The 115,343-nt window shown below is 59.9% G+C and carries 107 protein-coding genes, 1 tRNA gene and 2 pseudogenes (1 of these 110 running past the window's edge); 30 read left to right on the forward strand and 80 right to left on the reverse strand.

All coding sequences use genetic code 11. The features are described 5' to 3' along the window. The 3 genes from ACTV8E_RS17590 to ACTV8E_RS17600 form a co-directional block, all read right to left on the reverse strand. Positions 1-428, reverse strand: a 428-nt coding sequence (locus ACTV8E_RS17590) for a thiolase family protein (RefSeq protein WP_443200337.1), incomplete at its 3' end; no start/stop codon positions are given. Positions 429-442: 14 nt separating this feature from the next. Next, positions 443-1,102: a CoA transferase subunit B gene (locus ACTV8E_RS17595; RefSeq protein WP_251837081.1), complete on the reverse strand. Its 660-nt coding sequence runs from the start codon at positions 1,100-1,102 to the stop codon at positions 443-445. 50 nt (positions 1,103-1,152) lie between these two features. Beyond that, positions 1,153-1,851 carry a CoA transferase subunit A gene (locus ACTV8E_RS17600; protein ID WP_273537743.1) on the reverse strand — a complete coding sequence of 233 codons (699 nt, stop codon included), beginning with the start codon at positions 1,849-1,851 and terminating at the stop codon, positions 1,153-1,155. Between ACTV8E_RS17600 and ACTV8E_RS17605 the strand changes: the two genes are divergently transcribed. Next, positions 1,850-1,984, forward strand: a complete 135-nt coding sequence (locus tag ACTV8E_RS17605; protein ID WP_443200338.1) for a hypothetical protein — start codon at positions 1,850-1,852, stop codon at positions 1,982-1,984. The two genes, ACTV8E_RS17600 and ACTV8E_RS17605, sit on opposite strands and share 2 nt — an antisense overlap. Before the next feature lie 16 nt (positions 1,985-2,000). After that, entirely contained in the window at positions 2,001-2,909 is a 909-nt protein-coding gene (locus ACTV8E_RS17610) for a LysR family transcriptional regulator (protein ID WP_443200339.1), read from the forward strand. A 265-nt stretch (positions 2,910-3,174) separates the two neighbouring features. On the opposite strand, the gene ACTV8E_RS17615 is transcribed toward ACTV8E_RS17610, so the two are convergent. Then, entirely contained in the window at positions 3,175-4,428 is a 1,254-nt protein-coding gene (locus ACTV8E_RS17615; RefSeq protein ID WP_273537739.1) for an MFS transporter, read from the reverse strand. 171 nt (positions 4,429-4,599) lie between these two features. Then, complete coding sequence (locus ACTV8E_RS17620; RefSeq protein ID WP_251837085.1) at positions 4,600-5,343, reverse strand: class I SAM-dependent DNA methyltransferase; 744 nt, start codon at positions 5,341-5,343, stop codon at positions 4,600-4,602. 371 nt (positions 5,344-5,714) lie between these two features. Between ACTV8E_RS17620 and ACTV8E_RS17625 the strand changes: the two genes are divergently transcribed. Continuing rightward, positions 5,715-7,040 carry an amidohydrolase gene (locus ACTV8E_RS17625; RefSeq protein ID WP_251837086.1) on the forward strand — a complete coding sequence of 442 codons (1,326 nt, stop codon included), beginning with the start codon at positions 5,715-5,717 and terminating at the stop codon, positions 7,038-7,040. 161 nt (positions 7,041-7,201) lie between these two features. On the opposite strand, the gene ycaC is transcribed toward ACTV8E_RS17625, so the two are convergent. The 4 genes and pseudogenes from ycaC to ACTV8E_RS17645 all read right to left on the reverse strand — a co-directional run bounded on the left by ycaC (position 7,202) and on the right by ACTV8E_RS17645 (position 11,992). Further along, positions 7,202-7,834, reverse strand: a complete 633-nt coding sequence (gene ycaC / locus ACTV8E_RS17630) for an isochorismate family cysteine hydrolase YcaC (protein WP_443200340.1) — start codon at positions 7,832-7,834, stop codon at positions 7,202-7,204. A gap of 200 nt (positions 7,835-8,034) precedes the next feature. Then, positions 8,035-8,205, reverse strand: a pseudogene (locus ACTV8E_RS17635) (ankyrin repeat domain-containing protein); the annotation flags it as partial. 123 nt (positions 8,206-8,328) lie between these two features. Then, entirely contained in the window at positions 8,329-10,620 is a 2,292-nt protein-coding gene (gene betT / locus ACTV8E_RS17640) for a choline BCCT transporter BetT (protein WP_443200341.1), read from the reverse strand. 376 nt (positions 10,621-10,996) lie between these two features. Continuing rightward, positions 10,997-11,992, reverse strand: coding sequence for an AraC family transcriptional regulator (locus tag ACTV8E_RS17645; protein ID WP_443200342.1), 996 nt, complete (start codon positions 11,990-11,992; stop codon positions 10,997-10,999). Between the two features lie 100 nt (positions 11,993-12,092). Between ACTV8E_RS17645 and ACTV8E_RS17650 the strand changes: the two genes are divergently transcribed. From ACTV8E_RS17650 to ACTV8E_RS17665, 4 genes are read left to right on the forward strand one after another with little or no spacing between them, the layout of a single operon-like run. Beyond that, positions 12,093-13,424, forward strand: coding sequence for a flavin-containing monooxygenase (locus ACTV8E_RS17650; RefSeq protein ID WP_443200343.1), 1,332 nt, complete (start codon positions 12,093-12,095; stop codon positions 13,422-13,424). Then, positions 13,421-14,362, forward strand: a complete 942-nt coding sequence (locus ACTV8E_RS17655) for a bile acid:sodium symporter family protein (protein ID WP_443200344.1) — start codon at positions 13,421-13,423, stop codon at positions 14,360-14,362. The genes ACTV8E_RS17650 and ACTV8E_RS17655 overlap by 4 nt, the downstream gene beginning before the upstream one ends. Then, positions 14,359-15,291: an SDR family oxidoreductase gene (locus ACTV8E_RS17660; protein ID WP_443200345.1), complete on the forward strand. Its 933-nt coding sequence runs from the start codon at positions 14,359-14,361 to the stop codon at positions 15,289-15,291. Before ACTV8E_RS17655 ends, ACTV8E_RS17660 begins: the two co-directional genes overlap by 4 nt. Beyond that, positions 15,288-16,022: a TSUP family transporter gene (locus ACTV8E_RS17665; protein WP_443200346.1), complete on the forward strand. Its 735-nt coding sequence runs from the start codon at positions 15,288-15,290 to the stop codon at positions 16,020-16,022. Before ACTV8E_RS17660 ends, ACTV8E_RS17665 begins: the two co-directional genes overlap by 4 nt. Before the next feature lie 208 nt (positions 16,023-16,230). Here the strand turns inward: ACTV8E_RS17665 and ACTV8E_RS17670 are convergent. Further along, positions 16,231-16,305 (reverse strand) — tRNA-Arg (locus tag ACTV8E_RS17670). Between the two features lie 202 nt (positions 16,306-16,507). Between ACTV8E_RS17670 and ACTV8E_RS17675 the strand changes: the two genes are divergently transcribed. The 14 genes from ACTV8E_RS17675 to ACTV8E_RS17740 all read left to right on the forward strand — a co-directional run bounded on the left by ACTV8E_RS17675 (position 16,508) and on the right by ACTV8E_RS17740 (position 28,078). Further along, entirely contained in the window at positions 16,508-17,770 is a 1,263-nt protein-coding gene (locus tag ACTV8E_RS17675) for a flagellar hook-length control protein FliK (protein ID WP_443200347.1), read from the forward strand. A gap of 290 nt (positions 17,771-18,060) precedes the next feature. Beyond that, complete coding sequence (locus ACTV8E_RS17680; protein ID WP_443200348.1) at positions 18,061-18,549, forward strand: flagellar basal body-associated FliL family protein; 489 nt, start codon at positions 18,061-18,063, stop codon at positions 18,547-18,549. 9 nt (positions 18,550-18,558) lie between these two features. Beyond that, positions 18,559-19,527, forward strand: coding sequence for a flagellar motor switch protein FliM (fliM, locus tag ACTV8E_RS17685; protein ID WP_443200349.1), 969 nt, complete (start codon positions 18,559-18,561; stop codon positions 19,525-19,527). 103 nt (positions 19,528-19,630) lie between these two features. Beyond that, entirely contained in the window at positions 19,631-20,083 is a 453-nt protein-coding gene (gene fliN, locus ACTV8E_RS17690; protein ID WP_443200350.1) for a flagellar motor switch protein FliN, read from the forward strand. A gap of 1 nt (position 20,084) precedes the next feature. Continuing rightward, a complete protein-coding gene (gene fliO / locus ACTV8E_RS17695) occupies positions 20,085-20,534 on the forward strand; it encodes a flagellar biosynthetic protein FliO (RefSeq protein ID WP_443200351.1) in 450 nt (149 codons plus the stop codon). Between the two features lie 92 nt (positions 20,535-20,626). Further along, positions 20,627-21,424, forward strand: coding sequence for a flagellar type III secretion system pore protein FliP (fliP, locus tag ACTV8E_RS17700; protein ID WP_443200352.1), 798 nt, complete (start codon positions 20,627-20,629; stop codon positions 21,422-21,424). Between the two features lie 10 nt (positions 21,425-21,434). Next, a complete protein-coding gene (gene fliQ, locus ACTV8E_RS17705; protein ID WP_251837100.1) occupies positions 21,435-21,704 on the forward strand; it encodes a flagellar biosynthesis protein FliQ in 270 nt (89 codons plus the stop codon). Positions 21,705-21,710: 6 nt separating this feature from the next. Next, entirely contained in the window at positions 21,711-22,487 is a 777-nt protein-coding gene (fliR, locus tag ACTV8E_RS17710) for a flagellar biosynthetic protein FliR (RefSeq protein WP_443200353.1), read from the forward strand. 3 nt (positions 22,488-22,490) lie between these two features. Beyond that, positions 22,491-23,627, forward strand: coding sequence for a flagellar biosynthesis protein FlhB (gene flhB / locus ACTV8E_RS17715; protein WP_443200354.1), 1,137 nt, complete (start codon positions 22,491-22,493; stop codon positions 23,625-23,627). A 111-nt stretch (positions 23,628-23,738) separates the two neighbouring features. Further along, positions 23,739-24,098, forward strand: a complete 360-nt coding sequence (locus tag ACTV8E_RS17720) for an ArsC family reductase (protein WP_443200355.1) — start codon at positions 23,739-23,741, stop codon at positions 24,096-24,098. A gap of 32 nt (positions 24,099-24,130) precedes the next feature. Beyond that, complete coding sequence (gene dapD / locus ACTV8E_RS17725) at positions 24,131-25,165, forward strand: 2,3,4,5-tetrahydropyridine-2,6-dicarboxylate N-succinyltransferase (RefSeq protein ID WP_273537713.1); 1,035 nt, start codon at positions 24,131-24,133, stop codon at positions 25,163-25,165. A 59-nt stretch (positions 25,166-25,224) separates the two neighbouring features. Continuing rightward, positions 25,225-26,466, forward strand: a complete 1,242-nt coding sequence (gltS, locus tag ACTV8E_RS17730; protein WP_273537711.1) for a sodium/glutamate symporter — start codon at positions 25,225-25,227, stop codon at positions 26,464-26,466. Beyond that, the gene (locus ACTV8E_RS17735) at positions 26,466-27,671 is read left to right on the forward strand and encodes an aminotransferase class V-fold PLP-dependent enzyme (protein ID WP_443200398.1); all 1,206 of its coding nucleotides are present in this window, start codon (positions 26,466-26,468) and stop codon (positions 27,669-27,671) included. The genes gltS and ACTV8E_RS17735 overlap by 1 nt, the downstream gene beginning before the upstream one ends. Next, entirely contained in the window at positions 27,668-28,078 is a 411-nt protein-coding gene (locus ACTV8E_RS17740) for a SufE family protein (RefSeq protein WP_443200356.1), read from the forward strand. Before ACTV8E_RS17735 ends, ACTV8E_RS17740 begins: the two co-directional genes overlap by 4 nt. 120 nt (positions 28,079-28,198) lie before the next feature. Here the strand turns inward: ACTV8E_RS17740 and tcdA are convergent, their stop codons facing one another. Then, on the reverse strand, positions 28,199-29,026 hold the full coding sequence (gene tcdA, locus ACTV8E_RS17745; RefSeq protein ID WP_443200357.1) for a tRNA cyclic N6-threonylcarbamoyladenosine(37) synthase TcdA: 828 nt from the start codon (positions 29,024-29,026) through the stop codon (positions 28,199-28,201). A 343-nt stretch (positions 29,027-29,369) separates the two neighbouring features. On the opposite strand from tcdA, the gene ACTV8E_RS17750 reads away from it, so the two are divergent. The 6 genes from ACTV8E_RS17750 to ACTV8E_RS17775 all read left to right on the forward strand — a co-directional run bounded on the left by ACTV8E_RS17750 (position 29,370) and on the right by ACTV8E_RS17775 (position 35,409). Beyond that, positions 29,370-31,961: a glycosyltransferase gene (locus ACTV8E_RS17750; RefSeq protein ID WP_443200358.1), complete on the forward strand. Its 2,592-nt coding sequence runs from the start codon at positions 29,370-29,372 to the stop codon at positions 31,959-31,961. A gap of 245 nt (positions 31,962-32,206) precedes the next feature. Beyond that, complete coding sequence (dapE, locus tag ACTV8E_RS17755; protein ID WP_443200359.1) at positions 32,207-33,361, forward strand: succinyl-diaminopimelate desuccinylase; 1,155 nt, start codon at positions 32,207-32,209, stop codon at positions 33,359-33,361. A gap of 2 nt (positions 33,362-33,363) precedes the next feature. Beyond that, on the forward strand, positions 33,364-34,167 hold the full coding sequence (locus ACTV8E_RS17760; RefSeq protein WP_443200360.1) for a putative RNA methyltransferase: 804 nt from the start codon (positions 33,364-33,366) through the stop codon (positions 34,165-34,167). Between the two features lie 20 nt (positions 34,168-34,187). After that, positions 34,188-34,559: a hypothetical protein gene (locus tag ACTV8E_RS17765; RefSeq protein ID WP_273537698.1), complete on the forward strand. Its 372-nt coding sequence runs from the start codon at positions 34,188-34,190 to the stop codon at positions 34,557-34,559. Positions 34,560-34,570: 11 nt separating this feature from the next. Then, a complete protein-coding gene (locus tag ACTV8E_RS17770; RefSeq protein WP_251837112.1) occupies positions 34,571-34,978 on the forward strand; it encodes a ribonuclease domain-containing protein in 408 nt (135 codons plus the stop codon). Continuing rightward, entirely contained in the window at positions 34,978-35,409 is a 432-nt protein-coding gene (locus ACTV8E_RS17775; protein WP_443200361.1) for a barstar family protein, read from the forward strand. Before ACTV8E_RS17770 ends, ACTV8E_RS17775 begins: the two co-directional genes overlap by 1 nt. Before the next feature lie 134 nt (positions 35,410-35,543). Here the strand turns inward: ACTV8E_RS17775 and ACTV8E_RS17780 are convergent, their stop codons facing one another. The 40 genes and pseudogenes from ACTV8E_RS17780 to ACTV8E_RS17975 form a co-directional block, all read right to left on the reverse strand. Next, entirely contained in the window at positions 35,544-37,454 is a 1,911-nt protein-coding gene (locus tag ACTV8E_RS17780; RefSeq protein ID WP_443200362.1) for an acyltransferase family protein, read from the reverse strand. 73 nt (positions 37,455-37,527) lie between these two features. Further along, on the reverse strand, positions 37,528-38,382 hold the full coding sequence (locus ACTV8E_RS17785) for a sialate O-acetylesterase (RefSeq protein ID WP_251837115.1): 855 nt from the start codon (positions 38,380-38,382) through the stop codon (positions 37,528-37,530). Between the two features lie 265 nt (positions 38,383-38,647). Further along, positions 38,648-38,998 carry an Hpt domain-containing protein gene (locus ACTV8E_RS17790; RefSeq protein WP_251837116.1) on the reverse strand — a complete coding sequence of 117 codons (351 nt, stop codon included), beginning with the start codon at positions 38,996-38,998 and terminating at the stop codon, positions 38,648-38,650. A 65-nt stretch (positions 38,999-39,063) separates the two neighbouring features. After that, the gene (fliJ, locus tag ACTV8E_RS17795; protein WP_251837117.1) at positions 39,064-39,510 is read right to left on the reverse strand and encodes a flagellar export protein FliJ; all 447 of its coding nucleotides are present in this window, start codon (positions 39,508-39,510) and stop codon (positions 39,064-39,066) included. 66 nt (positions 39,511-39,576) lie between these two features. Then, positions 39,577-40,923: a flagellar protein export ATPase FliI gene (gene fliI, locus ACTV8E_RS17800; RefSeq protein WP_273537686.1), complete on the reverse strand. Its 1,347-nt coding sequence runs from the start codon at positions 40,921-40,923 to the stop codon at positions 39,577-39,579. Beyond that, positions 40,913-41,713: a flagellar assembly protein FliH gene (gene fliH, locus ACTV8E_RS17805; RefSeq protein WP_443200363.1), complete on the reverse strand. Its 801-nt coding sequence runs from the start codon at positions 41,711-41,713 to the stop codon at positions 40,913-40,915. The genes fliI and fliH overlap by 11 nt, the downstream gene beginning before the upstream one ends. Before the next feature lie 169 nt (positions 41,714-41,882). Further along, positions 41,883-42,881 (reverse strand): flagellar motor switch protein FliG, encoded by a 999-nt coding sequence (fliG, locus tag ACTV8E_RS17810; protein ID WP_251837120.1) that lies wholly within the window; start codon positions 42,879-42,881, stop codon positions 41,883-41,885. 3 nt (positions 42,882-42,884) lie between these two features. Further along, entirely contained in the window at positions 42,885-44,654 is a 1,770-nt protein-coding gene (fliF, locus tag ACTV8E_RS17815; RefSeq protein WP_251837121.1) for a flagellar basal-body MS-ring/collar protein FliF, read from the reverse strand. A 14-nt stretch (positions 44,655-44,668) separates the two neighbouring features. Beyond that, positions 44,669-45,001: a flagellar hook-basal body complex protein FliE gene (fliE, locus tag ACTV8E_RS17820; protein WP_251837122.1), complete on the reverse strand. Its 333-nt coding sequence runs from the start codon at positions 44,999-45,001 to the stop codon at positions 44,669-44,671. A 284-nt stretch (positions 45,002-45,285) separates the two neighbouring features. Beyond that, complete coding sequence (fleR, locus tag ACTV8E_RS17825) at positions 45,286-46,680, reverse strand: sigma-54-dependent response regulator transcription factor FleR (RefSeq protein WP_251837123.1); 1,395 nt, start codon at positions 46,678-46,680, stop codon at positions 45,286-45,288. A 4-nt stretch (positions 46,681-46,684) separates the two neighbouring features. Beyond that, a pseudogene (locus tag ACTV8E_RS17830) lies at positions 46,685-47,758 on the reverse strand (sensor histidine kinase); the annotation flags it as partial. 366 nt (positions 47,759-48,124) lie between these two features. Further along, positions 48,125-49,597, reverse strand: coding sequence for a sigma-54 dependent transcriptional regulator (locus ACTV8E_RS17835; RefSeq protein ID WP_443200364.1), 1,473 nt, complete (start codon positions 49,595-49,597; stop codon positions 48,125-48,127). A 310-nt stretch (positions 49,598-49,907) separates the two neighbouring features. Next, complete coding sequence (gene fliS, locus ACTV8E_RS17840; protein WP_443200365.1) at positions 49,908-50,285, reverse strand: flagellar export chaperone FliS; 378 nt, start codon at positions 50,283-50,285, stop codon at positions 49,908-49,910. A gap of 248 nt (positions 50,286-50,533) precedes the next feature. Next, the gene (gene fliT, locus ACTV8E_RS17845) at positions 50,534-50,830 is read right to left on the reverse strand and encodes a flagellar protein FliT (protein ID WP_443200366.1); all 297 of its coding nucleotides are present in this window, start codon (positions 50,828-50,830) and stop codon (positions 50,534-50,536) included. 179 nt (positions 50,831-51,009) lie between these two features. Next, positions 51,010-52,410 (reverse strand): flagellar filament capping protein FliD, encoded by a 1,401-nt coding sequence (gene fliD / locus ACTV8E_RS17850; protein WP_443200367.1) that lies wholly within the window; start codon positions 52,408-52,410, stop codon positions 51,010-51,012. A gap of 113 nt (positions 52,411-52,523) precedes the next feature. Beyond that, on the reverse strand, positions 52,524-52,868 hold the full coding sequence (locus tag ACTV8E_RS17855; protein ID WP_443200368.1) for a flagellar protein FlaG: 345 nt from the start codon (positions 52,866-52,868) through the stop codon (positions 52,524-52,526). Positions 52,869-52,932: 64 nt separating this feature from the next. Beyond that, the gene (locus ACTV8E_RS17860) at positions 52,933-54,360 is read right to left on the reverse strand and encodes a flagellin (protein ID WP_443200369.1); all 1,428 of its coding nucleotides are present in this window, start codon (positions 54,358-54,360) and stop codon (positions 52,933-52,935) included. 377 nt (positions 54,361-54,737) lie between these two features. Beyond that, positions 54,738-58,601 carry a glycosyltransferase gene (locus ACTV8E_RS17865; protein ID WP_443200370.1) on the reverse strand — a complete coding sequence of 1,288 codons (3,864 nt, stop codon included), beginning with the start codon at positions 58,599-58,601 and terminating at the stop codon, positions 54,738-54,740. Positions 58,602-58,618: 17 nt separating this feature from the next. After that, positions 58,619-59,602: a pseudaminic acid synthase gene (pseI, locus tag ACTV8E_RS17870; RefSeq protein WP_443200399.1), complete on the reverse strand. Its 984-nt coding sequence runs from the start codon at positions 59,600-59,602 to the stop codon at positions 58,619-58,621. 61 nt (positions 59,603-59,663) lie between these two features. Continuing rightward, positions 59,664-60,269, reverse strand: a complete 606-nt coding sequence (locus tag ACTV8E_RS17875) for a formyltransferase family protein (RefSeq protein WP_443200371.1) — start codon at positions 60,267-60,269, stop codon at positions 59,664-59,666. A gap of 41 nt (positions 60,270-60,310) precedes the next feature. After that, positions 60,311-61,408, reverse strand: a complete 1,098-nt coding sequence (gene pseG / locus ACTV8E_RS17880) for a UDP-2,4-diacetamido-2,4,6-trideoxy-beta-L-altropyranose hydrolase (protein WP_443200372.1) — start codon at positions 61,406-61,408, stop codon at positions 60,311-60,313. Positions 61,409-61,419: 11 nt separating this feature from the next. Further along, positions 61,420-62,064 (reverse strand): pseudaminic acid biosynthesis-associated methylase, encoded by a 645-nt coding sequence (locus tag ACTV8E_RS17885; protein WP_443200373.1) that lies wholly within the window; start codon positions 62,062-62,064, stop codon positions 61,420-61,422. Continuing rightward, entirely contained in the window at positions 62,036-62,752 is a 717-nt protein-coding gene (pseF, locus tag ACTV8E_RS17890; protein ID WP_443200374.1) for a pseudaminic acid cytidylyltransferase, read from the reverse strand. Before pseF ends, ACTV8E_RS17885 begins: the two co-directional genes overlap by 29 nt. Continuing rightward, complete coding sequence (pseC, locus tag ACTV8E_RS17895; protein ID WP_443200400.1) at positions 62,749-63,909, reverse strand: UDP-4-amino-4,6-dideoxy-N-acetyl-beta-L-altrosamine transaminase; 1,161 nt, start codon at positions 63,907-63,909, stop codon at positions 62,749-62,751. Before pseC ends, pseF begins: the two co-directional genes overlap by 4 nt. Positions 63,910-63,914: 5 nt before the next feature. Next, positions 63,915-64,817: a class I SAM-dependent methyltransferase gene (locus ACTV8E_RS17900; protein ID WP_443200375.1), complete on the reverse strand. Its 903-nt coding sequence runs from the start codon at positions 64,815-64,817 to the stop codon at positions 63,915-63,917. A gap of 56 nt (positions 64,818-64,873) precedes the next feature. Further along, positions 64,874-65,872: a UDP-N-acetylglucosamine 4,6-dehydratase (inverting) gene (gene pseB / locus ACTV8E_RS17905; RefSeq protein ID WP_443200376.1), complete on the reverse strand. Its 999-nt coding sequence runs from the start codon at positions 65,870-65,872 to the stop codon at positions 64,874-64,876. A gap of 248 nt (positions 65,873-66,120) precedes the next feature. After that, a complete protein-coding gene (locus ACTV8E_RS17910) occupies positions 66,121-67,659 on the reverse strand; it encodes a flagellar hook-associated protein 3 (RefSeq protein WP_443200377.1) in 1,539 nt (512 codons plus the stop codon). A gap of 17 nt (positions 67,660-67,676) precedes the next feature. Further along, positions 67,677-69,704: a flagellar hook-associated protein FlgK gene (flgK, locus tag ACTV8E_RS17915; RefSeq protein WP_443200378.1), complete on the reverse strand. Its 2,028-nt coding sequence runs from the start codon at positions 69,702-69,704 to the stop codon at positions 67,677-67,679. Positions 69,705-69,715: 11 nt separating this feature from the next. Beyond that, positions 69,716-70,864: a flagellar assembly peptidoglycan hydrolase FlgJ gene (gene flgJ, locus ACTV8E_RS17920; protein ID WP_443200379.1), complete on the reverse strand. Its 1,149-nt coding sequence runs from the start codon at positions 70,862-70,864 to the stop codon at positions 69,716-69,718. Positions 70,865-70,867: 3 nt separating this feature from the next. Beyond that, positions 70,868-71,968: a flagellar basal body P-ring protein FlgI gene (locus ACTV8E_RS17925; RefSeq protein WP_251837140.1), complete on the reverse strand. Its 1,101-nt coding sequence runs from the start codon at positions 71,966-71,968 to the stop codon at positions 70,868-70,870. 271 nt (positions 71,969-72,239) lie between these two features. Continuing rightward, positions 72,240-72,929, reverse strand: coding sequence for a flagellar basal body L-ring protein FlgH (flgH, locus tag ACTV8E_RS17930; RefSeq protein ID WP_251837141.1), 690 nt, complete (start codon positions 72,927-72,929; stop codon positions 72,240-72,242). A 61-nt stretch (positions 72,930-72,990) separates the two neighbouring features. Further along, the gene (gene flgG / locus ACTV8E_RS17935; RefSeq protein ID WP_251837142.1) at positions 72,991-73,776 is read right to left on the reverse strand and encodes a flagellar basal-body rod protein FlgG; all 786 of its coding nucleotides are present in this window, start codon (positions 73,774-73,776) and stop codon (positions 72,991-72,993) included. 42 nt (positions 73,777-73,818) lie between these two features. Continuing rightward, entirely contained in the window at positions 73,819-74,559 is a 741-nt protein-coding gene (locus ACTV8E_RS17940; protein ID WP_443200380.1) for a flagellar basal body rod protein FlgF, read from the reverse strand. 283 nt (positions 74,560-74,842) lie between these two features. Further along, positions 74,843-76,144: a flagellar hook protein FlgE gene (flgE, locus tag ACTV8E_RS17945; RefSeq protein WP_273537655.1), complete on the reverse strand. Its 1,302-nt coding sequence runs from the start codon at positions 76,142-76,144 to the stop codon at positions 74,843-74,845. Positions 76,145-76,168: 24 nt separating this feature from the next. Continuing rightward, positions 76,169-76,846 carry a flagellar hook assembly protein FlgD gene (locus ACTV8E_RS17950; RefSeq protein ID WP_273537652.1) on the reverse strand — a complete coding sequence of 226 codons (678 nt, stop codon included), beginning with the start codon at positions 76,844-76,846 and terminating at the stop codon, positions 76,169-76,171. A gap of 14 nt (positions 76,847-76,860) precedes the next feature. Then, the gene (gene flgC, locus ACTV8E_RS17955) at positions 76,861-77,307 is read right to left on the reverse strand and encodes a flagellar basal body rod protein FlgC (protein ID WP_251837146.1); all 447 of its coding nucleotides are present in this window, start codon (positions 77,305-77,307) and stop codon (positions 76,861-76,863) included. A gap of 3 nt (positions 77,308-77,310) precedes the next feature. Continuing rightward, on the reverse strand, positions 77,311-77,718 hold the full coding sequence (flgB, locus tag ACTV8E_RS17960; protein WP_251837147.1) for a flagellar basal body rod protein FlgB: 408 nt from the start codon (positions 77,716-77,718) through the stop codon (positions 77,311-77,313). A gap of 396 nt (positions 77,719-78,114) precedes the next feature. Continuing rightward, positions 78,115-78,579 (reverse strand): recombination regulator RecX, encoded by a 465-nt coding sequence (gene recX, locus ACTV8E_RS17965; protein WP_443200381.1) that lies wholly within the window; start codon positions 78,577-78,579, stop codon positions 78,115-78,117. Positions 78,580-78,590: 11 nt separating this feature from the next. Next, the gene (recA, locus tag ACTV8E_RS17970) at positions 78,591-79,664 is read right to left on the reverse strand and encodes a recombinase RecA (RefSeq protein ID WP_251837149.1); all 1,074 of its coding nucleotides are present in this window, start codon (positions 79,662-79,664) and stop codon (positions 78,591-78,593) included. Between the two features lie 85 nt (positions 79,665-79,749). After that, on the reverse strand, positions 79,750-80,250 hold the full coding sequence (locus ACTV8E_RS17975; RefSeq protein ID WP_273535404.1) for a CinA family protein: 501 nt from the start codon (positions 80,248-80,250) through the stop codon (positions 79,750-79,752). A gap of 129 nt (positions 80,251-80,379) precedes the next feature. On the opposite strand from ACTV8E_RS17975, the gene mutS reads away from it, so the two are divergent. Beyond that, a complete protein-coding gene (mutS, locus tag ACTV8E_RS17980) occupies positions 80,380-82,953 on the forward strand; it encodes a DNA mismatch repair protein MutS (RefSeq protein WP_251837151.1) in 2,574 nt (857 codons plus the stop codon). Positions 82,954-83,090: 137 nt separating this feature from the next. Then, positions 83,091-83,414 (forward strand): ferredoxin FdxA, encoded by a 324-nt coding sequence (gene fdxA, locus ACTV8E_RS17985; protein ID WP_251837152.1) that lies wholly within the window; start codon positions 83,091-83,093, stop codon positions 83,412-83,414. Between the two features lie 179 nt (positions 83,415-83,593). On the opposite strand, the gene rpoS is transcribed toward fdxA, so the two are convergent. The 9 genes from rpoS to ACTV8E_RS18030 form a co-directional block, all read right to left on the reverse strand. Then, complete coding sequence (gene rpoS / locus ACTV8E_RS17990; RefSeq protein ID WP_251837153.1) at positions 83,594-84,595, reverse strand: RNA polymerase sigma factor RpoS; 1,002 nt, start codon at positions 84,593-84,595, stop codon at positions 83,594-83,596. A 93-nt stretch (positions 84,596-84,688) separates the two neighbouring features. Next, positions 84,689-85,504: a peptidoglycan DD-metalloendopeptidase family protein gene (locus ACTV8E_RS17995; RefSeq protein WP_443200382.1), complete on the reverse strand. Its 816-nt coding sequence runs from the start codon at positions 85,502-85,504 to the stop codon at positions 84,689-84,691. A gap of 90 nt (positions 85,505-85,594) precedes the next feature. Continuing rightward, on the reverse strand, positions 85,595-86,530 hold the full coding sequence (locus ACTV8E_RS18000) for a DUF368 domain-containing protein (protein WP_251837154.1): 936 nt from the start codon (positions 86,528-86,530) through the stop codon (positions 85,595-85,597). Between the two features lie 18 nt (positions 86,531-86,548). Then, entirely contained in the window at positions 86,549-87,184 is a 636-nt protein-coding gene (locus tag ACTV8E_RS18005; RefSeq protein WP_251837189.1) for a protein-L-isoaspartate(D-aspartate) O-methyltransferase, read from the reverse strand. Positions 87,185-87,225: 41 nt separating this feature from the next. Next, the gene (surE, locus tag ACTV8E_RS18010) at positions 87,226-87,975 is read right to left on the reverse strand and encodes a 5'/3'-nucleotidase SurE (protein WP_251837155.1); all 750 of its coding nucleotides are present in this window, start codon (positions 87,973-87,975) and stop codon (positions 87,226-87,228) included. Next, the gene (truD, locus tag ACTV8E_RS18015; RefSeq protein ID WP_443200383.1) at positions 87,963-89,021 is read right to left on the reverse strand and encodes a tRNA pseudouridine(13) synthase TruD; all 1,059 of its coding nucleotides are present in this window, start codon (positions 89,019-89,021) and stop codon (positions 87,963-87,965) included. The genes surE and truD overlap by 13 nt, the downstream gene beginning before the upstream one ends. Beyond that, positions 89,018-89,491 (reverse strand): 2-C-methyl-D-erythritol 2,4-cyclodiphosphate synthase, encoded by a 474-nt coding sequence (ispF, locus tag ACTV8E_RS18020; RefSeq protein WP_443200384.1) that lies wholly within the window; start codon positions 89,489-89,491, stop codon positions 89,018-89,020. Before ispF ends, truD begins: the two co-directional genes overlap by 4 nt. A 196-nt stretch (positions 89,492-89,687) precedes the next feature. Beyond that, the gene (gene fghA, locus ACTV8E_RS18025; RefSeq protein WP_443200385.1) at positions 89,688-90,530 is read right to left on the reverse strand and encodes an S-formylglutathione hydrolase; all 843 of its coding nucleotides are present in this window, start codon (positions 90,528-90,530) and stop codon (positions 89,688-89,690) included. Between the two features lie 94 nt (positions 90,531-90,624). Beyond that, positions 90,625-91,740: an S-(hydroxymethyl)glutathione dehydrogenase/class III alcohol dehydrogenase gene (locus ACTV8E_RS18030; protein WP_443200386.1), complete on the reverse strand. Its 1,116-nt coding sequence runs from the start codon at positions 91,738-91,740 to the stop codon at positions 90,625-90,627. Positions 91,741-91,862: 122 nt separating this feature from the next. On the opposite strand from ACTV8E_RS18030, the gene ACTV8E_RS18035 reads away from it, so the two are divergent. Continuing rightward, positions 91,863-92,810, forward strand: a complete 948-nt coding sequence (locus tag ACTV8E_RS18035) for a LysR substrate-binding domain-containing protein (protein WP_443200387.1) — start codon at positions 91,863-91,865, stop codon at positions 92,808-92,810. Here ACTV8E_RS18035 and ispD read toward each other — a convergent pair. From ispD to frr, 20 genes are all read right to left on the reverse strand, one after another. Then, positions 92,761-93,465: a 2-C-methyl-D-erythritol 4-phosphate cytidylyltransferase gene (gene ispD / locus ACTV8E_RS18040; RefSeq protein ID WP_273535394.1), complete on the reverse strand. Its 705-nt coding sequence runs from the start codon at positions 93,463-93,465 to the stop codon at positions 92,761-92,763. The two genes, ACTV8E_RS18035 and ispD, sit on opposite strands and share 50 nt — an antisense overlap. Beyond that, positions 93,462-93,743: a cell division protein FtsB gene (gene ftsB, locus ACTV8E_RS18045; protein WP_251837161.1), complete on the reverse strand. Its 282-nt coding sequence runs from the start codon at positions 93,741-93,743 to the stop codon at positions 93,462-93,464. The genes ispD and ftsB overlap by 4 nt, the downstream gene beginning before the upstream one ends. A 159-nt stretch (positions 93,744-93,902) precedes the next feature. Then, entirely contained in the window at positions 93,903-95,192 is a 1,290-nt protein-coding gene (eno, locus tag ACTV8E_RS18050; RefSeq protein ID WP_443200388.1) for a phosphopyruvate hydratase, read from the reverse strand. 44 nt (positions 95,193-95,236) lie between these two features. Further along, positions 95,237-96,082, reverse strand: coding sequence for a 3-deoxy-8-phosphooctulonate synthase (gene kdsA, locus ACTV8E_RS18055; RefSeq protein WP_443200389.1), 846 nt, complete (start codon positions 96,080-96,082; stop codon positions 95,237-95,239). Then, complete coding sequence (locus ACTV8E_RS18060; RefSeq protein ID WP_443200390.1) at positions 96,079-97,710, reverse strand: CTP synthase; 1,632 nt, start codon at positions 97,708-97,710, stop codon at positions 96,079-96,081. The genes kdsA and ACTV8E_RS18060 overlap by 4 nt, the downstream gene beginning before the upstream one ends. 176 nt (positions 97,711-97,886) lie before the next feature. Beyond that, positions 97,887-99,185 carry a tRNA lysidine(34) synthetase TilS gene (tilS, locus tag ACTV8E_RS18065; RefSeq protein WP_251837165.1) on the reverse strand — a complete coding sequence of 433 codons (1,299 nt, stop codon included), beginning with the start codon at positions 99,183-99,185 and terminating at the stop codon, positions 97,887-97,889. A 107-nt stretch (positions 99,186-99,292) separates the two neighbouring features. After that, positions 99,293-100,243: an acetyl-CoA carboxylase carboxyltransferase subunit alpha gene (locus ACTV8E_RS18070; RefSeq protein ID WP_251837166.1), complete on the reverse strand. Its 951-nt coding sequence runs from the start codon at positions 100,241-100,243 to the stop codon at positions 99,293-99,295. Positions 100,244-100,365: 122 nt separating this feature from the next. Continuing rightward, positions 100,366-103,887: a DNA polymerase III subunit alpha gene (gene dnaE / locus ACTV8E_RS18075; protein ID WP_443200391.1), complete on the reverse strand. Its 3,522-nt coding sequence runs from the start codon at positions 103,885-103,887 to the stop codon at positions 100,366-100,368. Between the two features lie 146 nt (positions 103,888-104,033). Beyond that, positions 104,034-104,678, reverse strand: coding sequence for a ribonuclease HII (gene rnhB / locus ACTV8E_RS18080; RefSeq protein ID WP_443200392.1), 645 nt, complete (start codon positions 104,676-104,678; stop codon positions 104,034-104,036). After that, positions 104,678-105,817: a lipid-A-disaccharide synthase gene (gene lpxB / locus ACTV8E_RS18085; protein ID WP_251837169.1), complete on the reverse strand. Its 1,140-nt coding sequence runs from the start codon at positions 105,815-105,817 to the stop codon at positions 104,678-104,680. Before lpxB ends, rnhB begins: the two co-directional genes overlap by 1 nt. Positions 105,818-105,821: 4 nt before the next feature. Then, on the reverse strand, positions 105,822-106,598 hold the full coding sequence (gene lpxA, locus ACTV8E_RS18090) for an acyl-ACP--UDP-N-acetylglucosamine O-acyltransferase (protein ID WP_443200393.1): 777 nt from the start codon (positions 106,596-106,598) through the stop codon (positions 105,822-105,824). Beyond that, entirely contained in the window at positions 106,595-107,035 is a 441-nt protein-coding gene (gene fabZ, locus ACTV8E_RS18095; protein WP_251837171.1) for a 3-hydroxyacyl-ACP dehydratase FabZ, read from the reverse strand. Before fabZ ends, lpxA begins: the two co-directional genes overlap by 4 nt. 44 nt (positions 107,036-107,079) lie before the next feature. Next, on the reverse strand, positions 107,080-108,138 hold the full coding sequence (lpxD, locus tag ACTV8E_RS18100) for a UDP-3-O-(3-hydroxymyristoyl)glucosamine N-acyltransferase (RefSeq protein ID WP_251837172.1): 1,059 nt from the start codon (positions 108,136-108,138) through the stop codon (positions 107,080-107,082). 2 nt (positions 108,139-108,140) lie between these two features. Further along, positions 108,141-108,644, reverse strand: a complete 504-nt coding sequence (locus ACTV8E_RS18105; RefSeq protein ID WP_251837173.1) for an OmpH family outer membrane protein — start codon at positions 108,642-108,644, stop codon at positions 108,141-108,143. A 38-nt stretch (positions 108,645-108,682) separates the two neighbouring features. After that, positions 108,683-111,088: an outer membrane protein assembly factor BamA gene (gene bamA / locus ACTV8E_RS18110; protein WP_251837174.1), complete on the reverse strand. Its 2,406-nt coding sequence runs from the start codon at positions 111,086-111,088 to the stop codon at positions 108,683-108,685. A 64-nt stretch (positions 111,089-111,152) separates the two neighbouring features. Further along, complete coding sequence (gene rseP, locus ACTV8E_RS18115; RefSeq protein WP_443200394.1) at positions 111,153-112,505, reverse strand: sigma E protease regulator RseP; 1,353 nt, start codon at positions 112,503-112,505, stop codon at positions 111,153-111,155. 53 nt (positions 112,506-112,558) lie between these two features. Continuing rightward, the gene (ispC, locus tag ACTV8E_RS18120; protein ID WP_443200395.1) at positions 112,559-113,746 is read right to left on the reverse strand and encodes a 1-deoxy-D-xylulose-5-phosphate reductoisomerase; all 1,188 of its coding nucleotides are present in this window, start codon (positions 113,744-113,746) and stop codon (positions 112,559-112,561) included. After that, on the reverse strand, positions 113,743-114,558 hold the full coding sequence (locus tag ACTV8E_RS18125) for a phosphatidate cytidylyltransferase (protein WP_443200396.1): 816 nt from the start codon (positions 114,556-114,558) through the stop codon (positions 113,743-113,745). Before ACTV8E_RS18125 ends, ispC begins: the two co-directional genes overlap by 4 nt. Further along, complete coding sequence (uppS, locus tag ACTV8E_RS18130) at positions 114,558-115,316, reverse strand: polyprenyl diphosphate synthase (RefSeq protein ID WP_443200397.1); 759 nt, start codon at positions 115,314-115,316, stop codon at positions 114,558-114,560. Before uppS ends, ACTV8E_RS18125 begins: the two co-directional genes overlap by 1 nt. A 17-nt stretch (positions 115,317-115,333) precedes the next feature. Next, a protein-coding gene (frr, locus tag ACTV8E_RS18135) for a ribosome recycling factor (protein ID WP_251837178.1) crosses the window boundary here: on the reverse strand, positions 115,334-115,343 show its final stretch. The gene runs 548 nt beyond the window's last position; only the last 10 of its 558 coding nucleotides appear in the window; the start codon falls outside the window, past its right edge; its stop codon occupies positions 115,334-115,336.

The following is a 115,343-nucleotide window of genomic DNA, read 5'->3' on the forward strand; positions in this document are numbered from 1 at the left end:
ATGGTGTCGATAACCTTGCCATGTCCCATGCGCAGGCCGGTGCGCGCACCGGGCATGACATAGGCCGCCTGGCTCATGTTCTCCATGCCGCCGGCGATCACCACCTCGGCATCGCCGCAGCGAATGGCCTGGGCGGCCAGTTGCACGGCTTTCAAACCCGAGCCGCAGACCTTGTTGAGGGTCAGCGCCGGCACGCTGTGGGGCAGGCCAGCCTTGATGGCCGCCTGGCGGGCGGTATTCTGCCCGGCGCCGGCGGTGAGTACGTGGCCGAGGATCACCTCGTTGACCTGCGCGCCTTGCACGCCGGTCTGCTCCAGCAGGCGCTGGATCACGGCGGCGCCGAGGTCAACGGCCGGCACGCTGGACAGCGCGCCCTGAAAACTGCCAATCGCGGTGCGCGTGGCGGCAACGATAACGACGTCTTGCATGCTGATTACTCCGCTCAGTCGAAGGTCATTTCCGGAACAAACTCTGGCACGATCAAACGCCCGGCGGTTTTCTCGGCAATCTCCGCGACGCTGACGCCCGGTGCCCGCTCGCGCAGGATGAAGGTACCGTTTTCGATTTCCAGATACGCCAGATCGGTGAGCACCTTTCGGATGCAGCCGGCGCCGGTCAGCGGCAACGAGCAGCGCTGCAGCAACTTGGATTCGCCGTTCTTGGAGGCGTGGGTCATGGTGACGATGATGTTGTCGGCGCCGGCCACCAGGTCCATCGCGCCGCCCATGCCCTTGACCAGCTTGCCGGGGATCATCCAGGAGGCGATGTTGCCCTCCACGTCCACTTCGAAGGCGCCCAGCACAGTCAGGTCGACGTGGCCGCCGCGGATCATCGCGAAGGATTCGGCCGAGTTGAAAATGGCGGCGCCGGGCAGCGCCGTGACGGTCTGCTTGCCAGCGTTGATCATGTCGGCGTCCAGTTCGGCTTCTGTCGGAAAAGCGCCCATGCCCAGCAGGCCGTTTTCAGACTGCAGCATCACCTCGATGCCGGCCGGCACATAGTTGGCCACCAGGGTGGGAATACCGATGCCGAGGTTCACGTAGTAACCGTCTTTCAATTCGCGCGCCACGCGCTGCGCCATCTGTTCGCGAGTCAGTGCCATGGGATTATTTCTCTTGTTAGGTAGTTGCCAGCCAGATCGTGAAACTGCGCTTAGCTGCGCAGCGTGCGCTGTTCGATGCGTTTCTCGAAGCTGCCCAGGATGACGCGATCGACATAGATGCCCGGGGTGTGGATCTGGCTGGGCTCCAGCTCGCCGGGCTCGACGATTTCCTCAACCTCGACCACGGTGATCTTGCCGGCAGTGGCGGCCAGCGGATTGAAGTTCTGTGCGGTGTGGCGGTACATCACGTTGCCGAAATGGTCGGCCTTCCAGCCTTTGACGATGGCGAAATCGCCGCGAATGGCGTGTTCAAGGATGTAATGACGACCGTCGATTTCACGGACTTCCTTGCCTTCGGCGACCGGCGTGCCGTAACCGGTGGCGGTGTAGAACGCCGGAATACCCGCACCGCCGGCGCGCAACTTTTCCGCCAGAGTGCCTTGGGGAGTGAGTTCGACTTCCAACTCACCGCTGAGTAGCTGCTTCTCGAACAACGCGTTTTCGCCTACGTAGGAGGCGATCATCTTGCGGATCTGGCGGTCTTCCAACAGCACGCCGAGACCGAAACCGTCGACCCCGCAGTTGTTGGAAACCATAGTCAGGCCCTTGACGCCGCGACGGCGGATTTCAGCAATCAGGTTTTCAGGAATGCCGCACAGGCCAAAGCCGCCAGCCAGCACGGTCATGCCATCCGTCAGGCCTGCCAGGGCCTCTTCGTAAGTGCTGACGCGTTTGTCGAGTCCCGCCATGGTGCTGTACCTCGTTCTTGTTTTTTATTGGGTAACCGGCAGTTTATTGGGTAACCGGCAGTGGCCGCCGGAAGATGCAGCCAGCTTCACCCGCAAGCATTCATTTGTTAAGTTTGTTTTTCTGATCCATTGATTTGAAAGGCAAATGAATGACCGTCAAACAGTTGCGGGCCTTTCTCGCCGTCGCGCAAACCTTGAGCTTTGCCCAGGCGTGCGAACGCCTGCACCTGTCGCAACCGGCACTGAGCTTGTCGATCAAGAGCCTCGAAGAGTCGCTGGGCGGGCGCTTACTGATCCGCAGCACCCGCAGCGTGCGTTTGACGCCGGAAGGGAACGTCTTGCTGCCCATTGCCCGGCGCCTGCTGACCGACTGGGACAATGCCGAAGACCTGCTTCGCCAGCACTTCACGCTGCAGCGCGGCACCGTGGCGATTGCCGCCATGCCCTCCTTCGCCGGCAATCTGCTGCCTGAAGCGCTCAAGGTGTTTCGTAGCCGCTACCCGAAAATCAACGTGGCGGTGCACGACCTGATCAACGAGCGCGTGGTGGAAATGGTGCGCAGCCGGCAGGTGGAACTGGGCATTGCCTTCGAGCCGGAGGCCCTGGACGGGCTGGAGTTCACTTCGTTCTACACCGACCGTTTCGTCGCCGTGGTACCTGCCGACTCGCCCTTGGCCCAGCGCGATCGGCTCGACTGGAACGAGTTGCTCGAAGAAACCTTCATTACCCTGCAACGTCCCTCTGCGGTACGTGTGCTGCTGGAGGACAGCCTGGAGGCACGGCGGCGCAAGCTGGTGGTGGGGTTTGAAAGCCATCAGTTGGCTACGGTCGGGCGCCTGGTGGCCAACGGTCTGGGCGTCAGCGCCGTGCCGTCACTCTGCATCCGCCAGATGCAGGAACTCGGCGCCCGCTGCGTGCCCTTGCACAAGCCGCAGGTTGAACGCCGCATCGGCTTGCTGCGCCTGGCCGATCACAGCCTCTCCAGCGCCGCCCAGGGGCTGTGCGATGTATTGGTGAACATGACCGATTGGCCGAGTTTGCAGTTGCTTGGGGACTAGACACGGGCTGAACGGCGCCCAGCTGTAGGGCGAACAACCGTTGTGCGTTGTCCGCCAAGCGGCTGAGTAGGATGGCGTAGAGCGCAACGATACCCTTCGCGGCACCCTGGCAGTGATGGGTATCGGGCGCGATGCCACCGGTAATCCTGAGTTCCCCTGCCCCGTCCTCAACCCATCCTAGCGCTGAGGTCACAGCAGGGTGCGCATGGTGCCCAGCATGCAAACTCTTTGTTTATGCAGAAAAAGCTTTCGCCCACCTGCTCGATCAGAGCTTCGCCGGCGCCGCATCTTCAAAACGATCCACCCGGCGCAAGCTTTTGAACGCCAACATCCAGCCGCCCGTGACGCCCAGCGTGCACAACCCACCGATCACGGCCGCCGGCACCGTGCCGAACCAGGCGGCGCTGGAACCGGCGCGGAATTCGCCCAGTTCGTTGGACGAGCCGATGAACAGCATGTTCACCGCGTTGACCCGCCCGCGCATGGCGTCCGGAGTGGAGAACTGGATCAGCGACGAGCGGATGTACATGCTCACCATGTCCGCTCCACCGGCCACGAACAGCGCCGCAAAGGACAGCCAGAACAGGCTGGACAGCGCAAACACCAGGTTCGCCACGCCAAAGATCGCCACGGCGATGAACATGGTCATGCCGACATGGCGATTGAATGGCCGGGTGCTCAGGTAAAAACCCACCATCACCTCACCAAGAGCCATGGCGCTACGCAGCGCGCCGAGGCCAGCCGGGCCGACGTTCAGCACTTCCTGTGCGTAGATCGGTAGCAACGCCACCACCCCGCCGAGCAGCACAGCGAACAGATCCAGCGAAATGGTGCCGAGGATGATCGGCCGCGAGCGGATAAAACGAATCCCGGCGGTGAACCGCTGCCAGGCCGTCGCCTCCAGCGCCTGCATTTTCTCCGCATACAGCACCGGCACCCAGCGCAGCAGCAGGATGCCGGCCAGGAAGAACAACAGACAGGCCGCATAGGTCAGCCCGCCTCCGCCCAGCGCATAAAGGCCACCACCGAACACCGGCCCGGCAATGGTCGAGCCGCGCACGATCATGCTGTTGGCGGCAATCGCTGCGGCCAATTTTTCCCGCGGTACGATCTGCGGCAGCAAACTGGACAGCGCCGGCCCGGTAAACGCGCGGGCGCAGCCGTAGAACACCAGCACGATATAAATGCCGGTGACCGCCCCGCCACTCAGCGACAGCCACAACAATGCCGCCGCACACACAGCTTCCAGCCCCCAACTGAGGCTCAGGATGCGCTTGCGGTCGTAGCGATCGATCAAATCGCCCGCCGGCATCAGCAGCAGCAACATGGGAATGAACTGCGCCAAACCGACATAGGCCAGCGACAGCGGATCGCGGGTCATGTCGTACACCTGCCAGGCCACCACCACGGCAAGAATCTGCACGGCGAACATGGCCAGCACACGACTGATCAGAAAGGGCAGGAAACCGGGTTGGCGGTAGACGGAAGCAGGTAAAGCAGAAACGTCGGGAGTAGACACGGCAAACATCCAAGAACAATGCGCCTCGGCATTCAGGTGCGAACCGTGCCGGGCCGAAAGCGGGCCAATTTACTGGAGTGGCCTGGCAACAGGCAACGGAGGCTGCAGAACTTTACAGCGCCGGCTTGCCCGGCAGTGTAGCTGTGGCCCTGCCCGCCAACCTGCCCCGGATTACTTTTTTACACAGACAAATAATGCATTTCCCGAAGCCTGCCCCCAAGGCGTTATCTTTTCATAGTCATGCTCGAACACATGAACATCAAAATAAGGCCGCAACAGCTCGTGGAGTTCAGCAAAACTCAACGCCACCATGGGATGTTCGTCCTGCCATGCCTGCGTCACCTCGCCGGTGGTCTTTTCAATACTGAGCTGCAATGACTGTTTTTCACCAGAGCCGCGGTAATTCCAGCCAGAGCTGAAAACAAAGCGACTCCCCTGGTGCTCGACGGCATGCCTTGCCCTGGTGCCGTTATCGATCTTGGTCTTGTCAACCGAGTTGAAGCAGAAGACCCCGCTTTCGCTGAGCGCGCCATGAACACTGGCAATGCATTCCTTGAGCTTGGGAATTCCACTGTTGTAATGAATGGAATACAAAAAGCAGGTGATCAGATCGAAGGGCTCATCAACGCCGAAGTCGCACATATCCTGCAGCGTGAAATGTGCTTCCGGACAGCGAAGCTTGGCAAGATCCAGCATGGGCTGATTGATATCCAGCCCACTGCTGCTGTAGCCACTGTCGATAAAGTGCCGAATATGAGGCCCGGTACCGCATGCCAGGTCGAGATGGCGCGTCCCTGCATTACCGAATATCTGATGCAGCCTGTGTGCACTGTTACTTTGCGCGTGGTAATTGATGCCCTCACACATCAAATCGTAATAGCCCGATAGATCGGTATATAAAGCGTTGAATGACATAGCCACCTAATAATTAACGAGCATATTCGTAGCCGGGGTCAGACAAGCCTTCTCAGGCTACCGTCCCACAACCTCCGGAATGACACGGGCAAAGGCGCCTCGGGCCAGGTACGAAGCGTGCCGAGCCAAAAGCGCGCCAATCTACTGGAACCGCTGGGCATCCGGCAAACGAAGGGCAGAAACTTCAAATCGCGACCAATGTCCAGTGTGAAGGGTTCGGACCTGTTTGCCTCTGTCCTGAAGCATCCGGGTGAAGAGCCGCATGGAGTTGGACGTGACAGTGAGTCGGGATTGATGCGTGGCAGTGAGCAGTCATCTGCTGCGGGGAGTGAAGCAATACCCTTTCACCCATGACCTGCATAGGCACCCCCATGACTTTACAGCCCAACCCCTTTCATTCGGCCCTGCTGGCGGCCGGTCTGCTGCTCAGCCTCGGCGCGAATGCCGACTCCGCACTGGAGCAGCAAGTGCGCAAGGATGCCGCCGCGATTGAGTCGCAACTGATTGAGTGGCGCCGGGACATTCACCAGCACCCGGAATTGGGCGAGCAGGAAACCCGCACCGCCAAACTGGTCGCCGACCATCTCACCCGCCTGGGCATGGAAGTTAGAAGCAACATTGCCCGCACCGGGGTCGTCGGTATTCTCAAGGGTGGCAAGCCCGGGCGCACGGTGGCGCTGCGCGCCGACATGGATGCCCTGCCCGTTAAGGAGCCATCAGGCTTGCCCTTCGCCTCCAAGGCTCGAGGCGACTACCACGGCACCGAAGTGGATGTCATGCATGCCTGCGGTCACGATGCGCATACGGCCATGCTGATGGCGACTGCCGAAGTGCTCAGCGGCATGAAGGATCAACTCGAAGGCACGGTCATGTTCATCTTCCAGCCCGCCGAGGAAGGCTCCAGCCTGGTTCTGCCGGGGCCGGATGCCAGCTGGGGGGCCAAAAAGATGCTGGAAGAGGGCCTATTCAAGTCGCTCAAGCCCGATGCGATTTTCGCTGTGCACGTGATGCCAGGACCGTCGGGACAGATCAGTTGGCGCAGCGGCGCAACCACCGCTGCCAGTGACATGCTCAACATCGGCGTTACCGGCAGCCAGGGCCACGGCGGCATGCCTTGGAATACCATTGACCCCATCGTCACCTCGGCGCAGATCATCAACGGAATACAAACCGTCGTCAGCCGCAGGGCCAACCTGACTCGATCCGCCGTGGTCATCACCATCGGCACGATCCACGGCGGCAGCGGGCCGAATATCGTTCCGGAAACGGTGGAAATGACCGGCACCATCCGCACCTATGACGAGGGTGTCCGCGCTCAGGTCGGCCAGGATATAAAACTCAGCACAGAGAAAATCGCCGAAAGCGCCGGCGCAACGGCAGACGTTTCGGTTGAGCCCATGTACAGCACCACCATCAATGATGCCACGCTGACCGAACGGATGGCCCCGGTGCTGGAACGCGTCGCCGATGGCAAGGTGGCCACCGCCGACCTGCCGGGCGCTGCCGAAGACTTCTCCTTCTTCGCCCAGGAGGTGCCTGGCCTGTACATGTTTCTCGGTATTACCCCGGATGGCCAGGACCCGGCCACTGCCGCGCCCAACCACAACCCCGAATTCTTCGTGGATGAGAAGGCACTGGTGGTGGGGACCCGAGCCATGGCCACGCTGGTGGTGGATTACCTTTCGAACGAAGACTGATAGCAGCGTCTACGCGACGGTGCCGCGTCGCTCGATACGCCTGTAGGGGGATGTCGCTTTTTACATCCACCACAACGCCGCTGCGGTGGACAGGTGAAGCGTTGTCCACCCTACTGGACTGAGCGAGCATGCCCACCAGCGGCTTAATCAGCCTAGTTCCTTTAGGTAGCACTGCCCGCAGGCAAGGCTCCATAACTCGTCATCAAGTTCCGATAATCCGGAATGTGATTGGAAAACAACGTGGCCAGGCCCTCAACATCGTTGCGCCAGTCGCGATGCAGCTCACAGGCCAATCCGAACCAGGTCATCAGCTGCGCGCCAGCAACGGACATGCGGTTCCACGCCGAATGACGCGTGAGTTCGTTGAAGGTGCCGGAGGCATCGGTGACGACGAACACCTCAAAACCTTCCTCAATGGCCGACAGGGCCGGGAACGCCACGCACACCTCGGTGACCACGCCGGCAATGATCAGCTGCCTTTTGCCGGTCGCCTTCACCGCCGCAACGAATTCCTCGTTGTCCCAGGCGTTGATCTGGCCAGGGCGGGCAATATAGGGCGCCTCGGGGAACTGCGCCTTGAGCTCGGGTACCAACGGGCCGTTGGGGCCGTTCTCGAAACTGGTGGTGAGAATGGTGGGCAGGTTGAAGTATTTGGCCAGATCGCCCAGGGCCAGCACGTTGTTCTTGAACCTGTCTGGCTCGATATCGCGCACCAGCGACAGAAGACCGGCCTGGTGGTCGACCAGCAGCACGGCGGCCTGGGTTTTGTCGAGGCGTTTGTAGGGAATAGCCATGATCATCTCCTGACATGAGTGAATGCTAGCCATTGCAGGCTGCGGTGGGCTTCGGCTGCCATGGCAGATTGATTGAGGCCCATATCCAGGCACAGAGTTCAGCGCACTCAGACTGAAGGACCGAAGGCATGACAAAACGCAAAGACTTGAGGCTTCCACGCGAAAAACCGGCCCCATCAGGAGAGCCGAACCCTCATGCCTCAGCGGCTAATCGGGCCTTGCTTGAATTCACCCTGCAACAGGTTTTCGACGGTGTTACCCATGCCATCCTGTGCATTGAGGTCAGCGCCCTGCTCACGCAGCGCGTCGAGAATTTCCGTGCGCTAAAACAGCGCCGCGTACATGGCTGGCGTCTGGCCGGCATTGTTGCGCTGGTTCGCGCTGCACTCGCTCGCCAGCAGGCGGACCGCCGCCTTTGCCAGACGGTGTATTGCGGATTTCGCGCCTCTTTCTCAGTTCTTCGTGAACTCAGTCGGGCTCTGCTGCAAAATCCGTCACTCCTTCTTATCGCCAAGGTCATGAATGTCCCCGGCATCCTTTGGCACCGCGGACTGCTGGTCCTTGGGCAGAATCGATGGTGTAAGTACCGAGGGGGTCGCGGTCTCCGAGGAGAACGTGAGAAACGCGAGATGCGCCTCGTACCGCTCGAGCACGTCATCAATCACCTGTTGCTTGGTGAGGCCCATCAGGTCATAGCCGCCCGAGCCGGTCTGGGTGAACACCTCGAGCCGGTAGTAGACATCGGTCTCACGGGACATCCTGCCGCTGAACATCGGCACCGGCGCCTCGACAATCGCGACCTGGTAGTGGAAGTCGCGAAAGGTATCCATGGACACCCGCAGCAGCGGCTCTTCAATGCCGTTCGCGTTGGTCATGGTGTCCCGCACCACATCGTACCCCTGGTTGCGGAACTCGGCGGCAACGTCGTCCAGTGCTGGTCGCACCGTGCGGTTGAGGAATTGGGTAACCTGCCGCAGCGACGGGAACGCACGCAGTTGTTCGAGCCGCTGCTTCCACGACCGTTCTGGAACATGGCCGCCAATCGGGGCCATGGTCGGCCGGCGCAGCACTTGCCCCTCGCGCTCGGCCCGTTCCATGCGCAGCACCTTGTAGAAAGAGGCCATCACCAGGTAGGCAATGATGGTCACCGGCAACGCGAAGATCAGCGTCGCGTATTCCATCGTCGTCACACCCCCGGCGAGCAGCATCGCTACGGTAAGCACCGCAGTGAGCACGGCCCAGAAGATGCGCAGCCACTTCGGCCCATCGTGGGACGGATCCGGGATCGAGGCCGAGAAGTTCGACATCACCATGGCCCCCGAATTGGCGCTGGTGAGGTAGAACAGCAGCCCCGAGAGCGTCGCCAGTCCGATCAGGAACATCGCCCCCGGGAACATCCCCAGCAGCGCGTACCAGCCGCGCTCCGGGCTCTCGACCGCCAGCTCGGCAAACGTCATGTTGCCCTGCAGCACTTGGAACAAGGCCGAATTGCCGAACAGCGAAACGATGATGAAATCGCACAATACCGGCGCAGTGATGGCTGCAATCACGAATTCGCGCAGCGTGCGCCCGCGTGAAATACGCGCCAGGAAAACCCCCACGAAGGGCCCCCACGCGAGCCAGAAGGCCCAGAAGAACAGCGTCCAGCCGCCCATCCACTGGGCGCCGCCTGGCTCGTAGGCGAAGGTCTGCAACGTGCGGGCGGGAAACGTCAGCAGAAAGCGACCAATGTTCTCGGTGAGCGCATTCAGCAGGAACGCCGTCTGCCCGGTGAAGAGGATGTAGACCATCATCGCCACGGCGCTCCACAGGTTCAGCTCGGAGATCCAGCGAATGCCACGGTCGACACCCGACGTGGTGGCCGCAATGGTCAAAACCACCGCACCAACGACCAGCGCGATCTGCAGCGCAAGGCCATGCTGCAAACCGAAGAGCACGGAAAAGCCAACGCTCAGCAAGACAACGCCAATACCCATCGAGGTAGCGACGCCAAACACAGTGCCGACCAGCGCGATAATGTTGATGCCATCGCCCAAAGGGCCGCGCACGCGCTTGCCGAGCAGCGGGTAGAGCGCCGCGCGAATCGACAGCGGCATGCCCCAGCGGTAGGCGAAGTAGCCCATCGCCATACCGAGCAGCGCATACATCGACCACCCCGCGATGCCGTAGTGGAACATCGTCCAGACCACCGCATCCTGCATCGCAGCGGCCGTACTGCCCTCGCCGGCGGGTGGATACAAGTACTGCACGACAGGGCCGGTGACCGAGTAGAACAGCATGTCGATTCCCACACCCGCCGCAAACAGCATCGCGACCCAGGTGGTGAGCTGGTACTGCGGCCGCGAGTGGTCCGGACCGAGCCGCACGTTGCCTTCCTTGGAAAGCGCGACCCACAGCACGAAACCGATCACCAGTGTCATCGTCACCACGTAGTACCAACCCAGGGTCGTCGCGATCCAGTCGACGGTCGCCTTCATCGTCGTGCGCGCGTCATCAGGCATGAGGATGGCCCAGATCGAGAAGGCCAGGATCACCACCGACGAGATCAGCAGAACCTGCCAATTGGTGCGCGAGGTGCGGTGCTCAAGCAGTTCCTGGGGGCCCTTGCTGAGGTCACTGCGTGAGACCGGTGTGTCGTCCTCGTCCGGTCGCTCGTGCCGACGTGGCGTACCGCCGAATTTGCTGCGCTCAAGCGGCGGATGCGGCTTTGCGGCTTGCCCGCTCGGAGCCTGCTGGCTCGGCGGAGTGGGTTCGGGGCGTTCGTCGTCGGGAGGATCGATCGGCATAGGTCAACTCCTGCCTCGGTGCGCACTGCCTCATCAAGAGGCTGATAACGCGATGAAGAAACTCGGCAACCACCTGTGCAGGAATAGCAGGGTTTTGCGATGCGGGAGTCTGTTTCTCGACTGTATTGCCATGCCGGTCTGTCGAGATCGCGGGGCGCGCACGAAGGCCGCAGGCATCGCCGGGGACGGTGGGCGTTGTTGCGCTAATCAGGGCTGCTCGCGAGCAGCAGACGACCGGTGCCTGAGCTAGGAGCGCTTTGATCAACCGCAGCGACGAGCGGGTCGCGCGATTTGCCCGGCGGTGATGCCGGATGATCCGCACTTGGTGGCGGTAAATCGAAGCGGAGTTCGTGAGGAATGCTTAATCTGGCTGCGCTTACTCACCGCGCAGCAGATGAGCCCTTTGCCGATCACGATAGCGTGCTGGGGTCACGCCCTGCCAGCGGCGGAAAGCCCGGGTGAAGGCATTCTCATCGGAGAAGCCCAGTTGCTCAGCGATCTGCGCGAGACGTTGATCGCTGTTCAGCATGTGGCAGGCCATTGATTGCAGCACGCTGTCGCGCAAGCTCTTGAAGGACAGCCCCTCTTCTGCCAAGCGACGGTGCATGTGTCGGCCGCTGATCTGCAGCTGGGCAGCGATATTCTCCTTCCCCCTTCGCGGATACGCTCTAACCAGCCGCTCCACTTCCCCAACGAGACTCAAACGCCCCACCTCGACAAGCACCTGATCAGCCAGTTGGCGCAGATGGTCGCGCAACGCGCTGTTGGCCTGAATCTGCGACAGCGTCAGTTGATCCGCGGAAAAACTAAGCCGGCAGCCATCGGCGGAGAAATGCACGGGACAGCCCACAAGCGCCTCGTAGCGCGACGGATCATCCAGCGGCGGATGGGACAGCCAGATAGCTGAAGGCCTGAAACGCCCGCCGGTCGCCCAGCGTGTCAGGTTGACGATGCTGCCCAACGCCGCCTCGACCCGCTCGGCCTGGCGCACCTGAAAGTTGGGGTGGTAATCAATCAGCACCAGACCTGCTTCGTGCTGCACCTGGAACTCCCCGCCATCACTGATCACCGGGGCGTATTCGACCAGTTCGTTGAGCGCGTCGCCCAGGGTGTCACAGGTCACCAGCAGCATCCCCAGGCTGTCGAGATGCCCCACCTGAATCTCCAGCCCCAGCCGCAGGCCAATCAGGGGGTCATCGCTGGCCTCGCAGAAGGCGTCCCACAGCTCATCCTGCCAGCCAATGGGCACGCGCTGTAGATTCTTTAGCCTGCCCCCAAAGTGGGCCGGCAAGACGATGTTCAGGCGTTCAGCCATCTGCAGGATGGCCTGGCTGTAACGCGGGGTAACGCTCAGCTCACTACGCTCATGCATGGCCTGAATTGCCGGTTCCGTGTCCCGTTTGGTGCGATACGCGTATCGCCGTTTGCCATAGACTCGCGATCATAACAACAAGATAACGAGACACGCCTCTATGTACGCCATCATCGGTGCCGGCCCCATGGGCCTGGCCAGCGCACGCAACCTGCAGAAATTGGGCATCCCTTTCATCGGCTTCGAACTGCACAGCGACGTCGGCGGACTGTGGGACATCGACAATCCGCACAGCACGATGTATGACAGCGCGCACCTGATCTCCTCCAAGCGCATGACCGAGTTTGCCGAGTTTCCGATGGGCGATTCCGTTGCGCCCTATCCGCACCACACGGAGATGCGCCAGTACTTCCGTGATTACGCGGAGCATTTCCAGCTCAGGCCCCATTACGAGTTCAATACCCGGGTGGTTGAACTGAGCCCCGATGGCGACGGCTGGACGGTGGTCAGCGAGCGCGCCGGACAGCGCCAGCAACGCCGTTTTGACGGCGTGCTGATCGCGAACGGCACCCTGCACACGCCAAACGTGCCTGTCCTGCCCGGCCTGTTCGATGGCGAATTGATGCACTCAGCGCAGTATCGCAACCCGGAGATCTTCAAAGGTAAGCGCGTGCTATTGGTCGGCTGCGGCAACTCCGGGGCTGACATCGCCGTCGATGCCGTGCACCACGCCGCCAGCGTGGATATCAGCCTGCGTCGGGGCTATTACTTTTTGCCCAAATTTATAAATGGCCGGCCGATCGATACCCTGGGAGGTAAGCGCCCGTTACCCAGGCCGCTCAAGCAGCGCATCGACGCCGCCATGATCCGCATGATCATCGGCAAACCTTCCGATTACGGCCTGCCGGACCCGGATTACCGCCTGTACGAGTCGCACCCGGTGGTCAACTCATTGATCCTGCATCACCTGGGCCACGGCGACATCACGCCGCGCCGCGACATCGCCGCGATTGACGGAAAGACCGTGCAGTTCAGCGATGGCGAAGCCGCGGAATACGACCTTATCCTGCTGGCCACGGGATACCAGCTGCATTACCCCTTCATTGCCCGTGAACACCTCAACTGGCCAGCAGAGCTGGACGCGCCGCAGTTGTACATGAATGTGTTCCACCCTCAGTACGACAACCTGTTCATGATGGGCATGATCGAAGCCACCGGTCTGGGCTGGGAGGGACGCAATCAGCAGGCCCGACTGGTTGCGCTGTATATCCGTCAGCAACAGGTGGGCGCTGCTGCGGCCGCCGCCCTCAACCGAATCCGGAGCGAACGGGCTGGCGCTACCCTGGACGGCGGCTACCGGTACATCAAACTGGCCCGCATGGCCTACTACGTGAACAAGAACGCCTACCTGGCTGCCTTGAAGCAGCATAGTGACGAGCTGGAACGCGACCTGCCGACTGCACAGCAGCAGCCCTTGGCGGTGACCCCATGACGGGCGCCCCAGCACTGCAATTTGATGCAGCCAGCCTGATCCTGCTGAACATCATCATGGCCTGCATGATGTTCGGCGTGTCGCTCTCCCTGCGGCTGGAGGATTTCAGGCGCATCGCCCTGGCGCCCATCGCACCGCTGGCCGGAATGGTCGCGCAGTTTGTTCTGCTACCGGCCGCCACTTGCCTGTTTACCTGGGCGTTGAACATCGACCCCGAACTGGCATTGGGCATGATCCTGGTTTCAGCCTGTCCCGGCGGCAGCTTCTCCAATGTCATGACCTGGCTGGCGCGCGGCAACGTGGCGGTATCGATCAGCATGACGGCGGTCTCCAGTCTCGCCGCCACCGTACTGACGCCCCTGAACTTCGCGCTCTACGGCTGGCTCAATCCGCACACCCGAGACTATCTGACCCAGATCAGCCTGGAGCCTGCCAGCATGTTGACGCTGGTACTGCTGGTACTGGCGCTGCCTATGGTGCTGGGCATGGTCACCGGGCGACGGCTGCCCGGCTTTGTCGCGCGCAGCGAAAAACCCCTGCGCGTCATGTCGTTGCTGGTCTTCATCAGCTTTGTCGCCATCGCCTTCAGCAAGAACTTCGAGTTGTTCATCGAGCGCTTCCACAGCTTCTTCTGGCTGGTGGTGTGCCATAACCTGCTGGCGCTGCTGCTCGGCTATGGCATGGCCCGCCTGTGCCGCTTGCCGCACAGCGACCGCCGCGCCGTCACCCTGGAAGTCGGCATTCAAAACTCAGGCCTGGGACTGGTGATTCTCTTCACGTTCTTCCCCGACGCCGGCGGCATGTTGCTGATCACTGCCTTCTGGGGTGTCTGGCACCTGCTCAGCGGGCTGACCCTGTCGCAGTTCTGGGCCCGCCGCCCACTGCCGGCAGACGACCCTGCCGTTCAACAGCCCATCGCCACAGAGCAATACACATGACCCCACGCATCCTCATCACCGGCGCCGCTGGCTATATCGGCCATCAGCTCGGCAACCGCCTGGCTGGTGACCTGCAGGTCATGGGTACCGACCTGCGCAGCCGCGACGATGTCGCTTTTCCAATCCATATACTGGATATCCGTGCCCCCGAGCTGGCTGAGCTGCTGCACGGCGAGCAGATCACCCATGTGGTGCATCTGGCCTCCGTGCTGCAGGCCTCGAAGGATCGCCGCCGCGACTACGATATCGACGTCAACGGTACCCGCAACGTCCTTGAAAGCTGCCTCAAGGCCGGCGTCCGGCACCTGACCATTACCAGTTCCGGCGCCGCCTATGGCTATCATCCGGACAACCCGGCGTGGATTGATGAAACGCACGCCCTGCGAGGCAACCCCGAGTTCGCCTATTCGGATCACAAGCGGCTGGTCGAGGAAATGCTTGCCGAGTACCGCCACCATCATCCCGAGCTGCAGCAGTTGATCTTCCGCCCCGGCACCGTTCTCGGCGCCGACACCCGCAACCAGATCACCGACCTGTTCATGGCGCCGCGCATCCTCTCGCTCAAGGGCAGCGATTCGCCCTTTGTGTTCATCTGGGATCAGGATGTGATCGGCGCCATGGAAATGGGGTTGCGCCAAGGCAAGACCGGCACCTACAACATGGCCGGCGACGGCGCCCTGAGCATGCGGGAAATCGCCGCCCGGTTGAACAAACCGCTGCGGACGCTCCCGGTCTGGCTGGTGAAGATCGCCCTGCAACTGGCTCAATGGCGCGGCAAACCCACCAGCCCGGCGCAGGTGAAGTTTCTGCAATACAGGCCGGTATTGAGCAACCGACGGCTGAAGGAAGAGTTCGGCTACCCGCTGCGCAAGACCTCGGCGGAAACGTTCGAGTATTACGCGCAGCGCAGCGGAGCACGCAAGGCATGATCGATCCTTGGCTGTGGATTGCCCTGTTCGTACTCATTGCCTACACCATCGAAGCCATCACCGGATTCGGCAGTCTGGTCATCGCCCTGTCGCTGGGCGCGCTGTTATTGCCGCTCCCGGAACTGCTCCCGGTGCTCGTACCGCTTAATGTGCTGATGAGCGGGTTTCTGGCCTGGCGCAACCGCCAGCACATCGACCGAGCGCTGTTACTCAAGGTCATCCTGCCGCTGATGCTCGGCGGCACCCTGATCGGTTTCATGCTGCATAACTGGCTCGCCGCCGACCTGCTGAAACTGCTGCTCGGCTTGATGATCATCTGGTTCGCCGCCCGGGAACTGTGGCGCATCCAGCGCGGCACCACCGTACCGCCGCATCCCAACTGGTTCGGCCGCCTGCTGACCCTGGGCGCCGGCATCACCCACGGCCTGTTCGCCTCCGGCGGCCCACTGCTGGTCTATGCCATGGCCGGCACCCCGCTGGATAAGCGTCAATTACGGGCCACCCTGCTGTGCGTCTGGTTCTCGCTCAACACCAGCCTCAGCCTACTGCTGCTGCTCGAAGGCCGGTTGATTGCGGAACTGCCACGCCTATTGTCGTTCACGCCGCTACTGCTGGCCGGCGTAATAGCCGGCGACTATTTGCATCAGCGGATCAACGAGCAGCGCTTTCGGCAGATGGTCTACACCTTGCTGACCGCAACGGGCCTGTTGTTGGTGTTCCAGACAGTCTGAGGATTGGCTGCGCGGCATTGCGCATCGGACAGGGGGCGACTTTCCGTGCCATGGGGGGTACGACCTCATTTGTCGAACCGAGCGAAATACCCCTAAACGCACCCCTAGAATTTTTGGAAGCGACTGGAATGCCGAAACTCAAAAAATCGCTTTTTTGCTTGAAAGCAGCGATTTAGAGCGGTTGAGTGGAAGTCAGCGGAAGAGCTGATGGCGTCCCCTGCTGGAATCGAACCAGCATCTAGCCCTTAGGAGGGGCTTATTCTATCCGTTGAACTAAGGGGACAGACGCGTTGCTGCCGGCAGTGCGGCGGCGGGTCGGCATGTTAACGAGCGACGCTGGATTTGTCATGTCGAACCTGCGGGGAAACACCTTCCTTTTTGCGCAGCGACACAGGGTGTTCTCGGCAAGCCCGACGCAGGCTTTCCCGAGTTGGCCCACCCCTTGCTACTCCCCCTGCAAGTTTGAATTATTTGTGGAGTGCACCATGGCCCTTGGCGCTGAACTTTTTCTGCAAGGCAGCCCGTCGGCGCGCGCGGCGATAGGTACGGGCAAGTCGCCAGATAGCGGCGCCGCAGCTGGTAAGGCCGAGAACGGCAGCTTTGCCGAGCTGTATGCCCGCGAGCGCGATACCACCCCGGCCCCTGCCGCAGCCAAACCGGCCGAAACAGCCGAAACGGCTCAGGACGCTACGGACAAAGCCGTCCGCGAGCAGCAGTTGCTTGCCGATACCGGCAAGGAGTTGCCGACCGAGCTGCCACCAGAGGATGTGCAGTTGGAATCGCTGATGCTGTTCGAGCGCGACCCCGAGGCACCGGTCGATCCGACAACCGCTGAAGCGGTCACTGCGGCAACAGACGAAGCAGCGCAGGCTGTGCAGAACCGTCTTGTCGCCGACGCTGACGCCGAGGCCCTTGCCGCGGCTGAACAAGCAGCCGCAGAAGCGCAGCCTGACGAACTGGTTGCCGTAGCAGCGGCCATAGCCCCGACCGTGCAAACCGCGGCTTTACCTGCCCCATCGTCCGCTAACGGTCGGGCGAGCTCCGCGCAAACGACCATTGCGGAACAACGCGCCGCAACAAGCCGCCTCGCCTCTTCTGAACCGACACTGGCCGAAAGCAGCACGGAGTTGCCGGACAGCGAGCTGCGCCTTGGGCAGTTCTCGCGGGAGCTGGACACCAGCACTGTCGGCCGCGCCGCATCTGCCGCCGCCAGTGAGCTGCGTGGCGAAACAGCCCCCAGCAGTGTCAACCCTTTGACACAGGCGGTTAGCCAGGCGAACACCGCAACCGCAGCACGTGAGGCCGCCGCCGTTCCGCAGCAACCGCTGTCGATGAGCCAGAACGGCTGGAGCGAAGCGGTGGTGGAGCGGGTGATGTGGCTGTCCAGCCAGAACCTCAAGTCCGCCGAAATCCAGCTGGACCCCGCCGAACTGGGCCGCCTGGAGGTGCGCATCAGCCTTAATCAGGAACAGACCCAGGTGAGCTTCGCCAGCCCACATGCCGGCGTGCGTGACGCGCTGGAAGGCCAATTGCAGCGCCTGCGTGACATGTTCAACCAGCAGGGCATGAACCTGGTGGATGTCAACGTCTCCGACCAATCCCTGGCCCGCGATGATCGGCAAACCGACGAGCGAAGTGGCAGCCGAGGCATTGCCGCAGGAGGTGAAGAACATGCGGACGTGGATGACCTGACGGTCGCCACCACCGCACTGAACTCGGGACGCGGGCTGATTGATTTCTACGCCTAAGACTCCATCGAAGGTCATTCGTTTTAGCGAAAGCTGCCTTGCGAACGGCCTCGTGACAGGGTGTGGAAACGGATCTACCCAGTCATCCGGGCAGCCCGCCGGACACGCAACCGGCGGGCAACTCGTTCAGCTCTGACTGATCCAGCCTGCCCATACGGCGAGTGACGCCACACCCCCAATGGCACGGTATCTACCGCGACAAACCGTGAACAACATCAAAAAACTGGCATAAGACTTGCTCCCTCGCTGGCTTGGATGGTGTGAGCACCGGTCGGTGACGGATATTTGGCATGACTAAGAAAACTGGACCTCGTGGCTCGCAAACGAACAAGCTGCCGCTGATTATTTTCGGTGCGCTGGCGCTGCTGCTAGCAATAGCTGTCTCGGTTGGGGTGACGTGGTATGTGGTGACCAGCAAGATCGGCGGCCCAACCGAAGAGGCGGCGCGCCTGATCGACAAAGGCTCGATCTACGAGGAGCTGAAGGATCCTTTCGTGGCGAATTTCAATCGCCAAGGCCGCCAGCGTTATCTGCAGGCCAGCGTGGCGCTGATGGGCCGCGACCGCGACGGGATGGCCGCGCTCAAAGAGCATCTGCCGGTGCTGCGCAACCAACTGGTCATGCTCTTCTCTTCCCAGGACTTCGATGCCTTGCTGACGGCCTCCGGCAAAGAGACCCTGCGCCAACTGGCCACTCTGCACGTCCAGGATCTGGCTCGCCAGCATCTTGGCAAGCCGGTCATCGAGCAGGTGTTGTTCACTAATTTCGTATTGCAGTAGGACGTTTAGATGGCTACTGACCTGCTGTCACAAGATGAAATCGACGCCCTGTTGCATGGCGTCGACGATGGTCTCGTCGATACCGAAGACCTGGCCACCAAGGGGAGCGTCAAGAGCTACGACCTGACCAGCCAGGACCGTATCGTCCGTGGACGCATGCCGACCCTGGAAATGGTCAACGAGCGTTTTGCCCGCTACACCCGAGTCAGCATGTTCAACCTGTTGCGCCGCTCCGCGGATGTCGCGGTGGGCGGCGTACAGGTGATGAAGTTCGGCGAGTACGTACATTCCCTGTACGTACCGACCAGCCTCAACCTGGTGAAGATGAAGCCGCTGCGCGGCATCGCGCTGTTCATCCTCGACTCGCGCTTGGTGTTCAAGCTGGTGGATAACTTCTTCGGCGGCGATGGGCGTCACGCCAAGATCGAGGGCCGCGAATTCACCCCCACTGAACTGCGGGTGGTGCGCATGGTGCTGGATCAGGCGTTCATCGACTTGAAGGAAGCCTGGCACGCCCTGCTGGACGTGGATTTCGAGTACCTCAACTCGGAGGTCAACCCGGCCATCGCCAACATCGTCAGCCCCAGCGAAGTGGTGGTGGTGTCCACGTTCCACATCGAACTGGACGGCGGCGGCGGCGACCTGCATGTAACCATGCCCTATTCGATGATCGAGCCAATCCGCGAAATGCTCGACGCCGGCTTCCAGTCCGATGTCGCTGATCAGGACGAGCGCTGGTCCAAGGCCCTGCGCGAGGACATCCTCGACGTCAACGTGCCGCTGTCCGCCACCGTGGCGCACCGCCAGCTCAAGGTGCGCGACATCCTGCACATGCAGCCAGGTGATGTGATTCCGGTGGACGCGCCGGAGCACATCCTGATGCGCGCCAACGGCGTGCCGGCCTTCAAGGTCAAGCTTGGCTCCCACAAAGACAAACTTGCCCTGCAGGTGATCGAACCACTGCAACGCTCACGCTGAGTGACTTAGCCGCGCTGGTTGAGGCGGCGCGACCCTATTTGAACTGCCTTCCGAACGCCCCTGCGGGGAAGGCCAGCCAAGACAGCCGACTGAGGTAATCCCCATGGCAAATGACACCCCGATGAGCCCAGAGGATCAGGCGCAGGCCGATGAATGGGCCGCCGCCCTGGCCGAGTCTGCCGCCGATCAGGGCAGCATCGACAGCATGCTCGCCGATGCCCGTCCGGCCGCACCGCGTGCGCCGATTGAAGCGTTCGATACGCCACCGCGCGCAGACGGCCCTACAAGCATGGAAGGACCGAACCTGGAAGTGATTCTGGACATTCCAGTGACCATTTCCATGGAAGTCGGCAATACCAGCATCAACATCCGCAACCTGCTGCAGCTCAACCAGGGCTCGGTGATCGAACTGGACCGCTTGGCCGGTGAACCGCTTGATGTGCTGGTCAACGGCACGCTGATCGCCCACGGCGAAGTGGTGGTCGTCAATGAGAAGTTCGGCATTCGCCTGACCGACGTGATCAGCCCCACCGAACGCATCCGGAAGCTGCGCTGAGATGCGCCGAGCATCTTCTCGCCAAGGCCGCAACACCTGGGGCTGGCTCGCCGTGCCCCTGCTACTGCTGGCGCCCGGCGCCCTCGCCTCGTCGCCAGCGGTGCCCAGTACCGCCGGCGTAACCTCGCAGATCAGCCAGCTGCTGCTGGGCCTGGGTGTGGTCATCGGCCTGATCTTCCTGCTTGCCTGGGTGGTGCGCCGCCTGCAAGGCCAGGTTGGGCCACGCAGCAATCAGGTGATCAAGCTGCTGTCGAGCCAGGCCCTCGGGCAGCGTGAGCGCCTGTTGCTGGTGCAAGTGGGCGAAGAGCAGATTCTGCTCGGCCTGACTGCCGGGCGCATCACGCCCCTGCACGTGCTGCAGCAGCCGGTGGTGTTGCCTGAAACGGAAAACGCCACGCCGGAATTCGCCAAGCGCCTGCAGGAACTGCTCAAGCGCGATGCCAAGCCATAACAGCCTGACCTGCTGGCAGGGGCGCATGCCGTCGCCCATCGATACCGAATCAGGCGCATGAGTTCGTCTCTACAGGAATGAGCGTTTTGCCGATGTCCCTTCTAGCCCGCCTGCCGATCCGCTTGCGTCCCGCGCAAGGCCTGCTATTTGTCCTGCTGGTGCTGCTCAGCCTGCTGGCCCTGCCGGCGTTCGGCCAGGAGGGCGATCCACTGGGCATCAAGGCCATCACCCTGACCACCAACGCGGACGGCGAGCAGGAATACTCGGTCAGCCTGCAGATCCTGATGATCATGACGGCGCTGAGTTTCATTCCGGCGTTCGTCATGCTGATGACCTGCTTCACGCGGATCATCATCGTGTTTTCCATCCTGCGTCAGGCCCTGGGCCTGCAACAGACGCCGTCCAACCAGATTCTTGTCGGCCTGACGATCTTCCTGACCCTGTTCATCATGGCGCCGGTGTTCGACAAGATTAACGAGGACGCCCTGCAGCCTTACATGAATGAACAGCTCAGCGCGCGCCAGGCCATCGATCGCGCCGAAGTGCCGATCAAGAGCTTCATGCTCGCGCAGACCCGCGAGAGCGACCTAGACCTGTTCATGCGCCTGTCCAAGCGCACCGATATAGCCACGCCGATGGACGCGCCGCTGACCATCCTGGTACCGGCTTTCGTGACTTCCGAGCTCAAAACGGCCTTCCAGATAGGCTTCATGATCTTCATCCCGTTTCTGATCATCGACCTGGTAGTGGCCAGCGTGCTCATGGCCATGGGCATGATGATGCTCTCGCCGCTGATCATCTCGCTGCCGTTCAAGATCATGCTGTTCGTCCTGATCGATGGCTGGGGTTTGATCATTGGCACCCTGGCCAGCAGCTTTGGCACCTTATAGAGGCGCACCCATGTCCCCGGAATTCGCCGTCGATCTATTTCGCAGTGCGTTGTGGCTCACCGCCATGATGGTTGCGGTGCTGGTAGTGCCCAGCCTGCTGATCGGCCTGCTGGTGGCGGTGTTTCAGGCCGCCACGCAGATCAACGAACAGACCTTGAGTTTCCTGCCGCGCCTGCTGGTGATGCTGGTTACGCTGATCTGGGCCGGCCCCTGGCTGGTGCGCCAGCTGATGGAGTATGCCGAGACGCTGATCATCAACATACCTATGGTCATCGGCTAGAGCACCATGCTGGAGCTGACCAACGAGCAGATCGGCGGCTGGGTGGCGAGCTTCCTGCTGCCACTGTTTCGCATCGCCTCGCTGCTGATGGTCATGCCCATTTTCGGCGCCCAGTTCGTGCCCAAGCGCGTTCGTCTGCTACTGGCACTGGCCATCACCCTGGTACTGGCGCCGAACCTGCCGCCCATGCCGATGATCGATGCATTGAGTCTGCGCAGCCTGCTGCTGATAGGCGAACAGGTGATCATTGGTGTGATGCTCGGCTTTGTGTTTCAGCTGTTCTTCCAGATTTTCATCGTCACCGGGCAGATCATTTCCATGCAGATGGGCCTGGGGTTCGCCTCGATGATGGACCCGGCCAACGGCGTGTCGGTGCCCCTGCTCGGCCAGTTTCTGCTGAACATGACCACCCTGATGTTTCTGGCCATGAACGGCCATCTGGTGGCGTTCGAGATTCTCGCCGAGAGCTTCACCACGCTGCCGGTGGGCGGCGGCCTGCTGGTCGAGCATTACCGAGAAATGGCTGGCAAGCTTACCTGGGTGATGGCCGCCGGCCTGCTGCTGGCCTTGCCGGCAGTCACGGCGCTACTGGTGGTCAACATCGCGTTCGGCGTGATGACCCGCGCCGCGCCGCAACTGAATATCTTCTCCATCGGTTTTCCGCTGACCCTGGTGCTCGGCCAGATCATTTTCTGGCTGGCCCAAGCGGACATTCTCGCCCACTTTCAAGTGCTCAGCGTCGAAGCCTTGCAGCTGATGCGCGCGCTGGCACAGGCGAGGTAGCCCATGGCCGAGAATGAGAACGGCGCCGAAAAAAGCGAAGAACCCTCAGAGAAACGCCTGCGCGACTCCCGCGAAAAGGGACAAATCGCGCGCTCCAAGGAACTCAATACCCTGGTGATCATGCTGGCCGGCACCGGCGGCCTGATGGCCTTCGGCGGCAGCATGGGGCTCAGCCTGATCGAGGTGATGCGCGGCAGCTTCAGCCTGCCCCGTGAAGTGCTCTATGAAACCAACACCATGGCGCTGCTGCTGCTCAATGCCGGCGGGCATGCCTTCCAGGCGTTGCTGCCGCTGCTGGTAGTGCTGTTGATCGCCTCGGTGATCGGTCCGGTGGCTCTCGGCGGTTTTCTGATTTCGGCCGACTCGCTGATGCCCAAGTTCAGCCGCATGAATCCGCTGTCCGGGATCAAGCGCATGTTCTCCAAGAACTCGTTGATCGAACTGCTCAAGGCGGTAGGCAAGTTTCTGATCGTGCTGACCGTCGCCCTGACCGTGCTGTCGGCGTTCCAGGATGACATCCTGGCCATCGCCAACGAACCACTGGAAACGGCGATCATGCACTGCTTGCAGGTGGTGGGCTGGTGCGCGCTGTGGATGTCCTGCGGGCTGATTCTCATCGCCCTGATCGATGTGCCTTTTCAGCTGTGGGATCACAAGCAGAAGCTGATGATGACCAAGCAGGAAGTGCGCGACGAATACAAGGACAGCGAAGGCAAGCCAGAGATCAAGTCCAAGGTCCGCCAGCTGCAGCGCGAAATCTCCCAGCGGCGCATGATGGCCGCGGTGCCGGAAGCCGACGTGGTGATTACCAACCCCACGCACTTTGCCGTGGCGCTGAAATACGACGAGAGCGGCGGCGGCGCGCCGGTCATGGTGGCCAAGGGCGGCGACCAGATCGCGTTAAAAATTCGCGAGATTGCCAACGAGCACAAGGTCACGGTGCTGGAGTCGCCTGCCCTGGCACGAGCGGTGTATTACTCCACCGAGCTGGACGAGGAAATCCCCGCCGGGCTGTATATGGCGGTGGCCCAGGTGCTGGCCTACGTCTACCAGATCCGCCAATACCAGGCCGGCCAGAGCAAACGTCCCGGCCCGATGCCCGATCTGCCGATCCCCGACGACTTGCGTCGGGATCTATGAGGCATCTGCATCGCCAACGGCGACTGCCTGAAGGCAGCATTACGGTCAGGCATCGATTTATTGCGACTAATGGCATAATCACACGCCATTTATTCATACACGATGTGCACCATGACTGACGCTTCCCTGGTTCTTTACGGCATCAAAGCCTGCGACACCATGAAAAAAGCCCGCACCTGGCTCGACGAGCATGGCCTGACCTATGGTTTCCATGACTACAAGGCCGCCGGGATCGATCGCGACAGCCTTACCCGCTGGTGCAACGAGCATGGCTGGCAAACCGTCCTCAACCGCGCCGGCACGACCTTCCGCAAGCTGGATGATGCGCAGAAGGCCGAGCTCGACCAAGACAAGGCCATCGCCCTGATGCTGGCCCAACCGTCGATGATCAAGCGACCGGTGCTGGATCTTGGCGACAAGACCCTGGTCGGCTTCAAGCCGGACCTCTACTCTGCCACGCTGGCCCGCTGAGCCAGCGCCCACCCGATTACAAGGAATACGCCATGTCTACCACCCTGTTCAGCCTGGCCTTCGGCGTTGGCACCCAGAACCGCCAAGGCGCCTGGCTGGAAGTCTTCTACGCCCAGCCGTTGCTCAAGCCGAGCGCCGAGCTGGTCGACGCTGTCACGCCGATTCTCGGTTACACCGGTGGTAATCAAGCCCTGGCAATGACCAAACTGCAGGCGGCGGACATCTCCAGCGCGCTGAAGAACATCGACCCGGTGCAGGCTGCCCTGCTGACCCGCCTGGCCGAAAGCCAGAAGCCGCTGGTCGCCACCCTGCTGGTCGATGACAGTGCGCTGAACTCCACACCCGAGGCCTATCTCAAGCTGCACCTGCTCTCTCATCGACTGGTCAAGCCCCACGAGCTTAACCTCAGTGGCATCTTCCCGCTGCTGCCCAACGTCGCCTGGACCAACAAAGGCGCGGTAGATCTGGCCGAACTGCCCGAATGCCAGCTTGAAGCACGCCTGAAAGGCGACCTGCTGGAAGTCAGCTCGGTGGACAAGTTCCCGAAGATGACCGACTACGTGGTGCCCAGCGGCGTGCGCATCGCCGACAGCGCGCGCATCCGCCTGGGCGCCTACGTGGGTGAAGGCACCACGGTGATGCATGAAGGCTTTATCAACTTCAACGCCGGCACCGAAGGTCCGGGCATGATCGAAGGCCGCGTCTCGGCTGGCGTATTCGTCGGCAAGGGCTCGGACCTGGGCGGCGGCTGCTCGACCATGGGCACCTTGTCTGGCGGCGGCAATATCATCATCAGCATTGGCGAAGGCTGCCTGATCGGCGCCAACGCCGGCGTCGGCATCCCGCTGGGCGATCGCAACACGGTGGAATCCGGCCTGTACATTACCGCCGGCACCAAGGTGTCGCTGCTCGATGAGCAAAACGAGCTGGTCAGGGTCGTCAAGGCCCGCGACCTGGCTGGACAGCCGGATCTGCTGTTCCGCCGCAACTCGCAGACCGGCGCGGTCGAATGCAAGACCAACAAGACCGCCATCGAGCTGAATGCCGCTTTGCACGCGCATAACTGACCGTTCGGCCAAACGGGTGACAGCGATTCGCCCCACCCGTTTTATCCCCAGAGCGCGCTATGGACACTCATGACGTTTCCGGCTTTGTCAGCTTTACCCTGGCCATTCTGCTGCTCTTTGCCGGCAAGGCTGTCACGCACAACGTTGAGCTGCTGCGCCGCTACAGCATTCCCGAATCGGTGATCGGCGGCTTCATCTGCGCCACGATCACCGCCATTCTCTATTACGGCTTCGACCTGCAACTGCGCTTCGAATTGGCCGTCCGTGACCTGCTGTTGCTCTACTTTTTTGCTGCAATAGGCCTGCGCGCCGATCTGCTCACGCTGCTCAAGGGCGGACCGGCACTGGCCATCCTGCTCGGACTTGCGACCGCCTATATCGTGCTGCAGAACCTGCTGGGTATGGGTGTGGCCAGTGTGTTCGGCCTGGATCCCAAGGCCGGCCTGATGCTCGGCTCCATTTCACTGACCGGCGGGGCCGGCACCACCCTGGCCTGGTCGGATTTCTTCGTCGACGAACTGGGCATTGGCAATGCCCTGGAATTGGGGATGGCCGCCAATACCATGGGGCTGATCGCCGCCTGCCTGATCGGCGGCCCAATTGCCCGCTTTTTGTTGCTGCGCTACCGCCTGCAGCCCTCGCAACAGCAGCAGTTGGACGTCGGCGTAAGCCATGCCGAGGAACACCCGCAACTGGATTATTACGGCGTGCTCTGGGCCTGGATGTGGCTGAACCTGACCTTGCTACTGGGCCAGTCGTTGCATGGCCTGCTCACTCAAACCGGACTGACCCTGCCGATGTTCGTCAGCTGTTTGATGGCCGGCATCGTGCTGCGCAATAGTCTGCCGCCGCTGCGCCTGAAGCTGTTGCGCAGCGGCGTGCTGTCGCGCAAGTGGGTGCGTGCCAGCGGCTGGCCCAATGCCAATTCCGGTCTCGCGCTGATTTCCGACATCTGTCTGGGCATGTTCCTGACCATGGCGCTGATGGGCCTCAAGCTGTGGGAACTGCAAGGGTTGTTCGGCCTGATCGTGCTGGGGATCGGCCTGCAGGTGCTCATGAGCGTGGCCTTCACTCTCTTGGTAGTCTTTCGCCTGATGGGGCGCGATTATGAGGCAGCGGTGATCAGTGCCGGGTTTGGTGGCATTTCCCTGGGCTCGACCGCCACAGCCATCGTCAACATGACCGCCGTCACCCAGCAATACGGTGCGGCACACCGGGCATTCATCCTGGTGCCATTGGTGTGTGGATTCTTCATTGATCTGGTCAATGCCCTGATCATCAACTTCATAGTGCAGCTCTAATCATGTTCGTTTCTCCCTGGCGCAAGGATTTCCCCGGCATCGCGGCGCTGGCCGCCGAAGGGCAGACCTACCTGGACAGCGCCGCCACGGCACAAAAATCGCAGCCGGTGCTGGATGCCCTGCTCGGCTACTACGCCAACGGTGTGGCCAACGTGCACCGTGCCCAGCACGTGCCTGCGGAGCGCGTCACCCGCGCCTTCGAGTCCAGTCGGGCCCAGGTGGCACGTTGGCTGAAAGCGGCCAGTCCGGCCGAAATTGTGTTTACTCGAGGCACCACCGAAGCCCTCAATTTGCTGGCCTACGGCTTGGAGCACATGGTCCAGGCCGGCGACGAGATCGTCATCAGCGCCCTGGAACACCACGCCAACCTGCTGCCCTGGCAGCAATTGGCGCTGCGACGCCAGGCACGGCTGGTGGTACTGCCGCTAGAGCCGTCAGGTCGCATTGACCTGAATGCCGCTGCCCGCCTGATTGGCCCGCGCACGCGTCTGCTTGCCATCAGCCAACTGTCCAACGTCCTCGGCACCTGGCAACCCTTGGCCGAACTGCTGCCGCTGGCCAAGGCTCAGAGCGCCCTGACCGTAGTCGACGGCGCTCAGGGCGTGGTGCATGGCCACAATGATCTGCAGGCGCTGGGCTGCGATTTCTATGCGCTGTCCAGCCATAAGCTCTACGGTCCGGATGGCGTCGGCGTGCTGTATGGCCGGGGCGATGCCCTGAGCCTGCTCAGGCCCTGGCAGTTCGGCGGCGAGATGGTACGCCGCGCCGATTTCGATCACGCCGATTTTCATGCCGCCCCCATGGGCCTGGAAGCCGGCACCCCGCCGATTGCCGGGGTGATCGGCCTGAGCGCCAGCCTGGAGTACCTGGCGAGCCTGGACAGCACTGCCGTCAGCCGCCATGAACACGCACTGCATACCCAGCTGCTCGCCGGCTTGCGCGCCCGCAACGGCGTACAAGTGCTCGGCGAGCCCCATACAGCGCTGGCCAGTTTCGTGGTCCAGGACGTACACCACAGCGACCTGGCTGAATTGCTGGGTGAACAGGGCATCGCCATACGCGGGGGTAATCACTGCGCCATGCCGCTGATGAAGCACCTGGGCATTGCCGGCGCGATTCGCGTCTCCCTCGCCCTGTACAACGATGCGGAGGATCTGGAGCGCTTCTTTATCGCCTTGGACAAGGCTCTGGAGATTCTGCGATGAACCTGCCGGCCAGCGCCCAAGACGCGCTTGATGCCTTCGCCAGCTGCCCCGGTTGGGAACAGCGCGCGCGCCTGCTGATGCAATGGGGCGAACGCCTGGCACCACTCAGCGAGGCCGAACGCAGCGAGGCCAACCTCGTGCAAGGCTGCGCCAGCCCGGTGTGGCTGGTGGCTGATTTGCATGACGGTCGTTGGAATTTCCGCGCCGCGAGCGAGGCCCGCCTGATTCGCGGCCTGCTTGCCGTGCTGCTGGCGCGGGTCGATGGCCTGTCGCAAGACGAACTCACCCGCCTCGACCTGCCCGACTGGTTCAACCAGCTCGGCCTGTCCCGCCAGCTTTCACCTTCACGCAGCAATGGCCTGAACGCCGTGTTGCAGCGCATGCGTGAGGTCGTGGTAGAGGGCTAAGCCAAGCCGGTGCCCTGATTGTTTCTACAAGGGGGCGCATTGGTAGGGTGGATGTCGCTTTGTACATCCACCATGGCTCCGCTCGGTGGATCGATAAAGCGCGATCCACCCTACGTCGGGCTAAGACGTTGGCTTCGTAGCCTCGGCCTGCACGCGTTCCGCCGGACGGCGGGCGCCGGCCACCAGCTTGTCCACCGCCTTGGCCGTGGCGGCCATGCCAAAGCTGGCGGTGACCATCATCACCGCGCCAAACCCGCCGGCACAGTCCAGCTTCACGCCTTCGCCGACGAAGCTCTTGCTCTGGCACACGCCACCGTCGGGCTTGGGATAGCGCAGTTGTTCGGTTGAGAACACGCAGGGCACGCTGTAATTGCGCCCCGCCGTGCGCGAGAAGTTGTAATCGCGGCGCAAGGTCGAGCGCACTTTGGCGGCCAGCGGATCGTTGAAGGTCTTGTTCAGGTCGGCGATTTGAATCTGTGTGGGATCCACCTGACCGCCCGCGCCGCCGGTGGTGACGATGCCGATCTTGCGCCGCTTGCACCAGGCAATCAGTGCCGCCTTGGCCGCCACGCTGTCGATGCAGTCGATGACAAAATCCAGCTGCTCGGTGATGTAGTCGGCCATGGTGTCGCGGGTGACGAAATCGGCCACCACGTGCACCTGACACGCCGGGTTGATGGCGCGCAGCCGTTCGGCCATCACCTCGACCTTGGGGCGCCCGACGGCGCCGTCCAGTGCGTGCAACTGTCGATTGGTGTTGGTGATGCACACGTCGTCCAGGTCGAACAGGCTGATCTCGCCGACGCCCGAACGTGCGAGCGCTTCGGCTGCCCAGGAGCCGACCCCGCCAATGCCGACCACCGCGACATGCGCGGCCGCCAGACGGGCCAGGCCGTCGGTTCCATAGAGACGGGCGATACCGCCAAAACGCTGGTCATCAATACTCATTGCCGTACCTCGAAAATCAGGAGCGCATTATCAGGCTGAATGCGGCGGGTTTGAAGCACCGTTTGAGGCGCGGAGCGCCTCGGACTGCGTTCCCACGCGGCGCGCAGGAAGGATCAACAGTCAAGGGTTCCCGCGCTCCTGCTGGGAACCAGTAGGGGGCCGAATTCTTCTGAGGCGCAGAGCGCCACGGCCTGCATTTCCGCGCAAAGCGTGGGAACGATCAGTGTTTTTTTTGACTGCACGGAGCATGCTGAAACTTCCCTGATCAGGCCAGGGTCTGAGTGCAAGCACGACTCGCCTGCTTCGGTGTCAGCCCGTCACCCTACCCGGACCTTTCGCACCCATGACATCGCGCAAACTCGGCATCAACCTGGTGATGGTCGTCGCCATCGCGGCGCTGTTCACCGGTTTCTGGGCATTGATCAATCGGCCCGTCAGCGCGCCCGACTGGCCCGAGCAAGTTTCCGGTTATTCGTTCTCGCCGTTTCGCCTGGGCCAGACCCCGGTTGACAACAAATACCCCAACGATGACGACATCCGGGCCGACCTGGAGCTGCTCAGCCAGCAGACCAGCAACATCCGCACCTATTCGGTGGAAGGCACCCAGGCCGATATCCCGCGGCTGGCCGAGGAGTTCGGCCTGCGCGTGACCCTCGGGATCTGGATCAGCACCGACTGGGAGCGAAACGAGCGGGAAATCGCCAAGGCCATCGAACTGACCAACAGCTCACGCAGTATTGTGCGGGTGCTGGTTGGCAACGAAGCCCTGTTCCGCAAGGAAATCACCCCGGACGTGCTGATCGGCTATATTGATCGAGTGCGCGCGGCGGTCAAGGTGCCGGTGTCCACGTCGGAACAGTGGCATATCTGGCAGGAAACCCCGGAACTGGTCCGCCACGTCGACCTGATCGCCGCCCACGTGCTGCCTTACTGGGAGTTCGTGCCCCGGGAGCAGGCCACCCGTTTCGTGCTCGATCGTGCCCGCGACCTGAAAAGGCAATTTCCGAAAAAACCTCTGCTGCTGTCGGAAGTCGGCTGGCCCAGCAACGGTCGCACGCGCGGCGGTGCCGATGCCAGCCCGGCGGACCAGGCGATCTACCTGCGCGAGCTAGTGAACAGGCTGAATGCGCAGGGCTACAACTACTTCATCATCGAGGCTTTCGATCAGCCTTGGAAAATGGACGACGAGGGTTCCGTGGGCGCTTATTGGGGCGTGTACAACCTCGAGCGCCAGCCCAAGTTCGCCTTCGCAGGTCCCGTGGTGGCCATACCCCAATGGCGCCTGCTGGCTATTGGCTCAGGGGTCCTGGCGTTGCTGGCCCTGGCGTTGCTGTTGATTGACAGCAGCACCCTGAGCCATCGCGGGCGTACCTTCCTGACCGTCATCGCCTTCGCCTGCGGCTCCGTGCTGGTGTGGATCGCCTACGATTACAGCCTGCAATACAGCACCTGGTTTAGCTTGTTGGTCGGCGCCCTGCTGGGTTTTGGCGCATTGGGCGTGTTTATCGTCTTGCTGACGGAAGCCCATGAGCTGGCCGAAACGGTGTGGATGAGCAAACGGCGCCGACCCTTCTTGCCGGTGACCGCCGATGACGCCTACCGGCCCAAAGTGTCGGTGCATGTGCCCTGCTACAACGAGCCGCCGGAGATGGTCAAGCAGACCCTCGATGCCCTGGCGCGCCTGGATTATCCGGACTTCGAAGTGCTGGTGATCGACAACAATACCAAGGACCCGGACGTCTGGAAGCCGGTGGAAGCGCACTGCCAGGCCTTGGGCCCGCGCTTTCGCTTTTTCCATGTGGCGCCGCTGGAAGGCTTCAAGGGGGGTGCACTCAATTACATCCTGCCGCACACCACGCCGGACGCCGAGGTGATCGCAGTGATCGATGCCGACTACTGCGTGTCGCCCGACTGGCTGAAGCACATGGTGCCGCACTTCGCCGACCCCAGCATCGCCGTGGTGCAATCGCCGCAGGATTACCGCGACGATGGCGAAAGCCTATTCAAAAGGCTCTGCTACGCCGAGTACAAGGGCTTCTTCCATATCGGCATGATCACCCGCAACGACCGCGACGCGATCATTCAGCACGGCACCATGACCATGACCCGGCGCTCGGTGCTCGATGAATTGAAATGGGCCGACTGGTGCATCACGGAAGACGCGGAGCTGGGCCTGCGGGTATTCGAGAAAGGCCTGTCTGCCGCCTATTCCGAGCGCAGCTACGGCAAAGGGCTGATGCCCGACACCTTCATCGACTTCAAGAAGCAGCGCTTTCGCTGGGCCTACGGCGCGATCCAGATCATCAAGCGCCATGCTCGGTGCCTGCTGTTCGGCCGGGACTGCGAGCTCAGCCGCGGGCAGCGCTATCATTTTCTGGCCGGCTGGCTGCCGTGGATCGCCGATGGCCTGAACATTTTCTTCACCTTCGGCGCGCTGCTCTGGTCGGCGGCGATGATCATCGTGCCCAACCGGGTCGATCCGCCGCTGATGATTTTCGCCATCCCACCGCTGGCGCTATTCGCTTTCAAGGTTGGCAAAATCCTCTTCCTCTACCGCCGCGCGGTGGGCGTAGATCTCAAGGATGCGCTGTTCGCCGCCGTCGCCGGCCTGGCGCTGTCATACACCATCGCCAAGGCGGTGCTGTACGGCTTTGTCACGCGCGGCATTCCGTTCTTCCGCACCCCGAAGATGGCCTCCAGCTCCGGCTTGATGAAGGCCCTGGCCGAAGCCCGCGAGGAAGTCTTCGTCATGCTGCTGCTGTGGGGCGCCGCCCTGGGCATCGGCCTGGCCCAGGGCCTACCAAGCATGGACGTCCTCTTCTGGATCGGCGTGCTGCTGATTCAATCGCTGCCTTATCTGGCCGCGCTGATCATGGCCCTGCTCTCTTCGCTGCCCCGACCGAAGCCGAGTGTCGAGGTGGTGACGGTGGGTTGATCCAAGCTCCGGTTTCGCGGCGAGGTCGCCGCTCCCACAGCGCCACCGGCTACGCAGGCCAAATTGTGGGAGGCCCGCCCCGGGGCCGACGCTTTTAATGATCGTCCCCATGCTCCGCGTGGGCACGCAGCCCAAGGCACTCCGCGCCTCAGAGGGGAACGCAGAGTGCTCCGTCCCCACACTGGGAGCACCGTTTTCCTTTAAGATACGCGCCTTCTATTTAGCACCCCGCCCGCGGAGCCTGCATGACCACCCTTACCCCGACCTTGGAGCTTGCCTGCGAGCTGATTCGCCGTCCGTCCATTACGCCACTGGACGAGGGCTGCCAAGAATTGATGATGCGCCGCCTCGCCGCCGTGGGTTTCGAGATCGAGCCGATGCGCATCGCCGAGGTGGACAACTTCTGGGCACGGCGTACGGGCAACGCTGCAGAAAACGGCCCTGTCCTGTGCTTCGCCGGCCATACCGACGTGGTGCCCACCGGCCCGGAAGCCAACTGGCAATCGCAGCCGTTCGATGCGCACATCAATGCCGAAGGCATGCTCTGCGGGCGCGGCGCGGCGGACATGAAGGGCAGCCTGGCGTCGATGGTCATCGCCGTCGAGCGCTTCGTTGCCGACTATCCGAACCATCAGGGCGCCATCGCCTTTCTGATCACCAGTGACGAGGAAGGCCCCGCCGAGCACGGCACCAAGGCGGTGGTCGAGCGCCTGCGCGCCCGTCACGAACGCCTGGATTGGTGCATCGTCGGCGAGCCGTCGAGCACCACCTTGCTGGGCGATGTAGTCAAGAACGGTCGGCGCGGATCCCTGGGTGCGACCCTTACGGTGCGCGGCAAACAGGGCCACGTGGCCTATCCGCACCTGGCCAAGAACCCGATTCATCTGGCTGCGCCAGCGCTGGCCGAACTGGCCGCCGAGCATTGGGACGATGGCAACGCCTTCTTTCCGCCGACCAGCTTCCAGATCTCTAACATTCATGGCGGCACCGGCGCGACCAACGTGATTCCCGGCGAGCTCGAGGTGGCGTTCAACTTCCGCTTTTCCACCGAGTCCAGCGAAGCCAGCCTCACGCAACGCGTCGCCACGATCCTCGACAAGCACGGTCTGGACTGGCACATCGACTGGGCACTGTCGGGCCTGCCGTTCCTCACCGAACCCGGTGAGCTGCTTGACGCGGTCGCCGCCAGCATCCGCCAGGTCACCGGCCGCGAAACCATGCCCTCGACCAGCGGCGGCACCTCCGATGGCCGTTTTATCGCCACGCTGGGCACCCAGGTGGTCGAACTCGGCCCGGTCAACGCCACCATTCACCAGATCGATGAGCGCGTGCTGGCCAGCGATCTGGACCTGCTCACCGAGGTCTACTACCAGACCCTCGTCACGCTGCTGGCCCGCTGAACATGCTGATCTGCCCGCTTTGCCAAGGCGCCTTGAGCGCCGTCGACAGCGGCGTGGCCTGCCCGTCCGGCCACCGCTTCGACCGCGCCCGCCAGGGTTACCTGAACCTGCTGCCGGTGCAGCACAAACACAGCCGCGCGCCGGGCGACAATCAGGCCATGGTGGAGGCGCGCCGACGTTTTCTTGACGGTGGCCACTATGCACCGCTGGCCAGGCGCCTGGCCGAACTGAGCGCCGAACGCGCGCCGCAGCGCTGGCTGGATATCGGCTGTGGCGAGGGTTACTACACCGAGCAGATCGGCGGGTTATTACCGGATGCCGAGGGCTATGCCCTGGATATCTCCCGCGAGGCCGTCAAGCGTGCCTGCAAACGCGCGCCACACCTCACCTGGCTGGTGGCGAGCATGGCCCGTGTGCCGCTGGCCGATGCCAGCTGTCAGTTGCTGGCCAGCGTGTTCAGCCCACTGGACTGGGATGAAGCCAAACGCCTGCTCGCGCCCGGCGGCGGCCTGCTGCGTATGGGCCCGACCACCGACCACCTACTGGAACTGCGTGCCCGCCTGTACGACGAAGTGCGCCCCTACGATGACCAGAAGCATCTGTCGCTGATTCCCGCCGGCATGCGCCTGACCCATAGCGAAACCCTCGAGTACCGCCTGCGCCTGGAAAGTCCCGAAGCCCGGGCCGACTTGTTGGCGATGACACCCCACGGCTGGCGCGCCAGCGCCGAGCGCCGCGCGGCGGTGATCGATGAAGACTTCGAGGTGAATGTTGCCATTCGCTACGATTACATAGTCAAAGACTAGGCAGAGACCAGGAACCCCCCATGCGCCAACCGGACATCGAGATATACCTGAAGGACGCCGATCATCAGGCGATCACCGCCTGGCTGGAACAGGCCATCGGCCCGTGCAGCGCCTGGCAGCAGAAGGGCCAGACCTACAAGTGCCAGTGCAACGGCATTCCGGTGACTTGGCTGCCCAAGGCCGTGGGCAAGTGGCATAGCCTGCTGCTGGAAAGTGACACCACGCCCTGGGCTGACGATTTGGCCTGTGCCCGCGCCGCCTTCGCCGCGCTGGACGTTGAAATCCGCTGCGCGCCCGGCGGTTGGCAGGAAGATGAAAACGAAGAGAACACCGACCGCTGGATTCGTATCAGCACCGACGGAGAGGAGGACATCGTCTGGCGTACCGCCTGACGGAGCTTGCCATGCGTAAACGTACCCCGATGCACAACATGATGCTCATTGCCGTTCTGGTAATGGCGGCGCTGTTTTCCCAGGATGGCCTGAAAGAGTTTTTCCAGTCAGGCAAGAGCGAGCAGACGCCCGTCGACAACAGCCAGTCGGTGGACCTCCGGCAACAGGAACTGGAGCATACCCTGGCGCTGATCCAGCGCGGCGGACCCTACCCCTACGAGCAGGACGACGGCACTTTTTTCAACCGCGAACGCCACCTACCCGAAAAGCCCCGCGGTTATTACCGCGAATACACCGTGAAGACGCCCGGCGAGCCCACCCGTGGCGCCCGGCGCATCGTAGCCGGCGGTCAGCCCCCCGAGGTGTACTACTACACCGAAGATCACTACCGCAGCTTCCGGCCTCTTGAGGCCAACTGATGGACGACCTGCTGGCGATGCACCTTCTTGCCGACAAACACCGCTGCGGGGTGTTTCGCGTGCACCAGGAGTCACAGCCAGCACCCTCTCCGTTGATACTGCTGAAGCCCTTGTCCCCTGAGCGTCTCGATCACGACGGATTGCTCGACGCCCTGGCCAAGGCGTTGGACTTCCCTGCTTATTTCGGTCGCAACTGGGATGCCGCCTGGGATTGCCTGACCGAATTGTCATGGCCTGGCGACCAATTGCTGGTACTCAGCTTGTCCATTGACGTAGAAACATCGCTCGACGCAGGCGATCTGCGCCTGTTCTTCGACCTGATCAATGATGCCTGCGGTTACTGGGCACAGCGTGGCCGTGGGCTGTGCCTGCTGGTGACCAGTGAACCCTGCGACCTGCCCGTGCTGGAAAAGCTGCCGTGGCTGGCATGACGCCTTACGAGTAGCGGCTAATTTCGTAGGGTGGATGTCGCTTCTTACATCCACCACCCCCCCCTCGGTGGACAATAAAAACCGTTGTCCACCCTACAGCCGCAATACCTCCACTCACTTGGTCAACCCAGGATCTACGGGAAATACCGTTTATCCAGCTCCTCACGCGGGTGGGTTGCCAGTAGATGGCGCGCCATTCTCTCCGAGCCGTACACGGAGAGGTGGTTGGAATCTATGTACATGGGCACGCCGTTGTCATCCATGGGTTTGAGCACCATCCCCGACGACGCTGCATCCTCGTACGGGTTGACGAACTTGACGCCAACGCGGCGACTGAAAGCTTTCAACGCGCTGTTTTCCTGGATGTAATCCGGTCTGATGGTGACCACCACCGGGCTTTCGCCGGTGCCAAAGATCCGGTTGTAATTGGCAACCTTGTCTATCTGCGCGTTGAAGCGCGGCATACTGCCGACCAAGAGCAAGGGTCTGGAAAGCGCCCTGAGCTTTTGCAAGTACGCATCAAAGCCCTCGGCGTGGGACGACTTGCCTTCAAACTGCCGAATTCGCCAATCTTGGACAAAGATCAGGCCGTCATATTGATCGATATGCTCGAAAACGTAGCTGTAGATCTTCCGGCATTTGAGCGTGGCGTCTGCTGGGCTGCAGCCACCGCCCGCGGCCAGGTCAACCCGGATACCAAACTCCTTGCCCAGCACATCGTAAAACTTGAAGTAATGTTCCGCGTAGGAATTGCCGATGATCAGGTACTTCCGGCTCGCATGGGGATCTCCGCCCAGACATCCCAGACTGACAAAGTCGGGGCACTGTCGCTTGTCGATGGAGTTGAAGGCCTGCATGGCCGGAACGCCGGGGATATCCAGCCTGAACGGCGCGCCATGGGAAAAGAAGATGGCGCCATAGACAAACAAACCCGCAGCACAGGGCAAGGCAAACAGGCGCATACCTGCTTGGGAAAATGAGGCACGGGACGTGCGGAACGGGGTTTCGATGTACCGATAGGTGAGGTAGGCCAGCGATACGGAAAGGCCGAAGATGGCTAACGCAGCCCACCCACCGATTACAAAGGTGCCACTGCCGAAATCGAACACATAGCGGGTAAAGGAAATGATCGGCCAATGCCACAGATAGAGTGAGTAGGAGATTAAACCGATACCCACCAGCGGCCGGCTGGCCAATACCTGATAAAGGCCACCCGTTCTGCGGCCTGCCAGCAGAATCACTGTGGCCAGGCAAGGCACCAGGGCGCTCACTCCCGGAAACGGAATGCTTTTGTCATACCCAAGAAAACACGCCAGCAGCACCACAAGCGCTGGCGTGGTGTAACCCGGGCCCAAACCGGGTATATCCCGCCCAGAGCGGAACACCGCCAAAGCGCCGCCTAAAAGCAATTCAGAGGCGCGGGTAAACGAGGTGTAATAACTCCATTTGGCGAGGTTGTTATCTAGGGCAAAAACCGTGGCCACGACAGCCGAACTGCTGATCAATACCAAGGTGAATATCAGCAAACGCTTTCGATACTGATTCGGCTCGCGAGAGGCATACATGAAAAACACGAACAACAGAATGGGCCAGAGCACATAGAACTGCTCTTCCACGGCCAATGACCAGGTGTGCAAAAGTGGCCACTGCTCGGCATCGTTGGAAAAATAATCGCCCTGGCGCAATGCGTAGTTGAGATTGGAGACGAAAAACAGCGAGGACAGCGCCGACACGCCAAACTTCTTGAAGTCGTAGGGCAGCATCAAGATAAACGCGGCCACCGTGACACAGCCCAGCACACACAAATACGCGGGCAAGATCCTGTTGACGCGTCGGCGATAAAATTCAGCGTAGGTAAAACGGCCTGCCGAAAAATCCTTTAGCAGAATCGAGGTAATCAAAAAACCCGAGATCACGAAGAACACATCAACGCCGAGAAACCCTCCCGGCAACCACTGGTTGTTGATGTGAAAGATGAACACCGACAAGACTGCAATCGCCCGCAGGCCATCAATGGCGGGGTTGTAACTGACACCTGAGCTCATGACTGGGCCCTTCACTGGTCTGATTCATGGTTATGAATAACCAAAGCTTCCTGCGAGTGCGGGCCTGGACAGCTTATTCTTCTTGGGCGTTAGACAGGCTCTTAAACCAGAGTTGCGCCAGGGCATCGAGCCCTTCGGCTGAAAAATGGCAACGGTCCGGCAAGCGGTAGCGCGGCTGTGCCAATGCATCGCTATTTGGCCCCCTGAGCACACCGGGCAGATCGACGATCAGCTTGTCCTGCTGAGCGAGCAGGTGCTCATCCCTCGCGTTGTTGCACAGCGAGGCCTGGGATAAATAAATCGGCGCCGTCACGCCATCGGCGCGAAGCTTGCGGTAAAACGCCAAAAACTGCCGCTCGTAATGCCCCGCCTGCTTATGGCGGTGATTGGCCTCGCCTTGATGAAACAAAATGGCATCGACCTTGCCAAAGGTTTCCCGCAGTCCCCGGTATTGCTCGAGGAAGTACTGGTAATCAGGTCCTTCGCTTAACTGCCGCACCGTTTTGCCATGGGCGCCGGCCAGCGCAAAGATCGCGCCTGAATAGATGTTCTGGCTCACCAGGCGATCTCCCAACCGCCCCCAGACACTGCCCTGCCTGCCCTGCCCGCCCAAGGCTGGGTCTTCATAGCGGTATAACCGGCCTTGGTAAAAATTCAATACCTGCCGCCCCGGCACATAACCGATTTGCCCGGCATTGACCGAATTCGACTGACCATAGGTGAGGAATATTCCGAAGGCCTGAACATCATGTTCTTCCACGGGCTGCCGATGACGGGTGTCGGTGATACGCGCGCTGTCAGGCCTGAACTTCGCAACCAGGGTGTGCAGCAACGGGCCCTTGAACACCAGCAACCAGGCAATCAGATTGCTGCTCAGCAACGCAGCGATGACGATCAGGTAGGTACGGCGGTGTGTGTGTTCTCGCATTGTTCAAGGTCGGTTAGCTATTGCAGGGAACGGCCCGATTGCGCTTACCAGCGTAGCCAGACCGAGCGGTCTTGAGGGAAGAAACCAGTGGGAACAGACAAACCGGTAGGGACGAATTCATTCGGCTGGCTCATGAACTCAAGGTCACAACCGCTGCGACATTTACAGCGCATCGGTTATGTGTTCGTCGTATTGCCGGAAGATTCAGCGCCAGGCGAATGAATTCGCCCTTACAACAGATGCTCTGTCGCTCCATATAGGGAGATTAGGCGTAGCGGCGGCGCTCGGCACGGAACAACACGCGGACGATGGTGAGTTCTTTTTCGATCAGCCGAAGCAGGGAGTGGGCCTGGTGCAAGTCGCCGTTCTGGCCGCACAGCTCGAGTTGCTGGCACAGGTCGGCCAGATAGCTGACGCCCATGTTGCTGCAGCTGCCCTTGAAGCTATGGGCAGCCTCACGAAGGGTATACGGGTCAGCTTCGCGCACTGCGGTGCGCAGTAGGCTCAGACGTTCTTCGGAATCAGCCAGGTAGGTATCCAGGAGGGCGGGATACTCGTCTTCCATGATGTCCTGCAAGGTGTTGAGCATCGCCTGGTCAATATGTAATCCGTACATCTGGTCTCTCCTTGTACCGAGGCAGCAGTATGCCAAAACACCCCGCTTGGCCTATGTACCACTCGTCACACTGATTGAGGTCGAAGACGCTGGGCCAGCTCATCAAGCAACTTCTGCTCGCGCTTTTCCGCAGCGGCACGGGCTTCATCCAGGTAACGCTGCACCAACTTGCGCAGGCCTTCAAGTCGCGCATAGCACTTTTGCCACTGCTCGCGGGCCTTGCGTACATTTTCCTGGTTCCACTCAACACTGCGCTGCTGCTGACCGATAGCGGAGTCCAGCTGGGTAAGAAAGCGCTGGTAGTTGATCAGCCACTGGCCAGACACTCCCTGGCCGCCGGCGGTCAGCCACTGCTGCTGGTAATCGCCCAGGTAGCGGCGTAACTCGACGAGTTGATTTTCGCTGTTTTGCAACTGTTGCAAGCTGCGCCCCAACTGGCGAGCCGCCTCTCGCTCGGTTTCGGTGGCCATATCGACCACCGGCGCCAAGCGCTCTGCACGTCTTTGGCTCATCTAGCTGCTCACTTCACGTGTTTTCCGGGACTTACCAGAGCGCCTGGCGTGGACGGAAAAGCGTGCCTAGCGGAACACCGCCGCCAATTGTGCGGCGTTCTGCTCCAGCTGCTCTTCACTGTCATCCAACCCCTGACGCAGGTAATGCGACATCTGCTGCTGCTTGGCGATGGCCAGGTCGGTTTCCGGATCGCCGCCGGGTACATAGGCACCGACGCTGATCAGGTCGCGGCTCTGCTGATAGCGCGACCACAACCGCTTGAAACGCTGCGCATCGCGCAGGTGATCGGCACTGACCACGTGCGGCATCACTCGGCTGATGGACGCCTCGATGTCAATGGCCGGGTAATGGCCTTCTTCGGCCAGCCGCCGGGACAACACGAAGTGCCCGTCCAGCACACCGCGTGCGGCATCGGCAATCGGGTCCTGCTGATCGTCGCCCTCGGACAGCACCGTATAAAAGGCCGTGATCGAGCCGCCGCCCTGCTCGGCATTACCGGCGCGTTCGACCAGGGCGGGCAATTTGGCGAACACCGAGGGTGGATACCCCTTGGTTGCCGGTGGCTCGCCGATGGCCAGGGCGATCTCGCGCTGTGCCTGGGCGAAACGGGTCAGCGAGTCCATCAACAGCAAGACGTTCTTGCCTTTGTCCCGAAAATATTCGGCGATGCGCGTGCAGTATTGCGCGGCGCGCAGGCGCATCAGCGGCGCCTCGTCTGCGGGTGAGGCAACGACTACCGAACGCTTCAGGCCTTCCTCGCCCAGAATCTGCTCGATGAACTCCTTTACTTCCCGCCCCCGTTCGCCAATCAGGCCGACGACGATAATGTCCGCCTGGGTGAAGCGCGTCATCATGCCCAGCAGCACGGATTTACCCACGCCCGTACCGGCGAACAGACCCAGACGCTGGCCGCGCCCGACTGTCAGCAGCCCGTTGATACTGCGAATGCCCACATCCAGCGGCTCATCGATGGGATGACGGCGCAGAGGGTTGATCGCCGGCGCCTCCATCGGCACCCAATCTTCGGCGCGCATGCGCCCCTTGCCATCGAGTGCATTGCCCGCACCATCCAATACCCGGCCCAGCATACCCATGCCCATGGGCAGACGGCCGCTGTCGGCCAGCGGCACGACGCGCGCGCCGGGGGCGATCCCGGCCAGGCTGCCGACCGGCATCAGGAAGGTACGCGTGCCAGCGAAGCCCATGACTTCTGCCTCGACCCTGACTGGCGAGTGACGGTCTTCATTGATGACCAGACAGCGGCTACCTAACGCTGCGCTCAACCCTTCGGCTTCCAGGGTCAGACCGACCATGCGCAGCAAGCGTCCTTCCACCACCGGCCGAGCGGGTAGTTTTACCGCGTGCTGATAGCCCGCCAGGCGACGGGCGAAGCTGGTGCGCTCAAGGCGCATCGGCAGCCTCCACGGCACCGTCGAGATCAAGGTGAAGATCGGCGGACGGCGGGTGCAGGCGCTGCTCGCGACGCTGTTCGTGCAACTGGGCAAGGGCCTGGCTCAAGCGGGTTTCCACGCTGGCATCAATCAGGCTGTGCTCGGTTTCGACCCGGCAGCCGCCAGGCAGCAGCGTCTCGTCTTCGAGAATGCGCCACTGTTCTTCGTGGCGCTCGCGCAGGGCTTTAACCAGTTCGAAATCCTGCGGATTGATATGGATGCGCAGGTTTTGCGCGCCCAGCGGCAACAGCCGCAACGCGGCGCGCAGGATGTCGCCCAACTGCGTGGAGTCGCTGCCTAATTCACGCTGGATCACCTCACGGCACACATGGCTGACCACCTCAACCAATGCCTCCTCAAGCTGCTGATCCTGGTCGGCAATCGGTTCCATGAGCTGGGTCATCAGCTGTTCCAGACGCTCCAGGCGCGCCTTGAGCTGTGTCTCGGCCTCTTGGCGTGCGCGCAGTTGGCCGGCATGAAAGCCGTCTTTTTCGCCGGTGGCAAACCCCTCGTTGTATGCGTCCTGGCGGATCGCCTCGAGTTCTTCGAGGGTGATCGGCTGGATCTCTTCGATGGGCACCTCTTCGACCTGCACCTCGGCTTCGAGCGGCTCTTCCTCCAGCTCAACCGGCGGTTCCGGTTCCACGGGTTTTGGCGGATCGAAACTGGGCAGCAACCAACGATCGAAGGCGGGCAGATCGCTGGCGCGGATCAGCTCGCTGTCATGATGGCCTGATTTGTCGGTATGCATCGCGGTCAATTCTCGTCCCGCACGGGGATCCGGTAAATCACAGTGTCCATGGGTGCACGAAGCATTGGCGTGCCCTAGGGGCCTCTCCACGCCCTCCTGCCTCAGCAGGGAGCAGCACTGCGTGGATAGCCCCAACTCGGGTGCGATATGGATTCTGCACCCAGGCGGGTCAGATCATTTCCTCGGCGCCCTTGGGCCCGATGACGATTTCTCCCGCCTCGGCCATGCGTCGGGCAATGGCCAGAATTTCCTTTTGTGCCGTTTCGACGTCGCTGACCCGCACCGGCCCTTGAGACTCGAGGTCATCACGCAGCAGTTCACCGGCGCGCTTGGACATGTTCTTGAAGATCTTGTCCTGAACGGCATCGTCGGCGCCCTTGAGGGCCAGGACCAACACGTCGCTGGAGATTTCCCGCAGCAGCGCCTGGATACCACGGTCGTCGATATCGGACAGGTTGTCGAAGACAAACATCAGGTCTTCGATCTGCTCGGACAGCTCCTCGTCCACCTCACGAATGGAGTCCATCAGCGGCACTTCGATGGCGCTGTCCAGGTAGTTCATGATGTCGGCGGCGCGCTTCACACCACCCAGCGTCGCGCGGCTGGTGTTGCTGGTACCGGAGAACTGCTTCTCGAGGATCTGGTTGAGTTCCTTGAGCGCCGCCGGTTGTACGGTATTGAGCGACGACACGCGCAAGATGATGTCCAGGCGCGCCTTATGGCTGAAGTGGCTGAGCACTTCGCCGGCCTGGTCGGCATCCAGATAGGCGACCACGATGGCCTGGATCTGCGGGTGTTCATAGCGGATCACGTCGGCCACTGCGCGGGCTTCCATCCACTTCAGGCTGTCCAGACCGCTGGTGCTGCCGCCGAGCAGGATCCGGTCGATCAGGTTACCGGCCTTGTCCTCGCCCAGTGCCTGGGTGAGCATCTTGCGAATGTAGCCATCGGTGCCCGAACCCAGCCCGGTCTGTTCGCCGACCATGGTCACGAACTCGCTGAGGACTTCCTCAACCTGCCCACGGTGGACGTTGGTCAGCCCTGCCATGGCCACGCCGACCCGTTGCACTTCCTTCGGACCGAGATGACGCAATACCTGCGCGGCATCGGTTTCACCGAGGGAGAGCAGCAGGATGGCGGCCTTGTCGACCTTGTTCAGTTTACTCACTGGTTACTCGTCCCCGTTGATCCACTCTTTGACAACCTCGGCGACACGGCCCGGGTTCTCGGCGACCAGTGTTTTGATCGCATTGAGTTGTGCTTCGTAACCTTCCGACGGATTGGCCAGCATGATCTGCTGCGCCGAGCCGCTGAGGCTGAGTTCATCCTCGGCCAGCTCATCGCTCAAGCTGCCCAGACCGCCGTTGTCGACCGGCACCAGATCCTTGCTCTTGCTAGCACCGGTGAGGTTGTTGAGCAGCGGACGCAACACACCGAAGACCAGGGCGAGAATGAACAGCGCCCCGAGGACCTGCTTGGCAATTTCCCAGAACCAGGGTTGTGCATAGAACGGAATCGCTTCGATCTGATCGCCACGGTCGGCGAAGAACGGCGAGTTGATCACGCTGACACTGTCTCCCCGGCTGGCATCGAAGCCCACCGCGTCTTGCACCAGGCGGGTAAAGCGCGCCAGATCGGCTGCACTCCAGGGCGCATAGGTGGTTTCACCTGTTTGAGCATTGACCACCACCTGATCGTCCACCACCACGGCAATCGACAGGCGCTGCACGCGGCCCTGCTGCTGCTTGGTGTAGCTGATCGAGCGGTCCAGCTCGTAGTTGCGGGTTGCCTGCTCACGCTTGTCCGCCGGGAAGGGCGCGAGCATCGGTGCGCCAGTGGCTGGATCGATGATCTGCTGGCCGTTGGCATCCAGCAGCGGCTGTCCGGCGGCTACCGGGCCGTTGGCCCCTGCTGCGCCAAAACCCAGCGCTTCGGGCGCCGCGCCTGGCGCTGGTGGCTGGTTGCTCAGAGCGCCCGGCACGCCTTGCGGCGGCTGACTGCTTTGCCGTTGCTCACTGACCGACTGCTCGCTGCGCAAGGCCGGCTGATCGGGATTGAAGGTCTCGGTGGTAGACTCGACCGCGTTGAAATCCACATCGGCGGACACTTCCGCCTTGTAACGGTCGCTGCCCAGAATTGGACGCAGGATGTTGTGCACCCGCTGGGTGAGCAGGCTTTCCACGCGCCGCGAGTATTCGAACTGTCGACCGGCCACGGTCAGCTCGGTCAGTTCCTGCTGATCGGAGAGCAGATTGCCTTTCTGGTCGACGACGGTGACCTGTGACTTGTTCAGCTCGGGCACACTGGTGGCGACCAGGTTGATGATCGCCAATACCTGACCGGGCTCCAGCGAGCGGCCGCTGTATAACTCCAGCAACACTGAGGCGCTGGGCTTTCGCTCATCGCGCACGAACACCGAACTTTTCGGGATCGCCAGGTGTACACGGGCCGACTTGACGTTGTTCAGACTGGAGATCGTCCTGGCCAACTCGCCTTCCAGGCCGCGACGATAACGCGCCGCTTCCATGAACTGGCTGGTCCCCAACCCCTGATCGCGATCGAGGATTTCGAAACCGACGCTGTTGTCGCGCGGTGCCACACCGGCGGCGGCCAACCTCAGCCGGGCACGGGACATGTCCTCGGCCTTGACCAGCAGGGCGCCGGAGTTGGGCTCGACGGTGTATTGGATATTGGCACTGTTGAGGACTTCAACCACTTGGCTGGCATCCATGCCATCGAGGCTGCCATACAGCGGCCTGTAATCGGGCTGTTGCGACCAGAGCACCACGGCAAAGCCGATGGCCACACTGGCGGCCAATCCGACCAGCAGGCCGATTTGGCGCAGCATGGACATATCAGCCAGATTTTCCAGGGAAGCCAGACCGAACAATGGCGGCTTCTTGGCGCCCTCGGCCTTGGCGGGAACAGCAGCGTCAGACATTAATCACTCCGCCCTTAAACCGGCATCTGCATGATGTCTTGATACGCCTGCACAAGCTTGTTGCGAACCTGTGTCATGGCCTGGAACGAAACAGAAGATTTTTGTGAAGCGACCATGACATCCGTCAGATCGACGCCGCCCTGGCCCATCTCGAAGGCATTGGCCAACTGGCTGGCCGTATTCTGGGTCTCGCTGACCTTGTTCACCGCCTGGCCCAGCATATCGGCGAAACTGGGCACCTCACGGGTGGCAACGACCTGCTCGGCCTGACGGCTCCGCGCCATGGCGTCCGCCTGCATGGACCGCATTTCCAGCATCAGGCGATTGAACTGAACACCCTGACTCATTTATCGCTACTCCTTCCGCTGACCCAGTATTTTTGACGTCACTCACAATGAAGACCTGATGCTAGCAACAACGATGCCAGCGCTATGACCGTTCGGAAGCTTCGGAAGGCACCAGCAAACCCGTGGCACACGCGCTCCGCCCCGGCTGAGGCCAGCGCGGCGCAGTCTACCAGCGGCAAGTACCTTCCTCCTAATGGCAAAATGCCCGCACAGCGAAAGAAACATGCCTCGCATCTCAGAGGCTGCTCACTGCTTTATGATGACTGAACACCCGATTCAAGAACTCAACCGGCGTATAGGTGCGCCTCAACATCCAACCCGGCATCGCGCATCTGCGCCAGCTTGTAGCGCAGGGTGCGCGGACTGATGCCCAAGCGTTCAGCGGCCTCCTTACGACGCCCACGCTCGGCACGCAGGGTTTCCAGAATCATCTCGAACTCCCGCCGACGCAGGTCCTCGCCGAGCGCGCCACTCACGTCCCCCGATGTCTCCTCGCCCAAGCCTCTCGGTGCAAGGTCCTGCACGGGCGCCGCGACCGGTGCCATGCCGATCGGCATATCCAGGCACAGGTCCTGCGGCTGGATGGTGCCGTTCTGCTGCAAAATCAGTGCGCGCTGGATGGCGTTATCCAACTCGCGCACGTTGCCCGGCCAAGCGTGCTCGCGCAGACACTGGCTGGCTTGCGGCGACAGACGTACAGCAGGCATGTTCATCTTGCGGATGTACTTGAGCAGCAGTCGCTCGGCCAGCGGCAGGATGTCGCCTCGGCGCTCACGCAACGGCCGCCAGGCCAGCGGGAACACGGAAAGTCGGTAATACAGGTCTTCGCGGAACCGCCCGGCGGCAACATCACCCTGCAGGTCGCGGTTGGTGGTGGCCAGTACGCGGATATCCAGGCTCATGGGTTTGCGCGCGCCGACCCGCTCCACCTCGCGTTCCTGCAATACGCGCAGCAATTTGGCTTGCAGGCCGAGCGGCATTTCGGAAATTTCATCGAGCAGAATGGTGCCGCCCTGCGCCAGCTCGAATTTGCCCGGCTGCGCAGCAATCGCGCCCGTGAACGCGCCCTTTTCATGACCGAACAGCGTGGCCTCGAGCATGTTGTCCGGAATCGCCGCACAGTTGATCGCAATGAACGCCTTGTCTGCACGCGGCGAGTGCTGATGAATAAAGCGGGCCAACACTTCCTTGCCGGTGCCGGACTCACCAGAGATCAGCACTGTGGAGTCGCTGCGTGCCACGCGGGCAGCCAGCTCCAGTAACTGCCGGCTGGCCGGCTCTTCCGCCACCGGCCCCTCAGACTCGCCTGAATCCATGCGTCCCAAAGCATGGCGCGCCACCAGATCCAATAACGTCTTGGGCTCGAACGGTTTGAGTAAATAATCCGCCGCCCCCTGACGCATCGCGTCCACTGCCCGCTCGACCGCGCCATAGGCGGTCATCAGCAGCACCGGGACCTGCGGATAGCGGCTGCGGATCACGCCGAGCAACTGATGGCCGTCCATTCCCGGCATGTTTACATCGCTGATCACCAGACCGAAGCCTTCCTCCGCCAAGGCCTGCAGCGCGGCCTCGGCCGACTCCACCGCCCGGAAGGCATAACCGCCCAACTCCAGGGTATCGGCCAGGGCGTCGCGCAGGGCGCGGTCGTCTTCTACCAGCAGAACCTTGGCAGACATGCAATTACTCCTGAAGTCCGGTACGCGAGACCATAATCAACGGCAGCTCGAGGATCGCGCAGGTGCCTCGGGCGACCCGTGAGCGCACCAACAACTCCCCACGGTGCGCACGGGCCACTGCTTTGACCACCGCTAGGCCGAGGCCGGTGCCGGTGGTCTTGGTGGTTAAGAAAGGTTCGCCCAGGCGCGCCAGCAAGGCCGGCTCGATCCCAGTACCGTTATCACTGACGCACAAACGCAGTACGTCGCCCCGGCGCAGCAGGTGCACTTTCAAGCGCACCTGTGGACCGGCCGCTTGTACCGCGTTGGTGATCAGGTTAAGGATAGCGCCCACTAGCGTGTCGCGGTTGCACAGCAGTTCGCCGTCACGCGCATCGCCCTGCCAACGCACCTGCAGGCCACTCACATGCGGCTCGGCGGCCTTGCGCAGGGCATCAAACAGCTCATGGGGCGCCAGTCGGTCCGGCAGCGGCAACTCGCCCTTGGCGAACACCAGCATGTCGCGAACCTGGTGCTCCAACTCATAAAGGCGCTCCTTGATACGCCCGGCAAAGCGCTGCTGCTGTTCGGCCGGCAAGGGACGCTCACTCAAGTGACCGGCGTACAGCAGGGCCGCCGATAGCGGCGTGCGAATCTGATGGGCCAGCGAAGCCACCATATGTCCCAGCGCTGACAGTCGTTCGTGGCGCGCCAGTTGCTCCTGCAGGCGGCGGGTTTCGGTCAAATCCTGAAGCATGACCAACTGGCCTGGCTCGGCATCCAGCGAACGGGTGGCAATCGACACGCGGCGACCATTGCGCAGGGAAATTTCGTGTCCGTCATCCTTGCGCGGAGCGAAGCAACGCACGATCACCTCGCGCCACAACTCACCTTCCAGGGGCTCACCCAGCAGCGCTCGCGCCTGCGGGTTGGCCTCGCGAATCCAGCCCTTCCCATCGATTACCACTACACCACCGGGCAATAGATCCAGGAGGTTCTGCAGGCGATAGGCCAAGCGCTCCTGCTCGGCAAGCTCTTGCATCCGCTGGGCGCTGACCAGTTCCAGCTGACCCTGCAGTTCGTCTACCCGCGCTTCCAAGTCGGACTGTGCGGGCACCCCCGGCGTCGCAGGCAAATCGAGGGGAGAAAGAAGGGCTGGGTTCATACTGCATCCTGGCTGACACCGTCATAAAAAAGACAGTCGAAGAGCCTCGAAGCAATCCCCATGCCTGAAATAATCTTGCGTTATTTCAATGAGTTACGAAAGCCCGCCAAACGAATGACAATGGCGGCCTGCTATCACCTTCGCGGCGAGGGCGCCGCTTTCACAAAAGGCCGCGCCAGTTGACGCGTCGATTGTGGGAAGTCCCACCCCGGGCCGAAGCTTTTGCGTTCGGGCATAACCGAGGCGTCGGCCGAACGCTTCGCGGCGAGCGCGCCGCTCCCACAAAACCGCGCCAGCGGATTACAGGGTGTTTTCTTCTTCGCGACGATTCATGCCGTACTTACGCATCTTTTCCACCAAGGTGGTGCGTCGGATACACAAGCGCTCAGCAGCACGTGCCACCACACCGCCCGCCTCGTCCAGCGCCTTCTGGATCAGGCCCTGCTCCAGATTCCCCAGATACTCCTTGAGATCCAGGCCTTCCACAGGGAGCGCTCCTGCCATTTCAAAGCTAGGCATGCTGGCACCGATATTGGCGCGCACTTCGAGCTCTTCGCGCAAGGAGTCAGCCAGGCCTTGGTCTTCATCCTCCACATAGCGAAATTTCTTCGGCAGTTCGGAAACGCCGATCACCCCATAGGGGTGCATGATCGCCATGCGCTCCACCAGATTGGCCAACTCGCGAACGTTACCCGACCAGTCATGCTGGCAGAGCGACATGATCGCAGCCGAATTAAAACGGATAGAACCGCGCTTTTCATGCTCCATGCGCAGGATCAATTCGTTGATCAGCACCGGGATGTCTTCAACGCGCTCGCGCAGCGGAGCCATCTCGATGGGGAAGACGTTCAACCGATAGAACAGATCCTCGCGGAAAGTACCTTCCTCGATCATCTTTTCAAGGTTCTTGTGCGTGGCTGCAATGATCCGCACATCCGCTTGCAGCGTCTTGTTGCTGCCGACCCGCTCGAAGGTTCGTTCCTGCAACACGCGCAGCAGCTTGACCTGCATGGCCAACGGCATGTCACCGATTTCATCGAGGAACAACGTACCGCCGCTGGCCAGCTCGAAGCGCCCGACACGGTTGGAAATGGCCCCGGTGAACGCACCCTTCTCATGACCGAACAGTTCACTTTCCAGCAACTCAGCAGGAATCGCTCCGCAATTCACCGGAACGAAGGGCGCGCCACGACGCTTGGAGTGATAGTGCAGATTACGCGCCACCACCTCCTTGCCGGTTCCCGATTCGCCCAGGATCAACACACTGGCTTCGGTGTCGGCCACCTGCTGCATCATTTGCCGCACGCGCTGAATAGCGCGACTGGTGCCGACCAGGCTACGAAACAGGTTGGGTTCACGCAGTCGGCCGCGCTCGCGGGCCTCGTCATACATCTCGCGATAGACCTGGGCACGATGCAAGGAGTCGAGCAGCTTGTTGTAACGGGGAGGGCTCTCGAGGGTGATCAGCACCCGACGGCGCTGATCTTCCGGCCACGTTGCCAGCTCAGCCGGCTCGCCGAGCACCAACAAGGGGAGGAATTCGTCCCAGGCAACCAATTGCCTGACCAATTCCGTCACCCCCCCTCGAGCGCTCACCTCACCCAGCAGGACGCACAACACATCGCGACTGGAGTTCAGTTCTTCAACGCGCGCACTCCAATCACTCGACGTGCAAACGAGATGAGATTCCCCGAGAAAATTCAGAATGACCGCCAAGTCACGCTGGCGCTCAGCATTGTCATCGATCAGTAAAATCTTGGTTTCACGCCACATGGAATTGACTTCTGGCCTGGTCTTTTTTTAGTGCTTATGCGATTTGGGTATCGCTGGCAGATGGCGGCCATTTAAAGTCAAAAGGCCGGCACCAGTCAAATTAATGACAAGAATGTCGCAACTAAAGTCCAGTTATGCTGTCACAAATCAATTTCGTCAAAAGTACAACTAATGCAAACTGTGAAGTGATTCACAAATCTTATGAGAAAAGGGTCACCTCTACCTTTTCACAACAAATGCAGCACCCAAGCCGGAAGAGAACACGTCTCGGCTGTGATAAAAAAACAGGATTGGTAGCGATGGGGCTGGGTCAGGCGATGCCGTCCCAGCCCGCCTTGATTTCACGCAGCAAACTGGCAACTTCATCGAGAATTTTCGCATCATTCTTGCGGTTGGCCTCGATCAGCCGACGGCTCATGTAGTCATACAGCCGATCATAATTGGCCGCCAGCTCGCCGCCGGTTTCGAGGTTCAGGCCTTCGCGAAGCCCGCCGACAATGTCGATGGCCTTGCCAATCAACATGCCTTTAAGTTCGATCTGGTCACGCGACATGGCGCCCTGCGCCTGGGCAATGCGGTCCAGCGCGCCGGCCAGCAGCATCTGGATCAGCCGGTGAGGACTGGCTTCGGACACCTGCGCATGGGTATTGACCTGCTGATACTGCTTGAGGGCGGAACGGGAATACATGCGCCTCTACTCCTGAATAGCGTAAAAACCTGTCTTTTATATCGACCGGGCCAGGGGAAGCTTTAGGGAGGCAGGTAGGTGCACTCATGATCCTCCACTACGACAGCTGCAGCGTGGTCTCGCTGTTGACCAAGCGCTTCGGGGCGAGTGCGCCACTTCCACAAAAATCCGAGTCAGTTGCACGCGATAATTGCGGGAGCCCCTACCCCGGACCGAAGTTTTGAGAGAAAGCGAGCCTAGCAGCTTGCTCACTCGCTCGCCTGATAAGCCTTTACGCCACTGCTGGACTGATGCAACAGGCGCAGCTCACTACCCACCTGCTGCTTTTCTCTCTCACAGGCTTCCAGCACTTCGCGATAGAGTTCGAGCAGTTCACCGAGGTTTTCTACGAGCTCGGCGCCGCCCTCCGCGCCTTGTGCCATGACCTCATCCACCACGGCCCGGCACATCGAATCCAGCTCGCCAATAGCATTCCAATCCTGGCGCTCCAAGGCCTCGCGCAACGCGCTACGGGCGGACTCCAGACTCTTGATGGCTTCTTGCATGAACCACTTCCCCGAATATTCGCCCGAGCGGTGCCCGAGCGGGTGTGTCTACACGCCCCGATCACTGACGGAAGCGAATAATTAGCCACTGTTCTTTTAATTCCACACACCTGCACCACTGGCAACTGACTTAAGCTATATCGCATGGTGCTTGTCGAAGTCCGTTGACCTGACGGTTATCAGTCATCACCTTTCTTGTTCAGCGCATTGAGGGTGGCCATTACGCTATCTCTAGTTGCATTGAGGCGGGCTACCAGGCCATCCATCGCGTTGAATTTCTTGTACATCGTTAGCGTCAGGCTCTCGATACGCCGGTCCAGGGAGGCTTGCTCTTCAGCCAACCCAGTGATCGTTGAATTCAGGCTATCTTCACGCGATGCCAGTAATCCGCCCGAGCCCGAATAGACTGTGGTGATATCGCCAATGCGGCTGAACAAACCCTTGTCACCGGTGAAGAACTGCTTGATCCCGGCTGGATCATCGGCCACTGCGGCTTTCAGCTTATCGCTATCCAACGCCAGGGTGCCGTCACGATTGGTACTCACACCCAGTTGAGCCAGCACCTGCAAACTGCCTGCACCTTCCACAGGAGAAGTCAGCGCTGTACGCATCTGCGACATCATCGAGCGCAGCGTCGAGTCGGCCACCAAGGCGCCGGCCTGGGTGCTGGCGTTACCGTCCTTGTCAGTGGTGGCAGTAACCTTTGTCAGGCCATTGGTCACAGTCAGCAAGGTGTTGTAAGCCATCACGAACGACTCGACCGAAGCTCGGATACCCTCGGTATTCGCCGATACGGTTAAGGTTGTAGTGCCTTCTTCCTGCAGCTTGATGGTCAGACCCTGCAGGCCCGTAATGGTGTTGTCCTTGTTGCTCATCTCCAGGCCATCAATAGAGTATTTCGCATTAGCAGCTGGCGTAATGAAGCCTGCACCGCTGGCGCTCTCGCTCTGCTTCTGCTTACCATCAACATCCAAGCCAGCGAGGTTGGTTCCAGCCGTACCTGTCACCGAAATGTCGTTGCCATCGCCGGTCAGCTCTGAAGACAACACCAGACGTGAACCGCTACTGTCGGAAATGATGTTGGCGCTGATCCCCTTGCTGGATAGCTGACCGTTGATCGACTCACGGATATCTTCCAGAGTCGCGCCATCACTAATGGCAATCGCATACTCTGAGCTACTGTCACCCAGCTTGATCTTCAATTCACCGGCTTCATAAGCGACATCCTTGGCCTGCACGGCAGAAGCCACCTTTGACGCTGTCGCCAGGCTTTCTACCTCCAGCTTGTAGGAGCCGGCTACGGCGCTCGCTCCCATGGTTACGCTGGCTACATCCGCCTTCGAAGAGACAGCCTTATAACCATCGAAACTTGTGGAGCTACTTTTCAGTGCCAGCAACGAGGACTCAAAGGTTTCCAGCGCACTCTTCAACATGCCGACCGCTGATAGTTGGGTCTCTGTGCGGACCTTCTGATTATTGATCTGCGACTGCTTTGGCGCTTTTTCAGCCTCAACCAGCGCCGGGACCAGTTTATTGATGTCCAGTCCCGAGCCCAGACCAGTAATAGTGGTGATCGCCATGTTGAACTCCAATTGATTTGCTGACGCTTAACCTTGATAGAGCAAGATTCGAACCAAGCCTAGTCAGCGACATGATCCGTCCGCTCTATAAAAATCTCTTGCCGTCGGGGTAGCTATACCTGCTCGGTAAACAACAAACTGCCGGCATCCTGTAGACGTCTGGCCAGTTCGAGTGCTTCCTCGGATGGCAACTGGCGAAGCACTTCGCCAGTTTGCCGGGCTATCACCTTCACGACGATGCGCCCTGAGTCTTCGTCGATGGAAAACTGCAGACCACGCTGCGCCTCATCGACGAACTCCTGAATGTTTTTGATCGCTTCTACCACGCGCTCGCGTTCGGGTTCGACCTGGAGTTTCGGCTTGTTTTCATGCCCCTTGAGTTGCCTGGCTTGTTCGGCCTCGGGCGTCTGGGGCTTTGGCACTGTATAAAGCGCATTGAGAGAGAGACTGACGTCCATCTAACATTTCCTCGGCTAAAAGAGAGGGCGCACCAGGCGCCCTCTCTTGTTACCGCAAGGGTGATTAACCCAGCAGTTTCAGTACAGCGGACGGCAGCTGGTTAGCCTGAGCCAGGATCGCAGTGGATGCCTGTTGCAGGGTCTGCTGCTTGGTCAGCTCGGCGGTTTCGGAAGCGAAGTCGACATCCTGAATACGGCCACGGGAAGCAGTGGAGTTTTCCATGATCGCGGTCAGGTTGTTGATGGTGCTGTCCAGACGGTTCTGTACGGCACCCAGGTCAGCACGCTGGGAGTCGATGCGAGCGATGGCCTTGTCCAGAATGAACAGAGATTGCTGGGCAGAGTCAGCGCTGCGAATGTCGGAATCCTTGACGGTCGATAGCGTGGACGAAACCGGAGTCGCGCCGAACAGAGTGGCAGCAGAGCCAGTACCGGTGATGGAGAACGCCTTGGAGGAGTCAACGTTGACTTCACCGCGAATGATCTGGGTGTCTACCAGAGCGGTAGCAGCGGTCTTGGTATCATCGCCGGCTTGTACGGAAACGTTGATGCCACCAGCGCTAAAGGCGACACCCGATGCGGCACCGATTTCGAAGTTCTCACCCGCTTCGTTGATGACACTGATTTCCTTGCCGTCGTAGGCAACAGTCACGTTCAGCTTGCTGGCGTTGTCGCGCAGTTGTTCGAACAGTTGCTGCTCGCTGGTGGCGCCGAGGATTTCGATGGACTCTTCGCCCACGGTCAGCTTGAAGTTACCCACGGAGCCGGAGCTCAGGGCATCGCCGTCCAGGGTGACAACGGTACGAGCGGAGACGCTCAGACCACCGATGGCACCATCCATTGCCTGGGCAATGCTCTTGGCCGAGCCGCTGGCGTCATAGGACACGGTTACAGCCTGGCCGCCGCCGACAATGGTGGCGCTACCGGATGCCAGGGGAGTGGTGCCCACGGCGCCGCCACTGGCCGAACCGACCTGGTTGGAACCGATCTTGTTGGCAGCGACGCTGTCCATGCTGATGTTGATGGTTTCGTAGGCGTTGGCGCCGACCTGGAAGGCGGTGGTACCGAAGGAGCCGTCCAGCAGATTGCGGCTACCGAAGGTGGTGGTTTCGGCGATACGGTTCAGCTCAGAGGTCAGCGCGCTGTACTCGGCCTGCATGGAGGCGCGGTCTTCGTCACCGTAGGAACCGTTGGCGGACTGCAGAGCCAGTTCGCGCATGCGCTGCAGAATGGAGGTGGATTCGCCCATGGCCGCTTCAGCGGTTTGTGCGATGGAGATACCATCGTTGGCGTTCTTGGTGGCAACGTTCAGGCCGTTGATTTGGCTGGTCAGACGGTTGGAAATCTGCAGACCGGCGGCATCATCCTTGGCGCTGTTGATGCGCAGGCCGCTGGACAGACGCTGCATGCTGGTGGACAGGCTGTCCGAAGCACGGTTCAGGTTCTTCTGAGTAGTCAGGGAAGCAATGTTGGTATTAACGGAGAGAGCCATCTATGGAATCCTCATGGGTTGGCTTAAGGTTCCCACGCCCTCGGCTTGCGCCTGATGTGGCCTGGAGAACTGTCATAAGGGTTATCGTCGACTCTCGCGGATGCTTTAGGGGTACCTGCGTCTTTTTTCGCCATTACCACGCCACTACGTGTCCTGGTGCACATTTGCAACCATATAGCACGACGTTATCCGGGTTACTCCCCAACCCCCTTCTCCGGGGCTGCAGGGACGAGTTGAGCGAGAGGAATCGTAGCCTACTGCTGGCCGCGTCGATATCAGTGCCAGCACGTCGGTAATGCTGCGCCCTGCGATCCCGTGCACCCGAACGCAACCACCAAAACGCAAAAGCCCGCGGCACTGCGGGCTTTGCTTAGCGATTAACCCGGCAGCCAAGCCTTGCGCCACAGTTCCAGGTTATCCCCCTCAAGCATCCAGTCTTTGTGCACAGCAGCGCGTAGCTCATCGCCAATCTTCGCCGTCGCATCCAGGTCGGACAGGTGCATGCGAATCGCATCCACCCAATCCTTGAAGCGGTTCTTCACCCGTGTCACCGGCAGATCGCCCTGGTAACAAACCAGATCGGTGCACACCACCGGGAAGCCGCAAGCGCCGTATTCCAACAAGCGCAGGTTGCTCTTGCACTCATTAAACAGGTTCGGCTCAACCGGTGCCAACGCCAGGTCCAGATTCAAGCCCGCCAGCGCAGCCGGATACTCCTCGATATCGATTCCGGGGTGAAACTCGTGCACATAAGGCCGCAGTTTGTCCGGGCACATGCCGAAGAATACCCACTCCACTTCGTTAGCCAATTCCTTGACCACATCAGCGATCATTTCCAGGTCACCGGTATGACTGGAACCCCCCGCCCAACCCACTCGCGGCTTATCAGACACGCGCCGTTCGCTGCTCAGGCCAGTCCACCAACGCGGATCCAGGCGGTTCTTGACGACCTGAATATCCGCATGCATACCGGCAAAGGCCTCAGCCAACGGCTCGGTAGACACCACAAAGCGATCCACATAACCCAGGCCACGCCGTATGGACTTAAGAATATCCTTGGGTATATGGCCTCGATGCACACTCTTGATCGGTAAATTGGGCAGGTAATCATCCAGCTCGAAGACCTTGAAGGCCTTGGAGAACTTATTCATCCGCCCCACTATCTCCAATTGGGCATCCGTCACCTGCCGCTGCAGGACAATGGAGTCGGGGTTATAACGCTCCAGCTCAGGAATGCTAAGCAACCTGCCTGACAACGTACCATCAATAAGCCCGGCCTCCTTTGCCGCATTGAACGGCTGGATGACCCGATACTGACCGCAACCCGTCTTGTCAGCCATATGGGCCAGGACCACCGGCAGCGGGCGCCAGCTCAAAGGACGCCAAGTGAGATTGGCATCCACCTCAATTTCGAAGCCCTTGCCATTCAATGATAAGTTGGCGTTATACGCCGGATCTCGAGCAATAAGTGGCAGCCATTTTTCATACATCGCATCCTGCTCAGCCATAAAGCGCTTGCGCTTGGCCTCGGCCTTCGCAGGATCAACGTTATTTTGACTGACGTTGCCCACATGCATGACGACCGAGTGTGGCGTCCATACGGTCAGATAGCCCGCTTCACGCACTTTTAGGCACAGGTCAACGTCGTTATAGGAAACCTTGAAGGCCTCTTCATCCAAGCCACCTACATCCTCGTAAATGCTCTTGCGAATCAGCAAGCAGGCCGCTGTCACAGCCGTCAGATTCTGATCAACCTGCATCCGCTGCATGTAGCCAGAATCGGTTTGCTCCGCCCCAATGAATGGATGGTCCGCAGGGCCCCGCAGACCAAGGATTACCCCGGCATGCTGGATCTGGCCGGTCGGATACAGCAACTTGGCGCCCACGATGCCTACCTCGGGGCGCTGCCCGTGGTTCATCAATGCTTCCAACCAGTCTTCACGCAAGATCGCGGTATCGTTGTTGAGCAATACGAGGTATTCACCGCGGGCCTCGCGGGCCGCCATATTGTTGATCGCTGAGTAATTGAACGGGTGCGGATAGCGCAGCACGCGTACCTTGTCGGCCCCCATTTTTTCTACGCCATTCAGCCAATCACGCGCCTCCGCCGTCTCGCTATTGTTATCGACAATCAGCACTTCGAAGTTGGGGTAGCGGGTTTTCTCAAGCAGGCTGGTAATGCACCGGAGCAGCATGGGTAGCTGATCCTTGGTGGGCACGATGATGGAAACCAGCGGCTTGTCGTCATGGTTGTAGATCAAACGATAGCGACCAGGCAGGTCGGCGACGACCTTGCCATTGGGATAGCCGCGACGCTGAAGGTGGCGCTCAAGAATACTGACTTCATCCGGGATATTGAGCAGACTAATAGAGTCGGCAATTAGCAATGGCTCGTCCAGGTGACCAATGGCAGAAATGCCTTTTTGCTCAATCAAGCGCGTAATCAGGTCGAGTTCCAAGGCTGCCGGGTAGCGGGCATCGAAGCCGCCCAATTCCACAAAAGACTCTTGACGGTACAACCAGTGTCGCGCCATGCCGCTTGGTAGACTAAGGAGCAAGTCCAGGTTGAAATCAGGTCGGAAAAGCGCCCCAATGGCGTCCCCGCCCCGTATCAACTCATCAGCATAAACAGCCTCGCAGTTTTCCAGCGCAGTCAACTCGACCCCAAGCATATGCAGCCCGCTGATTTCGAAGGTATCTCCAGCGCTGACCACCATCATCCAATCCGCGTCAACCTCACGCACCAACTCGTTGAGCCGAGCCGCATACTCTCCAACAGGGGCCTTGGCGAAGCGAATATCAGGCCAATCCGTTATATCTGGCTCTCTCTCTGACAAAACCACACACTTGATGACCACCGGAAAGCCATCACCAGACAGGCTCGCCAGTGTGCTCCACAAGGCTTCATCATTCTTCCCACTTGCCAGCACATATACCGCTAGCGTGGTGACTTTATGGGCTGAAAGGTAATCCCGAGTCAGTTGCTGCTGGACGGGCTTGAGCGTACGAGCGGCAAGCCATGTGCCCAACTGGTTTCCGCCTTCCAACCAAGGGTCCTTGAGCCAATCCTCTACTGACACCAGAGGTTCGTCGAACACCCCGGACAAATTCCCCGATCGTTTGCATGTGATTACGCGCTCAAGGTAGCGGCTCATCCAGGGACCGTCGAACAACTTTCCAGGCGGCAAAGTGGAATGCACCAGAAGGCTGAGCAGCAACCTGTTGCGCCGTTCCTGCTCCAATCCCGCCAGGTGTGGTGTAAGTGGGTTACGGCTCGCAAAGAAATTATCAACTGCCGGAAGCTGGTCAAGCACAGAGACGACAGCCACATTGAAGATCAGACCGTACAGACCGGCGCTACTGAAATCTCCGACCACGGCATCTGCCTTCGGAAGTAGCGCTGCAGTATGAATATTTTTATTTTTACAGAAACGAACGTTAGAGTGCTTCCTCTCCAGCCAGCTGAGCTCGAAACCATTGAGGCAGTTGTCTCCAGGGTGAACCGTGACCACGTAAAGGTCATCTACAGCCCCTTGAGAAAATAGCCGGTCTAACCCCACCGCGACCGGCGTCCTACCATCCAGCACATAGCGCTCTGCCAAAGGCAGTATAATCAAGCGCTTACTTGGGAAGTCCTTACGCAGCGAAGCGATGAATTCATTGGCTTCCTTGTTGTCGACCGCCTTACTCGCCTTCTTCCGGAAGGCGGCGAGTAACATCTGCTCGCTCGGTGACAATGCCGTCTCAGCGAAAAGCTTGATATTTTCTGCGGCGAAGCGTGCCTTGCCACGACCGAACAAATCCAGTTGGTAATACTCTGGAAACAGATGACGAGAAAACCAAGAGAACTCTATGTTGATAAATGCAGCATCGGGTAACTGACGATTCAAGGCCGGAAATTCGGATAGCATGAAGACCACGTCCGGGCGGAAATCGCCAAGTCGATCCATTACTATCTCGACAACCCCGGCGCCGTCCTTTTCGTTTCGTTCAGCCTGGTCAATATCACCTGCTACAGCCTGACTACTAAAAATATCGTCATAGCCTAGCCTTACCCAACTTCCCTTATAACTCCTAATAGCCGCTGAATCGTAAGCCTCAAATGAAACAAGCGCCGATTCATAGTCTGGCCTAACTAGGCGCAGCAACGAGTCTAACCGCAACATCTGATCGCCCCACCATGCATATCTGCCGGGCGTCTTATAATCTGCTGACGGCTCAAGCCAGAATAAAATCTTCACATCAACCCCACAAAAATTTAAACAGACAACAAGTCAAGTTGAACCGGAGTGTTTTTCTTGACATCTCCATTAACTTTTCGACCAATTATTAATGGCAAATACTTTGGAGCAAGTCCGTATCCTGGACGGACACTCCGAACAGCATCAGGGGTCACGATGTCACCACCAGCAAGATCCCTTACAAAGTAAAGTGAGCGTCGAAACTTTAAATTTCCCTGTTCACTGGGCTTTCTTCCGTAATCCACCTTGCCTAAAGCTGCCCAAGCGGTCTTGCTGCTATTACATAGCGCTGCTAGCCCCGCAGGCTCAAGAGAAAAGCTGTCGTCAGGACCACCGCCATTTCGATCCAGCGTGAAATGCTTCTCGATAATGGACGCTCCCATAGCAACACTGGCAATCGCTGTAGTGTTATCTAAGGTGTGGTCAGATAGACCCGTTACCAATCCGAAGCGCTGGATCATATCGGCGATTGTGCGCAAATTGTAATCTTCTGCCGGCGCGGGATAACCGCTGACACAATGAAGAATAGCCAGTTCCTTGCAACCGCCCTCACGGGCCGCATCAATGGCCTCCTCAATCTCTTCCGCATCGGCCAAACCGGTCGAAATAATCATTGGCTTGCCGGTGCTGGCAACGTACTTTATAAGCGGCAGATCAACGGCTTCGAATGAGGCGATCTTATATGCCGGAGCGTCGAGCTTTTCGAGCAGATCGACGGCGGTTTTATCGAATGGTGAACTGAACAAGGTAATACCGATTTCGCGAGCATACTCGAAAAGTGATTTATGCCATTGCCACGGGGTGTGTGCCCAGTCGTACAGATCATACAGAGTACGCCCAGCCCAAAGCCCATCTGTGATTTGGAAGTCTGGAAGATCCGATTTAAGAGTAATAGTGTCAGGTCGGTAGGTCTGAATTTTTACCGCATCAGCGCCTGCCCGTTTGGCTTCTTCAATGATACGCAGAGCTGTATTCAAATCTCCGTTATGGTTAGCTGACATTTCAGCTATGACGTACGGCGCACAGCTCTGACCAATCTCGCGACCATTAATATTGATGAGACTAGCCACTCATTTTCTCCAAAATTATTTTATACTTTTGGCCGTGCAACTCAAAGAATGCTGGAAAGCGATTCGGGTCACAGACGCGAATTTTATCGAACTGACTAGCTATACTTTCGTCAGGATCGATTTTGCTATCGAAAGGCGTGCGACGGGGATAGTAAGAAATCTCGATGCTTAGGTCTTGCTCTGCGGGACGAACGTTTTCAAACTCGCTAACTGCAAAATTAATTAGCTCAATCTCCAGATTAAACAAATGCTCATTAATTTCATCCCAAAGAGCATGCTTAGGAATCGGAGACTTCACCTTTCTCCATATACGACCACTATCTACCTTATCCTCGGCCTCTAGGAGACTCACGGTAACTTCGTTAGCACCGGCTATGATCTGCCAGATATGAGGGCTCCAACCTCTTCCCCTCGGCAAGTCACTTGCGTGCAAAACTAAGCTCGCTCTATAGGCGGAACGGTCTTCCGACCCAATTATCTCGGAGCATGAAATTAAAAAGAGCATGTCTCCCCCCGACAGCTCATTCTTCTGGCGCACTAGCTCGATCTGGTGCTGGCCTTGCTGCTCAGAAATCCACTTGAGTAAATGGTCATTCACGGGGTGCTGTTCGTCGCTGCACAAAAAGCTTATACGCATACCTAGCCTTCTTGAAGGAGATAGGTGATGACCCGTGACACACCTAAGCCATCCGTTACTTTTTCAGCCAAAGAGCTCATTTCGCGCAACGCATAAGGTGCCATCTGCTGATTTGCAATAAGTCGAAGCTCTTTAAACGTTACTTGGTCAACCAGTTGCGCAGCACCAGCACGACATAGCGCTTGTGCAATAGCCCGCTGGTTTTGAGCCAGTACCAACATCAATGTTGGCACTCCCAGACAGCAACGTTCCCAGGAGGTGGCTCCCGCAGCACCAATCGCTAAATCGGTGCTCGCCATCAGCCGAGCCATATCGCTGACATTGACACGGACCTCAGTCGGCCAAGGCATGCTTTCTGCCTGCTTCTGGACCTCAGCCAACCAGGGAGCGCTACTGCCTAATACAACGGTAATACGGCATTCATCCGGTACCTTACCGTCCGCAATAGCCCTTAATACCCGCCCTGTAACGTTATCCTTATCAACTCCGCCCAAGGTTATTAACAGCTCATTCAATTTGGGTTTCTGACGGCGATTCAAGCTGTATGCGCGCAGGTCAGCAAACTCCGGACGCAGCAGAGCAAAATGTGATCCGCAAAGCAGTTTGCATTGCACCGGAACCCAAGGCAGATAATCCTCAGCCCTACGGCCTAAGGTTTGGTCCAGCAGCAAGTCGCATCTATGCATTCTGTCGGCCAGATCATCGATCACCATTAGCTTGCGATAGTGTGGTTTGAGCGCAGTTTCCCAACGTGAATCAAGGGCGTAATGATCAACGATAAGCCACTCTGGCTGTAGATCGGCAAGGATAAGCGCGCAGTCGTCAGCATCCAGTTCCTGAGTGGTCCCGAGCCAATGCGCATGGGCGGGTTGAGATACGCTAGAGTTGATTACGTGCGCACTTGACTCTACTGGAGCAGGTAGAACATTCACGTCATACCCTTTGCTTCGAATATTTCCTATCAGATTTCCGGGATATTCGCGACAGATAAACTTGCACTCGACCCCTTGATCATATAACGCGTCAGCCAAAGTGAGGCAGCGCATTACATGACCAGTGCCGATCTCTATCGAAGCGTCAGCGCGAAAGACAATCATCATTGGAGAATCGCCTAGTCGCTTCGCTTTTCCATCAGGAACCACGTGATGTCATCTTGAGGGAAGCTAGGGTCGCGACGATAGACAAAGCCGTAATCCACTAACTGCATACGAGGATGGCGCTCCATGATCTCTCCCGCAAAGTCACGCTTAAAAAGACGCTCGTTGTGACCACGATAAGCAATAGCAACCGGGCTGGGATTATAATATTCCGCGACCAACAAATATCGACCGCAGGCAGCAAACAGTTGGTCATATACCTCAGGCAAAGCATCAGGGTTGATATGAATAAGCACCCCCTTGACAAGTACCAAATCCCAGGTTTCGGATGACTGGAATTCCAAGATAGACATATTATGAACGTGGTCTGGCGGAATAACCTCCGCAAGCTGCTGCGCCGCGTCGGCATTTATTTCAATTCCATGCTGCGCCGATTCCGGATACAGAAGCTTTAGGGCGCGGAGATTCATGCCGATATTGGCACCGAACTCTATGCAGCTTTTCAAGCCGTGTGCAGCCTGGAGGGACTTAGTAAAAAAAGCCAAATTTGAGGCAAGCAAGGCGTCGCCCCGATTGCGCTGGATATATTCAGCGCCAAAATCGCCAGCCCAAAAAGCTTCCTGCTCGGTTTTAAATCGCCTCATTTTCTTCTCCAGCATTATTAAGCTGCATAGCTTTGAACATCCATTCGGCGCGTATCCAATCCTGAGGGGTGTCGATATCCTGCACCCTATATCGCGGCAAATGAATCGGGACGGATTGCAGCCCGAAAATCACTCGTCCTTCTAGCCACGCCTCTGCCCGTCCCCAGTAAAACTGCCCTGCATCGTGATAAGCCTCCTCTAGATCCTGGGATCGGGTACTAAAGTGTTCAGGGTGGAACATCTCCACCTCACCCTGAGGGGTGAGGCGAATCGCCCGTTGAATGGGAAACGCGTAGTTAGTCACTGCAAAGACGTAGCCGCTGCCAGTATTGTTGAGTACAGCTAAGCCTTGCTGTATATCCTCGGTGCGTACGAAAGGGGCGGTAGCGTAAAGGCAGCAAACCTCGTTGACATAAATCCCACGTGCATTGAACCACTCAATGGAATGACGAATTACCGGAGTGGTTCCGGTGTAGTCATCGGCCAGCTCAGCAGGACGCATAAACGGCACTTCAGCACCCCACTGACGCGCCACTTCGGCTATCTCGGCATCGTCAGTGGAGACAATCACCCGATCGAAACAGCCGCTTTGTAGCGCCGTTTCGATCGACCAGGCGATCATTGGCTTGCCGCAGAATGGCTTGATGTTCTTACGCGGAATGCGCTTGCTGCCGCCACGAGCGGGGATAATCGCCAGTCTCATGCTTGCAGTGCCTTGTTCAGGGCGGCGACAACCTCATCCTGCTGCGCCTCACTCATTGTCTGGAACATCGGCAGGCTGATGGCTTCGGCGTAATAGCGCTCGGCTTCGGGGTAGTCACCCTGCCGGAAGCCCATGCGCTGGTAGTACGGCTGGGTGTGCACCGGGATGTAGTGTAGGTTGATGCCGATGCCCTGTTCGCGCATGGCTTCGAACACCTGGCGATGGGTCCTGGCGATCTTGCCCAGTTGCAGGCGAATGACATAGAGGTGCAGACCGGAATAACCGTCCGGATGCTGCCAGGGGGTAGTCACGGGCAGGTCGGCGAGCAGGTCGTCGTAACGGTTGGCCAACTGGTGACGACGCGCCACGAACTGATCCAGGCGCTCCATCTGGCTGTTGCCGAGGGCGGCCTGCATCTCGGTCATGCGGTAATTGAAGCCCAGATCAATCTGCTGGTAATACCAGGGACCGTCAGCCTCATGTGTCATCTGTGCTGGGTCGCGTGTGATGCCGTGGCTGCGCAGTAACGCCATCTTGCTTGCCAGCTCGGCATTATTGGTGAGCGCCATACCGCCTTCAGCGGTAGTGATAATTTTTACCGGATGGAAACTAAATACGGTGATATCGCTGTAGCGACAGTTACCAATGAACTCACTCTGGTATCGGCCACCAATGGCGTGAGAGGCATCTTCGATAACCTTGAAACCATAGTGCTTGGCCAAATCATGGATTGCCTGCATTTCGCACGGCTGGCCACACAGGTGTACTGCAACAACTATCTTGGGCAACTTGCCCTCGCGCTCGGCCTGCTCCAGCTTGCGCGCCAATGCCTGGGCGCAGAGATTGTAGGTACGCGGATCGATATCAACGAAATCTACCTCGGCACCACAATACAGTCCGCAGTTGGCCGAAGCCACAAAAGTAATTGGAGACGTCCACAGCCTGTCACCGGGGCCAAGGCCTAACGCCAGACAGGCGATATGCAGCGCCGACGTTGCGCTATTAACGGCCACCGAATAAGCCGCACCGACATGGCGTGCCACGCACTGCTCGAAGCGCGGAACCTGCGGGCCTTGGGTGAGAAAATCGGAGCGCAGGACGGCCACCACCGTATCAATGTCGGCCTGGGAGATATCCTGGCGCCCATAGGGAATCATGCTCATCATTCATGACACATCAAAATAGCATCTTTACCCCGCAACAGCGGGATTCCATTTATGAGTGGATAGGCATAACCCCCAGTTTTACTCCACAAATAACTTTGGCGGTTTTGTAACACCTCACCAGTAATCGGACATTGAAAATACGTATCAGAGATACCAGCTTTATGATGGACTTTATTTTTTTCTACCACATAACAGTAGGTAGGATTCAAGGGATTGACGCAGTTGTTCAAAGCAAATTTCTCGACCAACTTTCCGCCCGCTAAATCTATGTATTTTGGCAATTCTCTTACATACCCAAGCCTTTGCATTCTCTCCCGACCTTCACCGGTGTTATCTTCAAAGGAAGGCTCAAATAGAACTAATTTATTGCGACTTATACGCAACATTTCTGTAAGCAACTCGAGCTCACGCCCAAAATTCGGCTCAAGTGCATGACAAGTAGTTACTACATCAACAGATTCATCAGGCAAAGGAATCTGATCAATTGAGGCAGCGAACACATCAAGGCCCGCCAATAAATCACTACGCATTGCACGTGACGCAAAACGTAGACCGGCATTCAAGCGACTCAAGGACAAGTCAAATGCCAACAATTTAACGCTGCTAGGAAAATACTTACTTACACCTGATAAACTTGTTAACTCTCCAGTACCGCAATCAACAATCACGTCCAGAAATGAAATATGGGAACTTAATATTTCACCCATCTCCTCCGTACGCTTTAAGAATTGCGACACGTCTTCCAGCGCACTACGAACATAACTTCCCGCTTGGAGATCATAAGCAATTTCAATAGCCTCAAGCGTATTTACTGCGGAGCCTTCATTGCGAAGCAACTGAGTAACATTCTGACCTTTTTCATAAGCTTCTCGAATTAGACCCAAATTAAATTTACGCATAGCAGCCTCAAAAAATAGTTTTGATTACTTAATGGCGTCTCGATGCTGGGCCTGCTCTAGAAGCTTCCGATCTTATCCCGATTGGCCGCAATCCAATCTTGGAGATCCGTCTCGCTCATCCACTCACTATTATTGTCGCTGGAATAAACAAAGCCTTCCGGCACTTTCTTGCCATTCTTGATTCGTTCGAGGGAAGTGCCCCAGCCATTGATAGCGGGCAGAATCTTGAAATGCTCGGAATATTCGTAGGTGTAATAAGCATCTTCGGCACTGATCATTTGCTCATGAAGCTTCTCACCGGGGCGGATACCAATCACTTTTTGTTCGGCCTGGGGCGCAATCACCCTGGCTAGATCGGTCACCTTCATGGAGGGAATCTTCTTCACGTAGATCTCACCGCCGATCATGTCCTCAAAGGCATGCCACACCAACTCGACACCTTGCTCCAGCGAGATCATGAAGCGGGTCATGCGCGGGTCGGTGATAGGCAGGACACCTTGATCCTTGATGGACTGGAAAAAAGGAATCACCGAGCCACGTGAGCCCATGACATTGCCATAGCGCACCACTGCAAAACGTGTAGCACGCCCGCCTGAGTAGGAATTACCTGCCACGAACAGCTTGTCCGAAGCCAGCTTGGTCGCGCCGTACAAGTTGACCGGACTGCTAGCCTTGTCGGTGGATAACGCAACCACGCGCTTGACGCCTTTATCGATGCAGGCATCGATCAGGTTCATGGCGCCATTTATATTAGTTTTCACACACTCGAAAGGATTGTATTCGGCCGTTGGTACGATCTTGGTGGCGGCGGCATGCACCACGTAATCGACACCATCAAGAGCTCTGTAAAGGCGATCCTTGTCGCGCACATCGCCAATGAAAAAACGCACGCGCGCATCACCCTGAAACTTTTGGGCCATCTCCCACTGCTTCATCTCATCACGAGAATAAATGATGACCCGGCGAGGACTGTATTTTGATAGGAGCATGGGTACGAAAGTATTGCCAAAGGACCCTGTTCCACCAGTAATGAGGATGGATGCGTTATCAAACATTCAACTGAACTTCCTAAAAAACACTTACACACCCTTGCGACAGGCCCGATCGTTCGATCGAGCAGGATGACGCAAACCAGTCAGAGCACATTCGCGGCAAAATTTTGACGAATACAAAAGCTACCTTTCGCAAATGACGGAGCTTGCAATCAGCATGCCTAATACCCCTATGAAAAATACGCTGTAGGCAAGCAGCAAAACGGCGCGACCTGTACAAGCGTCGCGCCGCTGTTTAAAACCAAACAACGTTACAACCGATCAAACAAACTCAACTGACTCACTCGCACAAACGCAGCTTGAGCAGCCTCGAGCTTGGTTTGTTGCAACATCAGGCGTGAGGCAGCCTCGAACTGGTCGGTGTCGCGAATGGCCGATTGGGTCGAGTCATTCATAATGCTCAGGCTTTCATTTTCGACGAGCAGCGTGTCGATGCTGTTCAGACGTGCGCCAATGTGAGCTTGGGTGCTTTCGATCTGAATCATGCCGCTATCGATATTGCCCAGTGCCACTGCAATGGCTTCCCGGATACGCAGGCCACCCCCTTCAATGCCATCAGCGGGCTGCTCAAGCGCTGCACGCAGATTGGCAATGGTATTGAGGAGATTCTGGTTTTCCTGGGAATCGGCCGTGACCTTGAACAGATCATCCGCTGCCGGCGTTCCGCTGAAGCTGAATTCGACGCCAGCTACCGTCAACGTATTGGTCGCGCCATCGAAAGCGCTGGGAATCAGCACATTGCTCGGCTGGGCAAAAGCCTGATATGCAGCGCCGTCAAATTTCAGCGTCACACCACCATCCGGGAAGCTCGTGGTGTAAGCATCCACATCCACCACGGTTGAGGCGCTAATTTGTGCGGCGGAATTGCTACTAACAGCAAACTTTTCGGGGGCCATCCCCAGGTCGAAACTGTGGCCATCCAGCAGCGCTGCGAAGTCCGATTCACCCGTTTTCAGCATGGTGTCAAGGTTAAACTCGACACCCCGGAAGGTGATTTTCGGATTCTCCTGGTTAGGGTCATAAGACCCGGAGTCCACGGCAACACCCGCAGCCGTCACGGTGTAACCGATGCTGCCGTCTGTGTTGGCGCTGATTTCCAACTTGTAGGGCGCATCCGCTCGGAAGGTGCTGTCGAAATCCCGCTGATTGGAAACCGTACCCTGGGACAGGTACATCCGCTGCCCACTCGCGCCTACAGTGTCGAGACTCGACGCTGTGCGGCTGACATTGCGCGCAGTTTCGAAAGCGCTATAACCGCTGTCGTTAATGCTGATCTGCAATCCAGTGGCAACTTGAAGGTTCTGCTGTCCCTGATCACCCTGATAGCTGTAAGTGCCGTCACTGTTCAGCACATATGGCTGGATACCACTCTGACTACCACTGAACCAGTATTCGCCGCTGGCGTTCTTGCTATTCATCAAACCGAACAGCTCTGCCTCAATCTGCTTCAGCTCAGCCGCGATGGCCGAACGGTTCTGATCGTTATAGGCACCGTTACCCGCATGCCCAGCCAACTCGCGTGCACGCTGCGAGATGTTGATCATGGACGACAGAATGCTCTCTTCCTGGGTCAGCGAGTTGGTGGCATCGGTCAGATTGCTTTTGTATTGGCTCAACAGCGCGGATTGCTGCTCCAACTGCAGCAGGCGGGCCGACCCGATGGGGTCATCCGCCGGCGTCTGAATACGGTTGCCCGACGTGATCTGCTCTTGGGTCTTGACCAACGCCGAGTAACCCTTTTGGTAACCGTTCACGTTGGCGTTGAACATCTGATTAGTCGAAAGACGCATGGTTCGTCACCTGACCTTTAGAGAGCGCTGAGCAGCGTGTTGAAGGTTTCCTGGGCAGCCTTGATGATCTGCGACGAGGCGGTGTAGTACTGCTGGAACTTGATCAGATTGGTAGCCTCTTCGTCGAGGTTGACACCCGACAGCGACTCACGGGTCGCGGTGGCCTGAGTAAGAATCGCCTCGGTGGCGCCGTTGTCCGCCTGTGCCTGGGCGGTCTTCGCGCCAACCTCGCTGATCAGCGAACCATACGCGGTGGTAAAGCTGGAGCCCTTGCCGGCAGCATCGACATCGACCGTCGCCTTGCTCTGCAAATCCTGCAGCTTGAGCGCGTTGCGGTTGTCCGACTGGCCATCTCGATTGAAGGAAATAGTGAAGCTGTCGTTGTTGGCTGGAGAACCACTGACAGTCGCACTGAATTCAACCGTAATACCCGCAACGGTCACCGCCAGAGGCAGCTCTTTGGATTGGCCCGGAATGTAAGTGCCCGCCGCAGCCGTAACTTCTGCGCCATTCACATCGTAGAGCTTGTAGTCCTGCATGCCGGTTGCCGCATCTACCTCACCAAACACCACCCGGACGGGCATTGCAGCTTTGATCGCATCTTGCTGAGCTTGCTGATCAGCAGCCGGCGCGTAGATATCCAGATGCGTCTTCAGCTCCGGCTGGCTGATACTGCCCGTGCCGTAGTTGCCACTGCCGGTGGTCGCACTCAGCGGCGCAGCCAAACCAAGGCGTTTGGGCTCGGTAAGCGCCACCGAAATATCGCCCGCGGCATGACGGGTGGGGATCAGCGTGAAGGTATCGCCCGCTGCCGGAGCGCCGCCCGCAAAACTCAGACTAAAACCATCAGCCAGCTCCGGCTCCGGATCAGTCGCTAGATCGAAAGCGCCCATATCCGTGCCGTCGGATCGACGCACCGTAAACTCGGTGGCACTGGTGAACTCTACTTCATAGTCATACTTGCTGAGCTGGCTGGTATCGGTAATCCGCACCTCGAAATTGCCTGAGCCGGCGCTGTTGCCCCCTTGGGCAATGCTGCGCTGATTCACTACATTCGCGGCGTTGATATCACCAAACAGGGTGGCGCCAAACTCGCCATTCAGATCGAGACCCTGGCCCAATTGCTGATTGACCTGATCCGCGATGACCAAGGACAAACGGCCCAGTTCATTCATGGCCGGATCGAGCACTTCGCTGCGGTAACGCAACAGGCCACCCACAGTGCCGCCCGTCACTACATCAGTGATATCAATACGCGTGGTCGGCGTGGTGAAGATCATCGCCAGACGCGAAGGATCGTCTTTGCTCGGCTCTGCCGTCAGGGTATTGGCCTGATTGCCGATCACCAGCGGCTGACCGCTGCCGAGGAACAGGGCGAACTGGCCGTCCTGATCCACCACCTTGACGCCTACCAGCCCAGACAGCTCGCGCACGGCCTGGTCTCGCGAATCCATCAGATCGTTCGGCTTGATACCGTTGAGGGATGCTGTCTTGATCGCGACGTTGAGCTTGGCCACCTTGTCTGCCAAACCATTGACCGTGTCCGTCATGGTCTTCAGCTGGCTGTTGACGTAGGCCCCCTGGTCCTCCATTTGCGTCTGCACCGAGCCGAAACGATTGCTCAACGATTCAGCGGAGGTCATCAACAACTGGCGCGAGGCAAGGTCAGTGGGTTTGCTGACCACATTCTGCACGGAATCAAAAAAACCCTTGAGCACCACGTTCACACCGGTGCCACTGTCGGCCAGCAGGGAGTTGATCTGGTTGATGCTGTCCAGATACGACTTGGTATCGCCATTCAGGGCGGTAGCGCTCTGCAGTTGGGTGTCGATAAAGCCGCTGTACATGCGGCGCACATCGTTCAACGTGGTGCCGCTGCCGATGAAGCCGGCCGGGCCGATGTATTGACCGCCAGACGACTGCTGTGTCACCTGCTGGCGCGAAAAGCCGGGCGTGTCTGCGTTGGTGATGTTGTGACCGACGGTGCTCAGGTGGGCCTGGCTGGCCGCGAGCCCGGAAATGCCGATGGAGAGCAAACCTGCCATGTTTCAGCTTCCTAAATGTTCTTCGTCGTGCCGGCGGCGGCGACCATCTGGTAGGTCTGCAACTGCTTGGCGATCTGGTTGACCTTGCGCGCGTACTGCGGATCGGTGGCGTAGCCAGCCTGCTGCAGTTCACGCATGAACGTGTCCGGGTTATCGGCGGTTTGCAGCGCTTCTTGATAGCGGCCGTTGCTTTGCAGGAAGGTCGCGTAGTCGTCGAAGCTTTGCGCGTAAGAGGCGTAGCTGCGGAACTCGGCCTGCTCCTTCACCGCCTGGCCGTTGTAGAACTCGGTGGTGGTGGTGCTGGCGGAATCCCCCCCCCAGCCATGGGCCTTGATGCCGAACAGGTTATGGCTGCTGCTGCCGTCGTCCTGGCGAATGATTGAGCGGCCCCACCCGGTTTCCAGCGCGGCCTGGGCCACCAGGTGGCGGGCATCGACACCCAGGCGGCGCGCGGCGCTTTCGGCCATGGGCAACATGGCGGCGACGAATTCTTCTGGCGAATTGAAGCGGTCCGGCATGCCCGCCGGCTGGCCATTGAAGCGCACGCTACCGGCATTGCCGGCACGGTCATAACCGCCAGTGGGCGGATGCCAACCCAGATCCACCAGCGGCTGGCCCGGCTGGGCGGTAGCCACGGTGGCGGTTTCAGTTGCTGCCTGAGCGGTGTTGCTTCGGTAGTTCGGCAGCGTCAGGCGCCGCGCCTTGAGCAATTGTCGGTCGTCGCGCAGCTCGCCATCGGTGCCGCCCGTCAGTGTCGGACGCTCGACCGCCGCGCCCGCCAGCGCCGGCGCTTCGGCACTGCGAAACGGATTCTCACGCACGCTGGCTTGACGGTCCTTGCTCAGCTGACGCACCAGGACATCAGCCAGGCCGATACCGGCGCCCTGCTTGGGCAGGGTCACGGCCATCTGCTGATCGTGCATGTCGCGGTAATGCTTGCTGGTCTCGCTGTTCATGAAATTGTCGTCGGCCAGCACGTCGTTGGCCTGACGCATGGCCTTGAACATTTGGCTGAGGAACAGCGACTCAAACTCCTGAGCGACCTTGCGGGTGTTTTCCTCGCTGTCGCGATCCTTGCCGACCTTCAACTGATTGAGGCGATTGAGGTCGGTGTAGGCGCCACTGTCGCCCACACTGGGAGCGCTAAATTTCATGCTCATCCCTTAGATCACAATCAGGTCGGCTTGCAGTGCGCCGGCCTGTTTCAGGGCTTCAAGAATGGCCATCAGGTCGCTGGGCGCTGCGCCCACCTGGTTCACCGCACGGACGATTTCGTCCAGGGTGGTGCCCGGCGCGAATTTGAACATCGGTTTCACTTCTTGCTGGGCATTGACCTTCGAACGTGGCACCACCACGGTTTCGCCATCGGAGAACGGTGCTGGCTGACTGACGATGGGGTCTTCGGTGATGCTCACGGTGAGACTGCCGTGGGTAACAGCGGCCGGCGCTACGCGCACGTTCTGACCGATGACGATGGTACCGGTGCGCGAATTGATGACGACTTTGGCAGCTGCCTGGCCGAGATCGATTTCCAGGTTTTCCAGAATCGACAGGTAATCGACACGCTGATTGGGGTTCAGCGGCGCGCTGACCCGCACCGAGCCACCGTCAATCGCCTGGGCGACATTCGGGCCCAGCAATTCGTTAATGCGGTCGACGATGTTCTTCGCCGTGGTGAAGTCCGGGCGATTGAGGTTGAGGGTCAGGCTGGTGCCTTGGTCGAAACCGCTCGGCACTGCGCGCTCGACGGTAGCGCCCCCAGGAATGCGGCCCGCTGAGGGCACGTTGACGGTGATACGCGAACCGTCCGCGCCGCCGGCATCGAAGCCGCCTACGACAAGGTTGCCCTGGGCAATGGCGTAAATGTTGCCGTCGATGCCCTTGAGCGGCGCCATCAACAGGCTGCCACCGCGCAGGCTTTTCGAGTTACCGATCGACGACACGGTGATGTCGATGGTCTGCCCCGGCTTGGCAAAAGGCGGCAGGTCGGCATGAATCGACACCGCCGCGACGTTCTTCAACTGCACGCTGCCCACACTGGGCGGCACCTTGATGCCGAACTGGGCGAGCATGTTGTTGAAGGTTTGCAGGGTAAAGGGCGTTTGCGTGGTCTGGTCGCCCGTGCCGTTGAGGCCCACCACCAGCCCGTAACCGATCAACTGGTTGGAACGCACGCCCTGGATGCTGGCGATGTCCTTGAGCCGCTCGGCCTGCACGGCGAAGCTGGCCAGCAGGCCGAGCGCAATAAGCAGGTACTTGGTCATGGGTTAATTCCTAAGCGACGGTAGTCGTGCGTAGCTGTGTTAAGTAGGGGCGAATTCATTCGCCTGGCATCGCGTCTTCCGGCTGCTGCGGGGATGCGACGAACCAGGCGGCCGATGCCGTTGTGGTTGTCGCAGCGGCTGCGTGGTTCGGTGATCATGCGCACGGCGAATGAATTCGCCCCTACAGCGGTTATGCCAGACGAGCCATTCGGCAGAACCATCATCGCCTGCGCCCCCAGGCCGAAGCCTTTGCAGCACTTCATTCCGTCACCTAGAACGGCCACATTGGGCTCATGAAGAAGCGGCTCAACCAGCCCGGCTGGCTGGCATCGGCAAAGGCGCCGGTGCCTGAGTAAGTGATGCGCGCATCGGCCACGCGGGTGGACGACACGGTGTTATCGGTGCCGATATCGTCGGAGCGGATCAGGCCGGCAATACGTACCAGCTCTTCGCCAGTGTTCAGAGTCATCCACTTCTCACCACGCACCGACAGAATGCCGTTGGGCAGCACTTCGGCCACAGTCACGGTGATCGAGCCAGTTAGGCTGTTGCTTTGCCCGGCCTTGGCCGAGCCGTTGTTGTCCCGCTCCCCGGCGAATTCCGCGCCCAAGGTCATGGTATTACCGGTCATCGGATTGGTCGCCGACACCGCGCCGCCGAACAACGAGGTCAGGCCAATGTTGGCACTGCTGTCTTTGCTCAACTGGGAGTTAGCACTCTTGCTGGCCTGGGTCCTCTCGTTGAGGGTGATGGTGATGATGTCACCGACCCGGTAGGCCTTGCGGTCGTCGAACAGGTTCATGCCGAACCCGGACTGGTAGATCGCGCCATTGTTCTGTTCGACAGGCAGCGGCGTACGCGGCAGCACCGGCGCGTAATACGGCTCGTTGGGCTTGGCCGGCGGTGCCATGCAGCCACTCAACAGAGCTAGAAACGTCAGGGAGAACAACAGCCGGAGCATCAGGAGGCAACCTCGCAAAAGGATCGAGGGGCGCGGCTTACAAGCGCACGCCCCTACGGCATTACAACTGCTGGGTCACAAAGCCGAGCATCTGGTCAGCGGTGGAGATGACCTTGGAATTCATCTCGTAGGCACGTTGGGTGGTGATCATGTTCACCAGCTCTTCAACGGTACTGACGTTGGAGTTCTCCAAGGTGCTCTGTAGCACTGTGCCCAGCCCGTTCAGGCCTGGCTGGCCAACCTGCGGCGCGCCGCTAGCGGCGGTTTCCTGAAACAGGTTGCCACCGGTGGCCTGCAAGCCGGCCGGGTTGATGAAGTCTGCGGTCTGGATGTTGCCAATCACCTGCAGCTCGGCCTCGCCGGCCAGGCCGATGGAAACGGTGCCGTCTTCACCGACGCTGAAGGTCTGGGTTTCCGGCGGCACGACAATCGCCGGCTCTACCGGAAAGCCGCTGGCGGTGACCACCTGGCCTTCGGAGTTGAGGTGGAAGGTGCCGTCGCGGGTATAGGACAGACTGCCGTCGGGCATCAGGATCTGGAAGAAACCACGGCCGTTGATGGCCATGTCCAGCGGCTGCTCGGTGGTCTGCAGGCTGCCGGCGGTGAAGTTCTTCTGGGTGCCGACGATGCGCACGCCCGTGCCCAGTTGCAGCCCCGAAGGCAGCTCGGTGTCCTGGGTGTTCTGCGCGCCCGGCTGGCGACGTACCTGATACATCAGGTCCTGAAACTCGGCGCGGTCGCGCTTGAAGCCGGTCGTCGAGACGTTGGCCAGGTTGTTGGAAATGGTAGTCAGGTTCATGTCCTGGGCGGACAGACCGGTTTTACTTACCCACAGAGCCGGAAGCATGGAATGTTCTCCTTCATCGACGCCCACGAGCGCCGCAAATAATTAGCTGATCTGCATGACCTTGGTCATCGCCGCGGCATCATCCTCGGCGGTGCGCATCATCTTGATGTGCAGTTCGAATTGGCGGGACAAGGCAAGCATCGAAGTCATCTCGGCGACGGCGTTGACGTTGCTGGTTTCCTGGAAGCCGGACACCACTTGCACGGTCGCATCGGCCTCGACCGGCTGCCCGCTCTTGTGGTGGATCATGCCGTCGAGGCCTTTTTCCATCTGCTGCAAGTCAGGCTTGACCAGCTTGATGCGGTCCACCTCGGCCATCACGTTGGGGTTCTCGCCCAGCGCGCGAATGCTGATGGTGCCATCGCTACCGATCTCGACCTTCTGCTCCGGCGGAATCACCACCGGGCCGGCATTGCCCATCACCGGCAAATCATTGCCGGCACGCAGGATGCCGACCGCATCGATCTTCAGGCTGGCGGTACGCACATAGGCTTCGCCGCCTTGCGGTGTTTGTACGGCGATCCAGCCCTCGCCCTCGATGGCGATGTCCAGGTCGCGACCGGTTTCCTGCAAGGCGCCGGGGGTGAAGTCAGTGGCCGGACGCTCGGTCATGGCATAGGCCCGCGCCGGCAAACTGTCGCCGAACACAGGCATCGAGCGCGCCTGTTCAAAATCACGACGAAAGCCATTGGTGGAGAGGTTGGCCAGATTGTTGGCATGCGCCCGCTGCGCCAGCGTGTTCTGGCTAGCACCGGTCATGGCCACATAAAGCATCTTGTCCACTACGTCCTCCGGCAGCTTCTTGCCGCCTTTTTCAGGGTTTGCAGTAGAAGTAGCAAACAGCGTGCCAGGGCTTTAGCCACACACCACATGCATGAATAGCTTTAGTAGGAGCGGACTTGTCCGCGATTGACTCACACTGGCGCGATCCGCATCGCGGACAAGTCCGCTCCTACATTCAGCTCTGGGTCCGCTAGACCATCAATCAAATGGACGGGCTTCCAGCAAACCCTGCGGCAAAAAAAACGGGACACCCGTGGCGTCCCGTTTTTTAAAGCTACCCGCCTCAGCCCATCTGGATGGTGGTCTGCAAAATGGTGCTTTCGGTAGTCACGGTCTTGGCGTTGGCCTGGTAGTTGCTCTGCGCCTTGATGAGCTGCACCAGTTGCGCGGTCAGGTCGACGTTAGACTCCTCCAGTGCGCCTGCCTGCATGGCGCCAAAGGTGCCAGTCTTGGCCGTACCCTCCACCGGCACGCCTGAAGCGTAGGTTTCCAGCCAGGCAGTCCCGCCAACCGGCTTGAGACCTTGGACGTTGGAGAAGTTGACCAGCATCACTTGGCCGATCTGCTTAGACTGTCCGTTGGTGTAGCTGGCGAACATCACGCCCGTTTCGTCGATATTCAAGCCGGCCAGCTGACCCGTGGCGTAGCCATCCTGAGTCTGGGTGGTGACCGAGGACACTGCGTTGTACTGGGTCATCTTGGTCATGTCGATGTCCACACTGGCAACAGCGGCAGAACCGTTCCCCGCCCAGGTACCATCAGCCCGCTGCTCGCCCGGCAGCCAGTTGGTCAGCGAAAAAGTACCATCCGCATTGACAGTAATACCCGCCGTACCAGCCGTAGCCGTATCCAGGGCTCCGGAGGAGTCGAACACCAAGTCCACAGACTCAGGCACCGGTGGCTCCTGGCTGGGGTCGGCCGGATTACGCCCATCGACCAGCACCTGCATCGTCCAATTTCCACCCGCCGTCTTGGTGAAGTACTGGCTCATAGTGTGGGCGTTACCCAGCGAGTCGTACATCGGCACCGACGTTGCCCAGTTGTAGGTATTGGTGTTTTGCGGATCAAAAGCCAGGGTAATAGCCTTCGCCGAGGAATCCAGATTCAGGGTTTCGGTAATCTGGGTCGTGGCCTTGGGTGCCACGTTGCTGCTATCCAGCTGCAGGTCGACCTTCTGCCCCGCCACGATATCGCCCGCGGAGTTGATGCCGTAGCCCTGCAGCTTATAGCCCGCACTGTTGACAATATAACCGTCCTTGTCCGTACCGAACTCACCGGCGCGGGTGTACATCATCTGACCCTGAGCGCTCAGAGCAAAGAAACCATTGCCATTGACCGCCAGATCCAGGCTGTTGCCTGTGTTATTGATATTGCCCTGGGTGAACTGCTGAGAAATCGCAGCGGTGCGCACACCAGCACCCGCAACCTTGCCGCCGGTACCGAGGATAGATGCCGAGTACACGTCAGCGAATTCCGCACGCGAGCCCTTGAAGCCGGTGGTGGCGACGTTTGCGATGTTGTTGCCGGTTACAGCGAGATCTTTATTGGCTGCGGCCAGACCGCTCAGAGCGACGTTGAACGACATGAGTTAACTCCTTGGAAATCGGTTTTATTGGCCAATGGTCTGCACGCTGGAGAGCGGTACGCGCCCCATGCCAGCCAGGTTCAAATACATTTCACCGCCACCCAGGGTGACGCTGTTAACGGTGGCCGGCAGGAAGGTCGGCAACGCGGTGGCTTCGCCATCGATCAATGCCTCGGCAACAAAGGTGTAATTGCCCGACTCCACTGGATCACCAGCGTCGTTGACGCCATCCCAGATGAAGTCCACGGAGCCTGCGCTCCATTCGCCCAGCTCCAGGGTTTTCACCACGGCGCCGCTGTCGTTGTAGACCTTGATATTCAGGTTGCTGCCACTGGCGGGCATGACCACGTTGCCGGTAAAACTCTTGCTGGTGTCCACCAGCGCCTGACCGCTTTGCACGATCACCGAGCGACCAACCAGAGACGAGGCCTGCAGCGCCTGGGATGACTGGTAGGAACCCATGAAGGACTCCACCGTCGAGTTCAGGTTATTCATGCTTTCCAGGCTGCTGAACTGTGCCAGCTGGGCCACGAACGCCGTGTTGTCCTGCGGGTCCAGCGGGTTCTGATTTTCCATCTGCGCGACCAGCAGCTGCAGAAAGGAATCCTTGCCCATGGCGCTGTCGCCAGTGGTCTTGGCTGCAGGTTTGTGCTGGTATTGGTCCAGTACGGATTGGGCGGTGTTGTTATTGACAGTGCTCATGTCGATCCTTCGCCTTACTGACCGAGAGTCAGTACTTTCTGCATCATGGTTTTCGCGGTGTTCATCATTTCCGCATTGGTCTGGAAGGCCCGGCTGGCAGAGATCATGTCGGCCATTTCTTCCACCACATTGACGTTCGGATAGAACACGTAGCCTTCCGCGTTCGCAGCCGGATGGCTCGGCTCATAGCGGGCCTGCAGCTCGCTCTGGTCCTCGACGATGCCGGTGACCTGCACACCGACGCCGGCATTGCCACGCTCATCGAACAGCGACTGACTGGCGTTGGGATTGGTCGCATCGTGCAACACGGTGGCAAACACCGGCTTACGGGCACGATAGGTCTGATCGATGCTGGAGGACACGGTCTCGGCGTTGGCGATGTTGCTCGCCACGGTATTCAGACGGGTGCTCTGGGCGCTCATGCCACTACCGGCGATGTTGAACACGTTGGTCAGCGACATGGCTTACTCTCCGCGCAGGGCCGACATCAGCCCTTTGAATTTACTGTTGAGGAAGGTAAAGCTGGCTTGAAAGTCCACGGCGTTCTGCGCGTAGCTGGCCTGCTCGACCTGTGCATCGACGGTGTTGCCGTCGATGGACGGGTGATGCGGGGTGCGGTATTGCAGCGCCGCTTCACTGAAGGACACGCCCTCGCCTTCGATATGGCGGGCCTGGGTACGATTCAGGCTGAACGTGCTGCCTTTGCTCTGCTCCATCTGCGCCGCGAGGACGCTGGAAAATTCCACATCACGCGCCTTGTAATGCGGCGTGTCGGCGTTGGCGATGTTATTGGCCAAGACCTCGGCACGCTGGGAGCGGAAGCTCAACGCCTTCTCATGAATGCCCAGGGCTTTGTCGAAACTGATGCTCATGCTCAACCTCTTTCCCATCATTGGGACAGGGAACTGCGGTCGCCAGACAATTGCCGACCGCGGATACTGGCTGAGATAAAGCAATCATTGTGCCACTTGCATGGACAGCCATGATTCAGCGAGCCCGGGAGGACGTTACTGCGCCCGGTTAGCAAAATAGCGGCAAGCGTTTACCGCCTGACGGCAATCAAGGCGGCAAAACCCGTGACGAACTCGCCATCCGCAAGACCAGTGATGTCGCCCCGACAGCAAGAGCTCGGCCCGAGGTCGAGCCTTCCACAATGCGCGCGCGCAATGGCTCGGATTGCAGTGAAGGTGGTCACCTCGCCAAGAAAGACAAGGTCAGCGAAGAGGGTTTATTACAACTGCGCAGCTCTGGGCCTCAGAAGACGCATCTCAATCATCCAGCGCATTGCGCAGCAAGCGACCGATCTGCTCCAGCGGATAACCACGATACGCCAGGAAGCGTCCTTGCCGAGCGCGCTCCTTGGCGTCCTGCGGCAGCTGACCGGCGAACTTGCGCCGCCAGACCTCGCGTAGCTGCTCGGTCCAGTCCACCTCGCATTGACTCAGTGCCTGCTCGACTTCGGCACGCGGCAGGCCACGCTGGGTAAGCTCTTCGCGAATTCGCGCTGGGCCACAACCGGCGCGGGCGCGACTGGCGATATAGCTTTCCAGATAACGCGCCTCATTGAGCAGTCCTTCTTCCGTCAATCGGTCGAGAGCGCTGTCGATCAGCTCAGGCGGCGCGCCACGCTGACGTAGCTTGCGGGTCAACTCGGCGCGCCCATGTTCGCGGCGCGCCAGCAGGTCCATCGCAACCCGACGCACAGCAACAGGCGTATCCAGAACAATAGCCATAGATCAGACGATTACTGGTCGCTGGCCAGTTCCGCCTTGGCAGTAGCCTTTGCGTCGGCCTCGGCCTTGGCACCAGAGCCCGCCTTCACATTAACCGGGGCGGCCAGCAGCTTTTCACGAATGCCCTTGTCCAGCGCCTCGCGCACGTCCAGGTTGTCTTCCAGATACTTGGCGGCATTCGCCTTGCCCTGGCCGATCTTGTTGCCCTGGTAGCTGTACCAGGCACCGGATTTCTCAACCAGACCCTGCTGCACGCCAAGGTCGATGATCTCGCCGTTGCGGTAGATACCCTTGCCGTAGAGGATCTGGAACTCGGCCTGGCGGAAGGGCGGCGCGACCTTGTTCTTCACGACCTTGACGCGGGTTTCGCTGCCGACCACCTCATCGCCTTCCTTGACCGCGCCGGTACGGCGAATATCCAGGCGCACCGAGGCGTAGAACTTCAACGCGTTACCACCGGTGGTGGTTTCCGGGCTGCCGAACATCACACCGATCTTCATGCGGATCTGGTTGATGAAGATCACCAGGCAGTTGGCATTCTTAATGTTGCCGGTGATCTTGCGCAGCGCCTGGGACATCAGGCGGGCCTGCAGGCCGACATGCATGTCACCCATTTCACCTTCGATCTCCGCCTTGGGCACCAAGGCTGCCACGGAGTCGACCACAATCACGTCGATGGCGTTGGAGCGCACCAGCATGTCGGTGATTTCCAGCGCCTGCTCACCGGTGTCCGGCTGCGAGACGAGCAGGTCATCGACATTCACGCCGAGCTTGCCGGCGTATTCAGGATCCAATGCGTGCTCCGCATCGACGAAGGCACAGGTGGCGCCCATCTTCTGCGCCTCGGCAATCACCGACAGGGTCAGGGTGGTTTTACCCGAGGATTCCGGACCGTAGATTTCCACGATACGGCCCTTGGGCAGGCCGCCAATACCGAGTGCAATATCCAGGCCCAGCGAGCCGGTGGAAATGGCCGGAATGGCCTGACGGTCATGATCGCCCATGCGCATCACCGCACCCTTGCCAAACTGCTTCTCGATCTGGCCCAGGGCCGCCGCCAAGGCGCGCTTCTTGTTCTCGTCCATTGAATTCCTCACGTATTCGACAGGGCCAGACGGCCGCAACAACTGTATAAGTAGCCAGTATTAGAGCATAGGCAAAAAGGCTCGCCTACCCCTCGCCGGGATTTTCTCCGATGACCAGTCGCAACAATCCGTGCAAGGCCGCTTCTACCGACCGACGGCGCACTTCGGCGCGATCGCCGGCAAAACGATAACAGTGGGTCGTGACCTGCGCGCCATCGGCCCAGGCCAACCAGACGGTACCTACCGGCTTGTCCGGCGTGCCGCCATCCGGCCCGGCAATACCGCTCACCGCCACGGCAAACCGCGCGCCGCTGCAACGCCCCGCGCCCAGCGCCATGGCCTCCACCACCTCGCGACTGACCGCGCCGACCGTCGCAAACAGCGCGGCCGACACCCCCAGCTGCGCGGTCTTCTGGCTATTGGAATAGGTTACATAGCCAGCCTCGAACCAGGATGAACTGCCAGGGATGCGCGTGATCGCTTCGGCAATCCCGCCCCCGGTGCACGATTCGGCGGTGGTGACCTGCGCGCCCAGGCGTTGCAGCTCAGCGCCCAGCCGATGGGCCAAATGAGTGAGTTCGTCCATGTCCGCTCCTGAGGTCTAAGTGATTTTGTCGCAAGCCGCACACGAAGCCGCAACAGACCCGGTTAAAGGCTCAAGGGGGAATACCGTACACTAGGCGGCTTTGCGATTCAGCCGGACATTGCCCACACCATGAGCCACAGCGACTTTTCAGCCCACACGCCGATGATGCAACAGTACTGGAGGCTGAAGACCCAGCATCCCGACCAGATGATGTTCTACCGCATGGGAGACTTCTATGAGCTGTTCTACGAGGACGCCAAGAAGGCCGCCAAGCTGCTGGACATCACCCTGACCTCACGCGGACAGTCTGCCGGGCAAGCGATCCCCATGGCCGGCATTCCCTTCCACTCCGCCGAAGGCTACCTGGCGCGCCTGGTCAAGCTGGGCGAGTCGGTGGTGATCTGCGAGCAAGTCGGCGATCCGGCCACCAGCAAAGGCCCGGTGGAACGTCAGGTGGTGCGCATCCTCACGCCGGGTACGGTCAGCGACGAAGCGTTGCTTGATGAGCGGCGCGACAACCTGTTAGCCGCCCTGCTCGGGGATGACAAGCTGTTTGGTCTGGCGGTTCTGGACATCACCAGCGGCCGCTTCAGCGTACTGGAAATCAAGGGCTGGGAGCCGCTGCTGGCCGAACTGGAGCGTCTCAACCCCACTGAATTGTTGATCCCCGATGACTGGCCGCAAGGCCTGCCGGCGGAAAAGCGCCGGGGCGTACACCGCCGAGCGCCTTGGGATTTCGAATGTGATTCGGCGTTCAAGAGCCTCTGTCAGCAGTTTGCCACCCAGGACCTCAAGGGCTTCGGTTGTGAAGGCCTGACCCTGGCCATTGGCGCCGCCGGCTGTTTGCTGGCTTACGCCAAGGAAACCCAGCGCACGGCCCTGCCCCACCTGCGTGGCCTACGTCATGAGCGTCTCGACGACACCGTCATCCTCGACGCAGCCACCCGTCGCAACCTGGAGCTGGATATCAACCTGTCAGGGGGACGAGACAATACGCTGCAGTCAGTCCTCGACCGTTGCCAGACCGCCATGGGCAGCCGCCTACTCAGTCGCTGGCTGAATCGCCCGTTGCGTGACCGCGCCGTGCTGGAAGCCCGTCAGGACGCCATTACCTGCCTGCTGGAAAATTACCGTTACGAAAACCTGCAGCCCCGCCTCAAGGAAATCGGCGACGTGGAGCGCATCCTGGCGCGTATCGGCCTGCGCAATGCCCGTCCCCGGGACCTGGCTCGCCTGCGCGATGCGTTGGCCGCACTCCCCGAACTGCAATTGGCCATGCAGGACCTGGTGGCGCCGCATCTGCTGCAGCTGGCCGACAATGTGCGCACCTACCCAGAGCTGGCTGAGCTTCTGCAAAAAGCCATTATCGACAACCCGCCAGCGGTGATTCGTGACGGTGGCGTGCTCAAGGTCGGCTATGACACCGAACTCGACGAGCTGTTGTCGCTGTCTGAGAACGCTGGCCAGTACCTGATGGATCTGGAGGCACGCGAAAAGGCTCGCACCGGTCTGCCTAACCTCAAGGTTGGCTACAACCGGGTGCACGGCTACTTTATCGAGCTGCCGAGCAAACAGGCCGAACAGGCGCCCGCCGACTATATCCGTCGACAGACGCTCAAAGGCGCCGAGCGCTTCATCACGCCCGAGCTGAAGGCCTTCGAGGATAAGGCCCTGTCGGCCAAGAGCCGCGCTCTGGCCCGTGAGAAAGTGCTCTATGAAGAGTTGCTGGAACACCTCATCGGCCAGTTGGCACCGCTGCAGGAAACTGCCGCCGCACTGGCCGAACTGGATGTGTTGAGCAACCTGGGCGAACGCGCGCTGACCCTGGACCTCAATCGCCCACGGTTTGTCGACGAGCCCTGCATGCGCATCGAGCAAGGCCGTCATCCGGTGGTCGAACAGGTCCTGGCCACACCCTTTGTCGCCAACGACCTGAACCTTGATGACAGCACTCGCATGCTGATCATCACCGGGCCGAACATGGGCGGTAAATCCACCTACATGCGCCAGACCGCGCTGATCGTGCTGCTCGCCCATGTCGGCAGCTTCGTGCCGGCGGCGCAGTGCGAACTGTCCATGGTTGACCGCATTTTTACGCGCATCGGCTCCAGCGATGACCTGGCGGGCGGGCGTTCCACCTTTATGGTGGAGATGAGCGAAACCGCCAACATCCTGCACAACGCCAGCGAGCGTAGCCTGGTGCTGATGGATGAAGTGGGACGCGGCACCAGCACCTTTGATGGCCTGTCCCTGGCCTGGGCCGCTGCGGAACACTTGGCTCAGCTGCGCGCCTGGACGCTGTTTGCCACGCATTACTTCGAACTGACCGTCTTGCCCGAGAGCGAGCCGGTGGTCGCCAACGTGCACCTCAGCGCCACTGAACATAAAGAGCGCATAGTCTTCCTGCACCATGTTCTGCCTGGGCCGGCCAGCCAGAGTTATGGGTTGGCGGTGGCGCAACTGGCCGGAGTGCCCAATCCGGTGATCGACCGCGCCCGCGAACATCTGGCACGCCTTGAGGTCACCAGCTTGCCTCATGAGACGCCACGCGCGCAGCCGGGACAATCTGTCGCACCGCTGCAAAGCGATATGTTCGCCAGTCTGCCGCATCCCGTGGTGGACGAGCTTTCACGCCTCGACCCGGATGGACTAACGCCGCGTCAAGCGCTGGATCTGCTCTATGGGTGGAAGAAACGCATCTAACGACATTGCCTGGGAGCTGCTAGAATCCCGCGCGTTTTCAAGATTGCCCGGTCATAGCCTGAGCCGCGGCGGTCCGTATTCAAGCGGGGACCCTACCCAAGACTGGGCTCCAGCCGTCGCCAGAGGAGAGTATCGACATGACCTTCGTTGTCACCGACAACTGCATCAAGTGCAAATACACCGATTGCGTGGAAGTCTGCCCGGTAGACTGCTTCTACGAAGGCCCCAATTTTCTCGTCATTCACCCCGACGAGTGCATCGACTGCGCCCTGTGCGAGCCGGAATGCCCGGCCCAGGCGATCTTCTCTGAAGATGAAGTCCCGGAAGATCAGCAGGAATTCATCGAGCTAAACGCCGACTTGGCGGACGTCTGGCCGAACATCACCGAGAAGAAAGAATCGCTGCCCGATGCCGAAGAATGGGACGGCGTGAAGGACAAGTTGCAGTACCTGGAGCGCTGATCGGCGCACGTACTGTCAAGCCCGCTTCGTGCGGGCTTTTTATTTGGTTTTTTTTACCGTGACGGGGCGGCTGTGTTTGCGCACGGTAAGTGGCTTTTAGCTTCGGCAATAAAAAACACCGTTTCCCGCACAACGGAAAACGGTGTTTTGTGAAGAACATCGAGACGACCGTGGCCGCGCTACTGGAACAGCGACTCGCTGGACAATCCGTTCTTCTCGAGTATTTCACGCAGCCGCTTGAGCGCCTCGACTTGGATTTGCCGCACACGCTCACGCGTCAATCCAATTTCCTTGCCGACTTCCTCCAATGTGCTGCTTTCATGGCCGCGCAAGCCGAAGCGCCGTATGACCACCTCGCGCTGCTTCTCGGTGAGGTCCGACAACCACAGGTCGATGCTTTGCGAAAGATCGTCGTCCTGCAGCAGTTCACAGGGGTCGGTGGGCCGGTCATCGGTGAGTGTATCGAGCAGGGTCTTATCCGAGTCCGGCCCGAGAGAAACATCGACGGAGGTCACCCGCTCGTTCAGGCCGAGCATACGCTTTACATCGGCGACGGGCCGTTCCAGTAGGTTGGCGATCTCTTCAGGGGAAGGCTCGTGGTCGAGTTTCTGAGTCAACTCGCGCGCGGCGCGCAGATAGACGTTGAGCTCCTTGACCACGTGTATCGGCAAACGAATGGTACGGGTCTGATTCATGATCGCCCGCTCGATGGTTTGCCGAATCCACCAGGTGGCGTAGGTAGAGAATCGGAACCCGCGCTCGGGGTCGAATTTTTCCACGGCGCGGATCAGTCCGAGGTTGCCCTCCTCGATCAGATCCAGCAATGAAAGGCCGCGATTGACGTAGCGCCGGGCGATTTTAACCACCAGCCGCAAGTTGCTTTCGATCATGCGCTTACGTCCAGCCGGGTCGCCCCGCTGCGCCAAGCGCGCAAAATAGACTTCCTCTGCTGGGGTCAGCAGTGGAGAGAAACCGATTTCGTTGAGATATAACTGTGTGGCATCAAGTGCACGACTATAGTCAATGTACTTGTGCTGTCTTGCTGCTGATGATTTGGCCTTTGAACTGGCGACAGGTCTTTCGCTTTCTTCGCTCAGTGTTTCGTCGAAAACGACAGCAGGCTCCAGAAGGAGCACTTCGTCGTCGACTTCAAACTCAGGCGCTTCTTTGTTGAGTGCCATTGTTATTGTCCCTTACTGAGTTCGACAACAGCTCAGGCACACGCATTCCTTGTGTACCAGAGCCCATCCGCAATGCGGGATGGGCGGCAAATCTTAGCGACGCGGCAAATATTGTTGGGGATCGACAGGTTTACCCTGGCGGCGAATCTCGAAGTGGAGCTTCACCCGGTCCGTCCCTGTTGATCCCATCTCAGCAATGGTCTGCCCGGCCTTGACCTGCTGTCCTTCCCGCACCAACAGTCTACGATTGTGCCCGTAGGCGCTCACATAGACGTCGTCATGCTTGATGATCAACAACTCGCCGTAGCCCCGCAAACCACTCCCGGCGTACACCACTAGACCATCAGACGCTGCTAAAACAGGCTGTCCTAATTGCCCAGCGATATCAATTCCTTTATTCAAACTCGCGTTTGAAGCAAACCGCCCAATCAGTTCACCAGCCGACGGCCAGACCCATCCAGCAGATGAACGGGCGGCTGATGTCGACGAGGAGGCCGGTTGAGGGGTTGGCGTGGTAACCGCAGCAGGCGTGGGTTTTACAGGGGACGGACTGGCTGGCTTGGGAACTATAGGCTGCGATGAAGCGGTGGTAGCCGGTTTGCCTATAGGCTTTGCAACCGTTTGTCGGATCGCTGATTGGCTGCCCCTACTCGCACCCGAAAAGCGAATGGTCTGCCCAGGATAGATCACATAAGGTGGCGGAATGCGATTATGTTGCGCCAGGGCTTTCCAGTCCCAACCGAAGCGAAACGCAATGGAATAGAGCGTTTCGCCTGACTGCACTCGATGCTGGCCTCGCCGAAGCGGCTCGCGCAGATAGGCACTCTGATTGCGATCAATGACCGGCACCCCACCAGGAGGAGGCGATGCACAGCCAGCGAGCTGCAGGCCAGCAATGACCAATGCCAAGCCAGCCAGCTTGCTAACGTTTCGCGCGCTCCCAGAGGGATTCAAACGGTCACTCTCCTGGCCTCATGCGAGGCACTTCAATAGGGGCGTTCACTGCTCAGCTGCCGCCACGGATTGCTGCCTGGCCAGACGCTCGATACCCAGGACCATTCCCACAGCCAGCACAGCCAGCACAAGCGCCAATATCACCTGAGGATCCTGACCACTGACTTGTGCATACCCAGCCGGCATAAGGTTCTCCTGCAGTAACGGATAGGACTCACCGCGGCTGTTGGTCTGCCAAGTCAGGGTGTGCTTCCACGGCCAGACTTTGCCCAGCGAACCGAGCATGATGCCCGTCAGCGTAGCCAGGGTAAGGTCACGCACATGCGCCAGCATCCAGCTCAGCAGCCGGGAAAAGCTCAGCAAGCCCAACAAGCAGCCGGCACTGAATACCGCAAGGATAGCGATATCCAGGTTTTTCACCGCGCCCAGCACTACCGGGTACAAGCCAAGCAGTACCAGAATGAAGCTGCCGGAGATCCCCGGAAGGATCATCGCACTGATGGCAATCGCGCCGGCAAAGAACAGCGTCAGCGGATCTGCCGCCAGTTGCAACGGTGCCGCTAGGGTAATCCACACCGCCAGCGCCAGGCCCACGACAAAGCCCAACATGCGGTTCCAGCTCCACGAGACCACTTCGCGCCCCACCAGGTGGACCGATACCAGCACCAGGCCAAAGAAGAACGCCCACAACGGTACCGGATGGGTATCCATCAGATAGCTGATGGCTTTGGCCAGTGTGAATACGCTGGTCAGAACGCCAAGCATCACCACCAGCAAGAACGTAGCGTTACACGCCTGCCAGGCACCCTTGATTCGCCCCCGTACAAACAGGGCTAACGCGGCGGGAATCGCGGCCAGCGAGGCCAGCAACTTGTCGTAGATGCCGGTGATCAACGCGACAGTGCCACCGGAAAAACCGGGCACCACATCAACGGCGCCCATGGCCATGCCCTTGATGTACAGCAGAATGGTTTTCTTCATGATCTTCCGTGGCGAGAGTCAGGCCAGCGGCCCGTTGAGCAAGGGGACGAAACGCACAGCATCCAGTACGTGGCGGGAAAAACCATGCTCCTCGCGCACGATCAATAACAACTGCTGCTCAACGCCGCTACCCACCGGAATCACCAGACGTCCACCCGGCGCCAACTGATCGAGCAACGCCTGCGGGACGGTACTGGCTGCAGCCGTGACAATGATGCCATTGTAGGGCGCCAGCGCAGGCCAGCCCTCCCAGCCATCGCCCCAGCGAAACACCACGTTACGCAACTCCAGTTCGAGCAGGCGCTCCTTGGCACGGTCCTGCAGCCCCTGGATACGTTCGACCGAGAACACGCGTTCGACCAGCTGGGCCAGCACAGCCGTCTGATAACCGGAACCGGTGCCGATTTCCAGCACCTTGTCCAGAGGACCAGCAGCCAGCAACAGCTCGGTCATGCGTCCGACCATGTAGGGTTGCGAGATGGTCTGATTGTGGCCGATGGGCAGCGCCGTATCTTCATAGGCACGATGCGCCAGCGCCTCGTCAACAAACAGATGGCGCGGCGTGCGACGAATGACTTCCAGAACGTGGGCGTTGGACAACCCTTCCTCGTAGAGGCGCTGAATCAAACGCTCACGGGTACGTTGCGACGTCATGCCGATGCCGCGGCGCGCTAGGCCATCGTGCTCGCGGTTGATCACAGCAAGTCCTCCAGCCAGGTGTCGAGACCACGGAAGGCCTCATGAAACGTCCTATCCAGCTGCAACGGGGTCACCGACACATACCCTTGCATCACCGCATGGAAGTCTGTGCCCGGTCCGCCGTCTTCGGCGTCGCCCGCCACGGAAATCCAGTAGCCTTCCTTGCCGCGTGGATTCACCACCTTGACCGGCGGCTTGGCCTGCGCCCGATGCCCGAGCCGAGTCAGGCGAATACCCCGGATACGCTCCAGTGGCAGATTGGGAATATTCACACTCAGCACCGTGCGTGGCGGCAGGTCCAGGCGCTCATGGTTGGCAATCAGCGTTCGCGCGATGTGCGCTGCGCAAGGCAAATTGTCCGGCAGTCGCGACACCAGCGAGAAGGCAAACGGTGGCAAACCGGTGGAGCGCCCTTCAATAGCCGCAGCGACCGTACCGGAGTACAGCACATCGTCGCCGAGGTTGGCGCCCAGGTTAATCCCGGAAACCACCATGTCGGGCCGCACGTCGAGCAAGCCGTTGAGAGCCAGATGGACGCAATCAGCGGGCGTCCCGTCAACCCCGATGAAACCATTGGGCATCCAGTGCGGATGCAGCGGCCGGTCCAGGGTCAGCGAGCTGCTCGCACCACTCATATCTTGCATGGGTGCAACCACCACGCACTCGGCATAATCGGCCAGCGCATCGTGCAGCGCGGCAAGTCCGGGCGCATGCACCCCGTCATCATTGGCAATCAGAATACGCATGAAGAATCCATCGGTCCCGCGGGCAACAGATCTAGCAGTTCACGCACCACAACGGTGGCGAAACATCCGGCCGGCAGGACGAAGTGCAGTTGCAGAATGTCAGACGCGGGATAATGCCATGTCAGGTCGCCAATGGGGAGGCGCAGGATTCGCCGCTCATGGTTCATGCCCGCCTTCTGCAGCCAGGCACACAGCTCTTCCTCGCTCGCTGCGACGGCCTGCTCCAGCGCCAGGCTCGACCCGCTGCTTTCCGGCTTGCCTTCGCCCCACAGCGGTCCGGTGGGATGCAGATCGAGAATGGCCAGGCGCGGATCCTGACATTCAGCTTCTCCCGCCGGAAAGAAACTGCGGCTGTCGGTGAAGGCCAGCAGATCGCCGATCTGGGCACGATCCCAGGTGCCTTCGTCCACCCGGCGTGCCAGCACTCGGTTGAATACATAACTGCGTGCCGAGGAGAGCAACCGTGAGCGCAGGTTACGCTGCACGGGCAATTCCTGACGCGCAGCAAAATCCCGCGCCTGCAGGACGTTGCCGCCGTCAAACCCGAAGCGCTGCAGGCCAAAGTAGTTCGGCACCCCTTCGGTCTTGATGCGCTGCAAGCGGGCATCGAGCTCAGCGTGATCGGCCCGCAGGTGCATCAGGCGTAGCGTGAAGCCATTGGCCGCATGGGCGCCGCGCTGCAGCTTGCGACTGTGGCGAACCTGTTTGAGCAGATGCAACGTTTCGTCTTCGGCGGCACTCAGATCAGGGTCGGTCTTGCCGGGCAAATGCAAGCTAAACCATTGCCGAGTCAGCGCCTGACGATCCTTCAGGCCGGCATAGCTGACCTGCTTGAGTGGCACGCCTGCAGCGCGGGCAATTCTCCGCGCGGCTTCTTCGGTGTTCAGATTGCGCTTTTCAACCCACAACCAGAGATGCTCGCCAGCGCCGCTGAGCGGGATATCAAGCACCTCATCAACCTGGAAATCCTCGGCGGTTTCCTTGAGCACGGCCTGGCCGCAGGATTCCCCGTAGGCGCGTGGCCCGAGCAGCTCCAGTTCGTTCATTGCGCCAGCAACAGGGCTACGGCATGTACGGCGATCCCCTCCTCGCGCCCGACGAAGCCGAGCTTCTCGGTGGTGGTGGCCTTGACGTTGACCTGATTCAGTTCAACCTGCAGGTCTTCGGCGATCAGCGCACGCATGGCTTCGATATGCGGCGCCAGTTTCGGTGCCTGGGCAACGATGGTGGCGTCGATATTGCCAACCCGCCAGCCCTTGGCCTGCACCTGCTTGAGCACATGACGCAACAGCACGCGGCTGTCGGCGCCCTTGTAGGCCGGGTCGGTGTCCGGAAAGTGCTTGCCGATATCGCCCAGCGCGGCGGCGCCTAACAGCGCATCGCTCAGCGCATGCAGCACCACGTCGCCGTCGGAATGGGCGAGCAGCCCGAACTTATGGGGGATTCGCACACCGCCGAGAGTAATGAAATCACCCTCGCCAAAACGATGCACGTCGTAGCCATGACCGATACGCATAATGAAAAAAGCCCTGCAAAAGACAGGGCGTGATTCTAACCGAAAGCGGGCCTGGGCGCCGGTTGGGCGCGCGTTGCAAAGACGCGCGTGCCAGGCCCATAGGCATTCAAGCGTAGGAGCGCGCTCGATCGCGATTCCACACACACCACGGTATCGTCTGCCTCGCGGGCGAGTCCGCTCCTACGACAGCCTTAAACTAAACCAGCTTTTCCGCGTGGTAACGCAGGTGATCGTCAATAAAACTGGCGATGAAGTAATAGCTGTGGTCATACCCAGGCTGCAAACGCAATGTCAGTGCATGCCCGGCCGCCTCGGCGGTAGCACGCAGGACCTCAGGCTTGAGCTGCACCTCAAGGAAATCATCACGGTCGCCCTGATCCACCAGCATCGCCAATTTCTCATTGGCTCGCGTGAGCAGCGCGCAGGTATCCCACTCCTGCCATGCGGAACGATCGGCGCCCAGATAGTTAGAGAAGGCCTTTTCACCCCAGGGGCAGCTGGACGGGTTGCCGATTGGTGCGAAGGCCGACACCGATTGGTAACGTCCGGGGTTTTTCAGCGCGCAGACCAATGCCCCATGGCCGCCCATGGAATGGCCGCTGATCCCGCGTTTGTCCGAGGCCGGGAAATTCGCCTCGATCAGCATGGGCAGCTCGTGCACCACGTAGTCATACATACGGTAGTGCCGGGCCCAGGGTTGCTGGGTGGCATTCACGTAGAAACCGGCGCCTAGACCGAAATCCCAAGCGCCTTCGGGATCGTCCGGCACCTCGGCCCCGCGCGGGCTGGTGTCCGGCGCAACAATGATCAACCCCAGTTCGGCGGCCAGCTTGTGGGCGCCGGCCTTCTGCATGAAGTTCTCATCCGAACAGGTCAGACCACTCAGCCAGTACAGCACCGGCAACTTGGCGCCCTGCTCCGCCTGCGGCGGCAGGTAGACGGCAAATACCATGTCGCAGTTCAGGCTGCTGGAGCGGTGGCGGTAACGTTTGTGCCAGCCACCGAAGCTCTTGTTGCAGGAAATGTTTTCAAGGGTCATGGGTATGCCTCTCGTAGGGTGGAAAACCGCGAAGCGTTTTCCACAACTCCCAGGTGGATAAGCCGTCTGGCGACGGAGTTATCCACCCTACGGATCAGAAATGGATGACGGTGCGGATGCTCTTGCCTTCGTGCATCAGATCAAACGCCTTGTTGATCTCTTCAAGACCCATGGTGTGAGTGATGAAGGTATCCAGCGGGATCTCGCCTGTCTGGGACTTCTCCACGTAGCTGGGCAGCTCAGTGCGGCCTTTGACGCCACCGAACGCCGAACCGCGCCACACGCGCCCGGTCACCAGCTGGAACGGCCGGGTGCTGATCTCCGCGCCGGCAGGTGCCACGCCGATGATGGTCGACTCGCCCCAACCCTTATGCGCGCATTCCAAGGCGGCACGCATCAGGTCCACGTTGCCCACGCACTCGAAACTGTGGTCCACGCCGCCGTCGGTCATTTCCACGATCACGTCCTGGATCGGCTTGGCATGATCCTTCGGGTTGACGAAATCGGTGGCGCCCAGCTCGCGGGCCACATCGAACTTGGCCGGATTGATGTCGATGGCGATGATGCGGCTGGCCTTGGCCATCTTCGCGCCAATGATTGCCGCCAGACCAATACCGCCCAGACCGAAGATCGCCACGGTGGCGCCCTCTTCCACCTTGGCGGTGTTGAGGACCGCGCCGATGCCAGTGGTCACGCCACAACCGAGCAGGCACACCTTCTCCAGCGGTGCCTCCTGGGGAATCTTGGCCAGCGACACCTCCGGCAAAACGGTGTACTCGGAGAAGGTCGAGCAGCCCATGTAGTGGTAGACCGGCTCGCCGTTGTAGGAGAAGCGCGTGGTACCGTCCGGCATCAGCCCCTTGCCCTGGGTGGCACGCACCGCGCAGCACAGGTTGGTTTTGCCGGATTTGCAGAATTTGCACTCGCCGCACTCGGCGGTGTACAGCGGAATAACGTGGTCGCCCACGGCCAGCGAGGTGACCCCTTCACCCACCGCCTCGACAATGCCGCCGCCCTCGTGCCCCAGGATGCAGGGGAACACGCCTTCGGAATCCTGCCCGGACAGCGTGTAGGCGTCGGTGTGGCACACGCCGGTGGCGACGATGCGCACTAGAACTTCACCGGCTTTCGGCGGGGCGACATCGACCTCGACGATCTGCAGCGGCTGGTTCGGCCCGAAGGCAACGGCGGCACGGGATTTGATGGTCATGGACACGTCTCGTAGTGAGGGATGGAAAGAGTCCAAGTGTAATTCACGGCGAATCAGGGATAATCTGCAATTCAGGAATACATTATTGCCATACAGGGATTATCCATGAAGGAAGCTTGCTCGTGAGCCGCTGGGATGGCTTGGATGAATTCGTCGCGGTTGCAGAATGCGGGAGTTTCTTACGCGCAGCCGAGCGGTTGCGCCTGTCATCCTCACAGGTCAGCCGCCAGGTTGCGCGCCTGGAAGAACGCCTGCAGACCCGGCTGCTCTACCGCACGACGCGGCGGGTTTCGCTGACCGAAGCCGGGCAGACTTTTTTGAGCCGTTGCCAGCGGCTGATCGAAGAACGCGATGAGGCGATCAATGCCCTCGGCGAATTGCAAAGCGTGCCCAGCGGATTACTGCGCATGACCTGCGCGGTGACCTACGGCGAGCGCTTTATCGTGCCGCTGGTCAATCAGTTCATGGAACGTCATCCCAAGCTGCGCGTGGAAATCGAGCTGACCAACCGTACCCTGGATCTGGTGCAGGAAGGCTTCGATCTGGCCATTCGCCTGGGCCGACTGAACGACTCCAGCCTGGTCGCCACGCGACTCGCTCCGCGTGCCATGTACCTGTGCGCCGCGCCGGCTTACCTGGAACGCTATGGCCGGCCGCACAGTCTGTCGGAGCTGACCCGGCACAATTGCCTGGTGGGTACCGGCGACACCTGGCTGTTCGAGCAGGACGGTCGCGAGCATCCCTTCAAGCCGCAGGGCAATTGGCGTTGCAACAGTGGCGAGGCGGTGCTGGACGCCGCGCTGCGCGGCTTCGGCCTGTGCCAATTGCCGGACTATTACGTGCGTGCACCTTTGCGGCGGGGCGAACTGGTCTCGTTACTGGAAGCCAACCAGCCACCCCACAGCGCGGTTTGGGCGGTGTACCCACAAAGACGCCTCCTGTCAGCCAAAGTGCGCCTGTTGATTGACTTACTGAAAAGCGGGCTGAGGCAGGATGCCGAGCGCTCGCCGGAAGGCATTCTCACTGCTTCCAGCGCTGCGCCAGCCACTGCAGATCTTCCGGGCGGGTAATCTTGAGGTTGTCGGCACGCCCCTCGATCAGGCGTGGCGCCTGCCCGGCCCACTCCATCGCCGAGGCCTCGTCGGTGACCGCCACGCCAGCGACCTGTGCATCGGCCAGTGCATGCTGCAAGGCACCGAGGCGAAACATCTGCGGGGTATAGGCTTGCCAGACCACGGAACGGTCGATGGTCTCGCGAACTCGTCCATCCTCGCCGGCCCGCTTCAAGGTATCGCGCGCCGGTACGGCGAGCAAACCGCCCACCGGATCGTTGGCCAGCGCGCCGAGCAGATTGTCCAGATCGGCGCGTGCTAGGTTGGGTCGCGCGGCATCGTGGACCAGCACCCAGTCATCGGCTTGCGCGCCCAGCTCTTCCAGGCGCAGCAAGGCATTGAACACCGAGTCAACGCGTTCGGCACCGCCGCTGGCGCGCTGAATGCGTGGGTCCTGGGCACAAGGTAGCTGGGGCCAGTAGGGATCGTCCGCCGCCAGGCTGAGCACCAGCCCCAACAAGTGCGGATGATCGAGAAAGCATTCCAGGGTGTGCTCGAGAATGCTCCGCCCGGCCAGCGTCAGGTACTGCTTGGGCCGATCGGCCCGCATGCGACTGCCGACACCGGCAGCCGGAATCACGGCCCAGAAGGCCGGCAACTTCAAATCAGTCATTCTGTGAGCTGAAAAAGGGTTTCGCCCTCTTTCACCATGCCAAGTTCGTGTCGGGCCCGCTCTTCAACGGTTTCCAGGCCTCGTTTGAGTTCCAGCACTTCAGCTTCGAGAATGCGATTGCGTTCCAGCAAGCGCTCATTCTCGTTTTGCTGGGTCGCGATCTGCTGGTTTAACTCATTGATTTCCGCAAAGCCGCCATCCCCCATCCACAGACGATATTGCAACGCGCCGAGCATCAGCACGAGCAGGGCAAACAACCAGAACGGTGGTTTCGACATAACGGGTCCAGGATCGCGGGGTACCGGAAGTACAGCCACCAGCGGCTGCAAGTGGAACGGGGCTAACTTAGCCTTTGCGCACGGCAAAAGACCAGTCCCCGTTGTGATCTGGATAAAAAAGGGCAGCTTGCGCTGCCCTCTTTTATACCGGTTGCCAAATCAGCCGCGGAACTCAGCACGACCCTTGTAGGGCGCCTTGCCGCCCAACTGCTCTTCAATGCGCAGCAGCTGGTTGTACTTGGAGACGCGGTCGGAACGGCACAGGGAGCCGGTCTTGATCTGACCGGCGGCAGTGCCTACGGCCAGGTCGGCAATGGTGCTGTCCTCGGTTTCACCCGAACGGTGGGAAATTACCGCGGTGTAACCGGCGGCCTTGGCCATCTGGATGGCTTCCAGGGTCTCGGTCAGCGAGCCAATCTGGTTGAACTTGATCAGGATCGAGTTGCCGATGCCCTTGTCGATGCCTTCCTTGAGAATCTTGGTGTTGGTCACGAACAGGTCGTCACCGACCAGTTGTACCTTCTCACCGATCTTGTCGGTCAACACCTTCCAGCCCGCCCAGTCGGACTCGTCCATGCCATCTTCGATGGAAATGATCGGGTAGCGCTGGCTCAGGTCGGCGAGGTAATCGGCGAAACCGGCGGCGTCGAACTTCTTGCCTTCGCCGGCCAGGTCGTAGGTGCCGTCTTCGTAAAACTCGCTGGAAGCGCAGTCCAGTGCCAGGGTCACGTCGTTACCAAGCGTGTAGCCGGCATTGGCGACGGCTTCGGCGATGGCCGCCAGGGCATCTTCGTTGGACGCCAGGTTCGGCGCAAAGCCACCTTCGTCACCGACGGAAGTGCTCAGGCCACGTGCCTTGAGCACAGCCTTGAGGTGATGAAAGATTTCCGTGCCCATGCGCAGCGCGTCGGAGAAGGTCTTGGCGCCGACCGGCTGAACCATGAACTCCTGAATGTCGACGTTGTTGTCGGCATGCTCGCCACCGTTGATGATGTTCATCATCGGCACCGGCATGGAGTACTGGCCGGGCGTGCCGTTCAGGTTGGCGATGTGCGCGTAGAGCGGCAGGTCCTGATCCTGGGCAGCAGCCTTGGCAGCGGCCAGGGATACGGCGAGGATGGCGTTGGCGCCCAGCTTGGCCTTGTTCTCGGTGCCGTCGAGTTCGATCATGGCCCGGTCGAGGGCTGCCTGGTCGATGGGGTTCTTGCCCAGCAACAGGGAGCGGATCGGGCCATTGATGTTGGCCACGGCCTTCAGCACACCCTTGCCCAGGTAACGGCTCTTGTCGCCATCACGCAGTTCCAGCGCTTCGCGCGAACCGGTGGAGGCGCCGGACGGTGCACAGGCACTGCCCACGATGCCGTTGTCGAGAACCACGTCGGCTTCCACGGTCGGATTACCGCGGGAGTCCAGAACCTCACGGCCCTTAATGTCGACGATTTTTGCCATGCTCGTTATTGCTCCAAAGGTTGAGTAAAGCCCGAGGCAATGCCTCAGGCGGTCTCGATAACGGGGAATTGCTTGACCAGGTCATCCAGTTGCTTGAGCTGGGTAAGGAAAGGCTCCAGCTTGTCCAGGCGCAAGGCGCAGGGACCGTCGCACTTGGCGTTATCCGGATCCGGATGGGCCTCTAGGAACAGCCCGGCCAGGCTCTGGGACAGACCGGCCTTGGCCAGGTCTGTCACCTGGGCGCGGCGCCCGCCGGCGGAATCGGCGCGACCGCCCGGCATCTGCAGGGCATGGGTGACGTCGAAGAATACCGGGTACTCGAACTGCTTCATGATGCCGAAGCCGAGCATGTCCACCACCAGGTTGTTGTACCCGAAGGAAGAACCCCGCTCGCAGAGAATCAACTGGTCGTTGCCGGCCTCTTCGCACTTATTCAGGATGTGCTTCATTTCCTGGGGCGCGAGGAACTGGGCTTTCTTGATATTGATCACCGCGCCGGTCTTGGCCATGGCCACCACCAGATCGGTCTGGCGGGACAGGAAGGCCGGCAGCTGGATAATGTCGCAGACCTCAGCCACTGGCTGGGCCTGATAGGGCTCATGCACATCGGTGATCACCGGCACGCCGAAGGTTTTCTTCACCTCTTCGAAGATTTTCATGCCTTCTTCCAGGCCGGGGCCGCGGAAGGAGGTGATCGACGAGCGGTTGGCCTTGTCGAAGCTGGCCTTGAACACGTAGGGGATGCCGAGCTTGTCGGTCACCCGTACGTATTCTTCACAGGCACGCATGGCCAGATCACGGGACTCGATGACGTTGATGCCGCCGAACAGTACGAACGGCTTGTCGTTGGCGATCTCGATGTTACCGACGCGGATGATCTTCTGGGTCATGCCTTCTGAGCCTTGTAGTCCAGAGCCGCATTGACGAAACCACTGAACAGCGGGTGACCGTCACGCGGGGTGGAGGTGAATTCCGGATGGAACTGGCAGGCCACGAACCACGGGTGGTTCGGTGCTTCGACTACTTCCACCAGCGCGCCATCCAGGGAGCGGCCGGTAATGTTGAGACCACCCTCCAGCAACTGCGGCAGAAGGTTGTTGTTGACCTCGTAACGGTGGCGGTGACGCTCTTCAATCACCTCGGCACCGTAGGCTTCGCGCACCTTGGAGCCTTGTTCCAGACGACACTCCTGAGCACCCAGGCGCATGGTGCCGCCCAGGTCGGAGGCGTCTGTGCGGGTTTCCACGGCGCCGGTTGCGTCCTGCCACTCGGTGATCAGGCCGACCACCGGATGGGCGCTGGCCTTGTCGAACTCGGTGGAGTTGGCATCGGTCCAGCCCAGCACGTTGCGGGCGTACTCAATGACGGCCACCTGCATGCCCAGGCAGATGCCCAGATAAGGAATCTTGTTCTCACGGGCGTATTGAACGGTGGCGATCTTGCCTTCCACGCCGCGCAGTCCAAAGCCGCCCGGAACCAGGATGGCATCCACGCCTTCCAGCAGGCCGGTGCCCTGGTTCTCGATGTCTTCGGAGTCGATATAGCGCAGGGTAACCTTGGTACGGCTCTGGATGCCGGCATGACTCATCGCCTCGATCAGCGATTTGTAGGCATCCAGCAGTTCCATGTACTTACCGACCATGGCAATGGTGACTTCTTTTTCCGGGTTCAGCTTGGCATCGACCACGCGCTCCCACGCGGACAGATCGGCACCGTCGCAGTCCAGGCCGAAGCGCTCGAGGACATAGTCGTCCAGGCCCTGGGCATGCAGGATGCCCGGAATACGGTAAATGGTGTCGGCGTCCGGCAGGCTGATCACCGCACGCTCTTCAACGTTGGTGAACAGGGCGATCTTGCGTCGCGAGGACACGTCGATGGTCTTCTCGGAGCGGCAGACCAGTACGTCGGGCTGAAGACCGATGGAGCGCAACTCCTTCACCGAGTGCTGGGTCGGCTTGGTCTTGGTCTCGCCGGCGGTGGCGATGTAGGGAACCAGCGTCAGGTGCATCAGCATGGCGCGCTTGGCGCCTACTTCCACACGCAGCTGGCGGATCGCTTCCAGGAACGGCTGCGACTCGATATCGCCCACAGTCCCGCCGATTTCTACCAGGGCCACGTCGGCATCGCCGGCGCCCTTGATGACCCGGCGCTTGATCTCGTCGGTGATGTGCGGAATGACCTGGATGGTGGCGCCCAGATAATCACCCCGGCGCTCGCGGCGCAGCACGTCTTCGTAGACGCGACCGGTGGTGAAGTTATTGTTCTGGGTCATGCGGGTGCGAATGAACCGCTCGTAGTGACCCAAGTCCAGGTCGGTCTCGGCGCCGTCGTGGGTGACGAACACCTCACCGTGTTGGAACGGGCTCATGGTGCCAGGATCGACGTTGATGTACGGATCCAGCTTGAGCATGGTGACCTTCAGGCCCCGCGCCTCCAGGATGGCTGCCAATGAAGCCGAAGCGATGCCTTTCCCCAAAGAAGAAACAACACCACCCGTGACGAAGATGTAGCGCGTCATGTAAAACCCTAGAAGTCTGCGTTTAAGCGGCCGGCGCCGCCGGGGATAGCGAAGGAGCAATTGCGTACAAATGCAACAATAGCCAACTCCCACGGGCTCCCGAAGGGATCCGCGCAGAAGCTGTAGTAAGACGGGAGCGCAGTCTACCCGAATCGGTTTGGCAGCTCAAACCTCGATCATCGCCAATCGGGCGCGTGCCAAATCAATTCGCCCGTCCCTGCGGCTTCGGGCCGCCACTGCGGCAAATTGCCTACGGCAAGCAACTCTTCCCCTTGGTAGAGCAGTGGCAAACGGTTGCGCACGAAGGCCGGAATATTGCTTTCGTTGAGCAAACGTTTGAGATCACGCCGCCCGCGTCCCGACAAGTGGATGCGTTCGCCACCGCGCCGATACGCTAGACGCAATGCGCCGCCCGGTAATTCACCTGACCAATGGACCGCACCATTGCCCGGCAAGACCACGGGCGTCGTCCCGGCAAACGGCGGCAGCGCGACCGGCTCAGTCAACCAGTCGCCGCTCAACCACCACAGCCGCCCTTCGGCCCGACGCAGCTCGCCATCGGCGAGACGCCAGAGCGGCATCGCATCGTCAGCAGCTTCGCGCAGACTGCGCCAACCCGCCCAATGGTCGGTGTCAGGCAGTCGGGTCAGCGGCGCCAGCCAATGGCGCAAAGCGTTACGTTGGCGGGCATCGGACAGCTGCAGAAGCGGCGCCAGGCTCAGTGACGGTAGAGCCAGCCAGGCAAAGGGCGCCGGCGTGCTGGCCGGTGCCAGATCCTGCATCGCCAGCTCGCCCAGCAATTGCTGCGCTTCTGCCATGTGCATCGCGCTGCGCGCCAGACTCTGCGCAGCCTGCGGCCATTGCTGGGTAAGCACTGGCCAGACGTCATGGCGCAGAAAATTGCGGGCGTACGCCGTGTCACGGTTGGACGGGTCCTCGACCCAGGACAATTCATGTTCGCGAGCATAATGTTCCAGTTCGGCACGCGACACGCTCAAGAGTGGCCTCACCAACTGGCCACGTCCCAAGGCACGACTGGTCGGCATGGCGGCCAGGCCACGTACCCCAGCTCCCCGCAGTAGGCGGAACAACAGGGTTTCGGCCTGATCGTCGCGGTGCTGGGCAGTGACCACCACCTCGCCTTCACCCAGGCCGGTTGCGAGCGCCCCATAGCGCGCCCGGCGCGCCGCCTGCTCAATGCTGGCGCCGGGCGGGACCTCCACCCTGACAACTTGCAACGGCACTCTCAGCTGCGCGCAGAACGCCTGGCAATGTTCCGGCCAGGCGTCGGCCACCGGTTGCAGACCGTGGTGGATATGGATGGCAGTCAGTGGCGGGAGCGCATGCTGCCGATTCAGGCGAGCCAGCAGATGCAACAGCACAGTGGAATCCAGGCCGCCAGAAAACGCCACGCGCCAGGCCGGCGCATTGCACCAAGGCGACAGTATGTCGAGCAGGCGGGATTCAAGCGACATAGGCGCAGCCTCAAACGGCTGGTAAAAGCTGGGGCGCCTGAAGGGTCAACTCCAAGGCCCCGCGATGGATCGATAGAGCACGACCCACCTTGATTCTAAAACGGGCTTCAGGCGATACCGTAGCTCATCAAACGCTCGTAACGGCGCGCCAGCAAAGCATCTGTATCCAATCCCTGCAGCATGTCCAGTTGCGCAATGAGGCTGGCGCGCAGGCTTTGCGCCATGGCGGCCGGGTTGCGGTGGGCGCCGCCCAGCGGCTCCTTGATCACCTCGTCCACGATACCCAGATCGCGTAAGCGCTCGGCGGTGATGCCCATGGCTTCAGCCGCCTCCGGGGCCTTTTCGGCGGTACGCCAGAGAATCGAGGCACAACCTTCCGGGGAAATAACCGCGTAGGTGGAATACTGCAGCATGTTGAGGTTGTCGCACACGCCGATGGCCAGTGCTCCGCCGGAACCGCCCTCACCCACTACGGTCGCGATGATCGGGGTTTTCAGGCGAGCCATGACGCGCAGGTTCCAGGCAATCGCTTCGCTCTGGCCGCGTTCTTCGGCATCGATGCCCGGATAGGCACCCGGGGTATCGATGAACGTCAGGATCGGCATCTTGAAGCGCTCGGCCATTTCCATCAGGCGGCAGGCTTTGCGGTAGCCTTCAGGGCGCGGCATGCCGAAGTTGCGGCGCACCTTCTCGCGTACATCGCGGCCTTTCTGATGGCCAATAACCATTACCGGCTTGTCGTCCAGGCGAGCAACGCCACCGACCAGGGCCGGGTCATCGGAGAAATGGCGATCGCCATGCAGTTCATCGAACTCGGTGAACAGGTGCTCGACGTAATCGAGGGTATAGGGGCGTTTCGGATGACGAGCCAGTTGCGCGATCTGCCAGCTGGTCAGGTTGCCGAAGATGCTTTCGGTAAGCGCATGGCTCTTATCCTGCAGGCGAGCAATTTCATCGCCAATATTCAGCGCGTTGTCATTGCCCACCAAGCGCAGTTCTTCGATCTTGGCCTGTAGGTCGGCGATCGGCTGTTCGAAATCCAGGAAATTCGGGTTCATAAATCATCCGTCTTGTTTCGACGGCCAAGCGGCCGGGCGGCTATTCGATATGGCGCCTTACCTTACGGGATCAGGCGCCCACGGTCGAGGCTGGCATGCGTACGCTTAGTAAGCGCCGCTTGCTAGCGGTAGTGCAGGAAGACGTTGTCGCGCCCGAACTGGTCACGCAACGCTTGAATCAAGTTGTCGGTCGGGTCGATCCGCCAGTCCGGGCCGAACTCTAGCAAGGCGCGTGCCTGACTGCCGGTGTACTCAACGGTTATCGGGCAAGCACCGCGATTGCGGCCGCACACATCGGCCAGCCAGCGCAAGCGATGGCCGTGCAGCGCTTCGGTCGTCACCTTGAGCCGCAGGCTCTCGGCCAGACCGGTGCGCGCCTCTTCCAGGCTCATGACCCGCTTGGCGCGCAAGCGCAACCCGCCGGAGAAGTCGTCATTGCTGACCTCGCCCTCCACCACCACCAGGGTATCGGTCTGCAACAAGGCCTGGTTACTGGCGAAGGCATCGGCGAACAACGAGGCTTCAATACGTCCCGAACGGTCATCCAGGGTAATGAACCCCATCTTGTCGCCCTTCTTATTCTTCATCACGCGCAGGTTGACGATCAGTCCGGCAACGGTCTGGGTGTCGCGGGCCGGCTTCAGCTCGACAATCCGCTGACGGGCGAAACGACGAACCTCCCCTTCGTATTCATCGATCGGGTGACCGGTCAGATACAACCCCAGGGTTTCCTTCTCACCGCGCAAGCGTTCCTTGAGCGACAGCTCTTTCGCAGCGCGGTGATTGGCATAGACGTCCGCCTCGGGCTCGGCGAACAGGCCACCGAACAGGTCCATATGACCACTGTCGAGGCTGCGCGCGGTTTGCTCAGCGGCGTGGATGGCTTCCTCCATGGCCGCCATCAATACCGCACGGTTGCGGTCCACACCCGCCTGATAGGATTTGGGGTCGGCCGAGAAAAACGGCCCCAGGCGATCCAATGCGCCACTGCGAACCAGGGCTTCCAAGGTGCGTTTGTTGATGCGCTTGAGGTCTATCCGTGCGCAGAAGTCGAACAGGTCCTTGAAAGCACCACCCGCCGCACGGCATTCAGCAATCGCTTCCACCGGACCCTCGCCAACGCCCTTGATCGCTCCCAGGCCATAGATGATGCGGCCATCATCACCGACAGTGAACTTGAATTCGGAGTGGTTCACATCTGGCGCGTCGATGCGCAGCTTCATGTGCCGGCATTCTTCGATCAGCGTCACCACCTTGTCGGTGTTGTGCATATCCGCTGACAGCACGGCAGCCATGAACGGCGCCGGGTAATGGGCTTTCAGCCAGGCCGTTTGGTAAGACACCAGACCGTAGGCCGCCGAGTGCGATTTGTTGAAGCCATAACCGGCGAATTTCTCCACCAGATCGAAGATGTTGCCTGCCAACTCGGCGTCGATGCCGTTATTGGCGCAACCTTCGATAAAGCCGCCGCGCTGCTTGGCCATCTCCTCGGGCTTTTTCTTGCCCATGGCGCGGCGCAGCATGTCGGCGCCGCCGAGGGTATAGCCGGCCATGACCTGGGCGATCTGCATCACCTGTTCCTGATACAGGATGATGCCGTAGGTCGGCTTGAGCACCGGCTCCAGCCCCGCGTACTGATAGTCCTGATGCGGATAGGAAATGGCTTCGCGACCGTGTTTACGGTTGATGAAGTCATCCACCATGCCCGACTGCAGCGGGCCGGGGCGGAACAGTGCCACCAAGGCAATCATGTCTTCCAGGCAGTCCGGCTTGAGCTTCTTGATCAGCTCCTTCATGCCGCGCGATTCGAGCTGAAACACGGCCGTGGTTTCGGCCTTCTGCAGCATCTCGAAGGTTTTCTTGTCATCCAGCGGGATGAAGTCGATGTTCAGCGGCTCCAGACCCTGCTTGGCCTGTTCGCGGTTGATCGTCTCCATCGCCCATTTGATGATGGTCAGCGTGCGCAGGCCGAGGAAGTCGAACTTGACCAGGCCCGCGGACTCCACGTCGTCCTTGTCGAACTGGGTGACCAGCCCGCCGCCTTCGGCATCGCAGGCAATCGGTGAAAAATCGGTGAGTTTGGTCGGCGCGATGACCACCCCCCCGGCGTGCTTGCCAGTGCCCCGGGTAATGCCCTCGAGCTTGAGCGACATTTCCCAGATTTCCGCCGCTTCCTCGTCCACCTTGAGGAAATCGCGCAGCGGCTCTTCCATCTCATAGGCTTTTTCCAGGGTCATGCCGACTTCGAAGGGAATCATCTTCGACAGTCGATCAGCCAGGCCATAGGACTTGCCCTGGGCGCGCGCCACGTCGCGCACCACCGCCTTGGCGGCCATGGTGCCGAACGTGATGATCTGGCTCACGGCGTTGCGGCCATAGGCATCGGCCACGTACTCAATCACCCGGTCGCGACCGTCCATGCAGAAGTCGACGTCGAAGTCGGGCATGGATACCCGTTCCGGATTGAGGAATCGCTCGAACAGCAGGTCGTAGGCCAGCGGGTCGAGGTCGGTGATCTTCAGCACGTAGGCGACCAGGCTGCCCGCACCCGACCCACGGCCGGGACCAACCGGCACGCCGTTGTTCTTCGCCCATTTGATGAAGTCCATCACGATCAGGAAGTAGCCGGGGAAGCCCATCTGGATGATGGTGCCCAGCTCGAACTCCAGACGGTCGATATAGACTTGCTTCTTCGCCGCGTAATCCGGGGTCTCCGGCGGCAGCAGCACCGCCAGGCGTTCTTCCAGCCCCTCGTAGGACACATGGCGCAGGTAATCGCCGATGGTCATGCCTTCCGGTACAGGGAAGTCCGGCAGGAAGTGCGTGCCCAGCTGCACATCGATGTTGCAGCGCTTGGCAATCTCAACGGTGTTTTCCAGCGCTTCGGGCAGGTCCGAAAACAGCTCCCACATTTCCTCGGGGCTTTTCAGGTATTGCTGGTCGGAATAGGTGCGCGGTCGCCGCGGGTCGTCCAGCGTACGGCCTTCACCAATGCACACGCGGGTTTCGTGGGCGGCGAAATCCTCCTGGTAGAGGAAGCGCACATCGTTGGTCGCCACCAGCGGCGCACCGCAGCGGTCCGCCAAGGCCACCGCAGCGTGCAGGTATTCTTCGTCGTTGACCCGGTTGGTGCGCTGCACTTCGAGGTAGAAGCGCTGCGGGAACACCGCCTGCCATTCCGCGAGCAAGGCGGCGGCAAAGGCTTCGTCCCCGTTGAGCAACGCCTGGCCAATCTCCCCTTCCTTGGCGCCGGACAGGGCAATCAACCCATCCGCGGCATCCTTGACCCACGCACGCTCAATAATGATCTGCTCATTGCGCTGCCCTTCTGTCCAGCCGCGCGAAACCAGCTCTGTCAGGTTGCGATAACCTTTGGCATCCATGACCAGCAGCGTCATACGGGTGAGCGGGCCGTCCTCGTCGCGTCCGGCCAGCCAGATATCGGCCCCGCAGATCGGCTTGATTCCAGCCCCTTGGGCGGCCTTGTAGAACTTCACCAGCGAGCACATGTTGCTCTGATCGGTGACCGCCACTGCGGGCATCCCCGCCCCGGCCGCCGCCTTGACCAGCGGCTTGACCCGCACCAGTCCGTCGACCAGGGAAAACTCGGTGTGCAGGCGCAGGTGAACGAAGGAAACAGGCATGGACGACCTTACGATGACGACGACAAGCGGGGGATTGTAACGGAAAGCACAGACTGCAAGGCGCAGCCTGCCCGAAAAGCGGACCATGTGCACAGCGCGTCACGGTGCCGCCAAGACTCCGGATAAAGCTCGTGGCGACGCGGGCGTTAGGGCGCCAGTACGCTCTCTGCCATGACCGTGACGATCGCCTCCTCACGCAATTCCAGTAGATTGCGCACCGGCGCAAAGGAGCGTCGATGAATGATCGTCGGACCGAGGCGTTGCAAGGCTTCGAGGTGGCCTGGGGTGGGATAGCCTTTGTGGCTCGCCAGGCCGTAGCCCGGATAAATCAGATCCAGCGCCTGCAGTTCCCGATCACGGCTGACCTTGGCAAGAATCGAGGCTGCAGCGATTGCTGGCACACTGGCATCGCCTTGGACCACCGGTGCGCTGGGCACCGCCAGTTTCGGGCAGCGATTGCCGTCGATCAGCGCCAGTTTCGGCGTGACCGACAGGCCTTCCACAGCTCGCTGCATGGCCAGCATGGTGGCGTGCAGGATATTGAGGCGATCAATCTCATCCACCTCGGCGCGTGCAATGCACCAGGCCAGCGCCTTCTCCTGAATCTCCTCAAACAGCTCATCGCGTCGAGTTTCGGTAAGCTTTTTGGAGTCATTGAGCCCTTCGATAGGGCGCGCGGGATCAAGGATTACCGCCGCCGTCACCACTGGGCCACACAACGGCCCGCGGCCGACTTCATCGACCCCGGCAACCAGTTCTTCGACCAGGCTGAAATCCAGACCCAGTTGCATCAGCGTGCCTCCCCGACCAACTCCAAGATCGCCTCGGCAGCCTGACGGGACGCATTGCGCCGCAAAGCGCGGTGAATCTGATCGAAGCCATCGGTTTGCGCATGGCCATCGACGATCAGCGGCGCCAGGGTCTGGGCCAGCGTATCGGGCGTAGCGGCCTCCTGGATCAACTCGGGGACCAACAAGCGCTGGGCGAGTAGATTCGGTAGGGAAATATACGGGCTTTTCACCAGACGCTGGAGAATCCGATAGGTTAGCGGCGCCACCTTGTAGGCCACCACCATGGGACGCTTGTAGAGCAGGGCTTCCAGCGTTGCCGTACCAGAAGCGATCAACACCACATCACAGGCCGCCAGGGCCAAGTGAGAGTTTCCATCGAGCAAGCTGAGCGGCAGATCACGACTGGCCAGCATGCTCTCCAGCTGGGCACGCCGTTCGGCATTGGCGCAGGGCAGGACGAAATGCACATCCGGTCGCAGGCTGCGCAGGCGCTCGGCCGCATCCAGGAACAACGTCCCCAGCTTGGCCACCTCGCCTCCACGACTGCCCGGCATCAACGCAACCACTGCGCCCTGGGCGGGCAGGTGCAGCGTCTCGCGAGCGGCCAAACGGTCGGCGTCAAGGGGAATGTCGTCAGCCAGCGGATGTCCGACGAAGCGCACCGGCACATCATGTTCGGTATAAAACTGTGCTTCGAAGGGAAACAGCGTCAACATCAGATCGCAGGCCTTACGGATCTTCAGCACGCGTTTTTGTCGCCAGGCCCAGACCGAGGGACTGACGTAATGTACCGTTTTGATGCCCGCCTGACGCAGTTTCAGCTCGACATCCAGGTTGAAGTCAGGCGCATCAATGCCTATGAACACGTCGGGCTTGGCGGCGACCAGCTCGGCAATCAATTGCTTGCGGCGCTTGAGGAGTTCGGGCAGCCGGCCGAGCACTTCGACCAGCCCCATGACAGCCAGACGCTCCATGGGAAAGATAGAATCCAGCCCCTCACGCGTCATTAGCGGGCCGCCCACCCCGATAAACTCCACCTCGGGATGGCGCGCCTTGAGTGCCCGCATCAGGCCTGAGCCAAGAATATCGCCAGAGGCTTCACCCGCCACCAGCGCGACTCGCAATTTGCTATCACGCATGGGCTTAGCGGGTAATGCCGCGGGTGGAGTGACGAATCGAATCGCAAAACAGCGCCACTTCCGGGTGGCGAGCCGCCGGCTCGCTCAGCTCGGCCATTGCCTGCTCCACCGTCAAGCCCTGGCGGTACACCACCTTATAGGCGCGACGCAGGGCCTGGATGGCCTCATCGGAAAAGCCACGGCGGCGCATGCCTTCGAAGTTCATGCTGCGCGCCTCGGCCGGATTCCCAAACACCGTGACAAAAGCCGGCACATCCTTGCCAATAGCAGTGCCCATCCCGGAAAAGCTATGGGCACCGATGTGGCAGAACTGATGCACTAGGGTATATCCAGACAGAATTGCCCAGTCGTCCATGATCACGTGCCCGGCGAGCGCCGTGTTATTGACCAGAATGCAGTGGTTGCCAATGACGCAATCGTGACCGATATGCGCATAGGCCATGATCAGGTTGTGATCACCGATGGTGGTCTCGGAGCGGTCCTGGACAGTACCACGGTGAATCGTCACACCTTCACGAATCACGTTGTGATCGCCAATCACCAGGCGCGTCGGTTCCCCCTTGTATTTCAGGTCCGGGGTGTCTTCACCGATGGTTGAAAACTGGAAGATCCGGTTCTGCTTGCCGATCCGCGTTGGCCCCTTGAGCACGACGTGGGAGCCGATGACCGTTCCCTCGCCGATTTCTACATCCGGGCCAATAATCGACCAGGGCCCCACCACCACATCAGCGGCCAATCTGGCGCTCGGATCGATGATTGCGCGCGGGTCGATTTCACTCATAGCTTGCGTTCCGCACAAATGATTTCAGCCGAGCATACAGGCTTGCCGTCGACCGAGGCCTCACAGGCGAACTTCCAGATGCCGCGCTTGGAGCTGAGAAAACGCGCTTCGAGAATCAGTTGGTCACCCGGCACCACCGGCTGGCGGAATCGCAGCTTGTCGGAACCAACAAAGTAATACAGGGTGCCATCGCTCGGCTTGGCATCCATCATCTTGAAACCGAGCAGGCCGGCTGCCTGCGCCATGGCCTCGATGATCAAGACACCCGGCATGATCGGATGCTGGGGAAAATGACCATTGAAAAAAGGCTCGTTGACAGTGACATTCTTGTAGGCACGAATGCTCTGGTTTTCCACATCGAGCGTTACCACGCGATCCACCAACAGAAACGGGTAACGGTGTGGCAGGTATTCGCGAATTTCGTTGATGTCCATCATGTATAAAAGAGCCTTACAAAACAAAAAAAGGGATGCAGTAAACGTTAAGCTTCAGATGAGGCATCCCCGTCTGGGGTCACTGCCGCCAGACGCTTTTCCAATTGCTGCAAACGGCGCGCCATGTCATCAAGCTGGCGAATGCGCGCGGCGCTCTTGCGCCAATCCGCAGCGGTCTGCATGGCCGTACCCGAGGAGTAGGAGCCGGGTTCGGTGATCGAACGCGTCACCATGGTCATCCCGGTAACGAACACGTTGTCGCACACCTCAATGTGCCCAACCATGCCAACGCCGCCCGCGATCATGCAGTGACTGCCGATCTTGGTGCTGCCGGAAATGCCGCAGCAGCCGGCCATTGCTGTGTGGTCACCGATCTGTACGTTGTGGGCAATCATGATCTGGTTATCGAGTTTCACACCGAGACCAATCTGGGTATCGGCCAGGGCACCGCGGTCTATAGTCGTATTCGCGCCAATTTCCACGTCGTCGCCGATCGTTACGCCGCCGATCTGGGCGATTTTCTGCCAGACACCTTTCTCATTGGCAAAACCGAAGCCTTCGCCACCGATCACTGCACCTGACTGAATGACCACCCGCCGACCAATGGTCACGTCGTGATACAGGGTGACGCGTGGTGCAAGCCATCCGCCCTCGCCGACACTCGACCGTGCGCCGATGAAACAGTGCGCACCGATACTCACGTCAGCACCGATACGCGCGCCGCTTTCAATCACCACATAGGCGCCGATACTGGCGCTCGGGTCGATCTGCGCATCCTCGGCCACCACTGCACTCGGATGGATGCCGGGCGGTGCCTTGGGCTTGCGGTCGAACAGATGAGACAGCTCGGCATAGGCGAGATAGGGATTGGCAACGATCAGCGCATCGCCCTGGTACCCTTCGGCATCCGCGGCGGTCAGCAAGACTGCCGCAGCCTGGGTCTGCGCGAGGTATTTTCGATACTGCGGGTTGGCCAGGAAACTGAGCTGCTCCGGACCGGCATCCTGCAGGGTGGCCAGGCCATAGATCGATTTGTCAGTGGCGCCACGTACGGCGGCGCCCAGACGGTCGGCGAGTTCGCCGAGAGTGAACACAATAGACTTCATATTCAACGCAACTGATTCATACGCTCAATAACTTGACGGGTGATATCGAACTGCGGCTTCACTTCAACCACCGAACCGCGTTCGAGCACCAAATCGTAATTGCCTTTCTTGAGGACTTCTTCGACAGCCTTGTCGAGCTTCGGCTTGAGCTGCTGCAGCATGTCACGATCCGCAGCGGCCTTGGACTCGTTCAGTTCCTTGGACTGGAACTGGAAGTCCCGTGCCTTCTGCTTGAAATCCAACTCCAGACGCTCACGCTCGGCAGTGGCCAGCTTGTCGCCTTCCTTTACCAGACGATCCTGAATGCGTTTGGCATCGCCTTCGAGGGTCTTGAGCTTATTCAGCTGCGGGCCGTATTTCTTTTCAGCATCCTCTGCGTAGCGCTTGGCGGCATCGGATTCAAGCAGCGCCATCTGATAGTTCAAAACAGCAATCTTCATTTCAGCGAACGCCGGCGCCGCCAGAAGGGCGGTGGCGATCACAACCAATTGGGTCAACTTACGCACGGTGCACTCCAGGGTAGTAGTCAAGCTATTGCTAGGAATTAAAACGTCTGGCCTAGGGAGAACTGGAAGATCTGGGTATCGGCGTCTTCCGGTTCCTTAATCGGTTTGGCCAGGCTGAAGCTCAATGGCCCCATGGCGGTGATCCAGGTCAGCCCCACACCGACCGAACTGGCCAGGTTGTTGAAATCGATATCGCAACTTTCATAACGCGCCTCGCGCGCTGCGCTGCACTGGGTATCGAAGACGTTACCCACGTCCCAGAACAGCGAGGTGCGCAGCGAGCGCTGGTCCTTGACGAATGGCAAGGGGAACAGCAGCTCAACGCCGCCTTGGATCAGCACGTTGCCACCGAAAGGTAGTGGGTCCTGATCCGGGTCGGTAAAGCGCCCAAACTGGTCGTACAAGGGATTTCCATTGGCATCAAAAGCCACTGCGTTAGCTCGTGTGATCAGACTCGGCGTACTCCGCGGCCCCAAGCTGCCATCCTCGAAACCGCGCACCGAGTTGAAGCCCCCGGCGTAATAGTTCTCGTAGAAGGGCAATCCGTCGCTATTGCCAAAACCATCGCCAAAACCGAGCTGCGTATGGAACCGCAGGCTGTACTGATCGCCCAGCGGCTTGAAGATCTGGCCACGGTAATCGATCTTGTAGAACGACAGGTCGCTGCCCGGCAGGGTAATTTCCGCGGAGAGGCTTTGTGAGTGTCCGCGCGTAGCCAGTACGCCACGGTTCAACGCCGACTGCGACCAACCGATCGAGGCCTTGTAGTTGGTATAGGAATCGCCTTCCGAATCGATGAAATCGACGATTTCATCCACCGTGTAGCTACCCGTTTCGATTTCGTCCTGCTGCGCACTCAAGCCGTAGCTCAGACGTGAATATTCGCTGATCGGGTAGCCAAAATTGATACCCAGGCCATAACTGTTTACCGAGTAGCTGGAGACGCTGTAGTCCAGCTCATCATAGTCAGTCTTGCGATAGAAGGCGTTGTAACCCAGGCTGACGCCGTCCTCGGTCCAGTACGGATCAAGGAAGCTGAAGTTGTAGCGCTCCTGGTACTCGCTACGCGTCAAACCGAAGCTGACGCGGTTACCGGTACCTAGGAAGTTGTTCTGGCTGATAGAGGCACCCAGGATCAGACCGGCGTTCTGAGCGAAGCCGATGCTGGCCATGATCGAACCCGAGGGCTGCTCCTCGACGCTGTAGTTCACATCAATCTGGTCGTCGGTGCCAGGCACCTGCGGAGTTTCAACGTTGACCTCGCGGAAAAAGCCCAGGCGCTCCAGACGCGTCTTGGATTGGTCGATCAGATAAGTCGAGGCCCAGCCGCCTTCCATCTGGCGCATCTCACGGCGCAGCACTTCATCCTCGGTCTTGGTGTTGCCGCGAAAGTTGATGCGATTCACGTACGCGCGCTTGCCCGGATCGACGACAAAGGTCACGGTGACCGTATTGTCTTCATCGTGAGCTTCCGGCACTCCATTGACGTTGGCAAAGGTATAACCTTCATTGCCCAGGCGACGGGTCAGCAATTCGGACGTGGTGGTCATCACCTTGCGCGAAAACACCTGGCCTTTCTGAACCAGCAACAAGGCGCGGATTTCTGACTCCGGGACTTTCAGATCACCCGACAAGCGCACGTCGCGGATGCTGTACTTCTTGCCTTCATCAATATTGACGGTGATGTAAACATGCTTCTTATCAGGCGTGATGGACACCTGGGTCGAGGAAATATCCATGTTGATGTAGCCGCGATCCAGGTACCAGGAACGCAAACGCTCCAGGTCACCGGAGAGCTTTTCCCGCGCATATTTGTCGTTGTTCTTGAAGAATGAAGACCAACTGCTGGTCTTGAGCTCGAACAGATCGGTCAGCTCTTCATCAGAAAACACGCTATTGCCGACGATATTGATGTGGCGAATGGATGCAACACTGCCTTCATTGATATCGATCTTCAAGGCAACGCGGTTGCGCGGTTGCGGCACGACTTCAGTCTTGATTTCAGCCGAGTAACGCCCCTGGGACACATATTGGCGTTGTAGCTCGTTGCGCACACCCTCGAGCGTGGCGCGCTGGAAAATCTCACCTTCAGCCAGTCCGGACTGCTGCAGTCCCTTGAGCAGGTCGTCGGTGCCAATGGCCTTGTTACCGACGATTTCGATACCCGAGATCGAGGGGCGCTCCACCAGATCGATCACCAGCACGTTGCCGTCACGGCCAAGCTGGATGTCCTGAAAAAAACCGGTCTTGAACAGCTCGCGAGTCGCTTCCACCAGACGGCGATCATCCACCTGATCACCCACGTTCAACGGCAAGGCACCGAAGACACTCCCGGCCGAGACGCGTTGCAGGCCATTAACCCGGATATCGTTAATGGTGAAAGAGTCAGCGTGGACCTCGGCGATCATGAGCGCGGCAAGCACCGCTGGTAGCAAGCGTTTCATGAAGTCCTTTTTATTTGACTGATGAAGATCGGCCTCGAGGGCGGATCCGGAATTCAGCGACGCGTTACAGCCTGCCCAAATCATTGAACAGCGCCAGCAACATCACCCCAATGACCAAACTGATGCCTATCTGCATGCCCCAGGCCTGGACTCGCTCCGGCAGCGGTTTGCCCCGTACCCATTCGCACAGGTAGAACAAGAGGTGACCGCCGTCCAGAACCGGGATCGGCAACAGGTTGAGAACGCCCAGGCTAATGCTCAGATAAGCGAGAAAATTGAGGAAGTCCGCTATCCCGGACTGGGCCGAAGTGCCGGCCACTTTAGCAATCGTTATCGGCCCACTCAAGTTTTTTACCGAGAGCTCACCGAAGAGCATTTTCTTCAGTGAATCAAGGGTCAGCAGGCTCATGGTCCATGTGCGCTGCATGCTTTGCAGAACAGCCTCAACGGGACCATAACTAATTTCGCGCAGCATATCGTCTGGCCAGTCGATGGCTGTGGCTCCTGCACCCAGATAGCCCACACGAGCCTCCTCTTCGCCACGGCTGGCCAGCGTCACCTTGATCGGCTGTACACGGCCATCGCGCTCCACGCTGAACACGACTGACTGACCGGGGCGCTGGCGCACGGCATCAACCAACTGCTGCCAGTCATCCACCTTGACGTCATCGATAGCCACCAACGTGTCACCGTTGCGCAGCCCTGCCGCAACGGCCGGCCCCTGCGGGTCCAGTTGCGCAAGCACAGCAGGTACCCGTGGCCGCCAGGGCCGCACACCCAGCGCGGACAACGGATCAGGCTCTTCGACCCCCCTCTGCCAGGCCGCCAGGTTCAGCGCATAGTTGCGCTCGATACTGCCACCCGGTTCGCGCACACGGATATCCAGCGTGCCGGTTTCCCCCAGTCGGCGAATCAGTTGCAGATTGACTGCGCCCCAGCCGATGGTACTGCGGCCGTCCACGGCAAGAATTTCCTGGCCCGCCTGTAGGCCGGCCTCGGCAGCCAGACTGTGCGGGGCCACGTGACCGATTACAGGACGTACCTGCTGCGACCCGATCATGGCCAATAGCCAGAAGAACAGCAGGGCAAGCAGGAAGTTGGCAATCGGCCCGGCAGAAACGATGGCGATGCGCTGACGCACCGTCTTGCGATTGAATGCTTGCTCGAGCATCGCGCCTGGCACAGGTGCTTCACGCTCGTCGAGCATCTTCACGTAGCCGCCCAGGGGAATGGCGGCAATCACAAACTCGGTCCCCTGGCGGTCATGCCAGCGTACCAGTGGAGTACCGAAACCGACGGAAAAACGCAGGACTTTCACGCCGCAGCGGCGCGCCACCCAGAAGTGGCCAAACTCGTGGAACGTCACCAATACGCCCAAGGCGACCAGGGTGCCCACGATCATATAAACAGCACTCATCGAAATCCTCCGCAGCAAGTCCCTGCTTCAATGCCTGGGCGCTTCCTGCCCATTCAACAACCGTGCTGTCGCAACCAGCCCTGGACCAATTCACGGGCTCGACTGTCAGCCCGAAGTACCGCCTGCAGCGCTTCGACCGACACAACCGCTTCGGCGTTCAATACGAACTCGATAATAGTCGCGATCTCGGTAAAACGGATACGCCGTTCGAGAAACGCCGCGACCGCCATCTCATTGGCGGCGTTAAGCATGGCCGGTGCACTGCCACCCGTTTCCGCAGCCTGGCGCGCCAGGCGCAAGCAGGGGAAACGCTGTTCGTCAGGCGCCTGGAAATCCAGCCGGGCGATTTTGAACAGATCCAACGCCGACACACCTGCATCGATCCGCTCCGGCCAGGCCAGCGCATGGGCGATAGGTGTTCGCATGTCCGGGTTTCCGAGCTGCGCCAGCACCGAGCCATCCACATAATCGACCAGCGAATGAATCACGCTCTGTGGGTGAATCACCACTTCAACCTGCGCAGGCCGGGCGTCGAACAACCAGCAGGCCTCGATCAACTCAAGCCCCTTGTTCATCATGCTCGCCGAATCCACGGAGATCTTGCGCCCCATGGACCAGTTCGGATGCTTGCAGGCTTGCTCAGGGGTGACATCAGCCAAGGCCGACACCGGCATTTCGCGAAACGGCCCACCAGACGCGGTGAGCAAGATGCGCCTTACCCCGACAGCCGACAGCCCACGACCGAAATCGCGCGGCAGGCTCTGGAAAATTGCATTGTGCTCACTGTCGATCGGCAGCAACACAGCGTTGTGCTCGCGAACCGCCTGCATGAACAGTGCGCCTGACATTACCAGCGCTTCCTTATTGGCCAACAGCACCCGCTTGCCAGCCCTGACGGCTGCCAGCGTGGGCTGCAAGCCCGCGGCACCGACAATCGCCGCCATCACTGCATCCACGTCCGGATGTGAAGCCACTGCGCACAACCCGGCCTCACCCGCCAGCACGTCGGTTTTCAGTCCAGCCAGACGCAGACGTGACTGAAGCTCACGCGCAGCCGCCTCATCGGCTGCCACTGCAAACTGCGGGCAGTGACGCACACACAACGCCTCGAGCTCGGCCAACCGGGAAAAACCGGTCAAGGCGAAGACTTCGTAGCGTTGAGGATGTCGCGCCAAGACATCCAAGGTGCTGAGGCCAATGGAACCGGTCGCACCCAGAACAGTTATCTGTTGCGGTTTCACAAGCTGCCCCAACCGGCCAGCCAGAGCAGTACCGCGAATACCGGTATGGCTGCGGTCAGGCTGTCGATGCGATCCAGCACGCCGCCGTGACCGGGGAGCAGATTGCTGCTGTCCTTAAGTCCAGCCTGGCGCTTGAACATGCTTTCTGTCAGATCACCGACAACGGAGATCAGCACGACCACCGCCGCACCAGCTATCGCGATCAGCAGCGCAGAACCTGACCAGTCACGGGACAGGCCTACCGCCAGCGTGACCAGCAGGCTGGCTGCCAGGCCACCGAACACGCCTTCCCAGCTCTTGCCAGGACTGACCTGCGGCGCCAATTTGTTTTTGCCGAAGCGCCGCCCGCTGAAATAGGCACCGATATCCGCAACCCAGACCAACACCATCACGGCAAGGATGAGGCCATTGGCCTCAGGCCATTGCTTGAACAGCATCAATCCCTGCCAGGCAGGCAAGAGAATCAATAGCCCGATCAGCAGCCGCACCGGCAGTGCCCGCCAAGCGGCCGCACTGCGTGGATAATTGAGCACGGCGGCGACCGCTACCAGCCACCACGCAACACCCAGCAGTAACACCGGCGCCGCCAGAATTGGAAAGCGGTGCAGCCAACCGAGCAAAATGGCGACTATCAAGGCGTAGGCAAGACGCTGCGACTGACCGTGCAGGCCTGCCAGACGCGCCCACTCCCATCCCCCCAGTACCACTACCGCCCCAATGAACAGGGCGAAGGCAACGCCTTCCAGCAGAAAAAAGCCTGCCAGGGCAACGGGCAGCAAGATCAGCGCGGTGATAATCCGTTGTTTCAACATCAGCGATGCGACTCCGCAGCCACTTGCTCGCAGGTCTTGCCGAAGCGGCGTTGGCGAGTGGCGAAATTGGCCAGCGCCTTGCGCATGGCCTCGTGTTTGAAATCCGGCCAGTACAGATCGGAAAAATAGAGCTCGCTATAGGCGAGTTGCCAGAGCAGGAAATTGCTGATGCGATGTTCGCCGCCCGTGCGGATGCACAGGTCCGGCAGAGGCAGATCACCTGTGGTCAGGACGCTTTGCAACATCGGGGCCGTTATCTCCTCGGCGCGCAGCTCACCGGCTTGCACTTGGGTAGCCAATTGCTGCACGGCTTGAACGATATCCCACTGACCGCCGTAATTGGCCGCGATCTGGAGCACGAAGCGGCGATGCCCGGCGGTGAGTTCTTCTGCCTCGCGCATGGCTGCCTGCAACTCCGGATGGAAGCGCGAGCGATCACCGATAATGCGCAGCCGGATGTCGTTCTCATTGAGCTTTTTCGCCTCACGACGCAATGCACTCAAGAACAGCTCCATCAGCGCACTCACCTCATCGGCGGGGCGCTGCCAGTTTTCACTGGAGAAGGCGAACAGCGTCAAGACCTCGACGCCCGACTCGACGCACACCTCAATGGCGGCACGCACCGCACTTACGCCGGCCTTGTGACCGGCGACACCAGGCAACAGGCGTTTCTTTGCCCAGCGGTTATTCCCATCCATGATGATTGCCACATGCCGAGGCACAATCCCCGGCGAGGCGTCCTGTTTCTTCATGTTCATGCGGTTGCCTGCCCGGCTTAAACGGCC

The sequence above is a fragment of the Pseudomonas sp. B392_1p genome (assembly GCF_052245235.1).
GTDB classification, from domain to species: Bacteria; Pseudomonadota; Gammaproteobacteria; order Pseudomonadales; family Pseudomonadaceae; genus Serpens; species Serpens gallinarum.

Coding starts and splice junctions, on each gene's coding strand:
- flgE (WP_273537655.1), bottom strand. CDS start 76,144: ATGTCGTTCAACGTCGCTCTGAGCGGTCTGGCCGCAGCCAATAAAGAT.
- recX (WP_443200381.1), bottom strand. CDS start 78,579: ATGGCTATTGTTCTGGATACGCCTGTTGCTGTGCGTCGGGTTGCGATG.
- fliI (WP_273537686.1), bottom strand. CDS start 40,923: ATGCGCCTTGAGCGCACCAGCTTCGCCCGTCGCCTGGCGGGCTATCAG.
- ACTV8E_RS18125 (WP_443200396.1), bottom strand. CDS start 114,558: ATGTTGAAACAACGGATTATCACCGCGCTGATCTTGCTGCCCGTTGCC.
- ACTV8E_RS18005 (WP_251837189.1), bottom strand. CDS start 87,184: ATGACGTCGCAACGTACCCGTGAGCGTTTGATTCAGCGCCTCTACGAG.
- ACTV8E_RS18060 (WP_443200390.1), bottom strand. CDS start 97,710: ATGACGCGCTACATCTTCGTCACGGGTGGTGTTGTTTCTTCTTTGGGG.
- fabZ (WP_251837171.1), bottom strand. CDS start 107,035: ATGATGGACATCAACGAAATTCGCGAATACCTGCCACACCGTTACCCG.
- ACTV8E_RS17910 (WP_443200377.1), bottom strand. CDS start 67,659: ATGCGTCTTTCGACTAATCAGATGTTCAACGCCAACGTGAACGGTTAC.
- ACTV8E_RS17950 (WP_273537652.1), bottom strand. CDS start 76,846: ATGAGCACTGTCAATAACAACACCGCCCAATCCGTACTGGACCAATAC.
- fliS (WP_443200365.1), bottom strand. CDS start 50,285: ATGTATTCCCGTTCCGCCCTCAAGCAGTATCAGCAGGTCAATACCCAT.
- ACTV8E_RS17740 (WP_443200356.1), top strand. CDS start 27,668: ATGAACCTGCCGGCCAGCGCCCAAGACGCGCTTGATGCCTTCGCCAGC.
- fliN (WP_443200350.1), top strand. CDS start 19,631: ATGGCAAATGACACCCCGATGAGCCCAGAGGATCAGGCGCAGGCCGAT.
- tilS (WP_251837165.1), bottom strand. CDS start 99,185: ATGTCGCTTGAATCCCGCCTGCTCGACATACTGTCGCCTTGGTGCAAT.
- bamA (WP_251837174.1), bottom strand. CDS start 111,088: ATGAAACGCTTGCTACCAGCGGTGCTTGCCGCGCTCATGATCGCCGAG.
- pseB (WP_443200376.1), bottom strand. CDS start 65,872: ATGTTTGATAACGCATCCATCCTCATTACTGGTGGAACAGGGTCCTTT.
- fliF (WP_251837121.1), bottom strand. CDS start 44,654: ATGTCTGACGCTGCTGTTCCCGCCAAGGCCGAGGGCGCCAAGAAGCCG.
- fghA (WP_443200385.1), bottom strand. CDS start 90,530: ATGACCCTTGAAAACATTTCCTGCAACAAGAGCTTCGGTGGCTGGCAC.
- kdsA (WP_443200389.1), bottom strand. CDS start 96,082: ATGACCCAGAAGATCATCCGCGTCGGTAACATCGAGATCGCCAACGAC.
- ispD (WP_273535394.1), bottom strand. CDS start 93,465: ATGACTGATTTGAAGTTGCCGGCCTTCTGGGCCGTGATTCCGGCTGCC.
- ACTV8E_RS17770 (WP_251837112.1), top strand. CDS start 34,571: ATGCGTAAACGTACCCCGATGCACAACATGATGCTCATTGCCGTTCTG.
- surE (WP_251837155.1), bottom strand. CDS start 87,975: ATGCGTATTCTGATTGCCAATGATGACGGGGTGCATGCGCCCGGACTT.
- fleR (WP_251837123.1), bottom strand. CDS start 46,680: ATGTCTGCCAAGGTTCTGCTGGTAGAAGACGACCGCGCCCTGCGCGAC.
- ACTV8E_RS17885 (WP_443200373.1), bottom strand. CDS start 62,064: ATGCTGGAGAAGAAAATGAGGCGATTTAAAACCGAGCAGGAAGCTTTT.
- dapD (WP_273537713.1), top strand. CDS start 24,131: ATGTCTACCACCCTGTTCAGCCTGGCCTTCGGCGTTGGCACCCAGAAC.
- ACTV8E_RS17765 (WP_273537698.1), top strand. CDS start 34,188: ATGCGCCAACCGGACATCGAGATATACCTGAAGGACGCCGATCATCAG.
- truD (WP_443200383.1), bottom strand. CDS start 89,021: ATGAACGAACTGGAGCTGCTCGGGCCACGCGCCTACGGGGAATCCTGC.
- ACTV8E_RS17975 (WP_273535404.1), bottom strand. CDS start 80,250: ATGGACGAACTCACTCATTTGGCCCATCGGCTGGGCGCTGAGCTGCAA.
- ACTV8E_RS17660 (WP_443200345.1), top strand. CDS start 14,359: ATGACCCCACGCATCCTCATCACCGGCGCCGCTGGCTATATCGGCCAT.
- ACTV8E_RS17600 (WP_273537743.1), bottom strand. CDS start 1,851: ATGGCGGGACTCGACAAACGCGTCAGCACTTACGAAGAGGCCCTGGCA.
- ACTV8E_RS17750 (WP_443200358.1), top strand. CDS start 29,370: ATGACATCGCGCAAACTCGGCATCAACCTGGTGATGGTCGTCGCCATC.
- ACTV8E_RS17655 (WP_443200344.1), top strand. CDS start 13,421: ATGACGGGCGCCCCAGCACTGCAATTTGATGCAGCCAGCCTGATCCTG.
- uppS (WP_443200397.1), bottom strand. CDS start 115,316: ATGAACATGAAGAAACAGGACGCCTCGCCGGGGATTGTGCCTCGGCAT.
- fliM (WP_443200349.1), top strand. CDS start 18,559: ATGGCTACTGACCTGCTGTCACAAGATGAAATCGACGCCCTGTTGCAT.
- pseF (WP_443200374.1), bottom strand. CDS start 62,752: ATGAGACTGGCGATTATCCCCGCTCGTGGCGGCAGCAAGCGCATTCCG.
- flgG (WP_251837142.1), bottom strand. CDS start 73,776: ATGCTTCCGGCTCTGTGGGTAAGTAAAACCGGTCTGTCCGCCCAGGAC.
- recA (WP_251837149.1), bottom strand. CDS start 79,664: ATGGACGAGAACAAGAAGCGCGCCTTGGCGGCGGCCCTGGGCCAGATC.
- fliR (WP_443200353.1), top strand. CDS start 21,711: ATGCTGGAGCTGACCAACGAGCAGATCGGCGGCTGGGTGGCGAGCTTC.
- ACTV8E_RS17605 (WP_443200338.1), top strand. CDS start 1,850: ATGGTGCTGTACCTCGTTCTTGTTTTTTATTGGGTAACCGGCAGTTTA.
- flgB (WP_251837147.1), bottom strand. CDS start 77,718: ATGAGCATCAGTTTCGACAAAGCCCTGGGCATTCATGAGAAGGCGTTG.
- ACTV8E_RS17785 (WP_251837115.1), bottom strand. CDS start 38,382: ATGCGAGAACACACACACCGCCGTACCTACCTGATCGTCATCGCTGCG.
- ACTV8E_RS17775 (WP_443200361.1), top strand. CDS start 34,978: ATGGACGACCTGCTGGCGATGCACCTTCTTGCCGACAAACACCGCTGC.
- ACTV8E_RS18070 (WP_251837166.1), bottom strand. CDS start 100,243: ATGAACCCGAATTTCCTGGATTTCGAACAGCCGATCGCCGACCTACAG.
- fliE (WP_251837122.1), bottom strand. CDS start 45,001: ATGAGTCAGGGTGTTCAGTTCAATCGCCTGATGCTGGAAATGCGGTCC.
- ACTV8E_RS17620 (WP_251837085.1), bottom strand. CDS start 5,343: ATGTCATTCAACGCTTTATATACCGATCTATCGGGCTATTACGATTTG.
- dapE (WP_443200359.1), top strand. CDS start 32,207: ATGACCACCCTTACCCCGACCTTGGAGCTTGCCTGCGAGCTGATTCGC.
- dnaE (WP_443200391.1), bottom strand. CDS start 103,887: ATGCCTGTTTCCTTCGTTCACCTGCGCCTGCACACCGAGTTTTCCCTG.
- ACTV8E_RS18030 (WP_443200386.1), bottom strand. CDS start 91,740: ATGACCATCAAATCCCGTGCCGCCGTTGCCTTCGGGCCGAACCAGCCG.
- ACTV8E_RS17645 (WP_443200342.1), bottom strand. CDS start 11,992: ATGCATGAGCGTAGTGAGCTGAGCGTTACCCCGCGTTACAGCCAGGCC.
- ACTV8E_RS17675 (WP_443200347.1), top strand. CDS start 16,508: ATGGCCCTTGGCGCTGAACTTTTTCTGCAAGGCAGCCCGTCGGCGCGC.
- lpxB (WP_251837169.1), bottom strand. CDS start 105,817: ATGCGTGATAGCAAATTGCGAGTCGCGCTGGTGGCGGGTGAAGCCTCT.
- ACTV8E_RS17855 (WP_443200368.1), bottom strand. CDS start 52,868: ATGGACGTCAGTCTCTCTCTCAATGCGCTTTATACAGTGCCAAAGCCC.
- lpxD (WP_251837172.1), bottom strand. CDS start 108,138: ATGAAGTCTATTGTGTTCACTCTCGGCGAACTCGCCGACCGTCTGGGC.
- ACTV8E_RS17665 (WP_443200346.1), top strand. CDS start 15,288: ATGATCGATCCTTGGCTGTGGATTGCCCTGTTCGTACTCATTGCCTAC.
- pseC (WP_443200400.1), bottom strand. CDS start 63,909: ATGATTCCCTATGGGCGCCAGGATATCTCCCAGGCCGACATTGATACG.
- ycaC (WP_443200340.1), bottom strand. CDS start 7,834: ATGGCTATTCCCTACAAACGCCTCGACAAAACCCAGGCCGCCGTGCTG.
- rpoS (WP_251837153.1), bottom strand. CDS start 84,595: ATGGCACTCAACAAAGAAGCGCCTGAGTTTGAAGTCGACGACGAAGTG.
- ACTV8E_RS17760 (WP_443200360.1), top strand. CDS start 33,364: ATGCTGATCTGCCCGCTTTGCCAAGGCGCCTTGAGCGCCGTCGACAGC.
- ACTV8E_RS17595 (WP_251837081.1), bottom strand. CDS start 1,102: ATGGCACTGACTCGCGAACAGATGGCGCAGCGCGTGGCGCGCGAATTG.
- fliH (WP_443200363.1), bottom strand. CDS start 41,713: ATGCATACCGACAAATCAGGCCATCATGACAGCGAGCTGATCCGCGCC.
- ACTV8E_RS17610 (WP_443200339.1), top strand. CDS start 2,001: ATGACCGTCAAACAGTTGCGGGCCTTTCTCGCCGTCGCGCAAACCTTG.
- fliD (WP_443200367.1), bottom strand. CDS start 52,410: ATGGCGATCACCACTATTACTGGTCTGGGCTCGGGACTGGACATCAAT.
- ACTV8E_RS18000 (WP_251837154.1), bottom strand. CDS start 86,530: ATGAAGAAAACCATTCTGCTGTACATCAAGGGCATGGCCATGGGCGCC.
- fliJ (WP_251837117.1), bottom strand. CDS start 39,510: ATGAGCCAAAGACGTGCAGAGCGCTTGGCGCCGGTGGTCGATATGGCC.
- ACTV8E_RS17790 (WP_251837116.1), bottom strand. CDS start 38,998: ATGTACGGATTACATATTGACCAGGCGATGCTCAACACCTTGCAGGAC.
- fliQ (WP_251837100.1), top strand. CDS start 21,435: ATGTCCCCGGAATTCGCCGTCGATCTATTTCGCAGTGCGTTGTGGCTC.
- fdxA (WP_251837152.1), top strand. CDS start 83,091: ATGACCTTCGTTGTCACCGACAACTGCATCAAGTGCAAATACACCGAT.
- pseG (WP_443200372.1), bottom strand. CDS start 61,408: ATGATGATTGTCTTTCGCGCTGACGCTTCGATAGAGATCGGCACTGGT.
- ACTV8E_RS17720 (WP_443200355.1), top strand. CDS start 23,739: ATGACTGACGCTTCCCTGGTTCTTTACGGCATCAAAGCCTGCGACACC.
- mutS (WP_251837151.1), top strand. CDS start 80,380: ATGAGCCACAGCGACTTTTCAGCCCACACGCCGATGATGCAACAGTAC.
- ACTV8E_RS17860 (WP_443200369.1), bottom strand. CDS start 54,360: ATGGCTCTCTCCGTTAATACCAACATTGCTTCCCTGACTACTCAGAAG.
- ACTV8E_RS17650 (WP_443200343.1), top strand. CDS start 12,093: ATGTACGCCATCATCGGTGCCGGCCCCATGGGCCTGGCCAGCGCACGC.
- betT (WP_443200341.1), bottom strand. CDS start 10,620: ATGCCGATCGATCCTCCCGACGACGAACGCCCCGAACCCACTCCGCCG.
- lpxA (WP_443200393.1), bottom strand. CDS start 106,598: ATGAGTGAAATCGACCCGCGCGCAATCATCGATCCGAGCGCCAGATTG.
- tcdA (WP_443200357.1), bottom strand. CDS start 29,026: ATGAGTATTGATGACCAGCGTTTTGGCGGTATCGCCCGTCTCTATGGA.
- ACTV8E_RS17780 (WP_443200362.1), bottom strand. CDS start 37,454: ATGAGCTCAGGTGTCAGTTACAACCCCGCCATTGATGGCCTGCGGGCG.
- ACTV8E_RS17680 (WP_443200348.1), top strand. CDS start 18,061: ATGACTAAGAAAACTGGACCTCGTGGCTCGCAAACGAACAAGCTGCCG.
- ACTV8E_RS17835 (WP_443200364.1), bottom strand. CDS start 49,597: ATGTGGCGTGAAACCAAGATTTTACTGATCGATGACAATGCTGAGCGC.
- rnhB (WP_443200392.1), bottom strand. CDS start 104,678: ATGCAACTGGGTCTGGATTTCAGCCTGGTCGAAGAACTGGTTGCCGGG.
- ACTV8E_RS17625 (WP_251837086.1), top strand. CDS start 5,715: ATGACTTTACAGCCCAACCCCTTTCATTCGGCCCTGCTGGCGGCCGGT.
- flgK (WP_443200378.1), bottom strand. CDS start 69,704: ATGGCAGGTTTGCTCTCCATCGGCATTTCCGGGCTCGCGGCCAGCCAG.
- flhB (WP_443200354.1), top strand. CDS start 22,491: ATGGCCGAGAATGAGAACGGCGCCGAAAAAAGCGAAGAACCCTCAGAG.
- fliT (WP_443200366.1), bottom strand. CDS start 50,830: ATGCAAGAAGCCATCAAGAGTCTGGAGTCCGCCCGTAGCGCGTTGCGC.
- ACTV8E_RS17900 (WP_443200375.1), bottom strand. CDS start 64,817: ATGCGTAAATTTAATTTGGGTCTAATTCGAGAAGCTTATGAAAAAGGT.
- flgC (WP_251837146.1), bottom strand. CDS start 77,307: ATGTCGCTGACCAACGTGTTCAACATCGCCGGTAGTGGCATGAGCGCC.
- pseI (WP_443200399.1), bottom strand. CDS start 59,602: ATGTCAGCTAACCATAACGGAGATTTGAATACAGCTCTGCGTATCATT.
- fliP (WP_443200352.1), top strand. CDS start 20,627: ATGTCCCTTCTAGCCCGCCTGCCGATCCGCTTGCGTCCCGCGCAAGGC.
- ispF (WP_443200384.1), bottom strand. CDS start 89,491: ATGCGTATCGGTCATGGCTACGACGTGCATCGTTTTGGCGAGGGTGAT.
- rseP (WP_443200394.1), bottom strand. CDS start 112,505: ATGAGTGCTGTTTATATGATCGTGGGCACCCTGGTCGCCTTGGGCGTA.
- gltS (WP_273537711.1), top strand. CDS start 25,225: ATGGACACTCATGACGTTTCCGGCTTTGTCAGCTTTACCCTGGCCATT.
- eno (WP_443200388.1), bottom strand. CDS start 95,192: ATGGCAAAAATCGTCGACATTAAGGGCCGTGAGGTTCTGGACTCCCGC.
- fliO (WP_443200351.1), top strand. CDS start 20,085: ATGCGCCGAGCATCTTCTCGCCAAGGCCGCAACACCTGGGGCTGGCTC.
- flgJ (WP_443200379.1), bottom strand. CDS start 70,864: ATGAGCATGAAATTTAGCGCTCCCAGTGTGGGCGACAGTGGCGCCTAC.
- ftsB (WP_251837161.1), bottom strand. CDS start 93,743: ATGTCGAAACCACCGTTCTGGTTGTTTGCCCTGCTCGTGCTGATGCTC.
- ACTV8E_RS17925 (WP_251837140.1), bottom strand. CDS start 71,968: ATGACCAAGTACCTGCTTATTGCGCTCGGCCTGCTGGCCAGCTTCGCC.
- flgH (WP_251837141.1), bottom strand. CDS start 72,929: ATGCTCCGGCTGTTGTTCTCCCTGACGTTTCTAGCTCTGTTGAGTGGC.